Annotated in this window: 86 protein-coding genes, 4 tRNA genes, 3 rRNA genes and 3 pseudogenes (1 of these 96 cut by a window edge); 50 read left to right on the top strand and 46 right to left on the bottom strand. The window is 60.4% G+C overall.

What is annotated here, in order from left to right; translation table 11 throughout:
* From ileS to murJ, 3 genes are all read right to left on the bottom strand, one after another.
* On the bottom strand, positions 1 to 2,325 hold the 5' portion of the coding sequence (ileS, locus tag TU79_RS04985; RefSeq protein WP_057006977.1) for an isoleucine--tRNA ligase. The gene continues 507 nt to the left of window position 1, outside the view; the window shows 2,325 of its 2,832 coding nt (coding positions 1-2,325); it begins with the start codon at positions 2,323 to 2,325; the stop codon falls past the left edge of the window.
* Between the two features lie 14 nt (positions 2,326 to 2,339).
* On the bottom strand, positions 2,340 to 3,278 hold the full coding sequence (gene ribF, locus TU79_RS04990) for a bifunctional riboflavin kinase/FAD synthetase (protein ID WP_057006978.1): 939 nt from the start codon (positions 3,276 to 3,278) through the stop codon (positions 2,340 to 2,342).
* A gap of 119 nt (positions 3,279 to 3,397) precedes the next feature.
* Entirely contained in the window at positions 3,398 to 4,936 is a 1,539-nt protein-coding gene (gene murJ, locus TU79_RS04995; RefSeq protein ID WP_057006979.1) for a murein biosynthesis integral membrane protein MurJ, read from the bottom strand.
* A gap of 253 nt (positions 4,937 to 5,189) precedes the next feature.
* On the opposite strand from murJ, the gene rpsT reads away from it, so the two are divergent.
* Positions 5,190 to 5,468 (top strand): 30S ribosomal protein S20, encoded by a 279-nt coding sequence (rpsT, locus tag TU79_RS05000; protein ID WP_003188401.1) that lies wholly within the window; start codon positions 5,190 to 5,192, stop codon positions 5,466 to 5,468.
* A 232-nt stretch (positions 5,469 to 5,700) separates the two neighbouring features.
* Here the strand turns inward: rpsT and TU79_RS05005 are convergent, their stop codons facing one another.
* Positions 5,701 to 6,186 (bottom strand): FKBP-type peptidyl-prolyl cis-trans isomerase, encoded by a 486-nt coding sequence (locus TU79_RS05005; RefSeq protein ID WP_004372402.1) that lies wholly within the window; start codon positions 6,184 to 6,186, stop codon positions 5,701 to 5,703.
* Between TU79_RS05005 and TU79_RS26500 the strand changes: the two are divergent.
* The 3 genes and pseudogenes from TU79_RS26500 to TU79_RS05015 form a co-directional block, all read left to right on the top strand.
* Positions 6,155 to 6,283: pseudogene (locus tag TU79_RS26500) on the top strand (DUF3565 domain-containing protein); the annotation flags it as partial. The gene TU79_RS05005 and the pseudogene TU79_RS26500 sit on opposite strands and share 32 nt — an antisense overlap.
* 77 nt (positions 6,284 to 6,360) lie before the next feature.
* Positions 6,361 to 8,460: a phosphate acetyltransferase gene (gene pta, locus TU79_RS05010; protein WP_057006980.1), complete on the top strand. Its 2,100-nt coding sequence runs from the start codon at positions 6,361 to 6,363 to the stop codon at positions 8,458 to 8,460.
* A complete protein-coding gene (locus TU79_RS05015; protein ID WP_057006981.1) occupies positions 8,461 to 9,360 on the top strand; it encodes a 1-acylglycerol-3-phosphate O-acyltransferase, YihG family in 900 nt (299 codons plus the stop codon).
* 99 nt (positions 9,361 to 9,459) lie between these two features.
* Here TU79_RS05015 and cysN read toward each other — a convergent pair whose 3' ends face one another.
* From cysN to TU79_RS05030, 3 genes are all read right to left on the bottom strand, one after another.
* Entirely contained in the window at positions 9,460 to 11,358 is a 1,899-nt protein-coding gene (gene cysN, locus TU79_RS05020; protein WP_057006982.1) for a sulfate adenylyltransferase subunit CysN, read from the bottom strand.
* Between the two features lie 9 nt (positions 11,359 to 11,367).
* Positions 11,368 to 12,285 carry a sulfate adenylyltransferase subunit CysD gene (cysD, locus tag TU79_RS05025; RefSeq protein ID WP_057006983.1) on the bottom strand — a complete coding sequence of 306 codons (918 nt, stop codon included), beginning with the start codon at positions 12,283 to 12,285 and terminating at the stop codon, positions 11,368 to 11,370.
* A 186-nt stretch (positions 12,286 to 12,471) separates the two neighbouring features.
* Entirely contained in the window at positions 12,472 to 13,230 is a 759-nt protein-coding gene (locus TU79_RS05030; RefSeq protein ID WP_057006984.1) for a Nif3-like dinuclear metal center hexameric protein, read from the bottom strand.
* A 102-nt stretch (positions 13,231 to 13,332) separates the two neighbouring features.
* Here TU79_RS05030 and algW point away from each other — a divergent pair, with 102 nt between their 5' ends.
* Together algW and TU79_RS05040 are read left to right on the top strand one after the other, a co-directional pair.
* The gene (gene algW / locus TU79_RS05035) at positions 13,333 to 14,487 is read left to right on the top strand and encodes a Do family serine endopeptidase AlgW (RefSeq protein ID WP_004372415.1); all 1,155 of its coding nucleotides are present in this window, start codon (positions 13,333 to 13,335) and stop codon (positions 14,485 to 14,487) included.
* Positions 14,488 to 14,595: 108 nt separating this feature from the next.
* The gene (locus tag TU79_RS05040; protein WP_057006985.1) at positions 14,596 to 16,689 is read left to right on the top strand and encodes a TonB-dependent siderophore receptor; all 2,094 of its coding nucleotides are present in this window, start codon (positions 14,596 to 14,598) and stop codon (positions 16,687 to 16,689) included.
* 173 nt (positions 16,690 to 16,862) lie between these two features.
* Here TU79_RS05040 and hemH read toward each other — a convergent pair whose 3' ends face one another.
* Together hemH and TU79_RS05050 are read right to left on the bottom strand one after the other, a co-directional pair.
* On the bottom strand, positions 16,863 to 17,888 hold the full coding sequence (gene hemH / locus TU79_RS05045; protein ID WP_057006986.1) for a ferrochelatase: 1,026 nt from the start codon (positions 17,886 to 17,888) through the stop codon (positions 16,863 to 16,865).
* A 15-nt stretch (positions 17,889 to 17,903) separates the two neighbouring features.
* Positions 17,904 to 18,803 carry a TIGR01777 family oxidoreductase gene (locus TU79_RS05050; protein ID WP_057006987.1) on the bottom strand — a complete coding sequence of 300 codons (900 nt, stop codon included), beginning with the start codon at positions 18,801 to 18,803 and terminating at the stop codon, positions 17,904 to 17,906.
* Positions 18,804 to 19,015: 212 nt separating this feature from the next.
* On the opposite strand from TU79_RS05050, the gene TU79_RS05055 reads away from it, so the two are divergent.
* The 12 genes from TU79_RS05055 (at position 19,016) to TU79_RS05110 (ending at position 28,997) form a co-directional block, all read left to right on the top strand.
* A complete protein-coding gene (locus tag TU79_RS05055) occupies positions 19,016 to 20,002 on the top strand; it encodes an NAD(P)/FAD-dependent oxidoreductase (RefSeq protein ID WP_057006988.1) in 987 nt (328 codons plus the stop codon).
* Entirely contained in the window at positions 19,999 to 20,214 is a 216-nt protein-coding gene (locus TU79_RS05060; protein WP_057006989.1) for a TIGR02450 family Trp-rich protein, read from the top strand. The genes TU79_RS05055 and TU79_RS05060 overlap by 4 nt, the downstream gene beginning before the upstream one ends.
* A gap of 113 nt (positions 20,215 to 20,327) precedes the next feature.
* Positions 20,328 to 21,287: a YbgA family protein gene (locus tag TU79_RS05065; RefSeq protein WP_057006990.1), complete on the top strand. Its 960-nt coding sequence runs from the start codon at positions 20,328 to 20,330 to the stop codon at positions 21,285 to 21,287.
* Between the two features lie 3 nt (positions 21,288 to 21,290).
* On the top strand, positions 21,291 to 22,217 hold the full coding sequence (locus tag TU79_RS05070) for a MerR family transcriptional regulator (RefSeq protein ID WP_057006991.1): 927 nt from the start codon (positions 21,291 to 21,293) through the stop codon (positions 22,215 to 22,217).
* The gene (phrB, locus tag TU79_RS05075) at positions 22,218 to 23,660 is read left to right on the top strand and encodes a deoxyribodipyrimidine photo-lyase (RefSeq protein ID WP_057006992.1); all 1,443 of its coding nucleotides are present in this window, start codon (positions 22,218 to 22,220) and stop codon (positions 23,658 to 23,660) included.
* Entirely contained in the window at positions 23,653 to 24,078 is a 426-nt protein-coding gene (locus TU79_RS05080) for a nuclear transport factor 2 family protein (RefSeq protein ID WP_057006993.1), read from the top strand. Before phrB ends, TU79_RS05080 begins: the two co-directional genes overlap by 8 nt.
* Positions 24,075 to 24,857, top strand: a complete 783-nt coding sequence (locus TU79_RS05085) for an SDR family NAD(P)-dependent oxidoreductase (protein WP_057006994.1) — start codon at positions 24,075 to 24,077, stop codon at positions 24,855 to 24,857. Before TU79_RS05080 ends, TU79_RS05085 begins: the two co-directional genes overlap by 4 nt.
* Positions 24,854 to 26,101 carry an NAD(P)/FAD-dependent oxidoreductase gene (locus TU79_RS05090; protein ID WP_057006995.1) on the top strand — a complete coding sequence of 416 codons (1,248 nt, stop codon included), beginning with the start codon at positions 24,854 to 24,856 and terminating at the stop codon, positions 26,099 to 26,101. Before TU79_RS05085 ends, TU79_RS05090 begins: the two co-directional genes overlap by 4 nt.
* Positions 26,098 to 26,907, top strand: coding sequence for a DUF1365 domain-containing protein (locus tag TU79_RS05095; protein ID WP_057006996.1), 810 nt, complete (start codon positions 26,098 to 26,100; stop codon positions 26,905 to 26,907). Before TU79_RS05090 ends, TU79_RS05095 begins: the two co-directional genes overlap by 4 nt.
* Positions 26,894 to 28,165, top strand: coding sequence for an SAM-dependent methyltransferase (locus TU79_RS05100; RefSeq protein ID WP_057006997.1), 1,272 nt, complete (start codon positions 26,894 to 26,896; stop codon positions 28,163 to 28,165). Before TU79_RS05095 ends, TU79_RS05100 begins: the two co-directional genes overlap by 14 nt.
* A complete protein-coding gene (locus TU79_RS05105; RefSeq protein ID WP_057006998.1) occupies positions 28,158 to 28,637 on the top strand; it encodes a DUF2878 domain-containing protein in 480 nt (159 codons plus the stop codon). Before TU79_RS05100 ends, TU79_RS05105 begins: the two co-directional genes overlap by 8 nt.
* Positions 28,638 to 28,691: 54 nt before the next feature.
* Complete coding sequence (locus tag TU79_RS05110; RefSeq protein ID WP_057006999.1) at positions 28,692 to 28,997, top strand: YkgJ family cysteine cluster protein; 306 nt, start codon at positions 28,692 to 28,694, stop codon at positions 28,995 to 28,997.
* Between the two features lie 56 nt (positions 28,998 to 29,053).
* Here the strand turns inward: TU79_RS05110 and TU79_RS05115 are convergent, their stop codons facing one another.
* The 6 genes from TU79_RS05115 to hemA form a co-directional block, all read right to left on the bottom strand.
* A complete protein-coding gene (locus tag TU79_RS05115) occupies positions 29,054 to 29,572 on the bottom strand; it encodes an acyloxyacyl hydrolase (protein WP_057007000.1) in 519 nt (172 codons plus the stop codon).
* A gap of 111 nt (positions 29,573 to 29,683) precedes the next feature.
* Positions 29,684 to 30,478 (bottom strand): glutamate racemase, encoded by a 795-nt coding sequence (gene murI / locus TU79_RS05120; protein WP_057007001.1) that lies wholly within the window; start codon positions 30,476 to 30,478, stop codon positions 29,684 to 29,686.
* On the bottom strand, positions 30,471 to 31,226 hold the full coding sequence (locus TU79_RS05125) for a molybdopterin-synthase adenylyltransferase MoeB (protein ID WP_057007002.1): 756 nt from the start codon (positions 31,224 to 31,226) through the stop codon (positions 30,471 to 30,473). The genes murI and TU79_RS05125 overlap by 8 nt, the downstream gene beginning before the upstream one ends.
* Positions 31,220 to 32,050, bottom strand: coding sequence for a peptide chain release factor N(5)-glutamine methyltransferase (gene prmC, locus TU79_RS05130; protein WP_057007003.1), 831 nt, complete (start codon positions 32,048 to 32,050; stop codon positions 31,220 to 31,222). Before prmC ends, TU79_RS05125 begins: the two co-directional genes overlap by 7 nt.
* On the bottom strand, positions 32,051 to 33,133 hold the full coding sequence (gene prfA / locus TU79_RS05135) for a peptide chain release factor 1 (RefSeq protein ID WP_057007004.1): 1,083 nt from the start codon (positions 33,131 to 33,133) through the stop codon (positions 32,051 to 32,053).
* A complete protein-coding gene (gene hemA, locus TU79_RS05140; RefSeq protein WP_057007005.1) occupies positions 33,130 to 34,419 on the bottom strand; it encodes a glutamyl-tRNA reductase in 1,290 nt (429 codons plus the stop codon). Before hemA ends, prfA begins: the two co-directional genes overlap by 4 nt.
* Positions 34,420 to 34,601: 182 nt before the next feature.
* On the opposite strand from hemA, the gene TU79_RS05145 reads away from it, so the two are divergent.
* The 15 genes from TU79_RS05145 to hrpT all read left to right on the top strand — a co-directional run bounded on the left by TU79_RS05145 (position 34,602) and on the right by hrpT (position 48,489).
* Positions 34,602 to 36,326, top strand: a complete 1,725-nt coding sequence (locus tag TU79_RS05145) for a tetratricopeptide repeat protein (RefSeq protein WP_057007006.1) — start codon at positions 34,602 to 34,604, stop codon at positions 36,324 to 36,326.
* A 4-nt stretch (positions 36,327 to 36,330) separates the two neighbouring features.
* The gene (lolB, locus tag TU79_RS05150) at positions 36,331 to 36,948 is read left to right on the top strand and encodes a lipoprotein insertase outer membrane protein LolB (protein WP_057007007.1); all 618 of its coding nucleotides are present in this window, start codon (positions 36,331 to 36,333) and stop codon (positions 36,946 to 36,948) included.
* A 1-nt stretch (position 36,949) separates the two neighbouring features.
* Positions 36,950 to 37,798: a 4-(cytidine 5'-diphospho)-2-C-methyl-D-erythritol kinase gene (gene ispE / locus TU79_RS05155; protein ID WP_057007008.1), complete on the top strand. Its 849-nt coding sequence runs from the start codon at positions 36,950 to 36,952 to the stop codon at positions 37,796 to 37,798.
* A gap of 37 nt (positions 37,799 to 37,835) precedes the next feature.
* Positions 37,836 to 37,910, top strand: a tRNA-Gln gene (locus TU79_RS05160).
* A gap of 46 nt (positions 37,911 to 37,956) precedes the next feature.
* Positions 37,957 to 38,898: a ribose-phosphate pyrophosphokinase gene (locus TU79_RS05165; protein ID WP_003171603.1), complete on the top strand. Its 942-nt coding sequence runs from the start codon at positions 37,957 to 37,959 to the stop codon at positions 38,896 to 38,898.
* Positions 38,899 to 39,036: 138 nt separating this feature from the next.
* Positions 39,037 to 39,648, top strand: coding sequence for a 50S ribosomal protein L25/general stress protein Ctc (locus TU79_RS05170; RefSeq protein WP_004372493.1), 612 nt, complete (start codon positions 39,037 to 39,039; stop codon positions 39,646 to 39,648).
* 168 nt (positions 39,649 to 39,816) lie between these two features.
* The gene (gene pth, locus TU79_RS05175; protein ID WP_057007009.1) at positions 39,817 to 40,401 is read left to right on the top strand and encodes an aminoacyl-tRNA hydrolase; all 585 of its coding nucleotides are present in this window, start codon (positions 39,817 to 39,819) and stop codon (positions 40,399 to 40,401) included.
* Between the two features lie 21 nt (positions 40,402 to 40,422).
* Positions 40,423 to 41,523 carry a redox-regulated ATPase YchF gene (gene ychF / locus TU79_RS05180; protein ID WP_057007010.1) on the top strand — a complete coding sequence of 367 codons (1,101 nt, stop codon included), beginning with the start codon at positions 40,423 to 40,425 and terminating at the stop codon, positions 41,521 to 41,523.
* 310 nt (positions 41,524 to 41,833) lie between these two features.
* Positions 41,834 to 42,763, top strand: a complete 930-nt coding sequence (locus TU79_RS05185) for a sigma 54-interacting transcriptional regulator (RefSeq protein WP_057007011.1) — start codon at positions 41,834 to 41,836, stop codon at positions 42,761 to 42,763.
* Positions 42,764 to 42,923: 160 nt separating this feature from the next.
* Positions 42,924 to 43,145: a hypothetical protein gene (locus TU79_RS25960; RefSeq protein WP_139136801.1), complete on the top strand. Its 222-nt coding sequence runs from the start codon at positions 42,924 to 42,926 to the stop codon at positions 43,143 to 43,145.
* Positions 43,146 to 43,645: 500 nt separating this feature from the next.
* Positions 43,646 to 44,443 (top strand): type III secretion system inner membrane ring lipoprotein SctJ, encoded by a 798-nt coding sequence (sctJ, locus tag TU79_RS05195; protein ID WP_057007013.1) that lies wholly within the window; start codon positions 43,646 to 43,648, stop codon positions 44,441 to 44,443.
* 551 nt (positions 44,444 to 44,994) lie between these two features.
* Positions 44,995 to 45,612: a type III secretion system stator protein SctL gene (gene sctL / locus TU79_RS05200; RefSeq protein ID WP_057007014.1), complete on the top strand. Its 618-nt coding sequence runs from the start codon at positions 44,995 to 44,997 to the stop codon at positions 45,610 to 45,612.
* Positions 45,613 to 45,678: 66 nt separating this feature from the next.
* Entirely contained in the window at positions 45,679 to 45,897 is a 219-nt protein-coding gene (locus TU79_RS05205; protein WP_057007015.1) for a hypothetical protein, read from the top strand.
* A gap of 253 nt (positions 45,898 to 46,150) precedes the next feature.
* Positions 46,151 to 48,289 carry a type III secretion system outer membrane ring subunit SctC gene (gene sctC / locus TU79_RS05210; protein WP_057007016.1) on the top strand — a complete coding sequence of 713 codons (2,139 nt, stop codon included), beginning with the start codon at positions 46,151 to 46,153 and terminating at the stop codon, positions 48,287 to 48,289.
* The gene (hrpT, locus tag TU79_RS05215) at positions 48,286 to 48,489 is read left to right on the top strand and encodes an HrpT family type III secretion system protein (protein WP_057007017.1); all 204 of its coding nucleotides are present in this window, start codon (positions 48,286 to 48,288) and stop codon (positions 48,487 to 48,489) included. The genes sctC and hrpT overlap by 4 nt, the downstream gene beginning before the upstream one ends.
* A 56-nt stretch (positions 48,490 to 48,545) precedes the next feature.
* Here the strand turns inward: hrpT and sctU are convergent, their stop codons facing one another.
* The 12 genes from sctU to TU79_RS26245 are packed head-to-tail and all read right to left on the bottom strand — an operon-like array spanning position 48,546 to position 58,639.
* On the bottom strand, positions 48,546 to 49,643 hold the full coding sequence (gene sctU / locus TU79_RS05220) for a type III secretion system export apparatus subunit SctU (protein ID WP_057007018.1): 1,098 nt from the start codon (positions 49,641 to 49,643) through the stop codon (positions 48,546 to 48,548).
* Complete coding sequence (sctT, locus tag TU79_RS05225) at positions 49,640 to 50,428, bottom strand: type III secretion system export apparatus subunit SctT (protein ID WP_057007069.1); 789 nt, start codon at positions 50,426 to 50,428, stop codon at positions 49,640 to 49,642. Before sctT ends, sctU begins: the two co-directional genes overlap by 4 nt.
* A 10-nt stretch (positions 50,429 to 50,438) precedes the next feature.
* Positions 50,439 to 50,702: a type III secretion system export apparatus subunit SctS gene (gene sctS, locus TU79_RS05230; protein ID WP_057007019.1), complete on the bottom strand. Its 264-nt coding sequence runs from the start codon at positions 50,700 to 50,702 to the stop codon at positions 50,439 to 50,441.
* Positions 50,703 to 50,709: 7 nt separating this feature from the next.
* The gene (gene sctR, locus TU79_RS05235) at positions 50,710 to 51,363 is read right to left on the bottom strand and encodes a type III secretion system export apparatus subunit SctR (RefSeq protein ID WP_057007020.1); all 654 of its coding nucleotides are present in this window, start codon (positions 51,361 to 51,363) and stop codon (positions 50,710 to 50,712) included.
* Positions 51,360 to 52,370, bottom strand: coding sequence for a FliM/FliN family flagellar motor switch protein (locus tag TU79_RS05240; RefSeq protein ID WP_057007021.1), 1,011 nt, complete (start codon positions 52,368 to 52,370; stop codon positions 51,360 to 51,362). Before TU79_RS05240 ends, sctR begins: the two co-directional genes overlap by 4 nt.
* Positions 52,367 to 52,825, bottom strand: coding sequence for a type III secretion system HrpP C-terminal domain-containing protein (locus TU79_RS05245; RefSeq protein ID WP_057007022.1), 459 nt, complete (start codon positions 52,823 to 52,825; stop codon positions 52,367 to 52,369). Before TU79_RS05245 ends, TU79_RS05240 begins: the two co-directional genes overlap by 4 nt.
* Positions 52,797 to 53,234, bottom strand: a complete 438-nt coding sequence (locus TU79_RS05250; protein ID WP_057007023.1) for a hypothetical protein — start codon at positions 53,232 to 53,234, stop codon at positions 52,797 to 52,799. The genes TU79_RS05245 and TU79_RS05250 overlap by 29 nt, the downstream gene beginning before the upstream one ends.
* Positions 53,221 to 54,579 (bottom strand): FliI/YscN family ATPase, encoded by a 1,359-nt coding sequence (locus TU79_RS05255; RefSeq protein ID WP_057007024.1) that lies wholly within the window; start codon positions 54,577 to 54,579, stop codon positions 53,221 to 53,223. Before TU79_RS05255 ends, TU79_RS05250 begins: the two co-directional genes overlap by 14 nt.
* Positions 54,576 to 55,466, bottom strand: coding sequence for an FHA domain-containing protein (locus TU79_RS05260; RefSeq protein ID WP_057007025.1), 891 nt, complete (start codon positions 55,464 to 55,466; stop codon positions 54,576 to 54,578). Before TU79_RS05260 ends, TU79_RS05255 begins: the two co-directional genes overlap by 4 nt.
* 28 nt (positions 55,467 to 55,494) lie before the next feature.
* Positions 55,495 to 57,588 carry a type III secretion system export apparatus subunit SctV gene (gene sctV, locus TU79_RS05265; RefSeq protein WP_057007026.1) on the bottom strand — a complete coding sequence of 698 codons (2,094 nt, stop codon included), beginning with the start codon at positions 57,586 to 57,588 and terminating at the stop codon, positions 55,495 to 55,497.
* Positions 57,585 to 57,980 (bottom strand): TyeA family type III secretion system gatekeeper subunit, encoded by a 396-nt coding sequence (locus TU79_RS26240; protein WP_169793780.1) that lies wholly within the window; start codon positions 57,978 to 57,980, stop codon positions 57,585 to 57,587. The genes sctV and TU79_RS26240 overlap by 4 nt, the downstream gene beginning before the upstream one ends.
* Positions 57,980 to 58,639 (bottom strand): HrpJ domain-containing protein, encoded by a 660-nt coding sequence (locus TU79_RS26245; protein ID WP_169793781.1) that lies wholly within the window; start codon positions 58,637 to 58,639, stop codon positions 57,980 to 57,982. The genes TU79_RS26240 and TU79_RS26245 overlap by 1 nt, the downstream gene beginning before the upstream one ends.
* A 263-nt stretch (positions 58,640 to 58,902) precedes the next feature.
* On the opposite strand from TU79_RS26245, the gene TU79_RS05275 reads away from it, so the two are divergent.
* The 4 genes from TU79_RS05275 (at position 58,903) to ggt (ending at position 62,641) form a co-directional block, all read left to right on the top strand.
* On the top strand, positions 58,903 to 59,454 hold the full coding sequence (locus TU79_RS05275; protein ID WP_057007027.1) for an RNA polymerase sigma factor: 552 nt from the start codon (positions 58,903 to 58,905) through the stop codon (positions 59,452 to 59,454).
* A gap of 302 nt (positions 59,455 to 59,756) precedes the next feature.
* Positions 59,757 to 59,833 (top strand) — tRNA-Met (locus tag TU79_RS05280).
* Between the two features lie 162 nt (positions 59,834 to 59,995).
* Complete coding sequence (locus tag TU79_RS05285; RefSeq protein WP_057007028.1) at positions 59,996 to 60,775, top strand: PhzF family phenazine biosynthesis protein; 780 nt, start codon at positions 59,996 to 59,998, stop codon at positions 60,773 to 60,775.
* Positions 60,776 to 60,829: 54 nt separating this feature from the next.
* Positions 60,830 to 62,641 (top strand): gamma-glutamyltransferase, encoded by a 1,812-nt coding sequence (gene ggt / locus TU79_RS05290; protein WP_057007029.1) that lies wholly within the window; start codon positions 60,830 to 60,832, stop codon positions 62,639 to 62,641.
* A 177-nt stretch (positions 62,642 to 62,818) separates the two neighbouring features.
* Here ggt and ddlA read toward each other — a convergent pair whose 3' ends face one another.
* Positions 62,819 to 63,913, bottom strand: a complete 1,095-nt coding sequence (ddlA, locus tag TU79_RS05295) for a D-alanine--D-alanine ligase (protein WP_057007030.1) — start codon at positions 63,911 to 63,913, stop codon at positions 62,819 to 62,821.
* A 44-nt stretch (positions 63,914 to 63,957) separates the two neighbouring features.
* A pseudogene (locus TU79_RS05300) lies at positions 63,958 to 64,438 on the bottom strand (LysE family transporter).
* Between the two features lie 137 nt (positions 64,439 to 64,575).
* On the opposite strand from TU79_RS05300, the gene TU79_RS05305 reads away from it, so the two are divergent.
* Entirely contained in the window at positions 64,576 to 65,385 is an 810-nt protein-coding gene (locus TU79_RS05305; protein WP_057007031.1) for an AraC family transcriptional regulator, read from the top strand.
* A gap of 13 nt (positions 65,386 to 65,398) precedes the next feature.
* Here TU79_RS05305 and TU79_RS05310 read toward each other — a convergent pair whose 3' ends face one another.
* On the bottom strand, positions 65,399 to 65,719 hold the full coding sequence (locus tag TU79_RS05310) for a DUF2790 domain-containing protein (protein WP_057007032.1): 321 nt from the start codon (positions 65,717 to 65,719) through the stop codon (positions 65,399 to 65,401).
* A 222-nt stretch (positions 65,720 to 65,941) separates the two neighbouring features.
* On the opposite strand from TU79_RS05310, the gene TU79_RS05315 reads away from it, so the two are divergent.
* The 3 genes from TU79_RS05315 to TU79_RS05325 all read left to right on the top strand — a co-directional run bounded on the left by TU79_RS05315 (position 65,942) and on the right by TU79_RS05325 (position 69,707).
* Entirely contained in the window at positions 65,942 to 67,261 is a 1,320-nt protein-coding gene (locus tag TU79_RS05315) for an OprD family porin (protein WP_057007033.1), read from the top strand.
* 329 nt (positions 67,262 to 67,590) lie between these two features.
* Positions 67,591 to 68,265, top strand: coding sequence for a heavy metal response regulator transcription factor (locus TU79_RS05320; RefSeq protein WP_003232889.1), 675 nt, complete (start codon positions 67,591 to 67,593; stop codon positions 68,263 to 68,265).
* A complete protein-coding gene (locus tag TU79_RS05325) occupies positions 68,262 to 69,707 on the top strand; it encodes a heavy metal sensor histidine kinase (protein ID WP_057007034.1) in 1,446 nt (481 codons plus the stop codon). The genes TU79_RS05320 and TU79_RS05325 overlap by 4 nt, the downstream gene beginning before the upstream one ends.
* On the opposite strand, the gene TU79_RS05330 is transcribed toward TU79_RS05325, so the two are convergent.
* The 4 genes and pseudogenes from TU79_RS05330 to TU79_RS05345 all read right to left on the bottom strand — a co-directional run bounded on the left by TU79_RS05330 (position 69,613) and on the right by TU79_RS05345 (position 76,155).
* Positions 69,613 to 72,768, bottom strand: a complete 3,156-nt coding sequence (locus TU79_RS05330; protein WP_057007035.1) for a CusA/CzcA family heavy metal efflux RND transporter — start codon at positions 72,766 to 72,768, stop codon at positions 69,613 to 69,615. The genes TU79_RS05325 and TU79_RS05330 overlap by 95 nt on opposite strands.
* Before the next feature lie 18 nt (positions 72,769 to 72,786).
* A pseudogene (locus TU79_RS05335) lies at positions 72,787 to 73,899 on the bottom strand (efflux RND transporter periplasmic adaptor subunit).
* Between the two features lie 18 nt (positions 73,900 to 73,917).
* Positions 73,918 to 75,138, bottom strand: a complete 1,221-nt coding sequence (locus tag TU79_RS05340) for a TolC family protein (protein WP_057007036.1) — start codon at positions 75,136 to 75,138, stop codon at positions 73,918 to 73,920.
* A gap of 111 nt (positions 75,139 to 75,249) precedes the next feature.
* The gene (locus TU79_RS05345; RefSeq protein ID WP_057007037.1) at positions 75,250 to 76,155 is read right to left on the bottom strand and encodes a cation diffusion facilitator family transporter; all 906 of its coding nucleotides are present in this window, start codon (positions 76,153 to 76,155) and stop codon (positions 75,250 to 75,252) included.
* A 213-nt stretch (positions 76,156 to 76,368) separates the two neighbouring features.
* On the opposite strand from TU79_RS05345, the gene TU79_RS05350 reads away from it, so the two are divergent.
* The gene (locus tag TU79_RS05350) at positions 76,369 to 77,739 is read left to right on the top strand and encodes a GntT/GntP/DsdX family permease (protein ID WP_057007038.1); all 1,371 of its coding nucleotides are present in this window, start codon (positions 76,369 to 76,371) and stop codon (positions 77,737 to 77,739) included.
* 3 nt (positions 77,740 to 77,742) lie between these two features.
* On the opposite strand, the gene TU79_RS05355 is transcribed toward TU79_RS05350, so the two are convergent.
* Positions 77,743 to 79,032: an MFS transporter gene (locus TU79_RS05355; RefSeq protein WP_057007039.1), complete on the bottom strand. Its 1,290-nt coding sequence runs from the start codon at positions 79,030 to 79,032 to the stop codon at positions 77,743 to 77,745.
* Between the two features lie 184 nt (positions 79,033 to 79,216).
* On the opposite strand from TU79_RS05355, the gene TU79_RS05360 reads away from it, so the two are divergent.
* The 4 genes from TU79_RS05360 (at position 79,217) to TU79_RS05375 (ending at position 84,437) form a co-directional block, all read left to right on the top strand.
* On the top strand, positions 79,217 to 80,635 hold the full coding sequence (locus tag TU79_RS05360) for a short-chain fatty acid transporter (RefSeq protein WP_057007040.1): 1,419 nt from the start codon (positions 79,217 to 79,219) through the stop codon (positions 80,633 to 80,635).
* Positions 80,636 to 80,773: 138 nt separating this feature from the next.
* The gene (locus tag TU79_RS05365; RefSeq protein ID WP_057007041.1) at positions 80,774 to 82,474 is read left to right on the top strand and encodes an acid phosphatase; all 1,701 of its coding nucleotides are present in this window, start codon (positions 80,774 to 80,776) and stop codon (positions 82,472 to 82,474) included.
* A 121-nt stretch (positions 82,475 to 82,595) separates the two neighbouring features.
* A complete protein-coding gene (locus TU79_RS05370) occupies positions 82,596 to 83,765 on the top strand; it encodes a P-loop NTPase family protein (RefSeq protein ID WP_057007042.1) in 1,170 nt (389 codons plus the stop codon).
* 147 nt (positions 83,766 to 83,912) lie between these two features.
* Positions 83,913 to 84,437: an SET domain-containing protein gene (locus TU79_RS05375; protein ID WP_057007043.1), complete on the top strand. Its 525-nt coding sequence runs from the start codon at positions 83,913 to 83,915 to the stop codon at positions 84,435 to 84,437.
* Between the two features lie 2 nt (positions 84,438 to 84,439).
* Here TU79_RS05375 and can read toward each other — a convergent pair whose 3' ends face one another.
* The gene (gene can, locus TU79_RS05380) at positions 84,440 to 85,084 is read right to left on the bottom strand and encodes a carbonate dehydratase (RefSeq protein WP_057007044.1); all 645 of its coding nucleotides are present in this window, start codon (positions 85,082 to 85,084) and stop codon (positions 84,440 to 84,442) included.
* 139 nt (positions 85,085 to 85,223) lie between these two features.
* On the opposite strand from can, the gene TU79_RS05385 reads away from it, so the two are divergent.
* Entirely contained in the window at positions 85,224 to 85,628 is a 405-nt protein-coding gene (locus TU79_RS05385; protein ID WP_057007045.1) for a hypothetical protein, read from the top strand.
* A gap of 65 nt (positions 85,629 to 85,693) precedes the next feature.
* On the opposite strand, the gene rimI is transcribed toward TU79_RS05385, so the two are convergent.
* Both rimI and TU79_RS05395 read right to left on the bottom strand, forming a co-directional pair.
* Positions 85,694 to 86,146: a ribosomal protein S18-alanine N-acetyltransferase gene (gene rimI, locus TU79_RS05390; RefSeq protein WP_003188286.1), complete on the bottom strand. Its 453-nt coding sequence runs from the start codon at positions 86,144 to 86,146 to the stop codon at positions 85,694 to 85,696.
* Positions 86,139 to 86,882: a hypothetical protein gene (locus tag TU79_RS05395; protein WP_057007046.1), complete on the bottom strand. Its 744-nt coding sequence runs from the start codon at positions 86,880 to 86,882 to the stop codon at positions 86,139 to 86,141. The genes rimI and TU79_RS05395 overlap by 8 nt, the downstream gene beginning before the upstream one ends.
* 187 nt (positions 86,883 to 87,069) lie before the next feature.
* Between TU79_RS05395 and mksB the strand changes: the two genes are divergently transcribed.
* The 3 genes from mksB to mksF are packed head-to-tail and all read left to right on the top strand — an operon-like array spanning position 87,070 to position 91,872.
* Positions 87,070 to 88,347, top strand: coding sequence for an Mks condensin complex protein MksB (gene mksB, locus TU79_RS05400; protein WP_057007047.1), 1,278 nt, complete (start codon positions 87,070 to 87,072; stop codon positions 88,345 to 88,347).
* Entirely contained in the window at positions 88,337 to 89,044 is a 708-nt protein-coding gene (gene mksE / locus TU79_RS05405; protein WP_003232858.1) for an Mks condensin complex protein MksE, read from the top strand. Before mksB ends, mksE begins: the two co-directional genes overlap by 11 nt.
* Complete coding sequence (gene mksF / locus TU79_RS05410; protein WP_057007048.1) at positions 89,041 to 91,872, top strand: Mks condensin complex protein MksF; 2,832 nt, start codon at positions 89,041 to 89,043, stop codon at positions 91,870 to 91,872. The genes mksE and mksF overlap by 4 nt, the downstream gene beginning before the upstream one ends.
* Positions 91,873 to 92,032: 160 nt before the next feature.
* Here the strand turns inward: mksF and TU79_RS05415 are convergent, their stop codons facing one another.
* From TU79_RS05415 to TU79_RS05450, 8 genes are all read right to left on the bottom strand, one after another.
* The gene (locus TU79_RS05415) at positions 92,033 to 94,336 is read right to left on the bottom strand and encodes a PqiB family protein (RefSeq protein ID WP_057007049.1); all 2,304 of its coding nucleotides are present in this window, start codon (positions 94,334 to 94,336) and stop codon (positions 92,033 to 92,035) included.
* Positions 94,329 to 94,952 carry a paraquat-inducible protein A gene (locus TU79_RS05420; protein ID WP_057007050.1) on the bottom strand — a complete coding sequence of 208 codons (624 nt, stop codon included), beginning with the start codon at positions 94,950 to 94,952 and terminating at the stop codon, positions 94,329 to 94,331. Before TU79_RS05420 ends, TU79_RS05415 begins: the two co-directional genes overlap by 8 nt.
* On the bottom strand, positions 94,939 to 95,598 hold the full coding sequence (locus TU79_RS05425; protein ID WP_057007051.1) for a paraquat-inducible protein A: 660 nt from the start codon (positions 95,596 to 95,598) through the stop codon (positions 94,939 to 94,941). Before TU79_RS05425 ends, TU79_RS05420 begins: the two co-directional genes overlap by 14 nt.
* A gap of 154 nt (positions 95,599 to 95,752) precedes the next feature.
* Positions 95,753 to 95,868: ribosomal RNA gene (rrf, locus tag TU79_RS05430) — 5S ribosomal RNA — on the bottom strand.
* Positions 95,869 to 96,025: 157 nt separating this feature from the next.
* Positions 96,026 to 98,917, bottom strand: a 23S ribosomal RNA gene (locus tag TU79_RS05435).
* A 247-nt stretch (positions 98,918 to 99,164) separates the two neighbouring features.
* Positions 99,165 to 99,240: transfer RNA gene (locus tag TU79_RS05440), tRNA-Ala, on the bottom strand.
* Positions 99,241 to 99,270: 30 nt separating this feature from the next.
* Positions 99,271 to 99,347 (bottom strand) — tRNA-Ile (locus TU79_RS05445).
* An 82-nt stretch (positions 99,348 to 99,429) separates the two neighbouring features.
* Positions 99,430 to 100,966 (bottom strand): 16S ribosomal RNA (locus tag TU79_RS05450).
* The 16S, 23S and 5S rRNA genes sit together here with 2 tRNA genes alongside, the layout of an rRNA operon.
* Between the last annotated feature and the right edge of the window lie 355 nt (positions 100,967 to 101,321).

Consider the following 101,321-nt stretch of genomic DNA (forward strand, 5'->3'; position numbering starts at 1 on the left):
GAACGCCAGGATCGGCGCGATCCAGCGCACCAGCGCTTCGCTGATGTGGTACAGCGCCGTCTGCGCCGAGCGGCGCGCGGTGCTGTTGGCGGCGGTGGTGTACTGGCGGTCCTTGATGATGTCGAGGTAGAAACCACCCAGCTCCTGCACGCAGAAGTTGTGGATCTTCGAGTAAACGTTCCAGAAACGGTATTCGCCGTAGTGTTCCTGCAACTCGCGCTGCAGCAGCAGAGTCCGGTCCACGGCCCAGCGGTCCAGGGCCAGCATGTCCTCGGCCGGCAGCAGGTCGGTGGCCGGGTTGAAGCCGGTCAGGTTCGACAGCATGAACCGTGCGGTATTGCGGATGCGCCGGTAGGCATCGGCGCTGCGCGCCAGGATCTGCTCGGAAACAGCGATCTCGCCCGAGTAGTCGGTCGACGCCACCCACAGACGCATGATGTCGGCGCCCAGGGTGTCGTTGATCTTTTTCGGCTCGATCACGTTTTTGAGCGACTTGGACATCTTGCGGCCCGTCTCGTCGACGGTGAAGCCGTGGGTCAGCAGCTCGCGGTACGGCGCGTGGTTGTCGATGGCGCAACCGGTCAGCAACGACGAGTGGAACCAGCCACGGTGTTGATCCGACCCTTCCAGGTACAGGTCGGCACGCGGACCGGTCTCGTGGCCCATCGGGTGCGAACCGCGCAGCACGTGCCAGTGGGTGGTACCCGAGTCGAACCACACGTCGAGGGTGTCGCTGATCTTGTCGTACAGCGGCGCTTCGTCGCCCAACAGCTCGGCAGCGTCCATCTTGAACCAGGCTTCGATGCCTTCCTGTTCGACGCGCTGGGCCACGACTTCCATCAGTTCGACGGTGCGTGGGTGCAGTTCGCCGCTTTCCTTGTTGAGGAAGAACGGGATCGGCACGCCCCAGTTGCGCTGGCGGGAGATGCACCAGTCCGGACGATTGGCGATCATCGAGTGCAGGCGCGCCTGGCCCCAGGCCGGGACGAACCTGGTGTCTTCGATGGCGCTGATTGCGCGCTTGCGCAGGGTGTCGCCACTGACAGGCTCTTTATCCATGCCGATAAACCACTGCGCGGTGGCGCGGTAGATCAGCGGGGTCTTGTGGCGCCAGCAGTGCATGTAGCTGTGTTTGATGGTTTCGGTGTGCAGCAGCGCACCGACTTCCGTCAGTTTTTCGATGATCGGTTCGTTGGCCTTGAAGATGAACTGGCCGCCGAAGAACTCCAGGGACGGCGCATAGACACCGTTGCTCTGTACCGGGTTGAGGATCTCGTCGTTGACCATGCCATAGGCCTTGCAGGTCACGAAGTCGTCCACGCCGTAAGCCGGTGCGGAGTGCACCACGCCAGTACCCGAACCCAGCTCGACATACTCGGCCAGGTACACCGGCGACAGGCGGTCATAGAACGGATGGCGGAAATTGATCAGCTCCAGCGCGGAGCCGGTGGTGGTGGCAATCACCGTCCCTTGCAGTTCGTAGCGCGCCAGGCACGCCTCGACCATTTCCTCGGCCAGCACCAGCAGGCGATCACCCACATCCACCAGGGCATAGGTGAACGCCGGGTGCACGTTCAGCGCCTGGTTGGCCGGGATGGTCCACGGGGTGGTGGTCCAGATCACGATGGCCGCCGGCTTGCTCAGGCTCGCCAGGCCGAACGCCTGGGCCAGTTTGGCGTCGTCGGCGATCGGGAAAGCCACGTCGATGGTCGAAGACTTCTTCTCTTCGTACTCGACTTCGGCTTCGGCCAGCGCCGAACCGCAGTCGAAACACCAGTTCACGGGCTTGAGGCCCTTGAACACGAAACCGCCCTTGACGATTTCGGCCAGGGCGCGGATTTCACCGGCCTCGTTCTTGAAGCTCATGGTCTTGTAGGGGTTGTCCCACTCGGCCAGTACCCCCAGGCGGATAAATTCGGACTTCTGCCCTTCGATCTGCTCAGTGGCGTAGGCACGGCACAGCTCGCGGGTTTTATCGGCGCCCAGGTTCTTGCCGTGGGTCACTTCGACCTTGTGTTCGATCGGCAGCCCGTGGCAGTCCCAACCCGGGACATACGGGGCATCGAAGCCCGACAGGGTCTTGGAGCGCAGGATCATGTCCTTGAGAATCTTGTTCAGCGCATGACCGATGTGAATCGTGCCGTTGGCATAAGGAGGGCCGTCGTGCAGGACGAATTTCGGACGATCCTTGCCAATTTCGCGCAACTTACCGTACAGGCCAATACTGTCCCAGCGCTGCAGGATCTGCGGTTCGCGCTGTGGCAGGCCGGCCTTCATTGGGAAGGCGGTGTCCGGAAGGTTTAGCGTGGCTTTATAGTCGGTCATTTAAGGCTCTTCGGTTAGCGATGGGCGCTAGGTGCGGCTAGTGCACGGGCGGCGGCGACATCCGCATTGATCGCCGTTTTCAACGCCTCAAGCGAGGCGAAGCGCTGCTCTTCACGCAGCTTCTGGTGGAAAACCACCGTAATGCGCCGGTCGTATAAATCGCCGGCAAAATCCAGCAGGTGAACTTCCAGGTGGGCCTTGCCATCACCTGCAACCGTGGGCCTGACGCCTATGTTGGCGACTCCTGGCCACGATTGGCCGTCGATGTCCACGCTGACCAGATAAACCCCGGTCAGCGGCACTCGGCGGCGCTTGAGTTGCACGTTGGCCGTTGGCGTGCCCAGTTGGCGCGCCAGCTTCTGACCGTGCAGGACCCGCCCGGCAATGCGGAACGGGCGACCGAGCAAACGCTCGGCGAGGGCGAAGTCGGCAGCGGCCAGGGCGTTACGCACCTGGGTGCTGCTTACGCGCAGGCCGTCCAGTTCGACGGTTTGCGCGGCTTCAACGGTGAATCCCTGGTTGATGCCGGCGTGTTGCAGGAAATCGAAATCGCCCACGCGGTCGCAGCCAAAACGGAAGTCGTCGCCGACCTCCAGGTGCTGCACGCCCAGGCCGTCGACGAGGATACGGTCGACGAATTCAGCAGCGCTGAGGCTTTGCAAGCGCTGGTTGAAGGCCAGGCAAAGCACGCGGTCGACGCCTTCTTCGGCCAGCAGTTGCAGCTTGTCGCGCAAACGCGCCAGACGCGCAGGCGCTGTGTCGGGGCTGAAGAACTCCCGAGGCTGCGGTTCAAAAATCACCACGCAGCTGGGCACGCCCAGCTCGACAGCACGCTCACGCAGCCGGGCCAGGATAGCCTGGTGACCACGGTGAACACCGTCAAAGTTGCCAATAGTGGCGACGCAGCCCCGATGCTCGGGGCGCAGGTTGTGGAGACCTCGAACCAGCTGCATAACGCGCTTCTTGCTCATAAAGTGGTCGATTATAACCACACCACGCCCCGGACGACAGGCAGCAGCGCAGGCCAAATGGATCGAATCGATAAAACAGCTGTTTTATCGCGGCAAACTCTCTACTCCAGGGACTTGCGATTGAAATCGCGCAAGCGAAAACCTTGCAGCAGCAACATTCCGAAGTACACCACCACCCCGGCCACTACCAACACGCCAAGGCGCATGAAGCGCTCCAGCATGACACCCTGGTCCCACGCCGGCATGAAATGCATCAACCCGAGCAGCACCGCCGACATCATCGCCACCGCCACCAGCAGCTTGAGTGCAAACAGGCCCCAGCCCGGCTGCGGCTGGAACATCTGCTGCTTGCGCAATTGGTAGAACAACAGGCCCGCATTGATGCAGGCACCTGCGCTGATGGCCAGGGCCAGGCCGGCATGGGCCAGCGGGCCGATAAACACCAGGTTGAGCAGTTGAGTGACGACCAGCGTGAAGATGGCGATTTTCACCGGTGTGCGGATGTTCTGCTGGGCGTAAAAGCCCGGCGCCAGCACTTTGATCACGATAATGCCGAGCAGGCCGACCGAATAGGCGATCAGTGCGCGCTGGGTCATCAAGGCGTCATGCGCGTCAAACTGGCCGTACTGGAACAGTGAGACGGTCAATGGTTCGGCCAGGATTCCCAGGGCCAGGGAGCATGGCAACACCAGCACGAAACACAGGCGCAGGCCCCAATCGAGAATGCGCGAGTACTCCTGGCGATCCTTGCTGGCGTAAGTGCGCGCCAGGGTCGGCAGCAGGATCGTGCCCAGCGCCACGCCAAGCACGCCGGAGGGCAGCTCCATCAGGCGGTCGGCGTAATACATCCACGACACGGAGCCCGAGACCAGCAGCGAGGCGAAGGCGGTGTTGATGATCAGGGAGATCTGGCTGACGGAGACGCCAAGGATCGCTGGCAACATATTGCGCATGACGCGCCAGACGCCGGTGTCCTTGAGGTTAAGGCGCGGCAGCACGAGCATGCCGATTTTTTTCAGGTGCGGCAGTTGGTAAAGCAGTTGCGCCAGACCACCGGCGAGAACGGCCCAGCCGAGGGCCATGACCGGCGGATCGAAATAAGGCGTAAGGAACAGCGCGAAAATAATCATGCTGACGTTGAGCAGGGTCGGCACGAACGCCGGTACCGAAAAACGGTTCCAGGTATTGAGGATTGCGCCAGCCAGGGACGACAGGGAGATCAGCAATATATAAGGAAAGGTCACGCGCAGCAGATCGGTGGTCAGCGCGAACTTTTCCGGGGTATTGGCAAAACCGGGGGCCGTGGCCCAGATCACCCAGGGCGCGGCGAGCATGCCCAGGATCGTCACAAGCATCAGCACGAGGGTCAGCAGGCCGGAGACGTAAGCGATAAAAGTGCGGGTCGCTTCCTCGCCCTGCTGGGTCTTGTATTCGGCCAGGATCGGTACGAACGCCTGGGAAAATGCCCCCTCGGCGAAAATCCGTCGCAGCAGGTTGGGCAGTTTAAAGGCGATGAAGAACGCATCCGTGGCCATGCTGGCGCCGAAAATGCGCGCCAGCAGGGTATCGCGCACGAACCCCAACACCCGGGAGATCATCGTGATAGAGCTGACGGCAGCCAACGATTTGAGCAGATTCATTGAAAGAGTTTGCGCCTATGGGTAAAGAGCAGGCGAACTGTGCGCCTACTTATGCGATACTGCGCGCCTGCAACAGCACAGCGCCAAAGCTCGCGAGTTTACAGGTCAAGCGCCGGAAATAAATCACCCGCCTCTTCAGATCGACCACTCAGCAGTTCGCATCAGCCGCCCTTGACAACCCGTCAAGTCATCGGCATGATTCGCGGCCTATTTTGTTTGCTATTTCCTAAAAAGTCTTTCGAGGAGCTCGACGGTGGCCAACACACCTTCCGCCAAAAAACGTGCAAAACAGGCTGAGAAGCGTCGCAGCCACAACGCCAGCCTGCGTTCCATGGTTCGTACCTACATCAAGAATGTAGTTAAAGCCATCGACACCAAAGACGCTGAAAAAGCTCAAGCAGCCTACGTTCTGGCTGTGCCGGTTATCGACCGTATGGCCGATAAAGGCATCATCCACAAGAACAAGGCCGCTCGCCACAAGAGCCGCCTGAATGGCCACATCAAGGCTCTGAGCGTTCCTGCTGCAGCCTGAGTGGTAACAACTGCCCACGCGACGTCAGTTGCGTAACAGTTAGAAAATGCCCCGTACCGAAAGGTCCGGGGCATTTTTGTGCGTGCCTGAAAATCACCACAGCTCCACCTGTGGGAGGGGGCTTGCCCCCTCCCACCTTGGACAATGGTGGTCAGGTAGCTGTTTTCAAGCGCCAAAAAAAACGCCCCGAACCAGTCGGGGCGTTTTTGCTGGCAGCTGATTAACGCATCAATCAGTGCTGATGACCGCCTTCGCCGTGAACGTGGCCGTGAGCCACTTCTTCCTGGGAAGCGTCGCGGATGGCAACGATCTTCACCTGGAAGTTCAGACGCTGGCCAGCCAGCGGGTGGTTGCCGTCGACGGTGACGTCATCGCCATCCAGGTCGCGGATGGTGACGATCTGCATCTGGCCGTCCGGCGCGGAAGCGTGGAACTGCATGCCCACTTCCAGCTCGTCGACACCTTCGAACATGCTGCGGCTCAGAGTGCTCACCAGTTCGGCGGAGTATTCGCCGTAGGCATCTTCAGGTTCGACGGCAACGGTCAGCTCATCACCCACCTCTTTGCCTTCCAGAGCCTTTTCCAGGCCTGGGATGATGTTACCTGCGCCTTGCAGGTAGACCAGCGGCGCGCCGCCGGCGGAGCTGTCGATGACCTCACCAGCGTCGTTGGTCAGGGTATAGTCAATGGAGACAGCCTTGTTGGCGGCGATCGGCATGGGGCGAGACCTTTTGCAGAAGAATGAAGAACGGACAAGTCTAAACAAGGATTTGCCCGAAAGCGAACAGAACCCGGACGGACGGGACCGAATAACGCTAACCTTGGCACCTGATTTACGGTAGACGCTCACGCATAGAGCGCCACCCAAGCCATGCACCTCCAGAGAATTCGCATGCAGACTTTTTTTATCGCGCCCACCGATTTTGGTGTGGGTCTGACCTCCATCAGCCTTGGGCTGGTGCGTACCCTTGAACGTGCCGGGCTCAAGGTCGGCTTCTTCAAACCGATTGCCCAACCACATCCCGGCGACACCGGCCCCGAACGCTCCACCGAGCTGGTCGCCCGCACCCATGGCCTGAAACCACCGCAACCGCTGGGCCTGGCCCATGTGGAACGCATGCTCGGTGACGGCCAGCTGGATGAGCTGCTCGAAGAAATCATCACCCTCTATCAGCAGGCTGCCGTGGGCAAGGACGTGCTGATCGTCGAAGGCATGGTGCCGACCCGCAGCGCCAGTTACGCGGCGCGGGTCAACCTGCACCTGGCCAAGAGCCTGGATGCCGAAGTGATCCTGGTGTCGGCGCCGGAAAACGAAGTGCTCACCGAACTCTCCGGCCGCGTCGAATTGCAGGCCCAGCTGTTTGGCGGGCCGAAAGACCCTAAAGTGCTCGGCGTGATCCTCAACAAGGTGCGCACCGACGAGAGCATGGAAGCCTTCTCGGCGCGCCTTAAAGAGCACTCGCCTTTATTGCGCAGCGGTGATTTCCGCCTTCTGGGCTGCATCCCCTACCAACCCGAACTCAACGCCCCGCGCACCCGCGACGTGGCCGACCTGATGGGCGCGCAGGTGCTCAACGCCGGCGACTATGAAACCCGGCGCATGACCAAGATCATCATCTGTGCCCGCACCATGCGTAACACCGTGGAGCTGCTCAAGCCCGGCGTGCTGGTGGTGACCCCCGGTGATCGCGACGACATCATCCTTGCGGTGAGCCTGGCCGCCATCAACGGCGTGCCGCTGGCCGGCCTGCTGCTGACCAGCGACACCCTGCCCGACCCACGCATCATGGACTTGTGCCGGGGCGCCTTGCAGGCCGGTCTGCCAGTGCTGTCAGTGAGCACCGGCTCCTATGACACGGCCAACCAGCTCAACAGCCTGAACAAGGAAATCCCCATCGACGACCGCGAGCGCGCCGAGATCATCACCGATTTCGTCGCCAGCCACCTCGATGCGCGCTGGCTGCACCAGCGATGCGGCACGCCACGGGAGATGCGCCTGTCGCCGGCGGTGTTCCGCTATCAGTTGATCCAGCGCGCCCAGGCCGCCAACAAACGCATCGTATTGCCCGAAGGCAGCGAGCCGCTGACCGTGCAGGCCGCCGCCATCTGCCAGGCGCGGGGTATCGCCCGCTGCGTGTTGCTGGCTAAACCTGCGGATGTGGAAGCGGTGGCCCGCGCCCAGGGCATCGAACTGCCCGCCGGCCTGGAGATTCTCGACCCGGACCTGATTCGCCAACGCTATGTCGAGCCGATGGTGGCGCTGCGCAAAAGCAAGAGCCTCAACGCTCCGATGGCCGAGCAGCAACTGGAAGACACGGTGGTGATCGCCACCATGATGCTCGCGCTGGATGAAGTCGACGGCCTGGTCTCCGGCGTGATTCACTCCACCGCCAACACCATCCGCCCTGCCCTGCAGCTTATTAAGACGGCGCCGGGCTGCACCCTGGTGTCGTCGGTGTTCTTCATGCTGTTCCCCGAGCAGGTGCTGGTGTATGGCGACTGCGTGATGAACCCGCACCCGAGCGCGGCGGAGCTGGCGGAAATCGCCCTGCAAAGCGCCGACTCGGCGGCCGCGTTCGGCATTACTCCGCGTGTGGCGATGATCAGCTACTCCAGCGGCGACTCGGCCAGCGGCGAGGAAGTGGAGAAGGTCCGCGAGGCCACCCTGCTCGCCCATGAACAGCAAAGTACACTGCTGATCGACGGCCCGCTGCAATACGATGCCGCCGCCAACGAAGCCGTGGCCCGGCAACTGGCACCCAATAGCCTGGTGGCCGGCAAGGCCACGGTGTTCGTGTTCCCCGACCTGAATACCGGCAACACCACCCACAAGGCCGTGCAACGCAGCGCCGATTGCGTGAGCCTGGGGCCGATGCTTCAGGGGCTGCGCAAACCGGTCAACGATCTGCCGCGCGGCGCGCAGGTGGACGATATCGTGTACACCATCGCACTGACTGCGATCCAAGCCGCCAACCGACCTATGGATATCTGAATGCTGGATTTTCTGCCTGCCGCCGTGCGCGGGGTGATTGCTTCCCTGCTGCTGGCGTTGAATACAATCCTGTTGTGTTCGTTCCTGTTTATCGTCGCGCTATTCAAGGTGCTGCCCTTCGCCAAGCGTTTCAGCGAATGGCTGATGAACCACACGCATGAAGCCTGGGTGACCAACAACAAGGGCTGGATGAACCTGGTGCGCCGCACGCGCTGGCACCTGAGCGGCCTTGAGGGCCTGGACTACCAGCACTCCTACCTGGTGACCAGTAATCACCAGAGCTGGGTCGACATCATGGTGCTGCAATACGTGTTGAATCGACGGATTCGCCCACTGAAGTTCTTCCTCAAGCAGGAGCTGATCTGGGTGCCGGTGATTGGTCTGGCCTGGTGGGCGCTGGGCTTTCCGTTCATGAAGCGCTACACCAAGGCCTACCTGGAAAAATACCCGGAAAAGAAAGGCAAGGACCTGGAAACCACCCGCAGGACCTGCGCGAAGTTTCGCCACAATCCGGTGGGGATCTTCAACTTTGCCGAAGGCACGCGGTTTACGCCGGGCAAGCATGCCCAGCAGAAATCGCCGTTTCGCTATTTGCTCAAGCCCAAGGCTGGCGGGATTGCGTTTGTGCTGGATGCGATGGGTGAACAGCTCAAGTCACTGGTCAATGTGACCATTCATTATCCTGGCGGGCGTCCGGGGTATTGGGATTTGCTGTGCGGGAATGTGAAGGACGTGGTGGTGCACTTTGAAGAGGTGCAGATCCCGGCCGGGTTTATCGGCAGGAATTATGAGCAGGATGGCGAGTATCGACTGGCGTTCCAAGGGTGGATCAACCAGCTGTGGGAAGACAAGGATGCGCTGCTGGACAGGCTGCACACCGATTTCCCAGCTAAAAGATGACCAAAATGTGGGAGGGGGCTTGCTCCCGATAGCAGTGGATCAGCGACAGATGTACTGCCTGACACAGCGCCATCGGGAGCAAGCCCCCTCCCACATTTTTTAGATCGCGCCGCGCTGGCGCAACAGCTCCAGCACCTGCTTGACGCTGTCGTCCAGCGACAACGCCTGGGTGTCGATCACCAGGTCGGCATTCAACGGCACGTCGTACGGGAAGGACTCACCGGGGATGTTGTCCCCGCCCGCCGCGTACAACCCTTGCGGATCACGCTCGGCGCACACCAGCGGCGAGGCTTGCACGTACACGGTCAGCAAGCGATCGCTGCCGATCAGCGCCCTGGCCTGTTCGCGACCTTCGGCATCCGGTGCAACGAACGCGGCCAGGGTCAGCAGGCCGGCTTCGTTGAACTGGCGCGCCACATGGGCGGCACGACGCCAGTTCTCAGTGCGACCGGCGCGGTCCTGCGGCAAGCCCTTGTTCAGGTCGTGACGCAGGTTCTGGCCGTCCAGCACGAATACCGCGCGCCCCATGTCGAACAGCTTGCGCTCGACCGCATAGGCCAACGTGCTCTTGCCGGCACCGGAGAGGCCGCTGAACAACACGGTGGCCGGCCGCTGACCGAAGCGCTGGGCGCGTTCTTCGGTGCCCACATGGGCGAGGCTGCCGTGTTGCGCCGCGCCGCCATGACCGACCGGCGGCGCGATGATCATGCCCGCCGCCACGGTGCCGTTGGTCAAGCGGTCAATAACGATAAACGCGCCAGTGGTGCGGTTGCTGTCGTAACCGTCCAGAGCGATGGCGGCGTCGAGGCTGACCTTGACCCGGCCGATCTCATTCAACTGCAGGGAACTCGCCGGGCCTTCGGCCAGGGTGTTCACGTCCACACGGTGCACGATGCTGGTGATGGAACCCGGCACATAGCTGGTGGCGCGCTTGATGTCGTATTTCTTGCCCGGCAGCATTGGCTCTTCGGCCATCCACACCAGCATGGCGTCGAAGGCGTCGGTCACTTGCGGCACGTTGCCGGCGTGTACCAGCAGGTCGCCACGGGAGATATCGATTTCGTCTTCCATGGTCAGCGTCACGGCCTGGCCGGGGCCTGCCTGTTCCAGCTCACCCTCGAAGGTGACGATGGATTTGACACGGCTGCTCTTGCCGGACGGCAGCACCACGATCTCGTCGCCCTTGTGCACGATGCCGCTGGCCAGGGTGCCGGCGAAACCACGGAAGTTCAGGTTCGGACGATTGACGTACTGCACCGGAAAACGCAGGTCGGTGTAGTTGCGGTCGTTGGCGATCTCGACGGTCTCGAGGATCTCCATCAGCGACTGGCCGGTGTACCAGGGCGAGCGCTCGCTCTTGTTCACCACGTTGTCGCCCTTGAGCGCCGACATTGGCACGAAAGCCAGGGTGCTGGGCTTGAAGGCGATACCGTCGGCGAACTTCAGGTAATCGGCCTTGATCTGCTCGAAGACGCTTTGGTCGAAGCCATTGATGTCCATCTTGTTGATGGCCACCACGATATGTTTGATGCCCAGCAACGAGGCGATGAAGCTGTGGCGACGGGTCTGGGTCTGCACACCGTAGCGGGCGTCGATCAGGATGATCGCCAGGTCACAGGTGGAGGCACCGGTGGCCATGTTGCGGGTGTACTGCTCATGGCCCGGGGTGTCGGCAATGATGAATTTACGCTTGGCGGTGGAGAAGTAGCGGTAGGCAACATCGATGGTGATGCCCTGCTCGCGCTCGGCCTGCAGGCCATCGACCAGCAGGGCCAGGTCGATGTCATCGCCGGTGGTGCCGGATTTTTTCGAATCGCGGGTAATGGCTTCCAGATGATCTTCGTAGATCATCTTGGAGTCGTGCAGCAGGCGCCCGATCAGGGTGCTCTTGCCGTCGTCGACGTTGCCGCAGGTCAGGAAGCGCAACATCTCTTTGCGCTCGTGCTGGCCCAGGTAGGCGAGGATGTCCTCGCTGATCAAATCAGATTGATGCGACATGACAGCCCCTTAGAAATAACCTTGACGTTTTTTATCTTCCATGGAGCCGGCGCCATCGTGGTCGATGACCCGGCCCTGGCGCTCGGAAGTTCGCGTCAGGAGCATTTCCTGAATGATGTCCGTCAGCGTCTCGGCTTCGGACTCCACCGCGCCCGTCAACGGGTAGCAGCCAAGGGTGCGGAACCGCACTTTCTTTTTGACGATGCGGGCTTTGTCTTCATCGGACAGGTGCTCGAGGATGCGGCCGTCGTCGATCATGATCAACGTGCCGTTCTTCTCGATCACGTCGCGCTCGGCGGCGAAGTACAGCGGCACGATCGGGATGCCTTCCAGGTAGATGTACTGCCAGATATCCAGCTCGGTCCAGTTGGAGAGCGGGAACACGCGGATCGACTCACCCTTGTTGACGTTGCCGTTGTAGACGTTCCACAGTTCGGGGCGCTGGTTTTTCGGGTCCCAGCGGTGCTTGCTGTCGCGGAACGAGTACACGCGCTCTTTGGCACGGGATTTCTCTTCATCGCGACGGGCACCGCCGAAGGCTGCGTCGAACCCATGCTTGTCCAGCGCCTGCTTAAGGCCCTCGGTCTTCATGATGTCGGTGTGCTTGGCGCTGCCGTGGGTGAAGGGGTTGATGCCCTGCGCCACGCCGTCCGGGTTGATGTGGGTGATGAGGTCCAGGCCCAGCTCTTCAACCATCTGGTCGCGGAACGTGTACATCTCCTGGAATTTCCAGCGTGTGTCGACGTGCATCACCGGAAACGGCAGTTTGCCCGGGAAGAAGGCCTTGCGTGCCAGATGCAGCATCACGGCGGAGTCTTTACCGATCGAGTAGAGCATCACCGGGTTGTCGAACTCGGCGGCGACCTCGCGGATGATGTGGATGCTTTCCGCCTCCAGCTGTTTCAGATGCGTCAGTTTGTCGACCATGGTTACTCACGGAAAAACGATCTTGTGGACGGCCAGCGGGCCGTGTTCGAGCGGGGCATGCTAGCACAGCAACTTCTTCTATTCAGGGAGCCAGCTAGATCGAAACGGTATATGAATATGCCCCCAGGTTTGGGATTCCTGTGGGAGCGGGCTTGCCTGCTCCCACAGTTTGTCCGACTGTTTCGCTTAGATCGGATTGGGGCAGTCGATGAACAGATGTTCCAGGGCGAAGCGCCGCGCCAGGTAATCACCCAGTGCCTGCACGCCGTAGCGTTCGGTGGCGTGATGGCCGGCGGCGATGAAGCTGATGTCGTTTTCCCGCGCGCTGTGGAAGGTCTGCTCGGAGGCTTCGCCGCTCAGGTACAGGTCGACCCCGGCGGCAATCGCCTGGTCGATATAGCCCTGGCCGCCCCCGGTGCACCAGCCGATCCGGCGAATCATCGGGCTGCCTTCGATCAGCAGCGGCTCGCGACCCATCACGTCCTGCACACGACGGGCGAAGTCGCGGGGCGACAACGGCTCGGCCAGGGAACCGACGAGGCCGATGATCTTGGGATTGCTCGGGTCCAACGGGCCTTCGACCGTGATATCCAATTGACGCGCCAACTGCACGTTATTGCCGACGTCGGCATGCAGGTCCAGCGGCAGGTGGTAAGCGAGCAGGCTGATGTCGTGCTGGAGCAGGGTTTTCAGGCGGCGCTGCTTCATGCCGGTGATGCACGGGTTTTCGCCCTTCCAGAAATACCCGTGGTGCACCAGCACCAGGTCTGCGCGCGCGTCGACCGCCGCGTCCAGCAGGGCCTGGCTGGCGGTGACGCCGCTGACGATGCGCATCACCTGCGGGCGCCCTTCCACCTGCAGGCCATTGGGGCAGTAATCGGCAATTTTTGCGCTGGCGAGGTAGCGGTCCGCTTCCTCGACGAGGGTAGTAAGGGGGACGGCCATAAAAGACTCCTAAATATCCGGTTCCGAGGCGCTCGCAGCCTCGTATAATGCGCGACATTATGGGCGCTCCCCCGCCCCCTGCAACCTGTCAGGACTTACTTGATGCTCAAGGCACTGCGTTTTTTTGGATGGCCATTGCTGGCTGGCGTGCTGATCGCGACGCTGATCATTCAGCGTTTCCCCCAGTGGGTGGGCCTGCCAAGCCTCGACGTAAACCTGCAGCAGGCGCCGCAAGCCACCACGGTGGTGCAAGGCCCGGTGACGTACGCAGACGCGGTCGTCATTGCCGCCCCGGCGGTGGTCAACCTGTACACCACCAAGGTCATCAACAAACCGGCCCATCCGCTGTTTGAAGACCCGCAATTTCGTCGCTACTTCGGCGACAACGGCCCCAAGAAACGCCGCATGGAGTCGAGCCTCGGTTCCGGGGTGATCATGAGTCCCGAAGGCTACATTCTTACCAACAACCACGTGACCACCGGCGCCGACCAGATTGTGGTAGCCCTGCGTGACGGCCGCGAAACCCTGGCGCGCGTAGTGGGCAGTGACCCGGAAACCGACCTCGCGGTGTTGAAAATCGACTTGAAAAACCTCCCCGCGATCACCCTCGGCCGCTCCGACGGCCTGCGCGTGGGCGACGTGGCGCTGGCCATCGGCAACCCGTTCGGCGTGGGCCAGACCGTGACCATGGGCATTATCAGCGCCACCGGACGCAATCAACTGGGCCTCAACAGCTACGAAGACTTCATCCAGACCGACGCCGCCATCAACCCCGGCAACTCCGGCGGCGCGCTGGTGGACGCCAATGGCAACCTGACCGGGATCAACACGGCGATTTTCTCCAAGTCCGGCGGCTCCCAGGGCATCGGCTTTGCGATCCCGGTGAAACTGGCGATGGAAGTGATGAAGTCGATCATCGAGCACGGCCAGGTGATTCGCGGCTGGCTGGGTATCGAAGTGCAACCGTTGACCAAGGAGCTGGCGGAATCGTTCGGCCTCACCGGGCGCCCGGGGATCGTGGTCGCCGGGATTTTCCGCGACGGCCCGGCACAGAAAGCCGGCCTGCAGTTGGGCGACGTGATCCTCAGCATCGACGGCGCACCCGCAGGCGACGGGCGCAAGTCGATGAATCAGGTGGCGCGGATCAAGCCGACCGACAAGGTGGCGATCCAGGTAATGCGCAATGGCAAGGAGATCAAGCTGATGGCGGAAATCGGCCTGCGCCCGCCGCCTGCGCCAGTGAAAGAAGAGGAATAATTCGTCCAGGGTGCTCGTTCGCGAGCGCCTGTAACTTTATGTTTCGTCGCAGAGCCCGCTCGATTGGCATGTTATATTGTTTCAATACAACCCTTGGAACGTTCTCTCATGTCGTCTCGAAAGTTTGCCCCCCTGGCTGGCCTGGCCCTGGGTTTGCTGCTCGATCCCGCCTACGCCGAAGAAAACACCGTGGAACTGGACACCATCAGCATCACCGGTGACACCTATGAATCCGCCACCAGCCCGGTCACCGGCTACCGCGCCAGCCGCTCCGCCAGCGCGACAAAAACCGACACGGCCCTGCGCGATATCCCGCAATCGATCAGCGTAATCCCCGCCACCGTGCTCAAGGACCTGGGCAGCACCAGCGTGGAACGCGCGCTGGAATTTGCCGGCGGCGTGTCCAAGCAGAACAACTTCGGCGGCCTGACCCTCTACGAATACAGCGTGCGCGGTTTCACCACCTCGGAGTTCTACCAGGACGGTTTCAGCGCCAACCGCGGCTACCCGAGCACACCGGATGCGGCCAATATCGAACGCATCGAAGTGCTCAAGGGCCCCGCCGCCAGCCTCTATGGACGCGGCGACCCCGGCGGCACGGTGAACATCGTCACCAAAAAGCCACAGCCCGACGCCTTCACCACCCTGCAAACCAGCGCCGGCAGCTGGGATCGCTATCGCACCGCGCTGGACGTCAACACCCCGCTCGACGCCGAAGGCAAGGTGCTGTCACGGGTCAACCTGGCCGTGGAGGACAACCACAGCTTCCGCGATCACGTCGAGAGCAAGCGCGTGTTCGTCGCGCCCTCGTTCAGTTGGCAGCTGGACCCGGACACCAGCCTGCTGGTGGAAAGTGAATTCGTGCGCCACAGCTCCACCTTCGACCGTGGCATCGTCGCCTCCCCCGGTGTTTCGCGTTCCACCTTCCTCGGCGAGCCCAATGACGGTGACATCGACAACCACAACAACCGTCTCCAGGCCACCCTCGAACACCACCTCAACGATGCCTGGAAACTGCGCCTGGCCAGCCACTACAAACAGGGCAGCCTATGGGGCGATGCGTCGGAAAACCGTGCGTTGAATCCCGACGGCCACACCCTCAACCGTCGTTACCGCGAACGCTCCATGGGTTGGCACGACAGCATCACCCAGCTGGAACTGCGCGGCCTGTTCGACATTGGCAGCTGGCAGCATGAGCTGCTGATCGGCACCGAATACGAGGACTACCGCAAGAAGGAACGCGTGACCGCCATCGGCGGCAGCAATTACGCCATCGACCTCTACAACCCGGTCTACGGCCAGCCCAAGCCCAACGGCCTGCGCTCCGGTACCGACTTTTTTGAACAGACCAAAAGCCACGCGCTGAACCTGCAAGACCAGATCATCTTCACCGACCGCCTGCGCGGCATGGTGGGCGCGCGCGTTGAGCATTTCGAGCAGAGCACCGAAGATTTCACCCGCAACGTCACCAGCAAGCAGACCCACGACGCCCTCACCCAGCGCGCCGGCCTGCTGTATCAGCTCACGCCGCAAGTCGGGGTGTTCGCCAACGCATCCACCTCGTTCAAGCCCAACAGCGGGCTCGATGCCGGCGGCAACACGTTCAAGCCGGAAGAAGGCGTGGGTTACGAAGTGGGGGTCAAGACCGAGCTGTTCGAAGACCGCCTCAGCGCCACCGTCGCCGCATTCCATATCGAGAAGGAAAACGTGCTCGCCCTGAACCCGGCCACCAATACCAACCGTGCCATGGGCAAGGCCCGCAGCCAGGGCATTGACCTGCAATTGAGCGGGCAATTGACCGACGCCGTGCGGGTGATCGGCGCGTACGCCTACATTGATGCCGAAGTGACCAAGGGCGAAGCCAGCATTCCCGCCGGCAGCCGCATTCTCGGCGTGGCCAGGCACAGCGGCAGTCTGCTCGGGGTGTATGAATTCCAGGATGGCGCGCTGCGCGGATCAGACCTGGGCGCGGCGTTTACCTACGTGGGCGATCGCTCCGGCGAGGCGGGCACCCGCTTTGAATTGCCCGCCTATCACACCGTGGATTTGCTGGCCCACTACAAGGCCACCAAAAACGTGACCGTGGGTTTGAACCTGAACAACCTGTTCGATGAAAAGTATTACGAACGGTCCTACAGCACTTACTGGGTGAATCCGGGCGAGCCGCGCAACCTCACGGTCAGCCTGACCCTCAACCTGTAAACACAGACCAAAAATGTGGGAGGCCCCGCCAAGTCTTCGACTTAGCGCTGTCGCGCAGCAAACTGGGGCCTCTGTGGCTGCCTGAAACTTCAGGTTTTAAAATCAATAAGTTATTTTGTATTTGATAAGAGGGGGCAAGCCCCCTCCCACATTTGGCGCTGTACCCGTTTCGATTACAGTGACACAGGCGCACGCTCGCAGAGCGTGTTGAGCGCCGCCGCCCATTGCGGGTCATCGTTCAGACACGGCACCAGCACCAATTCCTCGCCCCCCGATGCGCAAAACTGCTCGCGCCCGCGATCGCCGATCTCTTCCAGCGTTTCGATGCAGTCGGCCACAAATGCCGGGCACATCACCAGCAGCTTTTTCACCCCCTGCTGGGCCAGCGCCTCAAGGCGCGCCTCGGTATAGGGCTCGATCCACTTGGCGCGGCCCAGGCGCGACTGAAACGCCACCGACCACTTGCCGTCCGGCAACCCCAGCCGCTCGGCAAAATGACGCGCAACGCTGAAGCATTGCGCGCGATAACAGGTGGCGAGCACCGCAGGCGAAGCATGCCTGCAGCAATCGGCGTCCTTGAAGCAATGCTGGCCAGTGGGGTCGAGTTTGGTCAAATGGCGCTCGGGCAGCCCGTGAAAACTGAGCAACAAGTGATCGTAATCCTGCTCCACATACGCCCGCGCGCTCTGCGCCAGGGCGTCGAGGTACTCCGGCTGATCGTAGAACGGCTGCAGGATCGAGAGTTGCACCTTCAGCTTCTTCTCACGTATCACCCGCCAGGCCTCTTCAATCACCGTGGTGACCGTGCTGTCGGCAAACTGCGGGTACAACGGCGCCAGCGTTACCTTTTGAATGCCCTGCGCGGCCAGGCGCGTCAGCGTGGTTTCAAGAGACGGCTCACCGTAACGCATCGCCAGTTCGACCGGGCCCTGGGTCCATTGCCGGGTCATCTGCTCTTGCAGGCGACGGCTGAGCACCACCAGGGGCGAGCCCTCTTCCCACCAGATGGAGGCGTAGGCATGCGCCGACTGCTCGGGGCGCTTGATCAGGATCAGCGACACCAACAGGCGCCGCACCGGCCACGGCAGGTCGATCACATAAGGGTCCATCAAAAACTGGTTGAGGTAGCTGCGCACATCGGCCACCGAAGTGGACGCGGGAGAACCCAGGTTGACCAGTAACAACGCGTGATCCGTCATGCAACTTCCTATGGCTTAAAGGCGGCTGGACAAATCGTCCAGAGCCGCATGCAACTGCGTGAACTGAAAAGTGAAACCGGCGGCCAGCAGCCGTTCGGGCACGGCCTTCTGCCCGCCCAGCAGCAACCCCGACAACTCGCCCAACCCCACCTTCAACGCAAATGCCGGCATTGGCATGAAGGCCGGGCGATGCAGCACTTGGCCCAGTGTCCTGGCGAACTCGCGGTTACGCACCGGATGCGGCGCGCAGGCATTATAGGGACCGCTGGCGTCTTCCTTGTGCAGAAGAAAATCAATCAGGGCGATTTGGTCCTTGATGTGCACCCATGGCATCCACTGCCGACCATTGCCGATAGGCCCGCCCAGCGCCAGTTTGAACGGCAGCAGCAGGCGCGACAAAAAGCCGCCCTCGGCCGCCAGCACCAGGCCAGTGCGCACCAGCACCACGCGCACCCCGAGGGCTTCGGCGCGCTGGGCGGTTTCTTCCCAGGCGATGCACAGCTGGCTGGGGAAATCGTCCTGCACCGGGCCACTGGCTTCGGTCAATTCGCGCTCGCCGCCGTCGCCGTACCAGCCCACCGCCGAACCGGAAATCAACAACGCCGGTTTCTGCGCCAGGCCTTCGATCCACGCCAGCAGGCTTTCGGTGAGGCTGATGCGGCTGCTCCACAGCAGCGCCTTGCGCTTGTGCGTCCACGGCCGGTCGGCGATCGGCGCGCCGGCGAGGTTGACCACCGCGTCCACCTCACCGATCACGTCCTGCAAACGGCCAACGCCCAATACCTGGGCGCCACACAGCCTGGCCACTGTTTCCGGCTGGCGGCTCAAAACGGTCAGGCGATGGCCCTGGGCAAGCCAGTGGCGACACAATTGGCGGCCGATCAAACCTGTACCGCCGGTCAGCAAAATATGCATGGGTTCTTCCTCATGTAACGTTCGCCGCCCGTCACTGGTCTATTTTACTAATAGGGACAATGTTGAATTCGGACGTAACGTTGGTTAAGTCACCGACGTTAACCATAGGTCACGCCACACAATCAGGCACGCCAAAACTTATACCAAAAAACGAGATTGTACAGCTATTGGTGTCGGCGTAGGCTGTACCCAACGGTAAAACGAGGCCTCCCATGAGTGTTCCCATCGCAATCATCGGCACCGGCATCGCCGGCTTGTCCGCTGCCCGAGCGTTACGAGACGCGGGGCAGGTCGTACACCTTTTCGATAAAAGCCGCGGCAGCGGCGGCCGCATGTCCAGCAAGCGCAGCGATGCCGGGGCGCTGGACATGGGCGCGCAATACTTCACCGCCCGTGACCGTCGCTTCGTCAACGAAGTGCAGCGCTGGCAGAGCCACGGCTGGGCCGAGCAGTGGAAACCCCAACTGTACAACTTCAAGTCCGGCCAGCTCACGCCCTCCCCCGACGAGCAGATCCGCTGGGTCGGTACACCGCGCATGAGCGCGATCACTCGCGCACTGCTCGACGACCTGCCGGTGACCTTCGGTTGCCGCATCACCGACGTGTTCCAGGGCGAACAACACTGGAACCTGCTGGACGCCGACGGCGGCAACCACGGCCCGTTCAGCCACGTCATCATTGCCACGCCCGCGCCCCAGGCCACTGCGTTGCTGGCGGCCGCGCCCAAGCTGGCGAGTGCCGCTGCCGGTGTGAAAATGGACCCGACCTGGGCCATCGCCCTGGCCTTCGACAAACCGCTGGATACGCCGATGCAAGGCTGCTTCGTGCAAGACAGCCCGCTGGACTGGCTCGCGCGCAACCGCAGCAAGCCCGGGCGCGACACCACCCTCGACACCTGGGTGCTGCACGCCACCAGCGCCTGGAGCAAGGCGCACCTGGACCTGTCGCGGGAAGCCGTGATCGACCACCTGCACGGCGCCTTCGCCGAGTTGCTGCACTGCGCCATGCCGGCGCCGTCGTTCAGCCTGGCCCACCGCTGGCTCTACGCCCGGCCGTCCGGCAGCCATGAGTTCGGCGTGCTGGCCGACGCCGACCTGGGCCTGTTCGTGTGTGGTGACTGGTGCCTGTCCGGCCGTGTCGAAGGCGCATGGCTCAGCGGCCAGGAAGCGGCGCGACGCCTGATCGAGCATCTGCAATGAACCGCATCAATCCGGCCAAGCTGCTGTTGTCGAAATGGACCGCGACCGCGCCAAAGAACAAGGAAAAGCATTTCCTCGTCACCGAGCTGTTTCGTGACGAGGAAAACACCGTTCTGGAAATCGAACTTCAGGCAGTGATGACCCGGCGCACCCAGCGCCTGGCGTGGCAAACCCTGCAAGACGCTGACCACTGGACCATGGGTTGGAAGTAACCTCGCCGTACAAACTTGTACAAAATATTTGACTTGTACAGCATCAAACCTATGATGAGATTAGTTGTACAGACTCTTGAGCCTGTACAGGATTTTTTTGCAGAGGTTTGCCCATGCCCAGCACCGCAAAACCCAGGATTGGCATCAGCGCCTGCTTGCTGGGCGAGAATGTGCGCTTCAATGGCGGACACAAACAATCCCAGCTGTGCAGCGAGACGCTGGCCGATTACTTCGACTTCGTGCCGCTGTGCCCTGAAGTCGCCATCGGCCTTGGCGTCCCCCGTGAAACCATCCGCCTGGTCGGTGACGCCGCCAACCCGCAGGCGGTGGGCACCGTGCACCGCGAGCTCAACGTCACCCAGCCCCTCGACGAATACGGCCAGCAGATGGCCCGTGAACACACCGACCTGTGCGGCTACATCTTCATGCAGAAGTCGCCGTCGTGCGGCCTGGAACGGGTCAAGGTGTACCGCGACAATGGCGCCCCGGTCGACGGCGGCGGGCGCGGCATCTACGCCCAGGCATTCTGCGCGCGCCACCCCAACCTGCCGGTGGAAGAAGACGGCCGGCTGAACGACCCGGTGCTGCGGGAAAACTTCCTCACCCGCGTGTTCGTCTACGCCAGTTGGCAACAGCTGCTGGCCGAAGGCCTCACCCGTCACCGCCTGCTGTCCTTTCACGCGCGCTACAAATATTTGCTGATGGCCCACAGCCCGGTGCACTACAAGAGCCTGGGCAATCTGCTGGGCAGCATGAGCAAGGGCGATGACCTCTCGGAGCTGGCTGACTGTTATTTCAGCGACCTGATGACCGGCCTGAAAAAGTGCGCCACCCGCGGCACCCACACCAATGTGTTGCAGCACATCAGTGGCTACCTCAAGCAGGCCATCAGCAGCGACGACAAGCAGGAAATGCAGACCGTCATCGATCAATACCGCCAGGGCATTGTGCCGCTGGTGGTGCCGCTGACCCTGCTCAAGCATCACTTTCGCCAACACCCGGATCGCTACATCGCGCAGCAGGCCTACCTGCAACCGCACCCGGAAAACCTCAGCCTGCGAAATGCGATCTAATCCATGAAAGCTGCCCTGCCAGACGACCCCGATGACATCGCCCAAGCCCTCCAGGACGGCTGGCTGCCGATTCGCGAAGTGGCGCGCCAGACCGGCGTCAACGCGGTCACCCTGCGCGCCTGGGAGCGCCGCTACGGCCTGATCGTGCCGCAGCGTACGCCCAAGGGCCACCGATTGTTCAGCGACGTACACGTGCAACGCATCCACACCATCCTTACCTGGCTCAATCGAGGCGTGCCGGTCAGCCAGGTGAAAAACCTGATCGACTCGGCACAGGCCGGGCCGGACGGCGTGGAAAACGAATGGCACGCGCTGCACCAGAACCTGCTGACGGCCATCAGCGAACTGGCCGAGCGCCGGGTCGACGACGCCTTCAACCAGGCCATGGCGCTGTACCCGCCGCGCACGCTCTGCGCGCAATTACTGTTGCCGCTGCTGCAGGCGCTGGAGCAACGCTGGCAGGGGCAGTTCGGCGCGCAGATGGAGCGGGTATTTTTTCTGTCCTGGCTGCGCAGCAAGTTCGGTGCACGCATCTACCACACCAATCGCCAACTGCAAGGCGCGCCACTGCTGCTGGTCAATCACTCGGACCTGCCCCTGGAGCCGCACCTGTGGCTCAGCGCGTGGCTGGCCAGCAGCGCCGACTGCCCGGTGGAAGTGTTCGACTGGCCGCTGCCTGCCGGCGAACTGGCCCTGGCGGTAGAGCACCTGCAACCGCGCGCGGTGCTGCTGTATTCGAGCAAGGCCCTGAATGTGCCGGCGTTGACCAAACTGTTGGGCGGCGTCAGTTGCCCAATGTTGATTGCCGGACCAACGGTGTGCATCCACCCCGTCGAATTGGCCGTACTAATCCGGGACATCCCTGACCTGTTCGTCGCCGAAGACCCCTTGGCGGCCCATCAGATACTGATTGAGCGTGGAATTGTCTAAATGCATTTGATCTGGCTGCGCACCGACCTGCGCCTGCACGACAACACCGCCCTGGCCGCCGCGAGCCAGCGTGGCCCGCTGGCCGCCGTGTACTTGATCACGCCCGAGCAATGGCTGGCCCACGACGATGCCGCGTGCAAGGTCGACTTCTGGCTGCGCAACCTGCAGTGCCTGAGCCAGGCGCTCGGCACACTCAACATCCCCTTACTGATCCGCACCGCCCCGACCTGGGACCAGGCACCCGCCGTGCTGAGCACGCTGTGCCAGGAACTGTCGGTGGAGTCGGTGCACATCAACGAGGAATACGGCATCCACGAAAGCCGTCGCGATCAGGCCGTGGCCCAGGCGCTGGAAGCCTGCGGCGTGACGTTCCACCGCTACCTCGACCAACTGTTTTTCCAACCCGGCAGCGTGCTGACCAAGACCGGCACCTACTTCCAGGTCTTCAGCCAGTTTCGCAAGGTGTGCTACAGCCGCCTGCACAGCGCCCTGCCGCGCCTGGTGGCGACGCCGAAAGCCCAGCAGAAACTGCCGTTCGCCAGCGACCCGATTCCGCACAGCGTGCCCGGCTTCGAAACGCCCAGCGACAGCCTGCGCGCGCTCTGGCCGGCCGGCGAAGACGAAGCCCGACGCCGCCTCGACACCTTCGCCGACCAGCAGATCGGCTATTACAAGGACGAGCGCGACTACCCGGCCAAACCGGGCACCAGCCAGCTCTCCGCCTACCTCGCCGCTGGCGTGGTGTCGCCGCGTCAGTGCCTGCACACGGCGTTGCAGAGCAACAGCGGCGAGTTCGAAACGGGCAACGTTGGCGCCGTCACCTGGATCAACGAATTGCTGTGGCGCGAGTTCTACAAACATATTCTGGTCGGCTACCCACGGGTGTCGCGCCACCGCGCGTTCCGGCCCGCGACCGAAGCCGTCGCCTGGCGCCACGCGCCCGAAGACCTGGCGGCGTGGCAGGAAGCGCGCACCGGCCTGCCGATCATCGACGCGGCCATGCGTCAGTTGCTGGAGACCGGCTGGATGCACAACCGCCTGCGCATGGTGGTGGCGATGTTCCTGACCAAAAACCTGCTGATCGACTGGCGCGAGGGCGAACGCTTTTTCATGCGCCACCTGATCGACGGCGACCTCGCCGCCAACAACGGCGGCTGGCAGTGGAGTTCCTCCACCGGCACCGATTCGGCGCCGTATTTCCGCATTTTCAGCCCGTTGAGCCAGTCGGAAAAATTCGACAGTGAGGGCGTGTTCATCAAGCGCTGGTTGCCGCAGCTGGCGGCGCTGAACAAAAAGGACGTGCACAACCCCGAGGCCGCCGGCGGGCTGTTCGGCGTGGCGGACTACCCGCGCTCGATCGTCGACCTGAAAAAATCCCGCGAGCGCGCCCTCGCCGCCTTCCGCAGCCTGCCGTCCCGTCAAGCGGTGGCCGAGCATGAGTGACTTTCTGCGCCGCTTCGCCCAGGCCTTTGCCACGCTGGACAAGCACAACCTGCACCTGCTCGACAGCCTGTACAGCCAGGACATCGCCTTCGCCGACCCGCTGCATCAAGTGCATGGCCTGCCTGAACTGCGCCGCTACTTCAGCGAGCTGTACAGCCAGATCAGCCAGTTGCGTTTCGACTATCAGGGGTTCGATGAGGTGGCCGAAGGTGAAGGCTACCTGCGCTGGAAAATGAGTTTTTGCCACCCGCGCCTCAACGGCGGCAAGGTGATCCGAGTGGAAGGCTGCTCGCACCTGATGTGGCGCGACAACAAGGTGTACCGCCATCGCGACTATTTCGATGCCGGCGCCATGCTCTATGAACACCTGCCGGTATTCGGCCGAGTCATAAGCTGGCTGAAAAGGAGAATCGCATGAGCCTGACCTCGCCCCGCCGTTACTGGTTGACCGGCGCCAGCAGTGGCATCGGCGCCGCCCTGGCCGTGGAGCTGCTCGACAGCGGCGCCCACGTGGCCCTCAGCTCGCGCTCCCAAGGCCCGCTGGATGCGCTTGCCCGGCGCTACCCTGGACAGGTGCTGGTGGTGGCCGGCGACCTGACCAACAGCCAGACCGTGCGCGAAATCGGCGAGCAAATCGGCGCAGCCTGGGGCGCGCTGGACACCGTGATTCTCAACGCCGGCACCTGCGAATACGTGGATGTGCGTCAGTTTGATTCCTCCATCGTCGAACACGTGGTGCGCACCAATCTGTTGGCCAGCAGCTACTGCATCGAAGCTGCCCTGCCCTTGCTGCGCGCCGGGTGCACGCCGCACCTGGTGGGCGTGGCCAGCGCCGTGACCTACCTGCCGATGCCACGGGCCGAAGCCTATGGCGCATCCAAGGCCGGTTTGCGTTACCTGTTCGAATCCCTGCGTATCAGCCTGTCGCCGGAGAATATCGACGTCACCGTGATCAGCCCGGGCTTTGTCGATACACCGCTGACCGAACGCAATGACTTCCCGATGCCCTTGAGCTGGCCGGCCGATAAAGCCGCACGGCACATCTTCGCCAAACTGGACAAACGCCCGCTGGAGATCGCTTTCCCGGCCATGTTCATCGCCGCCCTGTGGCCACTGTCGAAACTGCCGAACCGCGCGCAACTGATCATCGGCAAGCGCATGCTGCGCAGCCCGCCGCCGCAAAAGGACGACCTGTGAAGATCGCCATCATCGGCAGCGGCATCGCCGGTCTGACCAGCGCCTACCTGCTCAGCCGTCGCCACGACATCAGCGTGTTTGAAGCCAATAGCTGCATCGGCGGGCATACCCATACGGCCAATGTGACGGTCGACGGCCAGCCTTACGCGGTGGACACCGGTTTTATCGTGTTCAACGATTGGACCTACCCCCATTTCATCCGGTTGCTGGGGCAGATCGGGGTGACATTCAAACCCACCGAGATGAGTTTTTCGGTGAACGACCAGCGCAGTGGCTTCGAATACAACGGCAACAACCTCAACAGCCTGTTCGCCCAGCGCCGCAATATCCTCTCGCCGGGGTTCTGGGGCATGTTGCGCGACATTTTGCGCTTCAACCGCCAGGCGCCGCTGGACCTTGAACAGCAACGCATCAGCGCCGACATGACCCTGGGCGACTACCTCGCAGCAGGCGGTTACGGCCCGCGATTCATCCGGCATTACATCGTGCCGATGGGCGCGGCGATCTGGTCGATGTCCCTGGCGGACATGCTCGGTTTTCCGTTGCAGTTCTTTGTGCGTTTCTTCAAGAATCACGGCCTGCTGTCGGTGAACAATCGCCCGCAGTGGTGCGTGATCGAAGGGGGCTCCAGCGCCTATATCGAACCGTTGACCCGCAGCTTTCGCGAAAAAATCCGTCTCGACTGCCCTGTGCACAAGGTCGAGCGCAGCACTGACGGCGTGGTGATCCACAGCGCCGCCGGCAGCGAGACATTCGACCGCGTGGTGTTCGCCTGCCACAGCGACCAGGCCCTGGCACTGCTGGCCGACCCGAGCGAGGCCGAGCAAGCCATCCTTGGCGCCTTGCCCTACGCCGACAACGACGTGGTGCTGCACACCGACACCCGCCTGCTGCCCACGCGCAAACTGGCCTGGGCCAGCTGGAATTACCGCCTCACCGGCAGCGCCGACACCCAGGCCGCCGTCACCTACGACATGAACATCCTGCAAGGCATCGACAGCGCCACCACGTTTTGCGTCAGCCTCAACCAGACGCCAATGATCGATCCGCGCAAAATTCTTGCGCGCTTCACCTACGCCCATCCGCAATACAGCCTGGCAGCGGTGGCCGCGCAGGCACGCTGGGAAGAGTTGAACGGCGCGCGCAATACCTTTTACTGCGGCGCCTACTGGGCCAACGGCTTTCATGAGGACGGCGTGGTCAGCGCGCTGCGCGTGGCCCAGGCCTTCGGGGAAACCCTGTGAACAGCGCCCTGTACAGCGGCTGGATCGCCCATCGCCGGTTTGCGCCCAGGGCCCACGCCTTTCGCTACCGCATCGGCCTGCTGTACCTGGACTTAAGCGAGCAGGACGAGGTGCTCGCGCTCTCGCCCCTGGCCGGCAGCCATCGCCTGGCGCCGTTCGGCTTTCGCCAGCAGGACTACCTGCGCACCTTGACCCGCCACGGCATGAGCCTCACCGATGCGGTGCGTCTTGAGGTGGGCAAGGCGCTGGGGCGCACGCCCCGGGGCGCGATCTGCCTGCTGACCCAGGCCCGCAGTTGGGGCCTGGCGTTCAACCCGGTGAGTTTCTTCTACTGCTACGAGGCAGACGGCGAGCTGGCCGCGATTTTGTGTGAAGTCACCAACACCCCGTGGCGCGAGCGCTATCACTACGTGCTGCCGGCCCTGGCCCTCAGCGCAGGCGAACATCAGCACTTCGCCGTGGCCAAGGCGTTCCATGTGTCGCCATTTTTGCCGCCCGACCTCGAATACCGCATGAGCTTCAGCCCGCCCGCCGACCGGCTGGGCGTGCACATGGCCGACTGGCAAGGCGAACTCAAAGTGTTCGACGCCACATTGAGCCTGCAAAAAGAGCCGCTCACCCGTGCCAGCCTGCACCGTTACCTGCGGCGCTTCCCGTGGATGACCGCCAAGACCTGCCTGGCCATTTACTGGCAGGCCGTGCGCCTGTTGCTCAAACGCACACCGATTTTCCCCCACCGAGCCGCCGATGGCGCCTCTCGCACTGCAGTTGGGTATACCAAGGATCGCCGCCATGAAATCCCCTAATGTATCGGTCAAGGCCAGCCGCCTGAACGTCAACGGCATGACCAGTGCGCTGCTGCGCAAGGGCGTGCTGCGTCAGCTCAGCCAATTGCGCCACGGCCAGTTGGTGCTGATCGAGGACGGCGAGCGACACGTATTTGGTGCACGGGAAGCGCATCTGTTGGGGGAGATCCATATCCTCGACGCCGCCGTGTGGGGCCTGGTGGCGGCCAACGGCTCTATCGGTGCGGGTGAGGCATTTATCCACGGTTACTGGACCAGCCCCGATCTCACCGCCGTGGTGCGCGTGATGGTCAGCAACCTTGACGTGCTCGATGCGATGGAAGGCGGTCTGGCGCGTCTGGCACGGCCGTTCACCCAGGGCCTGCACTGGCTCAACCGCAATACGCGCAAGGGCTCGCAGAAAAACATCGCGGCGCATTACGACCTGGGCAACGACCTGTTCGAAGAATTCCTCGACCCGACCATGATGTACTCGGCGGCACAATTCCTTAAGGCCGACGACACCCTGGAACAGGCGCAACTGAACAAGCTGGAACGCATCTGCCAGAAACTGTCGCTCAAGCCCGGCGACCACCTGCTGGAAATCGGCACCGGCTGGGGCAGCATGGCGCTGTACGCGGCGCAGCATTACGGCTGCAAGGTCACCACTACTACCTTGTCCAAGGAGCAGTTCGCCTACACCGAACGGCGCATTGCCGCCCTGGGTTTGCAGGACCAGGTGACGCTGCTGCTGAGCGACTACCGCGACCTCACCGGTCAGTACGACAAGCTGGTATCCATCGAGATGATCGAGGCGGTAGGCCACCGCTTCCTGCCGACCTACTTCAAGCAATGCGCGCACCTGCTCAAGCCCGACGGGCTGATGCTGCTGCAGGCCATCACCATTCGCGAACAACGCTTCGAGCAGGCCAGGAACAGCGTCGACTTTATCCAGCGCTACATCTTCCCCGGTGGGGCGCTGCCCAGCGTGCAGAACATGTTGCACATCGTCAGCCGCGACACCGACATGAACCTGCTGCACATGGAGGATTTCGGCCTGCACTACGCGCGAACGCTGCGCCTGTGGCACGAGAACTTTCGCCGTGCCCATGGCCGTCTTGCCGAATTGGGCTACGACGAATACTTCCTGCGCCTGTGGGAATTTTATCTGTGCTACTGCGAAGGCGGCTTCATGGAACGCACCATTGGCACCGCGCAGTTGCTGTTGGCCAAGCCGGCGGCGATCAACCCGCCATTGCTCGGGCGCTTCGATGCTTAAATCGCTGGCCAACGCGGCGCTGTTCCAGTGCGGCTGGTTCGCCTGCGTGCTGGGCGGCGACAGCCTGTGGTTGCTGGTGGGGCTGGCGGTACTGGCCATTCACCTGCTGTGGCTCAGTTCGTCGGCCGAGGATGGTGTGCTGATCATCAGCGTCACGCTGGTGGGCACGCTGCTGGACACGGCTTTACGTGCCCTTGGGGTATTCCATTTCAACGAGCCGGGCCCGCTGATTCCGTTCTGGCTGATGCTGCTGTGGGCATTGCTGGCAACCACGCTGCACCACTGCCTGGCCTGGAGCGCACGCCCATGGTGGCGGGCGGCAGTGCTGGGGGCGGTGGGCGGGCCAGCGTCCTACTACGCGGGAAGCCAATTGGCCGGCGTGCAGTTCGGTTACGCCACAGGCCCGACGATGGCCGGGTTGGCGGTGCTGTGGGCGTTTGTGTTCGTCGGGTTGCACCGGCTGGCGCGCTGACGTCCGTCAGCGCATTCGTACACCTGCACTCCGCTTGCCTTACACTGCGCGCCTATGACCAACATCCCTCACCTACAGCTCAACGAACCCGCCGTCACCTGCTCGACGTGCGCGGCCTGTTGCTGTCAGCTGGAAGTGCTGCTGATCACCGACACCGGCGTGCCGGAGCGCTACATCGATACCGATGACTGGGGCGGCGAAGTGATGCTGCGCCTGGATGACGGCTGGTGTGCGGCGCTGGACCGCGACACGATGATGTGCACGATCTACGAGCGCCGCCCGTTGATCTGTCGGGAATTCGAGATGGGTGCACCGGAGTGCCTTGAAGAGCGCCAGGGTATTGCGACGGCGTATCGCTGAGTCTTGATCGACAATCGCAATGTGGGAAGGGCTTGCCCCCTCCCACACTCCAGGCATTACAGCGGCAGGGTGTAGTGCACCGCGTAGCTTTCCACACCATCGTTGTTGCTGCTCATGCCGGCATTGGAATAGTGCGTGGCACGAAGGCCCACTTCATGCCCGCCGGCAAAGCGCAGCCCAAAGCCGATGCGGTCTTCGAACTGGAAGGCCTGGCCGATGTTGTTGTCTTCCAGCTGGGTGCGCGAGAACACGGCCAGGCCGATGCCCGCTTCGATGTAAGGCTTGACCGACTGCCCGGCAAACTCATACACAAACACCGGCGAGAACGACAGGCTGCTGGCACCGGCCGTCTTGTCGCCGTCCCAGTAGGTGTAGGCGCCGCTCCAGTAGCCGGTCAGCCGACCCACGTCGCTCTGCCACCAGCTCTTGTCCCAATCGGAGGTCAAGCCAAGCCGATAGGTCATGGTTGAATCGCTCGTTCCCCCCACTCCAAATTCCAGGCCGGCAGCATTGGCCGAAACAGAGTGTCCTACCGCAGCGGCCACAATCGCGGCCAAACAGAACAAGCGCTTCATAAGAAACATCCTTTCCAAACGAAGTTATAGAGTGTTGTACAGGCTATCTCGCTATAGAAGCTGGCAAATAGAAGGAAGTTCCAGTTCATTGCGAGCTATTTCACGAATTTTTCACGCGCCAAATAGTCGCACAATGCTCGGATATTTCCATAGTGTCGGTAGGATATTTCTTAGGTGATCCAGATCGCCGCTGGTCCAGAACTGGGCTGGGCTGGGACTGCCCGTCGCCAAAAGGTCGCGCTGGCCCAGCAGATGCTTGAGCTGACGGGCCACGGCGGCGCCAGTATCGATGAGGATCACGCTGGGTGGCAGCATCTGCGCCAGCAGCGGTTTGAGGAAGGGGTAATGGGTGCAGCCGAGGATGATGGTGTCGCAGCCGGCACTGAGCAGCGGCTCGATGTACCCCTGCAACAGCTGGCGCAGGGCCGGGCTGGTCAAGTCGCCGGTTTCAATCAACTCCACCAGACCCGGGCACGGCTGGGTGATCACCCGCACATCGGTGGCGAACCGGTCGAGCAAGGCGGCGAACTTGGCGCTTTGCAGGGTGCCGGTGGTGGCAAGCACTCCGACGACCCCGCTGCGGGTGGCGGCGGCGGCAGGTTTGACGGCGGGCTCCATGCCCACCAACGGCCAGTCCGGGAAATCCTGGCGCAGGTCGGCCACGGCCGCCACCGTCGCGGTGTTGCAGGCAATCACGAAGGCCTTGGCGCCTTGACTGCGGAAAAACCCGGCCACCAGGCGCGAGCGTTGGAGAATGAACGCGGGGGTTTTCTCGCCGTAGGGAATGTGCCCGCAGTCAGCCACATACAGCAGTGATTCGTGGGGCAGCAACTGGTGGATTTCGTCCAGCACCGACAGGCCGCCGACGCCGGAATCGAACACGCCGATCGGCGCATCCTTAAGCATGGGGCGTCCCGCACACGCTGCAAGCGGGGTCGCGCTTGACGCGCAACTCGCGAAAACGCGTGGTCAAGGCATTGATCAACAGCAATCGGCCCACCAGCGGCTCACCGAACCCGGCCAGCAGTTTCAGCGCCTCCAGCGCTTGCAGGCTGCCAACCAGCCCCACCAGCGGGCCGATCACGCCGGCTTCGCTGCAGGTGAGTTCGGTATCGCTGCCGTGTCCGTATAAACAGTGATAGCAGGGGCTGTCGGCGCGGCGCGGGTCGAACACCGACAATTGCCCTTCCAGGCGAATCGCTGCGCCACTGACCAGTGGCCTGGCGGTGGCCACGCAGGCCGCATTGACCGCTTCGCGGGTGGAGAAGTTGTCGCTGCAATCGAGCACCACGTCCACGGCTGTCACGGCGGCGGCCAGGGTGTCGGCATCCAGCGCGCTGCGGTGGGTGACCAGCCTGACGTCAGGATTGATGGCAGTCAGGCGACGCATGGCCGAGTCGACCTTGGTCTGCCCGACGCTGTCGGTGTCGTGGATGATCTGGCGTTGCAGGTTGGTCAGGTCGACCGTATCGAAGTCGGCCAGGTGCAGCTCGCCCACGCCGGCTGCGGCGAGGTAAAGCGCAACCGGTGCGCCCAGCCCCCCCAGGCCGACGATCAATGCGCGGCCGTTCTTCAGGCGCAACTGGCCTTCGATATCCACGTGCTGCAACAGAATCTGTCGGCTGTAGCGCAACAGCTCCTGATCGGTCAGCACGGCCGTTGCCCCAGGCTGATGCGTTCGTGGCCGCCGAGGTCGATGCGGCTGTGCACGCCCTCGAACCCCTGCCTCAGCAGCAGATCGCGCACGGCCGACGCCTGGTCGTAACCGTGCTCGAGCAACAGCCAGCCACCGGCATCCAGGTAAGCCCCGGCCTGCTGAGTGATCAGACGCAGATCGTCCAGGCCATCACGGCCCGCCACCAGCGCGCTGGCCGGCTCGAAACGCACATCGCCCGCCACCAGGTGCGGGTCGTTGTCGGCAATGTAGGGCGGGTTGCTGATGATCAGATCAAATGTACGACCGCCCAGGGCGCTGAACCAGTGACTGCTCAGCACCGTGGCGTTATCAAGGTGCAGCCGCTGGCGATTGCGCTCGGCCAGAGCCACGGCCTCCAACACCCGATCAACGGCGGTCACCTGCCAGGCCGGGCGCTCGCTGGCCAGGGCCAGGGCAATGGCGCCGCTGCCGGTGCCCAGGTCGAGCACCCTGGCGGGCGTGGCCGGCAGCAATTCCAGGGCCGCCTCCACCAGCAGTTCGGTGTCCGGGCGCGGGATCAGCGTGTGCGGCGCCACCTCCAGGTCCAGCTTCCAGAACCCTTGCTGGCCGAGGATATAGGCCACCGGTTCACCGGCTCGACGCCGTCGCAGGTAACCGGCAAACGTGAGCGCCGCGTCGCTGCTGACGATTTTTTCCGGCCAGGTATGCAGGTAGCTGCGCGACTTGCCCAGCGCAGCCGCCAGCAGCAGCTCCACATCCAGACGCGCGGTGGGCGAGTCCGGCAGGTCGGCCGCGCGCAGCAGGCTGGCGATAATGGTCATTTATTCACCAATGGCGGCGAGTTGATCGGCCTGGTATTCGGCCAGCAACGGCTCGATCACCGCATCCACGCCGCCGGCCAGAATCTCGTCGAGGGAATACAAGGTCAGGTTGACGCGGTGGTCGGTGACGCGGCCCTGGGCAAAATTGTAGGTGCGGATACGCTCGGAGCGGTCGCCCGAGCCCACCAGCAGCTTGCGCTCGCTGGCAATGGCGTTGGCGGCGGCACTGGTCTGCTGGTCGTTGAGCTTGGCCGACAGCCAGGACATCGCCCGCGCACGGTTCTTGTGCTGGGAGCGTTCCTCCTGGCATTCCACCACAATGCCGGAAGGCAAGTGGGTGATGCGGATCGCCGAGTCGGTCTTGTTCACGTGCTGACCACCGGCGCCCGAAGAGCGGTAGGTGTCGACGCGCAGATCCGCCGGGTTGATCTCGATGGTTTCCTGCTCATCCGGCTCGGGCAATACCGCCACGGTGCAGGCCGAGGTGTGGATACGGCCCTGGGACTCGGTCGCCGGCACCCGCTGTACGCGGTGCGCGCCGGACTCGAACTTGAGCTTGCCGTAGACGTTGTCACCCTCGACCCGCGCAATGACTTCTTTATAGCCACCATGCTCGCCTTCGTTTTCCGACAGGATCTCCACCCGCCAGCCGCGCCGCTCGGCGTAGCGCGAGTACATGCGGAACAGGTCGCCAGAGAAAATGGCCGCTTCGTCGCCGCCGGTGCCGGCACGGATTTCGAGGAACACGTTACGGCCGTCGTTGGGGTCCCTGGGCAACAGCATGCGTTGCAGGTCGCCTTCCAGCTCTGCCAGCTTTTCCTTGGCCTCGCGGACTTCTTCCACGGCCATTTCGCGCATGTCCGGGTCGTTGTCCTTGAGCAGCGCCTGGGCGCCTTCGAGGTCGGCCTGCACTTTCAGCAAGTTTTTGTAAGTGACGACCACAGGCTCAACGTCGGCGTATTCCTTGGAATAGGCGCGGAATTTGGTCTGATCGGAAATGACTTCGCCGTCGCCAAGCAAGGCGGTCAGTTCTTCGAAACGGTCCTGGAGCACGTCCAGTTTATTAAGCAGTGAGGCTTTCATTGCGGTTTTTTATCCGAAGAGCTGTCTGACGCGCCCTCACCGAGGGCAAAGAGTTCCTGGGCCATGGCCAGCGCATCGAGGCGGCCTTCGGCAGTCAATTTTTTAAGCTGTACGCTGGGCGCGTGGAGCAGTTTGTTGGTCAGGCCACGGGCCAGTTGCATCAGCACTTCGTCGGCGCTGCTGCCATTGGCGAGCAGACGCTGGGCCTTGATCAACTCCTCGTCACGCAGGCGTTCGCCCTGTTGACGATAGGCCTTGAGCACGTCCACTGCCGCCAGTTCACGCAGGCGCACCATGAAATCTTCGGCGCCGACGCTGACCATCTCCTCGGCGGCCTGGGCGGCGCCCTGGCGGCTCTTGAGGTTTTCGGCGACCACTTCGTGCAGGTCATCGACGCTGTAGAGGTAAACGTCGTCCAACTCGCCGACTTCGGGTTCGATATCCCGGGGAACAGCAATGTCCACCATGAAGATCGGCTTGTGCTTGCGCAGCTTCAGTGCACTTTCCACCGCGCCTTTGCCCAGTATCGGCAATTGGCTGGCGGTGGAGCTGATCACAATATCACTGCGTACCAGTTCGGCCGGAATATCCGACAGCAACACCGCGTGGGCGCCGAACTGTTCGGCCAGGCTGCTGGCGCGCTCCAGGGTGCGGTTGGCGACGACGATGCGCTGCACACCCAGCTCGTGCAGATGGCGGGCGACCAGGGTGATGGTCTCGCCGGCGCCGATCAGCAGGGCCTGGCTGCGCTGCAAGTCGCTGAAAATCTGTTTGGCCAGGCTGACCGCCGCAAAGGCAACGGACACCGGGTTTTCGCCGATGGCCGTGTCGGTGCGTACCTGCTTGGCGGAATTGAACGTGGCCTGGAACAGACGGCCCAACAGCGGGCCGACCGTGCCGGCCTCGCGCGCGACGGCATAGGCGGACTTCATCTGGCCGAGGATCTGCGGTTCGCCCAGCACCAGCGAGTCGAGCCCGGAGGCAACGCGCATCATGTGACGAACGGCCGCATCCTCTTCGTGCACATACGCGCTGGCGCGCAGGTCGTCGAGGCTCAAATGGTGATAATCGGCGAGCCAGCGCAGCACCACATCCGCTGACAGATGTTCCTGCTCTATATAAAGCTCGCTGCGATTGCAGGTCGAAAGGATTGCAGCTTCGCGGCTGTCGGTGAGCCGGCAGAGCTGCTGCAAGGCCTCAACCAACTGCTCCGGCGTAAACGCCACGCGCTCGCGCACGTCGACTGAGGCAGTCTTGTGGTTAATACCGAGTGCGAGGAAGGCCATTCAATATCGCTGATGAGGTCGGGAAGCCGGCAATTGTCCTACTTCGAAAGATCCAGAACAACCACCGTCGTCTATTGTCCTAGTAGCTTGTGCCTATAAAGGCGCCCACTGAGACTCGGTTATGTTTGGCCGAAGGCTTGTGTCATGATGATCCGACCGCAGGTTAGTCGTCCTCTTCCTATATGAATAGATCCTCCGCGTTGCTCCTAGCTTTTGTCTTCCTCAGCGGGTGCCAGGCCATGGCACCCGTGTCGCCGGTCGATACGCCGCCGGCAGAAGACACCGCCCCCGCCCCTGAAAAGCCCAAGGTTTACTCCTCGTTCAGTGAAGAAACGGTGTTCAGCCTGCTGAGCGCTGAACTGGCCGGGCAGCGCAATCGTTTCGATATTGCGCTGGATAATTACGTAACCCAGGCCATCAATACCCAGGATCCGGGTATTTCCGAGCGGGCGTTTCGCATCGCCGAGTACCTCGGCGCCGATCAGGCAGCGCTGGACACGTCGCTGATCTGGGCGAAAAACGCGCCGGATGACCTCGAGGCGCAACGCGCCGCGGCTGTCCAGCTGGCACGCGCCGGGCGCTACGACGATTCCATGGCCTATATGGAAAAAGTCCTGCAGGGCAAGGGCGACACACACTTCGATTTCCTCGCGCTGTCGGCCGCCGACACCGATCAGGACACGCGCAATGGCCTGATGAAAAGCTTTGACCGCCTGCTGCAAAAGCATCCGAAGAACAGCCAGCTGATTTTCGGCAAGGCCTTGCTGCTGCAACAGGACGATGAAGCCGAAGCCGCCCTCAAGCTGCTGGAACAGAACCCGCCGGAAGACGGCGAAATCGCGCCGATCCTGCTGCGCGCGCGCCTGCTGCAGAACCTCAATCGCGGCAAGGAAGCGATTCCACTGCTGGAAAAAAGCATCAAGCGATACCCGGAAGACAAGCGCCTGCGCCTGACTTACGCACGCATGCTGGTGGAACAGGACCGCATGGCGGACGCCAAAGTGCAGTTCGCCAACCTGGTCCAGCAATACCCCGACGATGACGAATTGCGCTACTCCCTGGCACTGGTGTGCCTGGAAGCCAAGGCCTGGGAGGAGGCCAAGGGGTATCTGGAAGAGCTGATCCAGCGTGAGAGCCATGTGGATTCGGCGCGCCTGAACCTGGGTCGCATCGCTGAAGAGCGCAACGACCCGCAGGCCGCCCTGCTCGAATATGCCCAGGTCGGCCCGGGCAATGACTACCTGCCGGCTCAGCTGCGCCAGGCCGATATCCTGATGAGCAACGGTCGTACCGACGAGGCGGAAAAACGTCTGGCGGCGGCGCGCGATGCCGAGCCGGACTACGCCATCCAGCTGTACCTGATTCAGGCCGAGACGCTGTCGGCCAACAAGCAGGGCGAACGCGCCTGGAAATTGCTGCAACAAGCCTTGCTGCAATACCCCGACGACTTGAACCTGCTGTACACCCGCGCCATGCAGGCAGAAAAACGCAATGACCTGGCGCAGATGGAAAAAGACCTGCGCCTGATCATCAAGCGCGACCCGGACAATGCCATGGCCCTCAACGCCCTGGGCTACACCCTGTCCGACCGCACCACGCGGTATGCCGAGGCCAAAGTGCTGATCGAGCAGGCGCACAAGCTCAATCCTGAAGACCCGGCGGTGCTCGACAGCCTGGGCTGGGTGAACTATCGCCTGGGTAACCTGGACGAAGCCGAACGCTTGCTGCGCCAGGCACTGGAGCGTTTTCCCGACCAGGAAGTCGCTGCCCACCTGGGTGAAGTGCTGTGGGCCAATGGCAAGCAGCGCGAAGCCCGGCAAGTCTGGGAAAAATTCCTCAAGGAACAACCCGAAAGCCCTCTTCTGCGCAGCACCATCAAGCGCCTGACCGGATCCGAGACCCTTTAAGCTTATGTTCCTGCGCCACATTGTTGTATTCAGTCTTATCGCCCTGCTCGCCGGTTGCGCGGGCACAGGCAGCCGTGAATCCGTTGAAGGCCAGGGCAACCCGGCGCAATGGCAACAGCACAAGGACCAGCTCGGCAGCATCGACGGCTGGCAGATCGAAGGCAAGGTCGGGGTGCGCGCGCCGAAAGATTCCGGCAGCGGCACCCTGTTCTGGCTGCAACGTCAGGATTACTACGACATTCGCCTGTCCGGCCCGCTGGGCCGTGGCGCGGCACGCCTGACCGGCCGCCCGGGGCAGGTGAGCCTGGAAGTCGCCAATCAGGGCCGCTACGAGGCGACCTCTCCGGAAGCATTGCTGGAGCAGCAGATTGGCTGGAAGTTGCCCGTGTCGCATCTGGTCTGGTGGGTGCGTGGGCTGCCAGCACCCGACAGCAAGAGTCGCCTGAGCCTCAACGGTGACAGCCGCCTGGCCACGCTGGAACAGGATGGCTGGAAGGTCGAGTATTTGAGTTACGTACAGCAAGGCGGCTACTGGCTGCCTGAACGGATCAAGCTGCATGGCACCGACCTTGACGTCACGCTGGTGATCAAGGATTGGCAACCGCGCAAGCTGGGGCAGTGACGTGAGCGAACGCCTGACCCTGCCCTCCCCGGCCAAGCTCAACCTGATGCTGCACATTCTGGGGCGCCGTGAAGACGGCTACCACGAGCTGCAAACGCTGTTTCAATTTCTCGACTACGGCGATGAACTCACCTTTGCCGTGCGCGACGACGGTGTGATCCGGCTGCACACGGAATTTGAAGGCGTACCTCACGACAGCAATCTGATTGTGAAAGCAGCCCGCACACTTCAAGCGCAATCCGGCTGCACATTGGGCATCGATATCTGGATCAACAAGATCCTGCCCATGGGCGGCGGTATCGGTGGCGGCAGCTCGAATGCGGCGACCACCCTGCTGGGTCTCAACCACTTGTGGCAACTGGGCTGGGACCAGGATCGCCTGGCCGGCCTGGGCCTGACGCTGGGTGCCGACGTTCCGGTTTTCGTGCGTGGGCACGCGGCTTTTGCCGAGGGCGTGGGCGAGAAACTCAGCCCCGAATACCCCGAAGAGCCTTGGTATGTCGTGCTTGTTCCGCAAGTATCTGTAAGTACAGCAGAAATTTTTTCAGATCCGCTGTTGACACGTAACTCTCCTCCCATTAAAGTGCGCCCCGTTCCCAAGGGAAACAGTCGAAATGACTGCTTGCCGGTTGTAGCAAGGCGTTATCCAGAAGTACGTAACGCATTGAATTTGTTAGGTAAATTTACCGAAGCAAAATTAACCGGCACTGGAAGTTGTGTGTTTGGGGGCTTCCCAAGCAAAGCTGAAGCTGATAAAGTCTCGGCCCTTCTTACAGAGACCCTTACAGGGTTTGTGGCAAAGGGAAGCAACGTTTCGATGTTGCATCGCAAGCTGCAAAGTCTGCTCTAAAAGGAATCGAGTACTGGGTACTCGTTGCAACAGATACAGGGGCGTCGCCAAGCGGTAAGGCAGCAGGTTTTGATCCTGCCATGCGTTGGTTCGAATCCAGCCGCCCCTGCCATTTTCCTATACTCATCCAGGTTACCCTCAGCCTCTAGGTACTGCGCGTGTCCAAGATGATGGTCTTTACGGGGAACGCCAACCCCGATCTGGCTCGACGTGTCGTACGTCAGCTGCATATCCCTCTCGGTGACATCTCTGTCGGTAAGTTCTCCGACGGCGAAATTACAGCCGAGATCAATGAAAACGTTCGCGGTAAAGACGTCTTCATTATTCAGCCGACCTGCGCACCGACCAACGATAACCTGATGGAACTCGTCGTGATGGCTGATGCCTTCCGCCGCTCCTCAGCAACTCGAATCACAGCTGTAATCCCTTACTTTGGTTATGCCCGTCAGGATCGCCGCCCGCGCTCCGCACGTGTGGCCATCAGCGCGAAAGTCGTTGCTGACATGCTGACCGTGGTAGGCATCGACCGTGTGCTCACGGTTGACCTGCACGCTGACCAGATCCAGGGCTTCTTCGATATTCCGGTAGATAACATCTACGGCTCCCCTGTTCTGGTGGATGACATCGAAGACCAGCGCTTTGAAAACCTGATGATCGTGTCCCCGGACATTGGCGGCGTCGTGCGTGCACGGGCTGTTGCCAAATCCCTGGGCGTTGATCTCGGAATCATCGACAAACGCCGCGAGAAAGCCAATCACTCTGAAGTGATGCATATCATCGGTGATGTCGAAGGGCGTACCTGTATTCTGGTTGATGACATGGTCGACACCGCCGGCACCCTGTGCCATGCGGCAAAAGCCTTGAAAGAGCACGGTGCGGCCAAAGTCTTCGCCTACTGCACACACCCTGTGCTGTCGGGCCGAGCGATCGAGAACATCGAGAATTCCGTGCTGGACGAGCTGGTGGTGACCAACACCATCCCGCTGTCCGCCGCTGCTCAAGCCTGTGCGCGTATCCGTCAACTGGATATCGCACCGGTCGTTGCCGAAGCGGTTCGCCGTATCAGCAACGAAGAATCGATCAGCGCGATGTTCCGTTAAGGCTCAGGCCTTGGCGACATCAACCTGACGAAAAGCGCCCCGCCCCAGCATTCTGTTGGGGCGGGGCTTTTTTGCCCATATCGCCTTTAGCGCTGGTCGCAAACGCTGGGGCGAATGTGGTTAATTTGGAGATACTACATGAACGATTTTACTTTGAATGCTGAACTGCGTTCCGACCTGGGGAAAGGTGCGAGCCGCCGCCTGCGTCGTCTCGCAAGCCTGGTTCCAGCTGTAGTCTACGGTGGCGATAAAGCCCCTGAGTCCATCAGCATGCTGGCAAAAGAAGTTGCCAAACTGCTCGAAAACGATGCTGCCTACAGCCACGTTATCGAACTGAACGTTGGCGGCAAGAAGCAGAACGTTATCATCAAGGCTCTGCAGCGCCACCCGTCCAAGGGTCACGTCCTGCACGCTGACTTCATCCGCGTTGTAGCCGGCCAGAAACTGACCGCTATCGTGCCTGTGCACTTCATCGGTGAAGAAGCTCCGGTCAAGAAAGGCGGCGTTGTCTCGCACACCACTACCGAACTGGAAGTGACCTGCCTGCCGAAAGACCTGCCTGAGTTCATCGAAGTCGACCTGTCGGCTGCTGAAATCGGTACCATCATTCACTTGTCCGACCTCAAGGCCCCTAAAGGCGTTGAGTTCGTTGCACTGGCTCACAACGACGACAAGGCTGTTGCCAACGTCCACGCGCCACGTGTTGTAGAAGAAGATGATGCTGCTGAAGGCGAAACCGCTGCAGAGTGATGCACTCTGTAACGTCGGAGCTTGAGGAAACATCGCGGACCGGAACGTAGCGAGAAAGCGGGCGATAACGCGAAGTTTATCTCTGGATAAGTGAGCTCCTGTCGTCCCCTTTCGCCGCACACCTGGCGCGGCGATGTTATCCACAACTCCAAAGGAAGGGCCCCTGTCGTGACTGCCATCAAACTGATCGTTGGCCTGGGAAATCCAGGCGCCGAATACGAACAGACCCGGCATAACGCGGGGGCCCTTTTTGTTGAGCGCATCGCCCACGCACAAGGTGTAAACCTTGCGGCCGATCGCAAATATTTTGGCCTGACCGGGCGCTTCTCGCATCAGGGTCAGGATGTTCGTCTACTGATTCCCACCACCTACATGAACCGCAGCGGCCAGTCTGTCGCGGCGCTTGCGGGCTTCTTCCGGATCAAACCCGAGGAAATCCTGGTGGCCCATGACGAACTGGACCTGCCACCCGGCGTCGCCAAGCTCAAGCTGGGCGGCGGGCATGGCGGGCACAATGGACTGCGCGACATCATCGCGCAGTTGGGTAATCAGAATAATTTCCACCGCCTGCGGCTTGGCATTGGCCACCCGGGCGTTGCCAGTATGGTTTCAAATTTCGTCCTGGGTCGTGCGCCACGCGCCGAACAGGAAAAACTCGATGCCAGCATCGACTTTGCCCTCGGCGTGCTGCCGGATATCTTCGCCGGTGAATGGAACCGCGCGATGAAAAACCTGCACAGCCAGAAGGCCTGACTCTTACCGAGGGGAAACACCATGGGATTCAATTGCGGCATCGTCGGCCTGCCCAACGTCGGCAAATCCACCTTGTTCAACGCTTTGACCAAGTCCGGTATTGCGGCGGAGAACTTCCCCTTCTGCACCATCGAACCGAACAGCGGCATCGTACCGATGCCGGACCCGCGCCTGGACGCCCTGGCGGCCATCGTCAACCCCAAGCGCGTCCTGCCGACCACCATGGAGTTCGTCGACATCGCAGGCCTGGTGGCCGGCGCGTCGAAAGGTGAAGGCCTGGGCAACAAGTTTTTGGCCAACATCCGTGAAACCGATGCCATCGCCCACGTGGTCCGCTGCTTTGAAGACGAGAACGTGATTCACGTCTCCAACAGCGTCGACCCGAAACGCGACATCGAGATCATCGACCTGGAACTGATCTTTGCCGACCTCGACAGCTGCGAGAAGCAACTGCAGAAAGTCGCGCGCAATGCCAAGGGTGGGGACAAGGACGCAGTGGTCCAGAAAGGCCTGCTGGAACAGTTGATCGCACACTTCACCGAAGGCAAGCCGGCACGCAGCCTGATGAAAAAAATGGGCGTCGACGAGAAAGCAGTGATCAAGGGTTTCCACCTGCTGACCACCAAGCCGGTGATGTACATCGCCAACGTCGCCGAAGACGGCTTTGAGAACAACCCGTTGCTCGACGTGGTCAAGGCCATTGCCGACGAAGAAGGCGCCATTGTCGTTCCGGTGTGCAACAAGATCGAAGCGGAAATCGCCGAGCTTGATGACGGCGAAGAAAAAGACATGTTCCTTGAGGCCCTCGGCCTGGAAGAGCCTGGCCTGAACCGTGTAATCCGTGCCGGCTACGAAATGCTCAACCTGCAGACCTACTTCACCGCAGGCGTTGAAGAAGTCCGCGCGTGGACAGTCAAGGTTGGCGCTACCGCGCCACAGGCTGCCGGCGTGATTCACACCGACTTCGAAAAAGGCTTTATCCGCGCCGAAGTGATCGCCTACAACGACTTCATCCAGTACAAGGGTGAAGCCGGCACCAAGGAAGCCGGTAAATGGCGCCTGGAAGGCAAGGAATACATCGTCAAGGATGGCGACGTGATGCACTTCCGTTTCAACGTGTAAGTAATACCTGCGGTTTACCTCGCAAATAAAAAGCCGATGCAGTGCATCGGCTTTTTTATGGGCGGCCATTTATAGCGTCAATACAAAATTGCGCCTAACACGTTCAGTCTTTCCCTACTTGCTTTTCTAATTCCAAAATAAAAAAACAAACGAAACTTACAGCATTGAATCTACGGTCTTTTCCTACGCAATTAAGGTATCTGACTACTTTAAGACTTGATAACGCTCTTTATAATCCGTGATCTACTTGACCGAGCTGAAAAACGACTGGTTAACAGCGAATTATTCGCGATCATGGAGCATCCCTTCGATGTCGACCTCCTTCCATACGGAAAACGAAACAGACATCTCACTCTTCGAAAATCCGGACATTGAATACACAATTAACAGCACCGCCCCTCTCAATATCGACATCCTGTTACTGGGAGAAACCGGAACGGGCAAGGATACATTGGCTCAACGAATTCATCGGCTTTCAGGACGGCGCGGTAACTTTGTTGCTGTGAACTGTGCGGCAATCCCGGAAAGCCTCGCCGAGAGCCAGTTGTTCGGCGTCAACAGCGGCGCTTATACCGGTGCCACGCAATCACGCGCCGGGTTTATCGAGGCGGCGCATTTGGGCACCTTATACTTGGATGAAATCGACAGCATGCCCCTGCCCTTGCAGGCCAAGCTGCTGCGAGTGCTGGAGAGCCGGGGGGTCGAGCGCTTGGGCTCGATTCGGTTCATACCGGTGGACATGCGCGTCATCGCATCCGCCCAGCAGTCGTTGCATGGGATGGTTGAACAAGGGACGTTTAGACGCGACCTCTATTTCCGCTTGAATGTAGTGAACATCCAGCTACCTCCCTTACGCGATCGCAGGGAGCGGATTATCCCCCTGTTCCTCAGCATGATTGAGCAGGAGGCTGACTACTTCAGGTGCAAGGCCCCCCTTCCGCCTAGCGCTTTGCTGCAAGAATTACTATGTCACCCTTGGCTCGGCAATATCCGCGAACTACGCTCGGCCGCCAAACGCTTCGTATTGGAACTCCCACCTTTAGCGGACTCCACCATCAATCATCAAGAGAGGGAAATGCCACTCAAGGGCCGCCTGCAGCAAATCGAAAAATCATTGATTGAGGAGTCACTTCGCCGGCACAGCCACTGCGTAGATGGTGTGGCGTCAGAGTTGGGGGTTGCCAAGCGGACGCTGTACTACCGAATGAAGCAGTTGGATATCTCACTGAATCAAGAATAGTTGCAAGCCAAGCGAATTCCTGAAACCTGATTTACACACTTTGAAACATTTGCCCTGCCATGGATTGGAACGCTTGATTTTCTTGAACCACACAGGTAACGAGACAACTCCGCAGGTGTGCCCAGGTACGTCAGGGTTGCTCTAAATCCAAGCAAGTTAAATGAACAGCGAGGAATACATTATGGCAATAGGTGGAGTGGGTTCAAACCCAATGAACGCTCTTTCGGGTATTAGCGGCGGCTTAAGTGCACAAGCAGCAGACGCTGGCATCGAAGCTGCAGCAGGGAAGAGACGCGCTGATGGCGTCAAAAACGCATGGAAATTTACAGAAAACATGAATACATCTGGCTTAAAAGCAGCGGCTGACGCAATTCGTCTGTGATGGATGAGTGAATCTACAGCCTTCCCTGTACTGAGTGGCAGGGAGGGCTGTTTACGTGAACAAGATGACAGCAAGTCTGACGCCGCGGCGTAAAGTAAATTGCCCTCTGCACCTTAAGTAATAGGTCCCATGATGATAGGAAAAATACGCGTCACCGAGCAGGATAACGTTGATAACAACGACAGCACCTATGAATCTTCGACTTTCAGCATAGCAGCCAATTTTTTCAGATTCCGGACAAGTACTTCGTCATTCTCAGGTAAGGCAATAGATTTCACCGGGTCTCAAAATATACTATCCGATGCATCAGGAAGAGCATCTGCGCTGACGACGAGCATGACAACTAGCTTACGCGCTTTGAGCGACAAAAACAGATTCGACGAAGCACGAAAATACCCCGGCCAACTTTCTGACGCCTTATTGTTCAACAGCCTGATATTCAAGGGCGTCGGCGAGACTATGAAATGCGTCGATAAACTGTGCAACCTTCCGGGATAAAAATGACTCGTCCTCAGCTTATTGCATTAACGATGTGCCTATCTCTCATGCTGAATGCCTGCAGCGACAGTGTCGAACTCCATCGTAAGCTATCCGAACAGGAAGCCAATGAAGTAGTCGCGGAATTGGCAGACAAGCATATTCGCGCCACAAAAGCCCCTGCCAAAGATGGCGTTGTTGTAGTGGTCAACTCTGCAGATATCGGGCGTGCCGTACGAACGCTGGAAGCCGTCGGGCTCCCGCGGACAGCACGAGCCACCATGGGAGACACCTTTCGCAAAGAAGGCGTTATCTCGACTCCCCTGGAGGAGCGCGCGCGTTATATATATGCCTTGTCCCAAGAGTTGGAGACCACGTTGTCGAACATAGACGGCGTTATCGTCGCCCGTGTTCACGTGGTCCTGCCTGAACGGGTTGCACCGGGCGAACCGGTACAGCCGGCCTCCGCCTCAGTGTTCATCAAACATGATCCACGGCTGGACCCCGACAACATAAGGGCGCGTGTAGTCCGAATGGTAGCCAGCAGTCTTCCGGGTATGACGACAGCTCAAGAAAACTCAAAAAAGTTGACGGTGGTATTTGTCCCTGCGACAGCCTATCTGGAACAGCAACGCTTGACTTACTTCGGCCCGTTCCTGGTTCCTGAAAAAGACCTCGGCTTTTGGCGCGCTATCGTTACATCTACCCTACTTACGGCAGTGCTGATAGTTGTTGCTGTCATATTTTGGCGTAATCGAGCGCGACGGGCGAAGCCTATATCTCCCTCCCACGACACTCCAGCCCAATCACTAAATGACTAATATCTCGTGGGTTCAATGGTGGGCAACGCCCTGGATGGACTCGCACGAAAGCTGGATATCCGCAGATAAGCAGCCTGCGCTTAGTGCGCTATGCCGCACGCGACGGGTATTGACGGTTTCAATTTACGGCGTGGCCCCGTGCCTACCCCCTCCTCCCGAGCCCACGTTACTTCAACTTGCTCTGGCGCCGGGCGATCAACTCGATTTGATACTGGCCCTGATTAACAGCATCTGCCGGCCTTCTTACGCAAGTGTATTGGATGAACATCAACATCAGTGGTGCAAACGACTATCCAAAGCATTGTCTCCCGATATGTTGCAGCCCGCTGTTGACCCCTTGCAATTGCTGCGTGCCTGGGTCAACCCGGACATTTGGCAAAGACTCAGATTAAGGTTCCCTCGTCAGCGTGTTCTGGCGGTGGAACAAACAGAACCTTTGGCCGGTGACCCTGGGCCCCGTCTCGATACCCTTTGGCAGGCGGTCGTCTGGCGTGCCGCGGCGAAAAACGGAAAGGGTAATGATCCCTATGCGAAGGGCCTGGAGACTAATAATGTTTTGCCGAATTAAAATCCACTTGCCTGAAGGTGCCTCCTTCCCTCAAAGCACCCTGATCTCCCGAGAAGTCATCGGGCGCTACACTCATGCCAGTGATGTGTTGGAGCAAGCAAATATCCAGGCCCTGCAACTACTGCAATCCGCAGCAGAGCAACGTGAAGACCTGTTGGAAAAGGCCTCCCTGGAAATCTGGCAACGTGCCAATGCTCAGCTCAAACGTTGGGAAAACGATCGTCTGGCGATGTGCAATCAAATTGAACACTACGCTTCTTCTATTGCCAACCAGGCGATTCGCCTATTGCTTGACGATACGCCTGTTTCACTACGCCTGGCAGCCTTGGTCAAACAATTGCTGGCGAGCGAGGTTCCAACGGTCGAGGCGACATTGCTTTGTAATTCATTCGACTTCGAGACAATGAAGCAATGCCTTATGACTTATGGCAATACTCTCTGGATGTTACGTCCCGACGACACGGTTAAACCTCAGACACTGGTGCTGAACACCGAGGAAGGAGATTTCCGCATTGATTGGGCCTCGATGCTCGAGCTTTTTCTGAAGCATAACAATGCTTATATAATGGATCTTGAAACACACGGTGAAACTTTTAAATAAAATGCTGAACCGGAACCGTCTTGGAATATTTGCCACATAGAAGGACACACATTAGGAGCTACCCCGATGGACTTTTATACCGGATACAAAGATCGGCTTCTGAGTGATACAAAACTCAGTCGAAGGAACCTGCTGGACACGATGGAAAACAACTCTGGCTCCGAGGAAGACATGACCCTGTTCTTCGACCTCATCGTCAAGAATCGTATGACCGAGTATGTGTTCAACGAGCACACAAGAGTGAGGCATATGCTGCTAAAGGCGGGGCTGGATAGCGGGAAATAAATGAAACACTTACTGACCCACTGGCTGACACGCCACACCCAAGCATTAAGACTGTTCGCACATCATGACGAAATATGCCTGCGACTGATTCGAGCACGTTGCTGTTGAGTGTCCAACTTATCCTAGATTGCATTGAGTCGCTGCTCAACCAGCGCGATCTATGGCTCGCCGTAGCTTCGCGCCGGGTCCCTACCAATACGAACTTCAGTCGCCCTTCACGACGCTCGTTGCCCCGCTAATCAGAGAATTCTCTATGCATAACCAGCACTCCAAGCCTAACAACTTGCGCGTCGACTCTGCGTGTACCACGCCTAGAAGAAACTGTTGGCGCAGCCTGATCTTCATGCCCTGGTTGCTTCTCCCACTGGAGACCGCCCTGGCCGCCGTCCCTGCCGAGTGGAAAAACACCGCCTACGCTTATGAGGCCGAACATAAGCCGGTTCGGGATGTACTGGAGGACTTCGCCCAGACCTTCGGTACCCAACTGCAAATCGATGGCCTGCTCGATGGCACTGTCAATGGAAAGATACGCGCCAATACCCCCCAGTCGATGCTCGACAGGCTGGCGGTAGAACACCGTTTCCAGTGGTACTTGTACAACAACACCCTCTATATCAGCACCCTGGACCTGCAAGAGTCGGCCCGTCTGGAAGTCTCTGCCGAGACCGTCGCCGACCTCAAGCGGGCCCTGACCGATATCGGCTTGCTTGACAGCCGTTTCGGCTGGGGTGAACTGCCGGATGATGGCGTGGTATTGGTCTCTGGTCCCAAGCGTTACATCGACCAGATCAAGCAATTCAGCAGCAAGCGTAAAACCGCCGACGAAAAGCAGAGCGTACTCAGCTACCCGCTGAAGTTCGCCAACGCAGCGGATCGCCAAATCGATTATCGCGGCGAAAAAATCACCATCCCGGGTGTCGCCAGCATGCTGCAGGGGTTATTGGAGCCGCGGGAAGCGTCCACCCTCTCGTCGATGAACACGGGCCTCAAGTCATCACAACCTTCGCCTATCACTGCGAGCATTCCCCGGCTGAACAACCCTTTGCTGGGGCAAATGCTCGGTCAGACAGGGAGCGCCGGGCAGTTGGAAAGCGGTGCGACGCTCACCCCTCGCGCGCCCGTGTCCAGAGGCAGAATTCGCGTCGAAGCCGATGTACGCAACAACGCTGTGCTGATCTACGACCTGCCAGAGCGCCAGACGATGTACCTCGAACTGATTACCCAGCTCGACGTGGCGCGCAAGCTGGTGGAAATCGACGCAATCATCCTGGATATCGAGCGCACTCAATTGCGTGAATTCGGGGTGACCTGGGGTTTCCAGAACAGCCGCTTCCGTGGCGGCGTGAACATGGCGCCGGGCACTTCATCGCAAGTGTCGATCGCCAGCCGGGACCGCTTCTTTGCCGATATACGCGCGCTTGAGCAACGCGGCCTGGCGACCATGGTGTCCAACCCCTCGGTCCTCACCCTGGAAAACCAGCCGGCGGTCATCGACTTCAACCGTACCCAGTACCTCACAGCAGGCAATGAGGTCGCGACCATCTTGCCCATCACCGTCGGCACCAGTTTCCAGGTGGTGCCCAGGGTGACTACCTCGAGTGGCGCGCATCAGGTTCACCTTGCCGTAGATATCGAAGACGGTAATTTCGACGAATCAAACCCCGATCGCATCGGGCCCGACGTACGCCGCGGCAAGGTCAGCACCCAGGCGGTCATCGCGGAAAAGCGCTCATTGGTGGTGGGTGGCTTCCATGTCACCGAGAGCACTGACAAACGCCGCAAGGTCCCGCTGCTGGGGGACATTCCGCTGCTGGGCAGGGCGCTTTTTTCCTCCTCCGAACGCCAGAACAACCGTCGCGAACGCCTGTTTATCCTGACCCCACGCGTCATGGGCGATCAGGCAGACCCTTCACGTTATCTGCCTCAAGACGATCAGGTGGAGCTACAAGCCGCTCTCAAGCCTTTGGCCAGGCGTTATGCCGAACATCAGCCAGTGATCAAGCGCAGTGATATTACGGGCACGCTGGCTCGTCTAGTGTCCGGCGAAGTGCCCCTGGCCTTCAAGGCGGCCCCCATGCCTCTGGGCCTGGGCACCCTGTGCAATACGCGTGAACTGCTGGCAATGAACACCGAACGCAGCCAGTGGTATGCCGGCCCGGAGTTCAATGTGGCGGTGGTGGTGCTGCGTAACCAGTTCAAGCGCAATGTGCGTATCGACGAAAAGGAATGCAGCAATTCGCAAACCCTGGCCGTCACCGTGTGGCCGCGCGCCTGGCTCAAACCGGGTGAAGAAGCCGAGGTATTTATCGCCATGCGCCCGGTGGTGAAAGATGAACACATCGGTGTTCCGCGCCCCTCCCTGATCACTCCAGCCAAGAAGGCCACGCCATGAAACACCCCTTGTTGTGCGTCACCCTGATCAGCACGGTGCTGCTCATCGCCGGCTGCACCCCGACGTGCAAGGGCGACTCCTGCTCACGCCCGCAAGCGACCAAGGATAAAATGGTGATCTGGTGGCCACCGCAGATGCGCGTCGAGCCTGGCCCTTCCGGGGAACGCGCGGACTACCAGACGATATCGCTGGAACGATGAGCCTTGGCGAACAGCCTGACGATCAACGTCAGGCTGTTCGCCGCGCCAGGCACTGATCAGCGCAGCTCGAGCTCCGGCAGCTGCAGGGTTTCACGCTTGGTTTCGTCATCGAGTTCACGCAACGTGCGATAAATCAGCGCCACAGCCTGCAAGGTTTCGCGCGGGATGCTCGCCCCGAGTTTATGGGTGTAGAGCGTGCGAGCCAGCCACACGCACTGGATGACCGGCACCTCGGCGGCCTTCGCTCGCTGGATCAATGTGCGGGCATCTGCGTCCGTGCCCTTGCTGATCAGTATCGGCAGTGGCGTCTTACCGGGGTGGTAATACAACGCGACGGCAAAGTGCGTGGGGTTGACCACCAGCATGTCGGATTCTTCCAGCTTGGGCAGCTTGGTCTTGGGTTCCTCGTTGGCCAATTGATAAGCCAACGAGCGACGCTGCCCTTTCACATGGGGGTCGCCCTCCATGTTCTTGTACTCCTGGACAACCTCGACCTGGGTCATGCGCATGCGCTTGGCAAAAAAGTGCTTTTGCATCGCCAGGTCAATCAGCGCCAGCACCAGCAGAAGCCCCAGGCAGGCGTGCAGCAAGTGGCGAAACAGGCTGATCAGCGCAATGATGTAGCTCTGCAGATCAGTGGTGGCCAGGTTGATCAACGCGCCCAACGAGGGCCTGATCACCACGTACAACACCACGCCCAGGAGCACCGCCTTGGCAATGCTCAGCAGCAGGTTGATGACCGACTGGGCAGAAAACATTTGCTTGAGCTGATTGAGCGGGTTGATGCGGTTGAAATCGAGCTTCAACGTCTCCGGGGCAAACAGAAATCCGATCTGCATCCAACTGCCGATCAGCTTCATGATGATCGCCACCCCGACCATCAACAGGGCAAACGCGAAAAACATCACCAGCCCTTCAAACAGCACTTCTTCCAGCGCGCGTGCAAATGGCTGGCTCATGCTCGACATGGGCAACAGCATCAGTTGCTGGAAGCGTTGCATACTGCTTTCGGCGGCATACAACGCAATTTCACTGATGGCCGTGAGCACCAGTAACTTGCCCACATCCTGGCTTTGGGAAACCTGCCCTTTCTTGCGTTGATCGCGCAGCTTCTTGGCTGACGCCGGGTGCTTTTTTTCGCCTGAGTCACTCATGGCGTCGAGTCCTTGAACATCAGCCCGAGTGAGTGCTTAAGGTCATCCAGCAGGCTCAGACGCCCCACGATCAAGTCTTGAAACAACGCAAAATACAACAGCAAAATACCAATACCCGCCAGTGACTTGACCGGTGGCGCCAACGAACTTACTTGCAGTTGCTGGCTGTAGACCCCCAGCAGCGCAATACCGAATTCCAGGAACAACAGCACCGCAATAAAAGGCGCAACGTAGAGCATCATGTGCGTAAAGGTATCGCCGAGTATGCCCAAAAAAATACCGAACCCATTGGCGGCCGGCATCGGCACCCATGCCGTAGCGGGCCAGATCAGGTAACTGTCCCAGATCACCTGGGTAAGCACGCTAAGCCCCAACACAGCGATCAACAGGTAAATAACCAACTGTTTGAACAAGTGCCCGACAGGCGTCGCGTCCGGCCCCAGCGACGGGTTGAGTTGCCCCCCCGCCAGCGCGCCTCGCTGGTTGTCCAGCAGTGCGCCGACGGATTCGAACATCCAGAACGGCATGGCCAGCAAGACGCCGAGGAAAACACCCAGGGCCGCCTCCTTGAGCACCAGCCCACTGATCATCAGCGCCGAGTACTCCTTAGCTGCCAGCACCGCATGGATGCCTGGCGCCGGAATCAACGCCATGACCATCACCACGACGTTCCGCAGCATGCCGCGTATGTGTTGGAACAGGAACGCCGGCACCAAAATGGCACAGGGATAAATACGCGCCATGGCCACCAGCAGACTGGGTAAATACTCAAGATAAAGCAGCATGCGCATTCCCTCAGTTCAATGCCGAACGAGCGATCATTTCGAACATCAGGTTGATCAGTTGGATCAACTCCACGCCGATCCAACGGCCGGTCAAGATCAGTGTGATACCTACCGCAACCAGCTTGACGCCAAAGGGCAACGTCTGGTCCTGGACCTGCATCAAGGCTTGTACCAGGGACGTCAGCACGCCGACGATTACTGCCACGATCAGTGGCGGCGCCGACAACACAACCACCAGTAACATGCCCTGCTTGAACAGTACGATCGGTTCCATAGGGCACTCAGATGTAAGAAAGGAACAGGCTGTCGAGCAGTCGTGACCACCCCGAGACCATCACGAACAACAACAGTTTGAGTGGCAGGGAAATGGTCATGGGCGAGACCATTTGCATGCCCAGGGCCAGTAGCAGGTTGGAGACGATCAAGTCGATGACAATGAACGGAACGTAGATCAGGAAGCCGATCTCGAACCCTGCCTGCAACTGCGACAACACAAAGGCCGGAACCAACAGGATCAGGTCATCGCGCTGGGTGCCTTGCGCTAGTTCAGGCGGCCACATGCGCGCACTGTTTTCCAGCAGATGAGTCAACACATCCGGATCGGTGTTGCGCGTCATGAACGCCCGCAACGGCTGGATAGCAACAAGGCCCGTCTCTTGAAGTCGCTGCACATTGCTCATGTCCAGGGGCGTGACCTTGACGATCTGGGCGATCTCGTACCCCACGGGCGTCATGATAAACAGGGTCGCTGCCAAGGCGATGCCATTGATAGCCATGCTTGGCGGCACCTGCTGCACGCCGATCGCATTGCGCGTGATCATCAGAACAATAACGATCTTCAAGAAGGCAGTGCAGATAATCAAAAGCATCGGCATTAAGGACAATGCCCCGACAAACAACGCCAGGACAATAGGATCAATTCCCTGCAGCATCATTGGGAGAACACCACGCGTGATAACTGCAAGCCGAGTCGCCCATCCACGTCCACCAGTTGCCCTTGACCAATGGACCGCTCGCCGTAATACAAACCCGCCATGCCGGGTGCATATCCGGTGATCCCCAACACCGCTCCGGGTGCCAGATTGCGCAGCTCACCCAAGGTCAGGTTCAGCGCACCACAGCGCACGGTCAGTGCCAAGCTCAACTCATCAAAGAGCTCACCCCCGAACACATCCGTTACCGGGTGATCCGACTCGGCTCCGGTGTACACTTCCATTATGAAATCTTCGTTCATGGACGTTTCCTCGATCGAAATAAGGTTCAAGCACAACGGCCCGGATTCATCGTCAATACGCCCTTGCAAACGACGCCTGGCGACATGCAAATAACCCTCGCCGCGGGCATCGAAAAATGCCTGCTCGAGCATCAGCACATCGCCGACACGCAGGCAGCCCAATTGCGTACTGGGCAGGTTCAAGCGCCCCAGGAGCACCACCAGGGAAAGCGCAAACGCCGCTGGTAACGGGCCGGCTGTGACGTGCCAGGGTCCGGCCGCGCACAGCGCCAACAGACTTTGCGGGCTCAGCCACAGGTAGCCCACGACTCTCGAGGGGCCCAGCGTCACCGTGAAGCGGCAACCAAAGCTCAATTTCTGAGGAGCCGACAGCAACCGCAGGTACCCGAACAGTGCCTGTAACTGAGGGCTCAAATGATGCTGGAACAGTGCCCAGATCCACGACTGCGGGTCATTGCCGGCCTCTGCCAGGGGCACGGGGCATTCGCCCATAAGGCTCAACAGCGGCCCAGCCTCGGCAAATGCCAGCACACCGCAGGCGCTCTCGAAATACAGCGGGCGAACACCCGCGGGGGCCCGGCCGGGCTCGAGCAACAACGCGCCCTCCTGGTCGACAACCCGAAACGGCATACGCAAACCACGTCCCAGTCGCTGCGCCGCTGCCGCCCTGTCCGCCTTGACCAACGGCAGTGTCAAAGGCGTGATCATGCGCGGCCCACGTGCCCGATGTGGATATCCACAGGCTGGCCCAACGCTTGGGCCAACCTGTCCTGACAACGCGTCCTGACGCCGCCGAGCCAGTGCGCGGTACGCTCTTCTTCGGCATCCAGCTCAACGTTCCAACCGCTCCCCCCCTTCGCCACACGGGCATTGATGCGCCCCAACCGGGGAAGGTAAAGCACCGCCTGCAAGGGCCACTGTGCGCTGACCTGTATGCGAGGCGCCAACTGCTCGATCAAGGCTTCGATCATCGCTTTATCAGCTGATGCTTTAGGGCCCGACAAGCAGGAAACGAAGCCCTTGTCGCCATCATCAGGGGCGAACAGCTGGGCGAACAAACGTCCATGCTCCCAAGGCACCACCCCTGCCATATTGGGCTCACGGTCTTCCCGGGGCTGGCGCACGCGGGGTGCATCAGGTTTGCTCACAGGTTCTTGCTTCATTCTCTTCCTGCACCAGTAACTGGGATAATTCCCAAAGTTTTTCACACTCGCGCAAACAGCGTGTGGCCTGCTTCTGCGCACTGTCGATGTGGATCATTTGCTGCTCGTGCTGCCCGTGCAACGCCTGCAAGTGCGCGCGCTCGCGCTGCGTACCGGCAGACAGCGAACGCTCCTGGGTTCCCCACGATTTAAGTTGCTGAAAGGAGAGCACTTGCCCTTGATGCTTGCTCAGCAGCGCCGCAGCTTCCTCGGCTTCCTGCAGCCGGGTTTGCTCCAGGAGCTGATGGGCCTGCTCAACCTGCAATTGCAGCGCACGCTGATGCCTTTTGGCCTCACTCAACGCGCGCTCCGCCCGGTCCGCCCGATGTTTGCGCAGACGCCGCAGGGTCTCCAATTCAGAAAGGAACATGGCCGGTCAACTCCGTCAGTTGATCCAGGGTTCCATCCATCGGTGACGGCTCACGCAAGTCCTGGCGCAGAAACCGATCCACTGCCTGGCGGGTGTCCACCGCCAAGTCGGTAAGCGCATCACTGCCAGGCTGGTATTCACCCAACTTGAGCATCAGCTCGATCTGCTGATACGCCGACAGCAGCCGCCGCAGCGCCGTACCCGCCTGGATATGCTCAGGCGTGGCGACGTTACTCAAAATCCGAGAAAGGCTGGCCAGTACATCAACCGCCGGGTAGTGACCACGCTCGGCCAGTTTGCGCGACAGAACAATGTGGCCGTCGAGCAGCGAGCGGACTTCGTCGGCGACCGGGTCGCTCATGGAGTCCTGCTCGATCAGTACCGTGTAGATCGCCGTGATTACGCCATCGCGGGTCAAACCGGCGCGTTCCACCAGGCGCGGCAGCAAGCTGTACACCGAAGGCGGCAAACCGCCGCGGCCCAGGGGTTCGCCCGCTGCCAGACCAATTTCTCGCTGGGCCCGCGCAAAACGCGTCAAAGAGTCGATCAGCAGCAGCACCCGCTTACCCTTGCGGCGATAGCCTTCAGCCAACGCAGTCGCCGTAAACGCCGCGCGGGCTCGCTCCATGCTTGAGCGATCGGACGTTGCACACACCAGAACGGCTTTGGCCCGCAATTGATCATCCAGCTCATGGTCAAGGAACTCGCGCAACTCCCGGCCGCGCTCGCCGATCAGGCCGAACACGATCACATCGCACTCGACGTTACGGGCGATTTCCGCCAACAGGGTGGTCTTGCCACAACCGGCACCGGCAAACAGGCCTACGCGCTGGCCTTCACCCAGGGTCAACAGACCATCGATTGAACGCACCCCGGTCGCCAGGGCGCGACTGATCCTCGGCCGCTCGGTCGGTAAGGGCGCCTCGCATAACACCGTGCTCGCCTCCGGGTCGTCGGCGTCGACAAAGGCACTGGGGCCTTCGCCCGCAATCGGCCGCCCGAAACCATCCAGCACCTGGCCCAGCAGTTCATCACTGACCCGCACCCGATGCGGCACGCCCAAGCGCTGCACACTCGCCCCCACGCGCACGCCTTCGAGGTTGCCCAGGGCGCTGAGTACGGCATCCTGCTGATCAAACCCGATGATCTCGGCCAGCATGTATTCGTCGACGTTTTTTTCAACCTGGCACAAGTCACCGATGCGGGCGTTGGGCAACCGGCATTGCAACAGCATGCCGTTGACGCGCTGGATTCGACCACGCATCGTCACCGGCGCAAAGGTGGCCAGCGCCTGGGCCTGGCGCTCTTGCCAGGCGTCGAGACGTGCTTGCACTTGCTCGTTCACCAACGCACCTCGTAGCGCTGCACGCCGTCAAAAACCACCTTGCTGTTATCGATCAGTACCAGGCGCAGCCCATCAACCTCGTCACCCACAAACAGTCGGCTGCCCTCGTCCAGCACGACATGGCCGTTCGGCCCGCCGACGATCTGCACAATCTTGAATGGCAGCGCCCCGTCGCGTACGCGCACACGGCTGATCACCGGCACCGCGCTGTCGAACTGCTCAGCAAAACGGCTGAGCATGCGTGCCACCAAATCCACGTCGTCTTGGGAAACATCGCCGTTGAGGGCGACCTGGCCATTGATCACTTGCAAGCTGACCTGCTTGCTCAATTCACGCTCGCCGAGCATCTTCAATAACTGCTGGCGCACTTCGAACGGCGAGTCCAAGGCTTGCTTGCGCACCACGGGCGGCATCAAGGACGCCTGCGCGTCGCGTTCCCCCGTGGAGAACATGCTCACTACCGCAATGATCACCGCCACCAGCAATACCAGGCTGATCAGGCGCTTTTGCTGCAAGTGCGAGATCGACGATAACTTCAACACCGGCACAGGTTCGTTGACGGGCGGCGGCGTTGGAGCCACGGCCTGGGGCCAAGGCTGATCGGCCAGGGCGACACACAGCCGCACAATCCCGATCAAAAACACCGCATTGAGTGGCAGGTTGGGGATGTGTGCCAACACCTCACCCTCAGCGCTGTGCAGCAGACCCGCCTCGGCCTGCACCGACCAGTTGGCGTCGCCAAGCCGCAGCCGCGCATGCTGCTCGGCAACACCCGGATCGCTCAGGACAAGGTCGGCGTCAGCGTGGCAACCAATGCTCCACTGCTCCCCGAACAACGGCAACGCTGCACCTTCATGCTGCCCATCAAGTACCCGTAGCTCAAACATCAACGGCCCCCCCACGCGTAACGCTTACTCATGCCACTGCACCACGCATCAACTCGTCCTGGCCAAGATCGAAACGCCCCAGCACTTTCACCTTGGACGTGCTGCCCAATTCGGCGAAGGACAGCACCGGCACATGGTTGAATTCTTCCAGCAACAAGGCGCGCAAAGGGCTGCGCAAGTCCTGCGCCACCAACATCACGCTCTTGCTCTTGGCGCGTAAGGTGAAGGCCTGGTTGAGAAGGCTGACCAACGCGGCGCTGCTTTCGTTATCAAGCGCGAAGAACACCCCGGTCTGAGTCTGGCGCAATGCCTCGCGCAGAATGCTCTCGGTATGGGGAGACAACAACCAGGCGTGCAGGCCATCGTCTTCGCTGTACTGCTGGAAGATCTGCGCCTTGAGGGCAATGCGCGCATAGTCGGCGAGTGCATCGGGTTCGCGCTCATGCTGGCCGTGGTCGATCAGCGACTCGACAATCAGCCGCACGGCACGCAGCGGTACACCCTCGCTGGCCAGACGCTGCAGAACCGCTGAAAACCGCGACAGCGGCATGATGCGTTGCAGCTCCTGCACCAGTTCGGACTGGTTGTGCTCAAGCCAGCCGAGGATCGCCTTGCTCTCCTGAATACCCAGGAACTGTGGTCCGCTGAGCATCATTGCCTGCCTCATGCGTTCGAGGATCAGGCTTGTCGCGGTAAAGCGCTCAAGCGCAGGGTCGGCAAGCAGCGGATCATCCGGTGGCAACCAGAGCCAATCCTGTTCATCACGCTCGGCCAGTCCTGGTATCGCGTGCTCCGGCTCGACCGCCAGCGCCTTACGTTCAACGGCAACGAGCGTGACCACCGAGGCCTTGACCATCGGTACCTCATGCACACAAAAACGCATTTCATCGTCGGCCAGCGAGTCGTCGAGTTCGACTTCGAACGGCGGCAAGGTCAGGCCAATATTGGCGACCAGCGAATTTCGTGCCTGGCGGATCCCGTGAATAAGGTCCGTAACCTCAGGCGTCCCCCGTAAGGACGGAGGAAACTGCAACAGATAAGGCCGCGATGGATCGAACCCACGCAAGTCCTCATCACCGTTCTCTTCGGGGCGCACCACATTGCTAACCTCCTCCTTGGGCCCCTCCTCGCGCTGACGCTGACGCATCAAGTAATAACCGAGGGAGCCGGTTGCCGCCGAGATCAGGATAAACACCAGGGTAGGCATGCCGGGCACCCCTGCAAACGCGAGCATGCCGACCGATGCAATCATCCAGCTCTTGGGCTCACTGGTCATTTGCCGGGCAATTTCGGCGCCCATGTTGCTCACACCCTTGCGCCCGTCCGGCGCCACACGGGTGATGATCATGCCTGCCGTCAGGGAGATCAGCAGGGCTGGAATCTGCGCAATCAGGCCGTCGCCGATGGTCAATACCGAATACAGCTGTATTGATTCGGCCGCACTCAAATCGTGTTGAAACATACCCGTGGTGAAGCCGCCCAGCAGGTTGACCACAACGATGATCAAACCGGCGATGGCATCACCCTTGACGAACTTCATGGCCCCGTCCATGGCCCCGAACAACTGGCTTTCGCGGGACAACTGCTCGCGCTTCTCGCGTGCCTGCAAGCCGTCGATCAGCCCGGCACGCAGGTCACTGTCGATGGACATCTGCTTGCCCGGCATCGCGTCCAGGCTGAACCGCGCAGCGACCTCGGCAACCCGTTCCGAGCCCTTGGTAATCACCAGAAAGTTGACCAGGGTGAGGATCAGAAAGATCACCATGCCAACGGCCAGATTTCCCCCTACCACAAAATTGCCGAATGCTTCGACGATGTGGCCGGCGTCCTGCTCCAGCAAAATCAAGCGTGTCGTGGCGATCGACAACGACAGGCGAAACATGGTGGTCAGCAGCAGAATCGACGGGAACGAGGAAAATGCCAACGGCCCAGGCAAGTACAACGCCAGCACGATCAACAGGCACGATATGCAGATGTTGATTGCAATCAGGATGTCTACCAGCCAGGTCGGCAGCGGCACGATAAAAATGAAGACGATGCCCAGGACCACCACCGCGCCCAGCACTTCGGCACGCTTTGCCACTTTGAGCAGACCCTGGTTGATAGTCGACAGTACCGTCACGCCAGTTCCCCCAGGTCACCGCCAAAGCGAGAGGGTTTGCGCTCAGATCGTTCCAGTTCGCCCAATACCGCCAGGAAACAGTCCAGGGCGTTCTGCCGCACTCGACTGTCCGGCCACAACGCCAGGGGCAAATCGCGTATCAGCGGATAAAGTGCGTTGAGGAGCACCACTTGCCGGAGAGTCGGAGGACCTCCCAGGTCATGCCCCAGCCGCAGGATTTCACCTGCATCGATACCGCTGTCGGCGTATCCCAGCAGGCGCTGCAGAAGACTGACGGCGTCGCAATCGAGACACAGTCGCTCGATCAACGCCTGGCAACTGGCTAATACCGTGCCTAATTGTCCACAACTCTGCAGTGCCAGTAACAAGGTGCGCAATCGGGACGTGGTCATTAGCGAAACCAGGTTGCGATGTCGTCAGCCAGAGCCTTGCGCATGCTGCTGAGCTTGGCGGAAAACAAATCGCCACCGTACTCACCCAGCAGGGTCTGTATGATAGTCAACAGAGATTGACGTGTAGCGATGCTGTTGTAGTAGAGAGCACGAAGCGGCTGGTACTCTTGTGGATCGCCACCTGCTTCCAGCAACTTCGTGGCGAATGCAAGGCCAGTGTGGATTTCCGCTTTGTAAGCAACCGATAACCCGGCAATGGCATCCCTTACCTGGGCGGCTTCGGCAGGATGCCCTTCACTGCTCAACCGGAACTCCAGTCCCCTGAGCAGCAAGTACGCGCAGGCGGGGATATCCTTGGCAAGCATCACCCATTCTTCATTCGTGGGGCGATGCTGCAGGGCCTTTTTAAACGTCAGCAGACTGGTGTAAAAAGTGTCCTGCGCCCCATAACTGAACACATTGTAAAGCGGCGCATGCATCTCGATGGGCGGAACGGGAATCGTCGCCCCCCACAGCGCTCGATTGCCAGCAAGCAACTCATGGTCGAACATCCGAGATCCCTCACCGATCCTCGCCGGCGCGGAGGAGGAAACAGCGAACGTGGCAGGTTGATCCAGATGCCGTGCAGATGACACTTCTTTAGGAAATTCGACTTTCATGGGCAGGCCAATACAGGAAGAGTGTGCTTCGTGTGTGGCTACGCCCGTCGATGCGGTTCCATCAAAACGCGTCTATCGAAACTTTTGACAAGACTGGCACGCGCCATCGCTACTTTTTGCAAGTTGCTGCGTAAAAACGCGACATTTCAATATATTTACCTATAAAAATCATAAAGTTGCATGTTTTTTCCGTTTGGCACAGCCAGTGCTAAAGGGGTTTCCATCGAAATTTTTTCGATAGCGTTTACCCTGAGGAAAAAATCGTGAATATCCCTATTGAAGCTTTAGCGCAGCTCGTTGGTAACTCGCCTCAATTCATGCTGCAACTGACGGATGACCAGCAGAAAAAACTCCGACGTTTTATTCACAAACGCGTACTCAACCCAGAAGATGCCGACGATATTCTGCAACTCACCTATCTGGAGGCTTGGCGCAACAGGGAGCGGTTCAGTGGCCAGGCGAGCCTAAGCACCTGGATGTGCGGCATTGCACAGAACCTGATCCGCAACCATTTCCGACGCCTCTATGCCAAACCGGTGCATTGCGAATTCGATGAGTCGCTGTGGCATGGACAGGAGGAAAACAAGAACCTGGACTGGGAGTTCGAAATCAACCGCAGACTGGAGAAAACCCTGAGCGCCATCGACCACCTGCCCATAGAAATGCGCAAGACGCTATACGCCTCACTGGAAACCGACGGCAGCTATCAGGACACTGCCGACGTGTTGGACATCCCTATCGGCACGGTTCGTTCACGCCTGTCGCGCGCGCGCGAGCACCTTAAACGCGTCACGCATAACCCGCTGCAACCGTAAGCGCCTGGGAGCAAGCGTTGGGCGGCAGGGATATCTGCCCAACCGGATGTTCAAAAAATCTCAGGACGGATTTCCTTCATAACGCCTCTCCAACCATTCCCTCCCTCGCCCCGTCTTCGAAGACGCCTGACTCGGACCACTCGGCCGGTCACCGCGCGTCAGCCACCCTGCTTGATCATCGCGCGCGCCCCATGGCCCCTCTTCAGCACCGGCGGCTCCGGTTAAACAATTGAAAGCGTAGAAAAAACTTCAACAAAAGTGCTTGACGCATTCTCGTTCTACGCGAATAATGCGCGCCACTTGGCTACGTAGCTCAGTTGGTTAGAGCATAGCATTCATAATGCTGGGGTCCGGGGTTCAAGTCCCTGCGTAGCCACCAAGTACTAAAAACGGCTTACCGAAAGGTAGGCCGTTTTTTTATGCCTTGAGAAAAGTGTCTGAAGCGCAATCAATTGCTCACCTCAAAAACCTCCCAACTGTATTTTGACGCCCTCCAACCCCACTGTTAGTGTCCAGCCTCCCCCACATGGAGTGCCCCACGGTGAAACTGGACATCTACCAAGTCGACGCCTTCAGCCAACATCCGTTCGGCGGCAACCCCGCAGCCGTCTGCCCACTCACGGATTGGCTGCCCGACGAGCAACTGCAGAACATCGCCGCCGAGAACAACCTCTCGGAAACCGCGTACTTCGTGCCCCGCGGCGAGCACTATGAGTTGCGCTGGTTTACCCCGACAGTTGAAGTGGACCTGTGCGGCCATGCCACGCTGGCGGCGGCCTGGGTGTTGTTCCATGCGCTGGCGGGTGCGCCGCCGGAGCTGCGCTTTGCCACCCGCAGCGGCGAGCTGCGGGTGACGCGCCATGGCGACGAACTGGCAATGGACTTCCCGGCCCGGCAACCCGAGCGCTGCGAGCCGCCCGCCGGGCTGCTGAGTGCGCTGGGGATTGAACACGCCGAGGTGTTCGGCACCGATGACTACATCGTGCTGGTGGACAACGAGGCCCAGGTCGCCGCCCTTGCGCCGGATTTTGCACGCCTTAAAGGCTTGCCCAAGCGCGGCATTGCCGTGACGGCCAAAAGCACTGAATTTGATTTCATCTCGCGCTGGTTCGGGCCGAATGTGGGGGTTAATGAAGACCCGGTCACGGGTTCGGCGCACACGTCACTGGCGCCATTCTGGGCCGCACGTCTGGGCAAATCGCAACTGACTGCCGAGCAGGGCGGCACGCGCAAGGGCCAGTTGCGCTGCGAGCTTGAAGGTGAGCGCGTGATTATTTCCGGCAAGGCGGTGCTGTACATGCAAGGCACGATTTACCTGTAAAACGCACGACCCAAAGGACGGTCGAGCATTCTCAAAGTAAACGGAGTTCAACACGTGTTTTCAATTTCCCGCCGCCCTTTGTCGATCATCGCCGCAGCGCTCGCCCTGTCGGCCTGCCATACCACCCTCAACGAACCGCCCCCCGCGCCGGAGTTGGGGTCGGGTTATCGCACCGACCTCACCTTGCGCCATGCAGAACGCCACATGGCGGCGGCCGCGAACCCGCTGGCCGCCGAAGCCGGACGGGAGATGCTGCGCCAGGGCGGCTCGGCGATTGACGCGGCGATTGCCATGCAAGCCGTGCTGACCCTGGTGGAACCGCAGTCGTCCGGCATCGGCGGCGGCGCATTCATCATGCTGTGGGACGGCGAAAACGTGCACGCCTATGACGGTCGCGAAACCGCGCCGGCCGCGGTGAACGAGCGCCTGTTCCTGAACGCCGACGGTACTCCGATGGCCTTCACTGATGCCCAGATCGGCGGGCGCTCCGTGGGTACACCCGGTGTGTTGCGCGCGCTGGAGATGGCGCATAAAAAGACCGGCCACCTGCAATGGGCCAAGTTGTTCGAGCCGGCGATTCGCTTGTCGGAACAGGGTTTTGCGATCTCCCCACGCTTGCACAGCCTGATCGCGGCCGACCGTTTTATTGCGCAGTCACCGGACATGGCCGCCTATTTCCTGAAGGCGGATGGCACGCCGAAAGACACTGGCACGGTGCTGAAAAACCCGGCGCTGGCCGCTGTGTTCAAACGCATCGCCAAGGAAGGCCCGGACGCACTGTACCGTGGTCCGATTGCCGAAGACATTGCGCGCAAGGTGCAGAGCCACCCTAATGCGGGCGGCTTGTCCCAGGCCGATCTGAGGACTTACGTCGCCAGGGAGCGGGCGCCGCTGTGTACCGACTACAAGCGCTGGAAAATCTGTGGCATGCCGCCGCCGTCGTCCGGCGCAATTGCGGTGGCGCAGATCCTCGGCACCTTGCAGGTGCTGGAAACCCGCGATCCGCGCCAGGCCCTCGCGCCGATGACACCGGTCAAACTTGCCTCCCCGGCCGGGTTCGAACCCACGCCGCAGGCCGTGCACCTGCTTGCCGAGGCCGGCCGCCTGGCATTTGCCGACCGCGCGCAGTATGTGGCCGATACGGACTTTGTGCCGGTGCCGGTTGCCGGTCTCGTTGCGCCGGATTATCTGGCGCGGCGTGCCCACCTGATCGGTGAGCGCAGCATGGGGATCGCCAAACCGGGACAGCCGGCGGGCATCCAGGTGGCCTACGCACCAGACCGGTCGCCGCTGCGCATTTCCACCTCACAGGTGGTGGCCGTGGATGACCTGGGCGGCGCCGTATCGATGACCACCACGGTGGAAGCGGCCTTTGGCTCCCATGTGATGGTCCAGGGCTTCTTGCTGAATAACCAGATGACCGACTTTTCGTTTATCCCCGAAGAACACGGTCAGCCGGTTGCCAACCGCGTGCAGCCGGGCAAACGCCCGCGCTCAGCCATGGCGCCCACGCTTGTTTTCGACCGCCAGAGCGGTGAACTGCTGGCCACGCTGGGCTCGCCCGGCGGCTCGCAGATCATCGAATATGTGAGCAAGACGCTGGTGGCAATGCTCGACTGGAACCTTGACCCGCAGGCCGCTATCAACCTGCCCAACTTCGGCAGCCGCAATGGCGCGACCGAACTGGAGGCTGGATTGTTCAGCCCCGGCACGAAAAAGGCATTGAAGGAAAAAGGCCATACGCTGAGCGAGATCGACATGACCAGCGGCGTGCAGGCGATTGTTCGCACGCGCGACGCCCAGGGCAAGGTATCGCTGAGCGGCGGCGCAGACCCTCGCCGCGAGGGTGAAGCCTTGGGTGACTGACCTGCTGCCATAAACTGTTCAAAACCTGCTCCCCCCTGGGGCGAGCAGGCTTGTCCTGCGTTGGGCTGCGCGGCAGCCCCAAACCCAGGCTCCGAGCAGTATCAGGTACACCGCGTTTTCCTTGATTGGGGGCGCTTCACTCCCCAACGCGGGGCAAGCCCGCTCGCCACGCAGCTGTCAGCGACTGATCTTCAAGCCCTTGCGCCGCGCATGCCGCTCCAGCGCCAGGTCGATCAGCCGGCTCACCAGTTCGCTATAGCTCATCCCCGCAGCCTGCCACAGCTTGGGGTACATGCTGATGCGGGTGAAGCCGGGCAGTGAGTTGATTTCGTTGATCATTACTTCGCCGTCGTCCGTGAGAAACACGTCAACCCGCGCCAGCCCGGCGCAACCCAACACCTCGAACGCCTCCACCGCCAGGCTGCGGATGCGCTCGCAGGCTTGCGTGCTGATATCCGCTGGCACCACCACCTGGGCGGCCTGGTCGTCGATGTATTTACTGTCGTAGGAGTAGAAGCCGCTGCTCACCACGATCTCGCCGCAACCGCTGGCAATCGGGTGCTCGTTGCCCAGCACCGCGCATTCGATTTCACGGCCACTGACGGCGGATTCCACCAGCACTTTTTCATCAAACCCGAGCGCCAACGCTACAGCGGCGTGGTACTCGGCTTCGTCGGCGACTTTGCTGACGCCCACCGACGAACCCTGATTGGCCGGTTTGACAAACATCGGCAGGCCGAGCGTGTTCACCGCCGTTTCAAAGGACGTGCGCGCGGCGGTGCGTCGAGTCAGGGTGATGAACGGGGTGACGGCGATGCCTGCGTCGCGCAGCAGACGCTTGCTGATGTCCTTGTCCATGCACACTGCCGAACCGAGCACGTCGGCGCCGACGAAGGGCAGGTCCGCCATGCGCAGCAAACCTTGCAGGCAGCCATCTTCGCCAAGGGTGCCGTGGACGATGGGAAAGATCACGTCAATATGTGCCAGCAGCCCCTGGCCGGAGGTTTCCACCACTTGCTGGCTGGCCTTGCCCGGCACGACCGCCAGCTCACGATTGGATTGGTTGAGGGCGATAAGGGCGGGGTTTTCCTGATTGATCAGAAAGTCCGAGGTGTCGTTCAGGTGCCAGTGCCCGGCCTTGTCGATACCAATGAGGATCGGCTCGAAGCGCGACCTGTCCAAAGCATCGACGATATTGCGCGCCGATTGCAGCGACACTTCATGCTCAGCCGATCGGCCACCAAAAATAATACCTACCCGCAACTTGCTCATGACCCGGCCTCAGTGTTGAACGTAGGACTTCTTACCATGGGCCGTCAGCGATTCGCTACCAGATGGATACCGAATAACAGATAGCAACTGCCGGCAAAACGATCCAGCCACTTGCGCGAACGACTGTAGAGATCAGCCATGCGCTCGCTGGAAAACACCAGCGCGACGCAGGTATACCAGCTGAACGATAAAGTGGCCATGATCATCACGGCCAGGATCAGCAACATCGCAGAGGGAGACGGCGGCAGGGTGGAGGCGAAGATGGTGGTCACAAAGAGTGCCGCCTTGGGGTTAGACAGGTTACCCAGCAGCCCCAGGCGCCAAGCGGAAAACAATGAGCGCATGGGCTCATATGACCGTGCCTGTGGCCACGCCTGCAGAAACCACTACGCCATGGCGACGCGAGCAGCTGGCGGCCAACTGTGCCGCGTTGAAGAAGTTGGGACCGGGTGTGATCACCGCGACGGCCCATAGCAGTGCCAGCGAAACCAGCGGGGTTACGTAGGCAAAATCGAACGACTCCATCAGGGCAGCTCCATCAGCGCGTGCACGAGTCAGGATCATAGGCGTGGCAATCACCACGCACAATCGTTCAAGACCCGCGCAGACAAGTGCCGGCAGACTGCGGTAACGTCATTCCACTCCCTCTTGTGGCAATCATCATGGGTCAATCAACCGCCCCCCTCGACTGGCTTCATCGGGCGCCGCACGCCAGCGGCCTGGACCGTATCGAGGCGTACTTTGCCGGCTTTGCGTTCGATCCCCATCGCCATGACACCTACGCCATCGGGCGTACGCTGTTTGGCGTGCAGAGTTATCACTACCGCGGCTGCATGACCCACAGCCTGCCCGGTGCGACGATGGTCATTCATCCCGACGAAACCCATGACGGCCGCGCCAGCAGCGTGGAAGGCTTCAAGTACCGCATGATTTACGTGGAGCCGGCGCTGATCCAGCAGATTCTCGGTGGCCGGCCACTGCCGTTTATCCACAGCGGCCTGTCGACTGACCCGCGTCTGTTTCGTGCCAGCGAAGTGTTGCTGCAAAGCCTGGACTGCCCGATTGATCCGATGCAGGAGCAGGATGCCCTGTTCGACCTGGCGCACGCATTGAGCGCGGCCTCGGGCGCGATCATCAGCCGCAAATCCTTCGACTATGTCGCCGCCGAACGGGCCCGGGAATTTATCCACGGCGCCCTGGGACGCAGCATCACCCTGGATGAAATGGCCGACCATGCCGGCCGCGACCGCTGGGCCCTGTCGCGGGATTTTCGTCTGCTGTTCGGTACCAGCCCCTATCGCTACCTGACCATGCGTCGACTGGACCTGGTGCGCAACCTGCTTGCCCAGGGCCAGTCGCTGGTGGATGCGGCGCTGACTGCAGGCTTCACCGACCAGAGCCACATGACCCGCCAGTTTCGCAGCACCTACGGCATGCCGCCGTCGCGCTGGGTGAGGATGCAGGGGCGCTGAGGCTCAAACGGCATCACTTCATGCGGCATACGCCCATCACTTGATACTCCAGGGTATTGAGCTTGCCGGCCGAATCCCAATAGGTCATGCGCGACGGCACCGCATTGCAGGAGCGGATCGGCGGCGAGATGTTGACCACCTTGGCAATATCCAGATTCATGCCGTAGCGGTACACCTGCACCTGCGGGGCCGGCAAGCCTCTATTTTCAGCGTAAGCCGCCATGGCTTTTTCGTTACCCTCCAGGAGCGCGGCATAAGTACGCTCCCCCTGCGCCACTGCGCCGAATGACAGCATCGCAGCGAGTAAACCCAGGCCAACTGTCTGTAAGTTCATTACACATTCCTCGACTGAAAAGTTCAGCGTCGAGACTATCCAACCCACCCTGACGACAGGTTCACCGAAAGATTACTTATTTGACAGATAACAGTAACTTTCCAGGATCGTAATGTTCGCGCCACTCAGTCGTTATTCTCCGTTTGCAACTATCGCTCCGGGCACATCAACGCCCACCTTCATAAATAAGAAGCTGGTCATTGCCAGACCCAGGAGCGAAACATGAATATCCGCAGCATGATTCTGCCTTTCTCGTTATGCGCCGCGTTGCCGCTGGCAGCGGTGGCGGCGCAGGAGCATCCCGAGGGCTTTATCGAAGGCAGCAGCGTCAAGCTGTTAATGCGTAATTTTTACTTCAATCGAGATGAGCGCAATGGTCGATCCAGCCCTACCGGCAATGGTTATTCCGAAGCCTGGGCCCAGGGCCTGATCGGCAAATTCGAGTCCGGCTTCACCCAAGGCACCGTAGGCTTCGGCCTGGACGCGTTTGCCATGCATGGCCTAAGGCTCGACTCGGGCAGGGGACGCAGTGGCGGCAAGGGCTCATTCAGCGTGATGCCGGTAGACAGCAATGACCGCCCGGAGAGCACCTACAACAAGGTGGGTGGTGCGCTGAAACTGCGCTTTCTGGACACCGTGATCAAGGCGGGAGACGTGTTCCCCGCCACGCCCGTCGTGGCGGCCGGCGACTCGCGCCTGTTGCCGCAAAGCTTTCGTGGCATCACCGTACAAAACATCAGTATTGAAGGCCTGAGCCTGCAGGGCGGGCAATTGAGCGGCATGAGCCAGCCTTCCCAAAGCGGCCGGAACAAACAGTTCGCCACGTTTTATGCGGGGCAGGTCGATTCACCCTGGGTCGGCTATTTCGGCGGCGATTACCAGTTCAACCCACACCTGAGCGCCAGCCTCTATGGCAGTCGCCTGAAAGATGCCTGGGACCAGTACTATTTCGGCACTACCGCCAGCTACCCACTGAATGAGGACGTCTCGCTGTTCGGCAATTTCAACTATTACAACGTGAAAGACGAAGGTCGGAAACTGCGAGGGGAATTGAACAACAACATCTGGAGCGCGCGGCTGGGGGTGAACGTCGGCGCCCACCGCGTGGCCGTCTCGCACCAGCGCAACAACGGTAACAACGACTTCGACTACCTGCGTCAGTCGGATTCCAACGTCCTCGAAAACTCCATGCAGTACAGCGACTTCAACTCGCCCAAGGAGCGCTCATGGATGGTGCGCTATGACCTGGACATGCAGCCATTGGGCATCCCCGGCCTGTCGTTCATGACCCGCTACGGCCGGGGTTCGGGCGCCGACTACAGCAACGCCAATTCGGTGTATGTGCGCAATGATGCGGCAGGCAACCCGCTGACCGGGCAAAGCCGTTGGGAGCGGGATGTGGAGGCCAGGTACGTGGTGCAAGCCGGAAACTTGAAGGATTTATCCCTCAGGCTGCGTCAGGCCACCATCCGCTCAAGTGCATTCGACGCAGACCTGGAGGAAATTCGTCTTATCGTCGAATACCCGTTAGCCATCCTCTGAACGAGCGCCTTACCGTCATTGACTGCTGACAGGTTCAAGTCTTTCAGAACTGTAATATCGAACACACTTTCTCGTTAAGTTGCAATTTTTAAACTCGCTGACTCGACCCCCTTCATCTCTGCAGCTTTTGTATAGCTCCTTTGGAACAGAGATGAATATTTACGCCCCGGCCGGGGCGTTTTTTTTGCGTTGAACTTCAGCGGCCAAATGTCACATCGACCTTACATCACTTGACCCTAAAGCCTCTTCACGTTTGAGACTTCCCCTACAGCTAACTCAGAGCCCTCTGTGAGGCCATATCATTTCCCTATTCTTGAAGGAAAATCCCCATGCGCATCCTGGTTGTTGAGGACGAGCAGAAAACCGCCGACTACCTGCAGCAAGGCCTGACCGAAAGCGGTTACGTCGTCGACTGCGCCGCCAGCGGCATCGATGGTTTGCACCTGGCGCGGCAACACAGCTACGAACTGGTGATCCTCGATGTCAATTTGCCCAACACCGATGGCTGGGGCGTGCTTGAGCAATTACGTCGCGACGGCAACCAACGCGTGATGATGCTGACGGCCCGCGGGCGCCTGGCCGACAAGATCAAAGGCCTGGACATGGGCGCCGACGACTACCTGGTCAAGCCCTTTGAATTTCCCGAATTACTGGCCCGCGTGCGCACCTTGTTGCGCCGCAGTGAACATATTCCGCTGCCGGAGGTACTGCGCGTCTCGGACCTGGAGCTGGACCCGCGCCGGCATCGGGCCTACCGCGGCAACCGGCGCATCGACCTGACCACCAAGGAGTTCGCCCTGCTGCATGTGCTGATGCGCCAGAGCGGCGAGGTGATGACACGCACGCAGATCATTTCACTGGTGTGGGACATGAACTTCGATTGCGACACCAACGTGGTGGAAGTCTCCATCAGCCGCCTGCGCGCCAAGGTCGATGACCAGAGCGAGGTCAAGCTGATTCATACCATTCGCGGCGTGGGTTATGTGCTGGAGGCGCGCCAATGAAGACCAGCAGCCTGTCGACTCGCCTGGGGCTGATGGTCAGCCTGATGGGCGCAGGCCTGGTGCTGTTGCTGGCGACACTGGCGTTTCTGGTGCTCAACCACGAGTTGGACAAAATGGCGCGCAAAAGCCTGGAAAACAAGATGGAGTTGATTCAGCACAGCCTGACCATGAACCTCAATACGCACGAGATTGCGACCCACAACCATCCGCTGCCGGACCTGGTAATGGGCCACGATAATTTCTACCTGACCATCGTCGGGCCCTCGCCAACCGCCGAAGTGTTGCTCAGTGTCGGCACCAAGGTTCAGGAACCGCTGATGACTGACTTTACGGCCAGTGAAACCCTCGGCTACCTGACGTGGGCTGACGGGCGCGGTAACCAGCAGCTTGGCGCCTCGCGCCTGATGCGCCTGCGCAGTGGTGAAAACGTGCGGGTGCTGCTGACGCGGGACCGTACCGATGATCAGGCGTTGCTCAGTGCCTACCTGCGCTCCACCCTGTTCGTCCTCCCCGTGCTGTTGGTGCTGATCGGCCTGGGCGCCTGGTGGCTGGTGCAACGCGGGTTGGCCCCCTTGAAACAGTTCAGCCATGTCGCCGCCAAAGTCACCACTCAGGACCTCACGCATCGCCTGGCCGTGGACAACCTGCCAAAGGAGTTGGCAGAACTGGCGCAGGCGTTCAACGTGATGCTCGACCGGCTGGACGCGGGGGTGCAGCAGCTGTCGCAGTTTTCCGACGACCTCGCCCACGAGTTGCGCGCGCCCCTCACCAACCTGATGGGCAGGGCCCAGGTGACACTCGCGCGCGCACGACCGCCAGAGGCCTACAAAGCGGTGCTCGAGTCCAATACCGAAGAACTGGAGCGCCTGGCGCGCATCGTCTGTGACATGCTGTTTCTGGCTCAGGTAGGCCACCCGTCAGCCCGCGCGTCTTTCACCACGGTATCGCTGGCACAGGAAGCTGAACGGGTGATGGACCTGTTCGCCCTGAGCGCCGAAGAAAAACACCTGAGCCTCACTCTGAGCGGAAATGCCCAGGTACAGGGTGACCGCCTGATGATTCAACGTGCACTCTCGAACCTGCTGTCCAACGCCATCCGCCATAGCCCGGAAGGCGGGCACATTCCTCTGCGCGTCGAAGCCTGTGCCAATACCGTATCCGTGTCGGTAAGCAACGCCGGGCCAGGGATAGACGCCCATCACCTGCCGCACGTGTTCGAGCGTTTCTACCGGGCCGACAGCAGCCGGGCGCGGGCCGAGGGCGGCACTGGCCTGGGCCTGGCCATCGTGCAATCGATCATGACCCTGCACCAGGGGCTGGCCGACGTACACAGCCAGCCAGGTGGTTTTACGCTGTTTCGACTGGTGTTTCCTCGTCCTTGCGATGCGCCCATTGATATAACGCCGGCAACACCAGCAAAGTCAGCAATGTCGAAGAAATGATCCCGCCGATGACCACCGTGGCCAACGGCCGCTGCACCTCGGCACCGGTGCCGGTGGCCAGGGCCATGGGAATGAACCCAAGAGACGCCACCAGCGCAGTCATCAACACCGGCCGCAGTCGAGTCAGGGCGCCTTCGTTGATCGCCAGCGACAGCGAATGCCCTTCCTCGCGCAGGTTGCGGATGAAGGCGATCATCACCAGCCCGTTGAGCACCGCCACCCCGGACAACGCGATAAAGCCCACACCGGCCGAGATCGACAACGGGATATCGCGCAGCCACAAGGCCATGATTCCGCCGGTCAGCGCGAACGGAATACCGGTGAACACCAGCAAGCCGTCCTTGATATTGTTGAACATCATAAACAACAGACCGAACACCAGCAGCAAGGCCACCGGCACCACGATGCGCAGGCGCTCGGACGCTTCCCTCAGCTGTTCGAACTGGCCACCCCAGGTGGTCCAGTAGCCCGCCGGCACTTTTACCCCGCCACTGATCGCGGCCTCGGCTTCTTCCACGAACGAGCCGATATCGCGCCCGCGCACATTGGCGCTGACGATCACCAGGCGCTTGCCATTCTCGCGACTGACCTGATTGGGGCCGAGAACCAGGTCGAGGCTGGCAACCTGCGACAACGCGATGAACCCCAACTGTCCCGACGGACTGCCCGCCAACGCGGGTACCGGAATCAACAGACGTGACAGCCCGTCGATATCGGTGCGCAGCGCGTCGGACAAGCGCACGACCATGTCAAATCGGCGGTCACCTTCGTACAGCGTACCGGCCTTGCGCCCACCAACGGCAACCGCAATGGTGTCCTGCACATCGCCGGCATTGATACCAAAACGCGCCGCCTTTTCGCGGTCGATGTTGATCGTCAGCACGGGCAGGCCGGACGTCTGCTCCACCTTGACCTCCGAGGCGCCGTCAATCCTGCGCAAGGTCTCGGCGATCTCGCTGGCGGTGCTGTTGAGCACCGCCATGTCATCGCCAAATACCTTCACCGCCACATCGCTGCGCACCCCTGAGATCAGCTCGTTGAAGCGCAGTTGGATGGGTTGCGACAATTCATACGCGCTGCCCGGCACTATCGCACTGGCGCGCTGGATATCGGCAATCAGATCTTCGCGGGATTTGTTCGGGTCGGGCCACTGCTCCTTCGGTTTGAGCATCAGATAGCTGTCGGAAATGTTTGGCGGCATCGGGTCAGACGCAATCTCGGCCGTGCCCGTACGCGCGAACACCCGCTCGATTTCCGGCACCTGGGCCAGCAAGGTCTTTTCCAATTGCTGCTGCATCTGCACCGATTGCGTGAGGCTGGTGCCGGGCACGCGCAACGCTTGCTGGGCGAAATCGCCTTCGCTGAGGCTGGGAATGAACTCGCTGCCCATGCGGCTGGCCACCAGACCGGTGCCGACAATGGTCAGCGCCGCCAGTGCGAAGACCAACGGCCGACGCGTCATCACCCCATCCAGCACCGGCGCGTACACCCGACGCGCGCTGCGCATCACCAGGTTTTCCTCTTCCTTGACCTTGCCGGTGACAAACAGCGCAATCGCTGCCGGCACGAAGGTCACCGACAGGATCATCGCCCCCAACAGGGCGATGACCACAGTGAACGCCATCGGGTGAAACATCTTTCCGGCCACGCCGGTAAGGGCAAAGATCGGCAGGTACACCACCATGATGATCAGTTGCCCGTAGATCAGCGCCCGCCGCGCTTCCTTCGCGGCGGCAAATACCTCGTGCAGGCGCTCGCTGCGGGTCAGCAGGCGGCCATGTCGATGTTGCGCATGGGCCAGCCGGCGGATCGAGTTCTCGACGATCACCACCGCGCCGTCGACGATAATGCCGAAATCCAGCGCGCCAAGGCTCATGAGGTTGGCGCTCACTTTGTGGGTGAACATGCCGGTGAAGGTGAACAGCATCGCCAGCGGAATAACCATCGCGGTGATCAGCGCCGCACGGATATTGCCCAGGAACAGGAACAGCACCGCCACCACCAGCAACGCCCCTTCGAAGAGGTTGCGCTTGACCGTGGCGATGGCTTTTTCGACCAGGTTGGTGCGGTCGTAGACGGTAACCGCCACCACCCCGGCAGGCAGCGAACGGTTGATCTCCTCGAGTTTCTTCGCCACTGCCTCAGACACGCTGCGGCTGTTCTCGCCGATCAGCATGAACACCGTGCCCAGCACCGCTTCGCGGCCGTTCTCGGTGGCTGCGCCGGTGCGCAGCTCGCGGCCGATCTCGACCTGCGCCACATTGCGCACCCGAATCGGCGTGCCGTCCGCAGAGGTGATGACGATATTGGCAATATCGTCGATGGACGCCACCTGCCCCGGCGCGCGGATCAACAACTGCTCGCCACTGCGCTCGATATAGCCGGCGCCGACGTTGGCGTTATTGCGCTCCAGCGCCGTGACCAGGTCATTCAACGTCAGGTTGTAGGCCGCCAGGCGCTTGGGGTCCGGGGCGATCTGGTATTCCTTGGCGAACCCGCCAATCGTATTGATCTCCGCCACGCCCGGCACGTTGCGCAGTTGGGGCTTGATGATCCAGTCCTGAATCACACGCAGGTCCGTCGGCGTGTAAGGCGTGTCGTCCTCCTTGCGGGCGCCCTCCTCGGCCTCCACGGTCCACAGGAAAATCTCCCCGAGCCCGGTGGAAATCGGTCCCATGGCGCTCTCGATGCCCTCGGGCAATTGCTCGCGGGCCACTTGCAGACGCTCGTTGACCAGTTGCCGGGCAAAGAACAGATCAGTGCCGTCCTTGAAGATCACCGTTACCTGCGACAACCCCGAACGCGACAGCGAACGCGTCTGCTGCAGGCCCGGCAAACCGGCCATGGCGGTTTCGATGGGAAAGGTGATGCGCTGCTCGGTTTCCAGCGGCGAAAACCCCGCCGCCGCCGAGTTGATCTGCACCTGCACATTGGTGATATCAGGCACGGCGTCGATGGGTAATTTCTGATAGCTGGCAATGCCGACACTGGCCATCAACAGCACCGCCAGCAGCACAATGATGCGCTGCTCGATGGCGAATTGAATAAGTCGCTCAAACATGAAAAATCACTCGCGGAATCAATGGCCGTGCTCGGCCGAACTTTTGCCCAGTTCGGACTTGAGGATAAAGCTGCCGACCGTGGCCACCTGCGCCCCTGCGTCGAGTCCCTAGCGCACTTCGACGTAGCCGTTTTCACGCATGCCCAGCTCGACATGACGGGTGATGAAGCCGCTCGGGGTACGCTCGAATACCGAGGGCTTTTCCTCCACCGTCTGGATTGCCTCCTGCGGCACGGTGACCCTGGCCTGCGCGGTGTCGGTGGCCAACTGCACGCTCACAAACAACCCCGGACGCCAGGCATCGTCGGGGTTGGGCACGCTGACGCGCACGGTGGCGGTTCGCGTCTGTTCGCCCAGCAGGTTACCCACGTAGGCCACGGTGCCTTGCACCTGAGTGCCCATTTCCGTGGAGCTGACAGTCACCGGCTTGCCGACGCGGATCTTGTTCAAGTCCTTGGGAAATACCCCGAACGTGACCCACACCTGGGACAGGTCCGACAGGGTGAAAGCGTTGCTGGTCTCGCTGACCACCTCGCCGACACCCAGGTGTTTTTCCACCACTACGCCGGCGAACGGTGCACGCAGTTCATAGCGATTGCCGCCGGACGAGCGTGCGCTACCGCTGAGGGCGGTCATCTTCTGGCGAGCGTTGTTGCGCGCGATTTCGGCCTCTTGCAACGTCTGCCGTGCCAGCAAATAGTCCTGCTCGGCAGAGATTTTGTCCTGCCACAGCTGACGTTCGCGCTGGAAGGTTATGCGCGCAAGTTCGACCCGCTGCTCGCTGGCGGCCAGCTCACTGCGCTGATCGGAAATCTGCTGGCTGGCGATCACCGCCAGCAGTTGGCCCTGCTTTACGGACTGGCCGAGGTTGACGCTCACCGACTCCACCACCCCTGCCGCGCGCGGAATGATGTGCGAGGTACGGTCTTCGTCAAAGCGCACTTCGCCCGGTAGCGTCAGCAGCGTGCTGATCGGTCGGGGCTGGGCCTTGGCAAGCTGAATACCGGCGGCCTGGACCTGCTGTTCGGTGAGCTCAAGCTGGCCCTCTTCTTCATCGCCATCGGCAAAGCCGGTCATCGGCCAGGCCAGCATCAGGGCGATGGCAAGCGCCACACCGTATGGTTTGTTCATGGGTTGCTCCTGAAAAAATCAAAACTGGACGAGATCGCCGTATATCCGCTCAAGGCGCACCCAGGCGTCGGTCGCCTGGGCGGTGGCCGTGAGGTATTGGGTGCGGGCTGCAATCAGGGTGCGCTGGGCGTCGAGCACGTCGAGGAAGTTGAACTTGCCCATCTCGAAGCCACGGGTCGCGCTGTCCACGGCGCTTTGCGCGGCGGGGAGGATTTGTTGGTTGAAGGTCTGCACCTCGGTATTGGCGGTACGCCACAAGGCCAGGGCCTGAAGGGTCTCGGCGCGCAGGCGCAGTTCGACGGCGTTGCGCAGGTCGCGCGCCTGGTCGGCGCGACGGTTGGCGGCGAGCACGTTGCCCTGGTTGCGGTTGAACAAGGGGAGCGGCATCGAGACGCCAACAAGGTTTGTGCGCTCGCGGGTGCTGGCGTCGTACTGGCTGCCGATGGACACATCGAGGTCGGGAATACGCTGGGCTTTCTCCAGATTCACGCTGGCTTCGCCCTGGCGGATACGCAGTTCGGCCAGTCGCAGCTCAGTGGTTTGCTCAACCCGCGCCAGCAGTTGCGCACCGGGCGGCGGGGACGGCGCGGATTGTTTTTGCGCGGCGACAGCGTCGAAGTCCGGGGCCGCGCTGCCGGTGCTGGCGGCGAGTCGGCGATAGGCATCGGCGACGCCGGCCTGCGCACGGTTCAGCTCCAGGCGAATTTCCGACAACTGCACCCGCGCCCGGGTGGCTTGCACGGGGGACGATTTGCCGGCGCTTACCCGAGCATCGGCAATGACCAGCCCACGCTCGGCAAGCGCCAGTGAGCGTTGCGCCAGAGCCAGACGCTCCTGAGCACGCAGGGAGCCGTAGTAGCTGTCGATCACATCGGCGCGCAGGCTATTGCGCTGCTGCTCCAACGTCAGCGCCGCGGCGACCTGGGCCTGGGTCGCCAGGTCAATCCGCGCACGGCGCTTGCCTCCCAACTCAAGGGTCTGGCTGAGTTTGACGGTGGTGGTGCGGGAGTTGCGACGAGTGTCCTCGGCATCCCAAGAGGCGACCGGGTTGGGGATCAACCCGGCCTGCTGAAGGCCGCCCTGGGCGATCTCGATTTCCCATTGCTCAGCCGCCAGGTCCGGGTTGTTGGCGAAGGCGGTCCGCAGGGCGGCATCGAGGGTGAGGGTTTGTGCCTGGGCAACGCTTGCGGCCATCCACAACGCCGTCGCCCCCAACAGTGTTCCAACGGTAATGTGCATAACGAAAGTTCCACGCCCATGAAGTCGCTGAGGGTTCCCAGCGAGGGCAATGTAGCGATCGCGACTTATCAGGGTGGTGGAGGCACTATTACAAATCCGACAGGCAAGCGGTCAGGCGTGCACGTCGTCATGCTCATCGTGATGGAACCCCGCGCTTTCGACCTGCAAGGTGACGTGGGAAATACCAAATTGTTCGTGCAGTAATTGCGTCACCAGGCTGAGGACCTGCTGTTCGCTGCCCGATGCCGGTGCGGCCACCAAATGGGCACTCAGCACGTTCTTGCCACTGGTCAGGGCCCAGATGTGCAGGTCGTGCACGTCCTCGACGCCGTGCACACTGCGGATGCCTTGCTCGACCTGATCGATATCAACTCCGTGCGGCACGCCCTGCAGCAGCACGTTCATGCTCTCCTTGAGCAACGTCCAGGTACGCGGCAACACCCAGAAACCGATGGCCGCCGCCACCACTGAGTCGACCCAGCCCCAGCCGGTAAGCATGATCACCAGCGCCGCAATGATCACGCCGACAGACCCGAGCATGTCGCTCCACACTTCCAGGTAGGCGCCCTTGACGTTAAGGCTTTCGTCGCTGGCCGAGCTGAGCAGGCGCATCGAGATCAGATTGACGATCAGCCCCAGCAGCGCGATCACCAGCATACCGGTGGACTGAATCTCGGCGGGTGCCTGCAACCGTTGCCAGGCCTCGTAGAGAATGTAAAACGCCACGGCAAACAACAGCAGCGCATTGAACGCCGCCGCGAGAATTTCGAACCGTGCGTAGCCAAAGGTACGCCGGCGGTCAGCCGGGCGCTTGGCGACCTGAATGGCCACCAGGGCAATCGCCAGGGCCAGAGCGTCGGTCATCATGTGGGCAGCGTCGGACAGTAGCGCCAGGCTGCCGGTGACAAAAGCGCCGATGACCTCGGCAATCATGAAACTGCTGGTCAGGCACAAGGCAATCCACAACTTGCGTTCGTGGCCGGCGCGTACCTGGGCGTGATTATGTCCTGCGCTCATTGAATGTCCTCGCGATTTTGGTGCGGCTGATCATAAAGCTATAGGCCAAACCCTCGACATGGGTTGCACGATTATCATCCTGGCGCGAGCCGGCCGGTATGTTGATCGCACCCAAAAAAGCCCACGAGCGCTCTAGCGGCGCCTTATCAGGTATGCTTTTCGCAGAAACATAAAGACACACATCAGCCAAGCCGTTCGCCAGGGAGTTTTGTTGTGGAGTTATCGACTGCCGCGTGGATGTTTCACGATACACGCCTCATGCTCTGCGTCCTGTTGGCCATCGCCAGCATCATCCTGTTGATCAGCGCGACCAGGCTGCCGCCATTTCTATCGATTCTGATCGGCACCTTTATCGCAGGTGTCGGTGCCGGGCTGCCGCCGGAGGAAGTTGCCAAGGCCTTCAGCAAAGGCGCCGGGGCGATTCTCGGCGAGGCCGGGATCATTATTGCGCTGGGCGCAATGCTCGGCGCGCTGATGGCCGAATCAGGCGCAGCTGATCGTATCGCCACCACGCTGCTCGGATTGGGCAAGGGCAGATCGTTGCCGTGGGTAATGGCGCTGGTGGCGATGGTGATCGGCTTGCCGCTGTTCTTCGAAGTGGGCCTGGTGATGATGGTGCCGATCATCTTTGTGATGGCCAGGCGTTCGAACCAGCCGTTGCTGAAAATCGCCATTCCGGCCCTGGCCGGCATGACCACCCTGCACGCCCTAATGCCGCCGCATCCGGGACCGCTGATCGCCGTGGGTGCGTTGCACGCCGACCTGGGTCTGACCATGTTGCTGGGTTTTTGCCTGGCCGTGCCTGCGGTGATGCTCGCCGGCCCGATCTACGGCAACTGGCTGTCCAGACGCCTGCACGTGGAAGCCCCGGCCGACATCGGCGCGTTGTTCAGCGCGCCGCCCAAGGCGCCGCGCCAGCCGAGCTTTGCGATTTCGTTACTGATTATTCTGTTGCCGGTGATCCTGATGCTGGGCAGCACGTTGGCCAAAATCGCCCTGCCGACGGAGAGCACCCTGGGCCTGACGTTGAAGTTCCTCGGCGAGCCGCTGATCGCCCTCGCCCTGGCGGTGATCGCCGCGGTGATCTGCCTGGGCTGGGCCGCCGGCATGCCTCGCGCCGACGTCGGCAACACCTTGCGCAAAGCCATCGCCCCCATCGCGGTACTGTTGCTGACCATCGGCGCCGGTGGCGGACTCAAGCAGACCATGCTCGACGCGGGCGTCAGCCAGACCATCAGCAAGGTCGCCGAAGGCGCGCACATGCCTTATCTGCTGCTGGCGTGGCTGATCGCCGTAGCGTTGCGTCAGGCCACCGGTTCGGCGACGGTCGCGACCACCACCACGGCCGGCATCCTCGCGCCGATGATGGCGGGACTGGCCGCCCCACAAAGCTCACTGGTAGCGCTGGCGATTGGCGCAGGCTCGGTATTCTTCTGCCACGTCAACGACGCCGGCTTCTGGATGGTGCGCGAGTACTTCGGCCTGCAGTTGAAGCAGACGATCTGGGTATGGTCGGTGCTGCAGACGATTGTGTCGGTGGTGGGGTTGGTGGGTACGCTGGTGCTTTGGCACTTTTTGACCTGAGCCTCAGCTAGACAGGGTGTGGCGCTTGCCAAACAACGCCACACTCACCACGCCCACAGCGCCCATCACCACGCCGTACCCCACGCACACCCACGGGCTGGTCGGCATCAGCGCGATCAGCAACAGCGGCGTGGTACTCGCCCACAGCGCATAGGCGATGTTGTAGGTGAAGGAAATCCCCGACACTCGCACTCGCGCCGGAAACAGCCCGACCATCACCGAAGGCACCGCGCCCACCACGCCGCAGCTCAAGCCCGCTACCGCATACGCCGCGCCGAGCCAGAGGCCGCCGTTGATCAGGCTGGTGTATAACACCGCGATGCCCGCCGGCAGCAACAGGCTGTACACCAGCACCGCACGCCAGGCGCCGATGCGGTCGACCAGCAGGCCCGCCAATACGCAGCCTATGTTCAGAAACACGATGCCCAGCGCGCTGAGGGCGAATGTGTGGCCGGGGCTCATGCCGAAGGTTTTCTGCATCATCGTTGGCGTGATGACCACCAGCACCACCACGGCCGAGGTGAGCACGCAGGTGAGGATCATTGCCGGCAGCAACACGGCGCGGTGGTCGCGCAGCACGGTGCGCAACGGCAGTTCGGCGGCGGCCTGGCGGCGCGCCTGCATGTCGAGGAACACCGGGGTTTCGTTGAGCCAGCGGCGCAGCCACACACCGATCACGCCGAAGACGCCGCCAAGCAAAAAGGGCAAGCGCCAGGCGTAGTCGAGGATTTCCGCTGGCGTGAAGACCTGCGCCAGCAGCGTCGCGGTGAGCGCGCCGAGCAGGTAGCCGAAGGTCAGGCCGGCCTGCAGAAAACCCAGGGCATAGCCGCGATGAGCAGGCGGCGCATGCTCGGCGACGAAGGTCCAGGCGCTGGGCACTTCGCCGCCCACGGCCGCGCCTTGCAGCACACGCAGCGCCAGCAGGATCAGCGGGGCGAAATAACCGATTTGCGCGTAAGTGGGCATGATCCCGATCAACAGACAGGGCAAGGCCATCATCAGGATACTGAGGCTGAACACGCGTTTGCGCCCCAGATGATCGGCGAAATGCGCCATCAGGATGCCGCCCAGCGGGCGCGCGAGGTAGCCGGTGACGAAGATGCCGAAGCTCTGCAGCAGGCGCAGCCACTCGGGCATTTCCGGCGGGAAAAACAATTGGCTGAGGGTCAGCGCAAAAAACACGAAGATGATGAAGTCGTAGATTTCCAGAGCCCCGCCCAGAGCGGCCAGGCCCAGGGTTTTGTAGTCGGAGCGGGAAAAGCGCTGCGCCTGTGCAGGAAAGGTGGCAGTCATGTGCAAGCTCGGCAGACAAACAAAATGGCGTGCAGGTTAGGAGCTGAACCGGATCATGGCAATCACGACAGATATATTTGTTTTGCTCATTGATCGATGAAGATAACTACATTCCCAAATCAATGGCCGTGGAGCAACATGCCGCAAAACTGCCGTCCCCATAATAACTACAAGAGGAATCCCCATGGCTGATGCCATTGAAGAAAGCCGCTATGCCCGTTTTGCCCTGCGCTGTTCCAACTTCGCCGAACGCTGGTTTCCGGATTCCTGGGTGTTTGCCGCGCTTGCAGTGATTGTCGTCGCCGTGGCGACCCTGGGCATGGGCGCCGCGCCGACCGACGCCGCCAAGGCCTTTGGCGATGGATTCTGGAGCCTGATTCCGTTCACCATGCAGATGGCCTTCGTGGTGATCGGCGGTTATGTGGTCGCCAGTTCGCCGCCGGCGGTCAAGCTGATCGACCGCCTGGCGCGCATGCCCAAAAACGGTCGCTCGGCCGTCGCCTGGGTGGCGTTGATTTCCATGGTCGCGTCGTTGCTCAATTGGGGCCTGTCCTTGGTGTTCGGCGGCTTGCTGGTGCGGGCTTTGGCCCGGCGCACGGACTTGCGCATGGACTACCGCGCGGCCGGTGCGGCGGCTTATCTGGGGCTTGGCGCGGTGTGGGCGCTGGGGCTGTCGTCGTCGGCCGCGCAGTTGCAGGCCAACCCGGGCAGCCTGCCGCCGTCGATTCTGGCGATCACCGGAGTGATTCCGTTCACCGAGACCATCTTTCTGTGGCAATCGGGCGTGATGTTGCTGGCACTGATCGTGGTGTCGCTGATCATCGCCTACGCCACCGCGCCGGGCCCGAACAGCGCCCGCGACGCCATGGCCTGCGGCGTCGACCCGGCGTTCAACCTGCCCAAGGTACAGCCGCCCACCCGCCCTGGCGAATGGCTGGAACATAGTCCGCTGCTGACCATCCTGCTGGCGCTGCTGGCGGCGGGCTGGCTGTTCCACGAGTTCTCGACCAAGCCCGCGATCAATGCGATCTCGGGGCTCAATACCTATAATTTCCTGTTCATCATGGTCGGTGCATTGTTGCACTGGCGCCCACGCAGTTTCCTGGACGCAGTGGCCCGCGCCGTGCCGACCACCACCGGCGTATTGATCCAGTTTCCGCTGTACGGCTCGATCGCCGCGCTGATGACCGTGGTCAAGGGCGGCGACGGCCAGACCCTGGCGCACCATATCTCGCTGTTCTTCACCTCCATTGCCTCCCACGACACCTACGCGCTGTTGATGGGCGTGTACTCGGCTGTACTGGGCTTCTTTATCCCGTCGGGCGGCGGCAAGTGGATCATTGAAGCGCCTTACGTGATGCAAGTGGCCAATGACCTGCAATACCACCTGGGCTGGGCGGTGCAGATCTACAACGCGGCCGAGGCGCTGCCGAACCTGATCAACCCGTTCTACATGCTGCCGCTGCTGGGCGTGCTGGGCCTGAAGGCACGGGACTTGATCGGGTTCTCGTTTGTGCAACTGCTGGTGCACACGCCGCTGGTGCTGTTTTTGCTGTGGGCGTTGGGGACGACGTTGGCGTATGTGCCGCCGGTGATCCCATAGGAGCAGTTGCAAGCTGCACGTTTTCAGCTTCAAGCTTGCAGCTTGGAGCCAGGAACCAGCAGCTGCCTTAATGCCGTCACATTGCATTGCTACCGTCCTGCGAAATATCCTGCAACATCTCGCCAGGGACTCCCGCAAATGAGTGACGAGTACGAAGACCGCTCCTCCCCCGATTCCGCATCCAAGCCGGCGATAGACACCAGCCGCCGCCGCTTCCTGGGAGGCGCGGCGGTGTTGGGGGTGGGGGCGACTTTGAGTGCGTGCGGCAATACCAGCGAAGCGCCGGGCAAAACGGCGGATCGACCGCTCACGCCGCAGGAATTGGACAAGGCATTGCGCGAACAAGTGAAGACCGTGGTGGTGATCTACGCCGAAAACCGCAGTTTCAATAACCTGTTTGCGGATTTCCCCGGCGTGGAGAAACCGCTGTCCGCACTGTCGGCTGCCCAGACGCAGCAGCGTGACCGCGACGGCAGCGTATTGAACAGCCTGCCGCCGACCTGGGGCGGTGTGTTGCAGGTCGGCCCGCAAAGCGTGGACGGCGTGACCTATCCCAGCGAAGTGCAATTTCAGGAAAACCTGCCCAACGCGCCCTTCGCCCTCAAGGGCCCGAATGGCGCGGACCTGCCTTTGAGCCTGGTCACCCGCGACCTGTGGCACGTGTTCTACCAGAACCAGATGCAGATCAACGGTGGCAAGAACGACGGTTTCGTCGCCTGGGCCGATTCCGGTGGCCTGGTGATGGGCCATTACGCCCAGAGCCGCTATGCCCTGCGCCTGTGGGACGTGGCCAAGGAGTTCGTGCTCTGCGATAACTTCTTCCAGGGCGCGTTCGGTGGCTCGTTCCTTAACCATCAGTACCTGATCAGCGCCACCGCGCCGTTTTATCCGAACGCCGCCCAATCGGTGGCCAAGGCGCAGATCGCCACGCTGCAAAGCGATGACCCTGCCGACCCGCGCCTCAAGCCGCTGGACGCGTCCCCGGCCAGTGCCATGACCGGTCCGCCGCAGTTCGGCCCCAGCGCCCTGACCCCGGACGGCTATGGCGTAAACACACTGGCCCCGCCGTATTGGCCGACCTGGATCCGCGACCCCCAGAACCCGGACTACTCCAAACCCGACCTGCCCAATGTGCTCGTGCCGCAAACCCACGAGCATATTGGCGACAAGCTGTCGAAGAAGAACGTCGACTGGGCCTGGTACGCCGGTGCGTGGCAGGCGACGCTGGATCAGTTCAAGGACTCGGGCGGTATCCCGAAAATCCCGAACTTCCAGTATCACCACCAGCCCTTCAACTACTTCAAGCAACAGGGGCCGGAAAATCGCGCCGAACGCGACAAGCGCCTGCGCGACGGCGGCCTGGGCGATGAATCCAGCACCAATAAATTCTTTGCCGATGCCGAGGCCGGCAAGCTGCCTGCCGTGACCTTCTACAAGCCACAAGGCAACCTCAACATGCACGCCGGTTATGCCGACGTGGCTTCGGGCGACCGTCATATCGCCCGCGCCTTGAAGGTGCTGCAGGAAAGCCCGCAATGGAAGAACATGGTGGTGGTGGTAACCGTCGATGAAAACGGCGGCTGGTGGGACCATGTGGCGCCGCCCAAGGGTGATCGCTGGGGCCCCGGCACGCGGGTGCCGGCGCTGGTGGTGTCGCCGTTTGCGCGCAAGGGCATGGTCGACCATACGGTGTACGACACGGCCTCGATCCTGCGGCTGATCACGCGAGTATTCCAACTGGAGACACTGGATGGCCTCAAGCAGCGGGATGACGCAATGACTGCCCGGGGCCAGAAGCCGATGGGGGATTTGAGCAATGCATTGCGCTTCGACCTGTAAGGCGCTTATCCAATAGCGACACCGGCAGCGATTTAGCACGCGGTTTTCCTGGCCAGCCGCTACTGTGTGCAGGTGGGCTTTTCACCCGCGCAGACGGGCTTTCGCTGACAAGGAATCGACTATGTTTAAACAGACCAGGCTGTCCTGCACCCTGATCGCACTGCTGGGCAGTGCGGTCGTACAGGCCGACATCAATGTACCGCTGGGGAGCACCCAGCGTGTCACTCAATTATTCGCCTTCCCCAATAATTGCACTGTCATCTGCTTCAAGCCGTGGACGCTGGAGCAGACTGCCGAGCACTACCTCAACCAAAGCCTGCAACGTGACGGCTACAGCCGCGCCAAGGTCAGTGTCAAAACCGACGGCGACCAACTGACGGCCACGTTCAGCGGGGTACCGGACACTTACGGCCAGCCTCTCACCCGGTTGCTCAACACCGCCGACCTGGCCTACCAGGGCGCCAGCAAGCTGAATAGCGACGGTAAATGGGCCTACAACTGGTACCTGTTCCTGCCGCTGGGCATGGCCCTGGAAAACCGCAAAAGCATCGAGTTGCTGCACTTTCCGCCGGATTATTCGCTCACCCATTTCCAGGACTACCTGGAATCGGCCACCACCGACCGCTGGGCCGCGCTGCTCACCGACAATGGCGTGCCGGCCAGCGAAACCCCGGCCTACCAGACCATCATCGATATCGCCCCGATTGCGGCGCCGTCCAACGCGGGCAAAGACCTGGAAAATGTCTATGGCTATTTCACCGACTACCAGACGCGCATGGTCAGCGAACTGAGCCTGCGCCCCGACGGTGCGCTGCCCATGGTGGCCTTCGGCGCGCCGGTGCGCAGCTGGATCAAGCAACAATACGGACAGACCGTTGATGTGATGGGCCTGGCGCAAATCAACCCGGTGGCCGGCAAAAGCGTATCGGTACTGGGCGCCAACCATCCCAGTTACATCTGGTACGCGGCGGACCCGGCAAGCTATGGCGGTAACGAGCAGAAAGCCGACGAGGCGGGCCTGAAGGTGATGGGACAGGATCTGAGCGCGGCCTGCTGGCAAGCCGGCATGGGCCGCAAGCCGGCCAGTGACCCCAACGTGTTGCTGCAAGCGTGCAACACCACCTGGCAGGTCACGCGCAAGGAACAGACCTGCGAATTGTTCTACACCTCGATACGCTCGCTGACCCCGGAACAGGCAAATGCCAAATGCGCCACTGCGCCGATCAAGGCGCAGTTGAAACAGCTGAAGAGCCCTGCGCCAGCCACTCTCCTGCCGGCACCCACATTGTAGATTGCACACAGGCGCGCCGATTTCTACTGCCGAATATGACAGTAGAAATCAGCCGCCCCATCGGGGAACCTTGAGACGGGCCCATTCGCTGCAAGACTGGCAGTCAGACACCCTCCGCAGGTCGATGCAGCCCATTCAAGGAGCGTGATGAAAACTCGTGCCATGGATAAGGCGATTCGCACCACCCCTGATGACGACTGCCTGTATCCCTTTACGACAACGCTGACGGCGTATGGCTACCCCTCCACGCGCGATTTTGAAGTGGTGTGCGACACCACCGGCGAAATCATCGGTATCAAATCCCGCGTCGCGTTCGACAACCGTACTCTCATCGCCCGGGTATTCGGCTATGCCCTGGGCGAATGCCGTCAGCACACGCTCCAGATCTCGGAACGTATCTGGTTGTATGACCCGTGGATGTGCGGCCAACTGCAGCACGCCTGCCATCCGAATACGTATGTCGACACGTCCTATCTGGAGCTGTGGTCGGTGATGCCTATTGCGGCCGGCACCTGGCTGACCATCGATTACGCCAACACCGGCGATGCCCTGCCCCGACAGTTTGCCTGCACCTGCGGTGCACCAGACTGCCGGGGCTGGATCAAAGGCCCGCATGAACAACTCAGCGCAGAAGGCCGAGCGTTCCTGGAACAGCGCGGGCGCGCCAATTGAGCTTAGGCGTCACCCAGCGGGCGCAGGCGATATTGCGGCGGCAGTTGCTCGAAGCCGCTGATGGTCGTGTTCAGGCTTTTCCAGCGACCATCCTTGATGCCGTAGATGCAGCCATGGATCGACAGGCTCTGCCCACGGTGCCAGGCGTTTTGCACAATGCTGGTGTGGCCGACGTTGGCCACCTGCTGGATCACGTTCAGCTCGCACAGGCGGTCGACCTGTTCTTCTTCGGTGGGCAGCAGGGCCAGCACTTCGCGGTTTTCGTAGTAGAGATCGCGAATGGTGCGCAGCCAGCCATCGATCAGGCCGAACTGGCGGTCCTGCATCGACGCGCGCACGCCGCCGCAGCCGTAGTGGCCGGTGACGAGGATGTGTTTGACCTTGAGCACATCGACCGCGTACTGGATCACCGACAGGCAATTGAGGTCGGTGTGCAGCACCACATTGGCCACGTTGCGGTGCACGAACAGATCACCCGGCAGCATGCCGACGATCTCGTTGGCCGGTACGCGCGCATCGGAACAGCCGATCCACAAGTACTCCGGGGTTTGCTGGCGGGCGAGCTTGGCGAAGAATTCGGGATCTTCCTGTTTGATCGCATCCGCCCAGCGTTCGTTGTTATCAAGCAGGTCTTGTAGTTCGTTCATCAGGGAAAACCTCGGGAATGATGCGCAGCTGTGTGACTGACAACCCCTCGTCCGGGTCACGCCTGGCGCAAATTAGCTTGAATCTTTGGGGCGCTGAGCCTGTCCACACACTATAAGCCCCACAGTATGAGGATTGGCCATGACTGAATCACGACGTCCCTACGGCGCCACGCAGCCCGAACCGATTGACGATAACGAAGACCGCATGGGTTCGATGCGTGAGCTGGATTTTGACCAGGAAGACCAGACGGCGGAAATCGGCGATGAGATCCCGCGCGGCGAGCGCGAACATCTGATGCCTGACGAACGGGTGCGCGAGGCTGGGATGACCGGTGCTTCGACCGACGATCATCAACCGACCGATGACGACATGAGCCCTGAGACGCTGATCCATGAGGATGGCGCGCGGGATGCCCGGGAAGAAGGCGAGGACCAGCCGTCCGATTTTGACCTGAGCATCGTCGATGAAGATGACATTGGCGGCGGCAATGGGCTGGATGAGGCCGAGTTGGCGGATCTGGACCCGGTAAACGGAAAACGCTGAGCCACTGACACACTGCAGACCGAATGTGGGACGGGGCTTGCTCCCTCCCACACGGATCCATGTGTTCAGTCGACGAGCGTGCAAGCCATGACGACTGCGTCTTCGCGGCCACCGACAGCCGGGTAATAATCGCGCCGACGTCCAATCTCATTGAAGCCATAACGCTCATACAACCGGAACGCCCCGGTATTGCTGTCGCGCACTTCCAGAAAGCATTCCCGAGCGTTGGCCGCATAGGCGCGGGACATCAAGTGCTCCAGCAGCGCCAGGCCCAGGCCACGGCCCTGGTTTTCCGGCTTGACGGTGATGTTCAGCAAATGGGCTTCATCCAGAATGATCTGCACCACACCGTGCCCCACTTGCTGCTCACCCTCGAACATCAACCAGATCTGATACTTGCCCAGGCCATCGAGAAAAATGCCGCGTGTCCAGGGATGGCTGAACGCTGCGTATTCGATTTTCAGCACGGCATCGAGGTCGGCCTCGGTCATCGGGCGGAAGGATAAAGCCTCACTCATCGGTTGTTTTCCAGCGCGCCATCAGCCGGCGCATGGCTTGCCAGACATCAGCCTTACGCTGTGGCTCTTCCATTAATAATTCCAGGCCCGGCAGTGCCCACACCGAGCCCAGGCCTTCGACCTGCAGTTCGCGGTACCAGGCTTCGGCATTCGCTTCACCGGCAAAACGCACGGCGGGCAGGCCGATCAGCCACAGGCACACACAGGGTTCGTCTTCCAGGCGTGCCGAGACAAAACCTTGCACAAAATCCCGCGCGGCGTCCGGGCCCTGATCCATGGTGCCGCGCACCAGCAACGGCCAGCGCACCGGGTCGCCGACAATCTGCGGACTGTCCGGCAGGCCGGCAGCGCGCAGCATGTCCTTGAGCAGCATGTAGGCCGGGTCGCGGGTCTGGAAGCGCTCGCCGGTGGGCAACTCCACCAGCAGCAGGCAACGCCCGGCCCGCAGCAATTGCAGGGCAAAACGCGGCGGCGGCACCACGGGCGCCTTGGCCACCGGCGCCGTGTCTTCGGCCACCATCGGTTTGGTCACTGGCGAGGGGCGCGGCACTTCGATTTTGGCCCGTTCGACCACCGGCCGCACCTCAGGCACAGGCTTAACCACCGCGACCGGCGCGGCGGCCTCCTCGCCCGACGACTCAAACGCCTCATAGGGCTCTGGCGCCTGCAATAGCTCGGGCCGCGACGGTGCGGCAAACGGCAGTTCGGTGCGGGGCAGCCAGTTGACCACCTGCATGGCGGTCAAGTAAGCGCGACGTCGGGACTCGATAAGCACAGCTCGGCCACTTGTGGATAAGTAAAGAGCGGGGATTCTACCGCTGTTCGGCAACAATCGCCCACTGCGCGCTGAACGGCTGTGGATAAATCCCACTCCCGATGCAGTACAATCGCGACCTTTAATCGCCAACCAGCCGGCCATTCCCATGATCGAACCCAAGCGCGTCCTGCGCGCCCTCGCCGAACACTGGGCCTTGCTTGAGCCACTGTGCGAACACTTCGACCAAGGCACCCTGAGCCTGGGCGAACTGCGCGCGCAACTGGCCGCCCAACAACTGGACAGTACACCCCAGGACATCACCAGCCTGCTGGACGTGTGGATTCGCCTGGATATCCTGGTGCCTGTGGCCAAGAGCCCGAACCGCTTCGAGCTCAACGCACAGATCCACGACTTCCTCGCCTATTTGCGCAAAGAACACCGGCTCGGCCTGTGCCTGGAAATCGAAGCCTACCTGCGCCACCTCGAGCGTCTGGCCGGCTATATCCAGGACGCCTTCGACATCCGTGACGGCCACGACCTGGCCCGGCAACTGCGCCTGCTGGACATGCGCGTACGCGACGTGTTGAAAAAACTCGCCAACGACGAACAGGCCCTCGCCGCCGTGGCCGACCGCGCCAAGACCAGCGACCGGCAGATCCCGTTGCGCCAGCGGTACGCCGAAGTGCTGGCAACCTGGGACGAATACGTCGAACCGATGATTCAGTTGGTGAACGCCGACGGCGCCTTCGAGCAAGGCGTGCGCAAGGTCGAGAATGTGCTGCTGCGCATGCTCACCGAGCAACAGCGCCTCGGCCACCTGGTGGACGACGACATGCTGCTGCGTACCCACGCGCGCATCCTTGAAATGCAGACCAGCGCCCAGTTGACCCTGCGTCACGCCCGTGAACTGCTGTTGCCACTGCGTGAAGAAGCGCGCCGCCACAACGCGGTGACCCGTGGCGCGGCGCTGGCCCTGTCGGCGATTCGCCGCAAAGGTCTGGACGCGGTGCCACAGGCGGCAATGCCGCTGTTCACCCGGCCGCAAAGCACCTTTCTGGGCAGTGCCAGCCAGGTCGAGGCCTACGTGTATGCCCTGGCGAATTTCGAGCCGAAACCGGCGCGTTTCCCCAAGGCGCACAAATCCCACAAGGGCCAGGCCCAGCGTGCGCCGCGCACGGTCAAGGAAATGCTCGAACGCTGCGAAGACGCGCTGCCGATGCCCGACCTGATGACCTGGCTGCTGGAGCAGGAACCGGACGGCGCCACCGACGAGTTGTTGTACTGGTTCTCCCGGCTCTCGCGGGAAAAACGCTTCAAGCGCGAACGCCTGGAACGCCGCGATTACCACACACACGAGCACCAGGTCAGCCTGCGCTCATTCGCCCTGCTCCCGGCCGGCACAGACGCCGCCGAGCAACCTGCGAGTACACCTTATGCATCTTGATCTATCCGAACTGTCCCAGCTGGCGCCGATCTTTCGCGAGCTGTTCAAGGGTTACCACGTCAGCCGCCGCGACCCGGAGCTGTACGCGCAACTGTCGAACTTCCAGGACCAGTACCGCACGCTGTTCAAGGCCCTGGGCTTTGAGCTGGTGTGCGACACCCGTGGTTTCTATTACTTCGTGCCCGACTCCGCCATCGCCAGTGCGCAGGTCAACAAGACCGCCCAGCGTCTGGCGCTGTTCACCTTCATCATCGTCGAACACCTGGCCGACCAGGGCCGCGACCCGATTGCCGTGCTCGACGGCGGCAGCCTGGGGCGTGATGAACTGCCGTCGCTGCTGGATAAATACCGCGACCTGTTTATCCAGGCCGAAGTGCAGACCCAGGAAGAGCTTGAAGAGAAAATCATGCGCCGCATGACCCAACTGGGTTTTGCCAGCGAAGACAACGGCATTTATCGCTTCCTGCCGCCGATGCACCGCTTCCTCGACGTGTGCCTGTCGGTGCAGCAGGACCGCGACCTCGCCGCCAGCGTGCACAGCGTATTGCCATTGCCGGCGCCGGTGATCATCGACGAAGACAGCGATGAAAAACTGCTCAAGACCGATGACCCGCTCGACTTGAGCGACTTCGAGGAAGAGAGCGAAGAAGACGCCCTGGCCCGTGCCATTGCCGAAGAACAGGAGACCGATGCATGAGCAAGGAACGCTACGGCATCCGCCGCTTCGCCCTATTGAACACCGCCGGTTACAGCCTGGGCCTGTTCCCGCTGGAAGAGCCGCTGTCGGTGTACGGCGCGAACAACCTGGGCAAATCCGCCTCGATCAACGCCTTGCAGTTTCCGATTCTGGCGCGCATGTCGGACATGAGTTTCGGCAAGTACACCCTCGAGCAATCGCGGCGCTTCTACTTCGCCACTGACACCAGCTACATCCTCGTGGAAGTCTCGCTGCCTCACGGCCCCCATGTGATCGGCGTGGTCGGGCGCGGCCCGGGTGGCGGTTTTGGCCACCAGTTCTTCGCCTATGCCGGCAAGCTGGACCTGGCGCACTACCAGAAGAACGACACCTGCCTGCGGCAGAAAGAGCTGTTCACCAACCTTGAGAAAGAGGGCCTCAAGGCCTATGAACTCAAGCCGGATGAACTGCGGCGCTTGCTGGTGGGCGGTCACACCTCGATCCCGCTGGACCTGACGCTGATCCCGCTGCGCTCCACCAGTGAGCAGAGCCTGAAGACGTTCCGCGCGCTGTTTATCAACCTGCTGCACATGCGCGAAATCACCGCAGCCAAACTCAAGCAACTGTTCCTCGACGCCTTTGAACACAGCCTGCGCTCCGGCAGCGTGGATTACATTGCGGCGTGTGAAGAGGCCTTCCGCGACGTACGACGCATGGAGCAGGACTACAACTCGCTGGTGGCTGCCGGACCATTGGTCGAGGCGCTGGCCAATGGCGTGCGGCAACGCGATGTGTTGCGCGGCAAGTTGCACCGCCTGTCACCGCTGCTGGATTCGCTGCTGGGCACCTGGTCGGACTACGCCAGTGCGCGCAAGGAAGAGCTGACCCTCCAGGCCGAGCACTACCGCAATGAACAGGATGCGCTGCAGCATGACCAGCGCGGCGGCACCCAGGAGCTGATGCGCCTGGAGCGGGAGATCAGCGGCATCCAGCGCTGGCTGGGCGAGCTGTCGGTGCTCAAGCATCGCTTTGCGCTGGTGGACGACGTGAAGATGCTGGAGCAGCAGTTGCTCGCGGCCAAAGATGCTCACGATGAATTGGCGGGTGCGCTGGCGCAGTCGCGGCAGTTCAGCGCCGAGGATCTGGACGAGCGTCTGCGCGACCTGGAAAAACGCCTGAAGTCGGTCAAGCAGCAGCTTGATCACGCGGACAACAACAGCTACGCCAAGCTGCGCGAAGAGTTCTCACAGCAGGACGTCGAGCGTCTGATGCGGCTGTTCAACAGTTCGCTGTTCAGCCTGCCATTGGGTGAACACGGCATCACGCTGGATGAGGACGGCCAATGGGTCAAATCCCTTGAGCGGATCCTCGATGGCTTCAAGGGCGAGCGCTTTGAGGTGCCGGGGCTGTCCATCGACATCTCGCACATCGAACCCCCGGCGTTGCAGGCGTTGGCGGATCGCGCGGCACTGCGTGACCAGAAAGAGCGTCTGGAAAAAGAACTCAAGCAACTGAAGACCCAGCAGGCTGTGGCCTCTGATCGCGCAGCCAGCAAGACCCAGACCGAGGCGCTGTACCAGCAGGTGCTGGATGCGCAAAAAGCCCTGGAAGATTTCCGTCGCGCGCAGACCCTGAGCGCCGAAGAAGGCGAGAAGCTGGAACAACTGGCGCAGATGGAAGCGGCGCAGGACGAGCTGAAGCGCTCCAGCGATGCGTTCACCGAGCGCGTCCAGCAATTGTCGGCCAAGCTGCAACTGGTCGGCCGCCAGATTGGCGATATGGAAGCCAAGCAGCGCACCCTGGATGACGCCTTGCGCCGTCGCCAGCTGTTGCCGGCAGACCTGCCGTTCGGCACGCCATTCATGGACCCGGTCGACGACTCCATGGACAACTTGCTGCCGCTGCTCAATGACTATCAGGACAGCTGGCAGAGCCTGCTGCGTGCCGATGGCCAGATTGAAGCGTTGTACGCTCAGGTGCGCCTCAAGGGCGTGGCCAAGTTCGACAGCGAGGATGACGTGGAGCGCCGTCTGCAACTGCTGATCAACGCCTATGCGCACCGTACCGATGAGGCGCTGACGCTGGGCAAGGCGCGACGGGCGGCAGTCACCGATATCGCGCGCACCCTGCGCAATATCCGCAGCGACTACGACAGCCTGGAACACCAACTGGCGCTGTTCAACCGCGAGATCAACAAGCGCCAGGTCTCCAACCTGCAGAGCTTCCGCATCGTGCTGGCACCGAACAAGGAAGCGCTCAAGCATATCGACCAGATCATCCACAGCGCCGGTCAGTATGAAGAAGGCGAGACTCTGTCGGTGTTCGACCTCAGTCAGAGCGCCGAGCAGGACAACAAGAACGAAGAGGCCAAGGAATACCTGGCGCGCCTGGTGGCGGCCAACCATAACCAGTTGGGCCTCAAGGACCTGTTCGAACTCGCGTTCGAGATCACCAAGGTGAACGGCCAGCCGGTGATTCACACCGACATCGATGGCGCCGCCTCCAACGGCACCACCATGACCATCAAGGCGCTGACCAACATGTACCTGTTGCTGCACTTGATGGACCGCGACCAGGCCGGGCGCGTGCGCTTGCCGTACTACCTCGACGAGGCAGCCGATATCGACGAGAAGAACCAGGCGGCGTTGCTGGAAACCAGTTTGCAGCTGGGCTTTGTGCCGATCCTGGCGAGTGTGAAGCCGCAGGTGTCCGCCCAGGTGGCCATCGACCTGGAAGGCGGCAGCGGGCCGAACGGGATCTACATTGATGAAGCGGACTGGAAGTACATTCGTCGTCATGATGAGGTGAAGGCGACGGTGAATGCGCAGCCGGAGTTGGATGAGGTCTGACGTGGTGCGTTGAAATGCAAAAAGGCCGCGATCTATGGATCGCGGCCTTTTTTTGTGGTGCTGCAGAGGGCCTCATCGGGAGCAAGCCCCCTCCCACACTTTGAACTGTGAACACCGTCAAATGTGGGAGGGGGCTTGCTCCCAATAGCCGCGCCCCGGTTTATTTGCCCAATGGAATCTTGGGCGCCCAGGTCAGCCACTCATCCTCAAACTTGTCGAACAACGGGAAGGTCTGCTGCGGCCGCGCCGCATTGCCCATCCGCTCGCCATCCGGCGTGGCGAAGGCGATACCGCCGGCGACCAGCGTCTCCAGGGATTCTGTGCGCACCGTCGCGCCCTTGAACAAGCCGAAGTCCACGCCAAAACCACTGGTGTTCCAGAAGCGGCTGCCGCTGCGGACCAACGGTGCGTACTTGGGCTCGATCAGGATGTGCACCAGCACGCGGTCGGCAGTCTGGCCCAGCTCGTAGCCGGTGACCTTGCCCACGGTGACTTCGCGGTAGGTCACCGGTACGCCTTCCTTCAGTGAGCCACGGCGCGCGGCACTGAGCACCAGACTCAAGCCTTGCTCCTGACGCACGGCCTCGGGCGGCTGGGCCAGGGCGACAAAATTTTTCTGCGGGCCTGTGTTTTTCGCGGCTGGCTGCACTTCGATGTATTGCCCGGTCACCAGGGTTTCCAGGTTGGCGGTTTTCATCAGGCCCAGCTCCGGCTTGACCACCCAGAACTGGCTGCCGGCACGTGCGATGCGGTCGGCCACCTGGGTGATGCGTGCGCCGAGCAGCACCGACTGCATGTCCCCGCTCAGACTGACGCTTTCGATCTTGCCCACGTCCAGCCCTTTGAAACGCACCGCCGTACCGGGGCGCAGGCCGTCGGCGCGATCAACCTTGATGGTCACCAGAGTGCCGTGTTGATTGGCGGTTTCGCGATCAGGGTACAGACGGAAGCGCGGAATGTGTTTTTTCAGCGGCACATTCGGCTCAGGTGTTTCGAACGCGATACCGCCGGCCATCAGGCTCGCCAGGGATTCACTCTTGACCTGGATGCCACCCGTGAGGCCACCGGTCAGGGTGACGCCGCTGGCATTCCAGAAGCGCGTCGAGCCGTTGACCAGGTTTTCGTATTCTTTCTCGATGTGTACGCCAATCACCAACTGCTTGTTCTTGCGCGAGAACTGGTAGCTCTGCACCGAGCCAACCTTGACCTGTTTGTAGAGAATCGGGCTGCCGACATCCAGGGAGCCGAGGTTGTCGGTGAACAACACCATGTGCAAACCGGGAGAACGCAGGTCCAGGGGGGGCGCTTTCGCACGGGCGACATATTCGCGCTGGGGCGCAGTGCCTTTGTCGCCTGGACGGATGGCGATGTAGTTACCTTTGACCAGAGCTTCCAGGCCGGTGATGCCGGCGAGGGAGATGGACGGCTTGACCACCCAGAACTGAGTGTCCTGGACCAGATAGTCTTCGGCCAATGGGTCGAGGGTCAGCTCGGCGCTGGCACTGGACAGGTCCGGGTCGATCTTCAGGGTTTTCAGGCTGCCGACCTGGATGCCTTTGTACATCACTGGCGTGCGGCCGGCCTGCAGGCCTTCGAAGTCGCTGAGCTTGACCTTGACTCGGATGCCGGCGGCGGCGGCGTCGAAATCTTCGTACAGACGGAATGGCAGGCTCGGATCGGTGGGCGGGCTGTCCTTGCGATTCTCGGGGGTGGCAAAGGCGATACCACCGGCGACGATGCTGGACAGCGACTCACTGCGTACCTTCACGCCGGACAGGTTGGCGTCGATACTGATGCCGCTGGCGTTCCAGAAACGCGTGTGTTTACGCACCAGGTGGGCGTAGGTCGGTTCGATGTAGAGCTTGATCTCGACGGTGCTCTGGTCTTCGGACAGCAGGTAGCTTTTGACCTGGCCGACCTGGATCTGCTTGTAGAACACCGGGCTGCCACGGTTGAGCGAGCCGAGGCGATCAGCCTTGACGGTAATGTGCAGGCCGGGCTTGGCGTCGGACAGCGGCGGCTCTTCGGAGAGCGCCTTGAATTTGCGGGTGGGCTCGCCGTCGCCAGGGCTGGCGGCGATGTAGTTCCCCGACACCAGGGTTTCCAGACCGGTGATGCCGGCCAGCGTTACGCTGGGCTTGACCAGCCAGAAGCGGGTATTGGTCTTGAGGTATTGCTCGACGTCCTTGCCCATCTCAATGGTGGCGATCACCCCGCGATTGTTGCCCTCGTCGTCAAGCGCCAGGGCTTTGACCTTGCCCACGGGCATGCCTTTGTAGACGACCTCGGTCTTGTTGACCTGGATGCCTTCACCGCTTTCAAAGCGCACCTGGATCTCGATGCCCTGCTGGGAATAGGCGCGCCATCCGAGCCAGCCGCCGATGATCAGCGCAATCAGGGGCAACACCCAAATGGCTGACCAGTTGGAGGCCGGGCGGGTTTTAGCTTTAGGCAAATCACTCATGGTCGTCGTCCGACTCCGTGTTATCCCAAATCAGTCGGGGATCGAAAGTTACTGCGGCGAGCATCGTCAAGATCACCACACTGGCGAATGCCGCAGCGCCGAGATTAGCCTCGACGCTGGCGAGCCGCCCAAAGTTTACGACCGCCACCAGAATGGCGATCACGAAGATATCCAGCATGGACCAGCGGCCAATGAATTCGATAAAGCGGTACATGACAATGCGTTGTTGTGCGGACAGCGGTTGGTGACGCTGCACCGAAAACAGTAGCAGACCAATGCCCACCAGCTTGAACGTCGGCACCAGAATACTGGCGATGAACACCACCGCAGCAATAGGAAACATCCCATGCTGCACCAGTTGGATCACGCCGGCCATGATGGTACTGGGCTCGCCCTGGCCGAGTGAGTTGACGGTCATGATGGGCAACAGGTTGGCGGGAATATAGAGGATCGCCGCTGTGACCAGCAGTGCCCATGTGCGAGTGAGGCTGTTGGGCCGACGCGGATGAATCAACGCACCACAGCGGGTGCACGTTTGTTCATCGGTGTCCGGCTCTTGTGTGTTGAGTTCGTGGCATTCGGTACACACCAGAATGCCTGCATCAATCGCCCGCATGATCATCCTCTCCTGACAACGCCTGCCAGATCTGGTGGGGCGACATCACCACCTCAAGCAGAACCTGAACAACCAATAAACTGATGAAACAAACGAGACCCACGCCGACCGTGATGGAAGCCATGTCGGCCAGCTTGACAATCGCAACCAGCACGCCCATCAGATAGACCTCCAACATCCCCCAATCTTTCATGTGATGGTAGATGCGGTATAGCAGCAGGCCGTAATTGCGGCCGATCTTCCAGCGAATGCTGAGCAGCACGGCCAATTGGCAAAGCAGCTTGAGTAACGGAATGCCCATGCTGCACAGGAACACCACGATTGCGACGCCTTGCATACCGCCATCGAACAGGCCGACGACGCCGGTCCACACGGTGTCCTCTGAGGTCTGCCCGAGTAGATTGAGCTGCATGATGGGCAGAAAGTTCGCGGGGATGTACAGCAATAGCGCAGCGATCACCAAAGCGAGGCTGCGCTCAATGACATTGTGGCGGTGAGCATACAGCTCATAACCGCAACGTGGACATTCAGCTTTTTCGCCTCGGGCGAGCACAGGTTTGCGCATCAGCAAGTCGCACTCATGGCATGCCACTAGATCGTCCAGTGGTAAGTCAGACACCTGTGGGGCATCAACCGGCTCGGGCATGGATAGGGCTCTTACTCTAGAAAAGGTTAGGCGCCTATTCTAGTGGTCTGGTTCAGAAATAACTGTGCAAATTTGTAGGCGAAGGCTGAGCTGACTTTCCAATCGCCCAAAACAAAACCCCATCTGCTTTTGCAAATGGGGTTTCGGAATTTAATCTTGACGATGACCTACTCTCACATGGGGAAACCCCACACTACCATCGGCGATGCATCGTTTCACTGCTGAGTTCGGGATGGGATCAGGTGGTTCCAATGCTCTATGGTCGTCAAGAAATTCGGGTACTGAGTCGTGGCCTGATGGCCTCGCTTCAGCAAATTGGGTATGTGACAGCTGTCGGTGTTTTGTGAGCGTCGAACTTTCGGTTCATCTCGTCTTCACACACCGCAATCTGATGCCCTTTCGAGTCGTCAAATTGCTTGGGTGTTATATGGTCAAGCCTCACGGGCAATTAGTATTGGTTAGCTCAACGCCTCACAGCGCTTACACACCCAACCTATCAACGTCGTAGTCTTCGACGGCCCTTCAGGGAACTCAAGGTTCCAGTGAGATCTCATCTTGAGGCTAGTTTCCCGCTTAGATGCTTTCAGCGGTTATCTATTCCGAACATAGCTACCCGGCAATGCCACTGGCGTGACAACCGGAACACCAGAGGTTCGTCCACTCCGGTCCTCTCGTACTAGGAGCAGCCCCTCTCAAATCTCAAACGTCCACGGCAGATAGGGACCGAACTGTCTCACGACGTTCTAAACCCAGCTCGCGTACCACTTTAAATGGCGAACAGCCATACCCTTGGGACCGGCTTCAGCCCCAGGATGTGATGAGCCGACATCGAGGTGCCAAACACCGCCGTCGATATGAACTCTTGGGCGGTATCAGCCTGTTATCCCCGGAGTACCTTTTATCCGTTGAGCGATGGCCCTTCCATACAGAACCACCGGATCACTAAGACCTACTTTCGTACCTGCTCGACGTGTCTGTCTCGCAGTCAAGCGCGCTTTTGCCTTTATACTCTACGACCGATTTCCGACCGGTCTGAGCGCACCTTCGTACTCCTCCGTTACTCTTTAGGAGGAGACCGCCCCAGTCAAACTACCCACCATACACTGTCCTCGATCCGGATAACGGACCTGAGTTAGAACCTCAAAGTTGCCAGGGTGGTATTTCAAGGTTGGCTCCACGCAGACTGGCGTCCACGCTTCAAAGCCTCCCACCTATCCTACACAAGCAAATTCAAAGTCCAGTGCAAAGCTATAGTAAAGGTTCACGGGGTCTTTCCGTCTAGCCGCGGATACACTGCATCTTCACAGCGATTTCAATTTCACTGAGTCTCGGGTGGAGACAGCGCCGCCATCGTTACGCCATTCGTGCAGGTCGGAACTTACCCGACAAGGAATTTCGCTACCTTAGGACCGTTATAGTTACGGCCGCCGTTTACCGGGGCTTCGATCAAGAGCTTCGCGTTAGCTAACCCCATCAATTAACCTTCCGGCACCGGGCAGGCGTCACACCCTATACGTCCACTTTCGTGTTTGCAGAGTGCTGTGTTTTTAATAAACAGTCGCAGCGGCCTGGTATCTTCGACCGGCATGAGCTTACGGAGCAAGTCCTTCACCCTCACCGGCGCACCTTCTCCCGAAGTTACGGTGCCATTTTGCCTAGTTCCTTCACCCGAGTTCTCTCAAGCGCCTTGGTATTCTCTACCCAACCACCTGTGTCGGTTTGGGGTACGGTTCCTGGTTACCTGAAGCTTAGAAGCTTTTCTTGGAAGCATGGCATCAACCACTTCGTGTTCTAAAAGAACACTCGTCATCAGCTCTCGGCCTTAAGATCCCGGATTTACCTAAGATCTCAGCCTACCACCTTAAACTTGGACAACCAACGCCAAGCTGGCCTAGCCTTCTCCGTCCCTCCATCGCAATAACCAGAAGTACAGGAATATTAACCTGTTTTCCATCGACTACGCTTTTCAGCCTCGCCTTAGGGACCGACTAACCCTGCGTCGATTAACGTTGCGCAGGAAACCTTGGTCTTTCGGCGTGGGTGTTTTTCACACCCATTGTCGTTACTCATGTCAGCATTCGCACTTCTGATACCTCCAGCAAGCTTCTCAACTCACCTTCACAGGCTTACAGAACGCTCCTCTACCGCATCACTTACGTGATACCCGTAGCTTCGGTGTATGGTTTGAGCCCCGTTACATCTTCCGCGCAGGCCGACTCGACTAGTGAGCTATTACGCTTTCTTTAAAGGGTGGCTGCTTCTAAGCCAACCTCCTAGCTGTCTAAGCCTTCCCACATCGTTTCCCACTTAACCATAACTTTGGGACCTTAGCTGACGGTCTGGGTTGTTTCCCTTTTCACGACGGACGTTAGCACCCGCCGTGTGTCTCCCATGCTCGGCACTTGTAGGTATTCGGAGTTTGCATCGGTTTGGTAAGTCGGGATGACCCCCTAGCCGAAACAGTGCTCTACCCCCTACAGTGATACATGAGGCGCTACCTAAATAGCTTTCGAGGAGAACCAGCTATCTCCGAGCTTGATTAGCCTTTCACTCCGATCCACAGGTCATCCGCTAACTTTTCAACGGTAGTCGGTTCGGTCCTCCAGTTAGTGTTACCCAACCTTCAACCTGCCCATGGATAGATCGCCCGGTTTCGGGTCTATTCCCAGCGACTAGACGCCCTATTAAGACTCGCTTTCGCTACGCCTCCCCTATTCGGTTAAGCTCGCCACTGAAAATAAGTCGCTGACCCATTATACAAAAGGTACGCAGTCACCCAACAAAGTGGGCTCCCACTGCTTGTACGCATACGGTTTCAGGATCTATTTCACTCCCCTCTCCGGGGTTCTTTTCGCCTTTCCCTCACGGTACTAGTTCACTATCGGTCAGTCAGTAGTATTTAGCCTTGGAGGATGGTCCCCCCATATTCAGACAAAGTTTCTCGTGCTCCGTCCTACTCGATTTCATGACCAAGAGATTTTCGCGTACAGGGCTATCACCCACTATGGCCGCACTTTCCAGAGCGTTCCGCTAATCTCAAAGCCACTTAAGGGCTAGTCCCCGTTCGCTCGCCACTACTAAGGGAATCTCGGTTGATTTCTTTTCCTCAGGGTACTTAGATGTTTCAGTTCCCCTGGTTCGCCTCTTACGCCTATGTATTCAGCGTAAGATAACCATCTTATGATGGCTGGGTTCCCCCATTCAGACATCTCCGGATCAAAGTCTGTTTGCCGACTCCCCGAAGCTTTTCGCAGGCTACCACGTCTTTCATCGCCTCTGACTGCCAAGGCATCCACCGTATGCGCTTCTTCACTTGACCATATAACCCCAAGCAATCTGGTTATACTGTGAAGACAACATTCGCCGAAAATTCGAATTTCTCAATTAAGAGAACTCACAAATTTTACCTTAGCCTGATCCGTTACCAGTGAAAGTAACGTTCAGTCTATCTTTCTATCACATACCCAAATTTTTAAAGAACGATCTAATCAAAGACTAGAAATCAACATTCACCATCATCACAATGGAATGCTCATTTCTAAGCTTTCATACAACAGAAGCAGTAGTGGTGGAGCCAAACGGGATCGAACCGTTGACCTCCTGCGTGCAAGGCAGGCGCTCTCCCAGCTGAGCTATGGCCCCGTATTTCTACAGGCGTTTCCCACACAAAATTGGTGGGTCTGGGCAGATTCGAACTGCCGACCTCACCCTTATCAGGGGTGCGCTCTAACCAACTGAGCTACAGACCCAATTTCGGGCTGCTTCTTATCGTCTTCTTCAATGAATCAAGCAATTCGTGTGGGAACTTATGGAGCAGCTGATGTCGTCGATTAAGGAGGTGATCCAGCCGCAGGTTCCCCTACGGCTACCTTGTTACGACTTCACCCCAGTCATGAATCACACCGTGGTAACCGTCCTCCCGAAGGTTAGACTAGCTACTTCTGGTGCAACCCACTCCCATGGTGTGACGGGCGGTGTGTACAAGGCCCGGGAACGTATTCACCGCGACATTCTGATTCGCGATTACTAGCGATTCCGACTTCACGCAGTCGAGTTGCAGACTGCGATCCGGACTACGATCGGTTTTGTGGGATTAGCTCCACCTCGCGGCTTGGCAACCCTCTGTACCGACCATTGTAGCACGTGTGTAGCCCAGGCCGTAAGGGCCATGATGACTTGACGTCATCCCCACCTTCCTCCGGTTTGTCACCGGCAGTCTCCTTAGAGTGCCCACCATTACGTGCTGGTAACTAAGGACAAGGGTTGCGCTCGTTACGGGACTTAACCCAACATCTCACGACACGAGCTGACGACAGCCATGCAGCACCTGTCTCAATGTTCCCGAAGGCACCAATCTATCTCTAGAAAGTTCATTGGATGTCAAGGCCTGGTAAGGTTCTTCGCGTTGCTTCGAATTAAACCACATGCTCCACCGCTTGTGCGGGCCCCCGTCAATTCATTTGAGTTTTAACCTTGCGGCCGTACTCCCCAGGCGGTCAACTTAATGCGTTAGCTGCGCCACTAAAAGCTCAAGGCTTCCAACGGCTAGTTGACATCGTTTACGGCGTGGACTACCAGGGTATCTAATCCTGTTTGCTCCCCACGCTTTCGCACCTCAGTGTCAGTATTAGTCCAGGTGGTCGCCTTCGCCACTGGTGTTCCTTCCTATATCTACGCATTTCACCGCTACACAGGAAATTCCACCACCCTCTACCATACTCTAGTCAGTCAGTTTTGAATGCAGTTCCCAGGTTGAGCCCGGGGATTTCACATCCAACTTAACAAACCACCTACGCGCGCTTTACGCCCAGTAATTCCGATTAACGCTTGCACCCTCTGTATTACCGCGGCTGCTGGCACAGAGTTAGCCGGTGCTTATTCTGTCGGTAACGTCAAAACAATCACGTATTAGGTAACTGCCCTTCCTCCCAACTTAAAGTGCTTTACAATCCGAAGACCTTCTTCACACACGCGGCATGGCTGGATCAGGCTTTCGCCCATTGTCCAATATTCCCCACTGCTGCCTCCCGTAGGAGTCTGGACCGTGTCTCAGTTCCAGTGTGACTGATCATCCTCTCAGACCAGTTACGGATCGTCGCCTTGGTGAGCCATTACCCCACCAACTAGCTAATCCGACCTAGGCTCATCTGATAGCGCAAGGCCCGAAGGTCCCCTGCTTTCTCCCGTAGGACGTATGCGGTATTAGCGTCCGTTTCCGAACGTTATCCCCCACTACCAGGCAGATTCCTAGGCATTACTCACCCGTCCGCCGCTCTCAAGAGAAGCAAGCTTCTCTCTACCGCTCGACTTGCATGTGTTAGGCCTGCCGCCAGCGTTCAATCTGAGCCATGATCAAACTCTTCAGTTCAAACATCTTTGGGTTTTTAAGAAACCCTAAACTTGGCTCAGCAATCGTTGGTTATTCTTTGATTTCTCGCGGAGTAACTTGTGATGCTGATAATCTTGTTGACTATCAGTCTGACGCCACAAGCACCCACACGAATTGCTTGATTCAGTTGTTAAAGAGCGGTTGGTTAAGAGCTTTCGTCTCAACCGAGGCGCGCATTCTACAGCAGCCTCATTTGCTGTCAAGTGATTATTTTCAGAAGCTTTCGAAGAATTCTTCAACAACTTCAACCACTTGCGCTTCCGATCTCTCGTTAGCGGGAGGCGAATTCTACAGCGTTACACGCTGCTGTCAACACCTCTTTTTATCCGCTTTC

The sequence above is a fragment of the Pseudomonas trivialis genome (genome assembly GCF_001439805.1).
Taxonomy (GTDB): Bacteria; Pseudomonadota; Gammaproteobacteria; order Pseudomonadales; family Pseudomonadaceae; genus Aquipseudomonas; species Aquipseudomonas trivialis.

Excerpts from the sequence above, each read along its gene's own strand:
- TU79_RS05085 (WP_057006994.1), top strand. The coding sequence starts at position 24,075 with ATGAGCCTGACCTCGCCCCGCCGTTACTGGTTGACCGGCGCCAGCAGT.
- cysD (WP_057006983.1), bottom strand. The coding sequence starts at position 12,285 with ATGGTCGACAAACTGACGCATCTGAAACAGCTGGAGGCGGAAAGCATC.
- hemH (WP_057006986.1), bottom strand. The coding sequence starts at position 17,888 with ATGACGGATCACGCGTTGTTACTGGTCAACCTGGGTTCTCCCGCGTCC.
- cysN (WP_057006982.1), bottom strand. The coding sequence starts at position 11,358 with ATGTCGCATCAATCTGATTTGATCAGCGAGGACATCCTCGCCTACCTG.
- TU79_RS05365 (WP_057007041.1), top strand. The coding sequence starts at position 80,774 with ATGAGTGACGAGTACGAAGACCGCTCCTCCCCCGATTCCGCATCCAAG.
- TU79_RS05395 (WP_057007046.1), bottom strand. The coding sequence starts at position 86,882 with ATGCAGGTGGTCAACTGGCTGCCCCGCACCGAACTGCCGTTTGCCGCA.
- TU79_RS05055 (WP_057006988.1), top strand. The coding sequence starts at position 19,016 with ATGAGTGTTCCCATCGCAATCATCGGCACCGGCATCGCCGGCTTGTCC.
- ddlA (WP_057007030.1), bottom strand. The coding sequence starts at position 63,913 with ATGAGCAAGTTGCGGGTAGGTATTATTTTTGGTGGCCGATCGGCTGAG.
- TU79_RS05145 (WP_057007006.1), top strand. The coding sequence starts at position 34,602 with ATGAATAGATCCTCCGCGTTGCTCCTAGCTTTTGTCTTCCTCAGCGGG.
- mksE (WP_003232858.1), top strand. The coding sequence starts at position 88,337 with ATGCATCTTGATCTATCCGAACTGTCCCAGCTGGCGCCGATCTTTCGC.
- prmC (WP_057007003.1), bottom strand. The coding sequence starts at position 32,050 with ATGACCATTATCGCCAGCCTGCTGCGCGCGGCCGACCTGCCGGACTCG.
- TU79_RS05355 (WP_057007039.1), bottom strand. The coding sequence starts at position 79,032 with ATGACTGCCACCTTTCCTGCACAGGCGCAGCGCTTTTCCCGCTCCGAC.
- rimI (WP_003188286.1), bottom strand. The coding sequence starts at position 86,146 with ATGAGTGAGGCTTTATCCTTCCGCCCGATGACCGAGGCCGACCTCGAT.
- TU79_RS05310 (WP_057007032.1), bottom strand. The coding sequence starts at position 65,719 with ATGAACTTACAGACAGTTGGCCTGGGTTTACTCGCTGCGATGCTGTCA.
- mksB (WP_057007047.1), top strand. The coding sequence starts at position 87,070 with ATGATCGAACCCAAGCGCGTCCTGCGCGCCCTCGCCGAACACTGGGCC.
- TU79_RS05205 (WP_057007015.1), top strand. The coding sequence starts at position 45,679 with ATGGACTTTTATACCGGATACAAAGATCGGCTTCTGAGTGATACAAAA.
- TU79_RS05015 (WP_057006981.1), top strand. The coding sequence starts at position 8,461 with ATGCTGGATTTTCTGCCTGCCGCCGTGCGCGGGGTGATTGCTTCCCTG.
- TU79_RS05260 (WP_057007025.1), bottom strand. The coding sequence starts at position 55,466 with ATGTTTGAGCTACGGGTACTTGATGGGCAGCATGAAGGTGCAGCGTTG.
- sctT (WP_057007069.1), bottom strand. The coding sequence starts at position 50,428 with ATGCTGCTTTATCTTGAGTATTTACCCAGTCTGCTGGTGGCCATGGCG.
- TU79_RS05115 (WP_057007000.1), bottom strand. The coding sequence starts at position 29,572 with ATGAAGCGCTTGTTCTGTTTGGCCGCGATTGTGGCCGCTGCGGTAGGA.
- mksF (WP_057007048.1), top strand. The coding sequence starts at position 89,041 with ATGAGCAAGGAACGCTACGGCATCCGCCGCTTCGCCCTATTGAACACC.
- murI (WP_057007001.1), bottom strand. The coding sequence starts at position 30,478 with ATGCTTAAGGATGCGCCGATCGGCGTGTTCGATTCCGGCGTCGGCGGC.
- murJ (WP_057006979.1), bottom strand. The coding sequence starts at position 4,936 with ATGAATCTGCTCAAATCGTTGGCTGCCGTCAGCTCTATCACGATGATC.
- hrpT (WP_057007017.1), top strand. The coding sequence starts at position 48,286 with ATGAAACACCCCTTGTTGTGCGTCACCCTGATCAGCACGGTGCTGCTC.
- can (WP_057007044.1), bottom strand. The coding sequence starts at position 85,084 with ATGAACGAACTACAAGACCTGCTTGATAACAACGAACGCTGGGCGGAT.
- ribF (WP_057006978.1), bottom strand. The coding sequence starts at position 3,278 with ATGCAGCTGGTTCGAGGTCTCCACAACCTGCGCCCCGAGCATCGGGGC.
- TU79_RS05330 (WP_057007035.1), bottom strand. The coding sequence starts at position 72,768 with ATGTTTGAGCGACTTATTCAATTCGCCATCGAGCAGCGCATCATTGTG.
- sctL (WP_057007014.1), top strand. The coding sequence starts at position 44,995 with ATGTTTTGCCGAATTAAAATCCACTTGCCTGAAGGTGCCTCCTTCCCT.
- TU79_RS05325 (WP_057007034.1), top strand. The coding sequence starts at position 68,262 with ATGAAGACCAGCAGCCTGTCGACTCGCCTGGGGCTGATGGTCAGCCTG.
- TU79_RS05065 (WP_057006990.1), top strand. The coding sequence starts at position 20,328 with ATGCCCAGCACCGCAAAACCCAGGATTGGCATCAGCGCCTGCTTGCTG.
- TU79_RS05040 (WP_057006985.1), top strand. The coding sequence starts at position 14,596 with ATGTCGTCTCGAAAGTTTGCCCCCCTGGCTGGCCTGGCCCTGGGTTTG.
- TU79_RS05185 (WP_057007011.1), top strand. The coding sequence starts at position 41,834 with ATGTCGACCTCCTTCCATACGGAAAACGAAACAGACATCTCACTCTTC.
- TU79_RS05240 (WP_057007021.1), bottom strand. The coding sequence starts at position 52,370 with ATGATCACGCCTTTGACACTGCCGTTGGTCAAGGCGGACAGGGCGGCA.
- TU79_RS05100 (WP_057006997.1), top strand. The coding sequence starts at position 26,894 with ATGAAATCCCCTAATGTATCGGTCAAGGCCAGCCGCCTGAACGTCAAC.
- TU79_RS05320 (WP_003232889.1), top strand. The coding sequence starts at position 67,591 with ATGCGCATCCTGGTTGTTGAGGACGAGCAGAAAACCGCCGACTACCTG.
- sctU (WP_057007018.1), bottom strand. The coding sequence starts at position 49,643 with ATGAGTGACTCAGGCGAAAAAAAGCACCCGGCGTCAGCCAAGAAGCTG.
- TU79_RS05425 (WP_057007051.1), bottom strand. The coding sequence starts at position 95,598 with ATGCCCGAGCCGGTTGATGCCCCACAGGTGTCTGACTTACCACTGGAC.
- TU79_RS05315 (WP_057007033.1), top strand. The coding sequence starts at position 65,942 with ATGAATATCCGCAGCATGATTCTGCCTTTCTCGTTATGCGCCGCGTTG.
- pta (WP_057006980.1), top strand. The coding sequence starts at position 6,361 with ATGCAGACTTTTTTTATCGCGCCCACCGATTTTGGTGTGGGTCTGACC.
- prfA (WP_057007004.1), bottom strand. The coding sequence starts at position 33,133 with ATGAAAGCCTCACTGCTTAATAAACTGGACGTGCTCCAGGACCGTTTC.
- TU79_RS05050 (WP_057006987.1), bottom strand. The coding sequence starts at position 18,803 with ATGCATATTTTGCTGACCGGCGGTACAGGTTTGATCGGCCGCCAATTG.
- sctS (WP_057007019.1), bottom strand. The coding sequence starts at position 50,702 with ATGGAACCGATCGTACTGTTCAAGCAGGGCATGTTACTGGTGGTTGTG.
- TU79_RS26245 (WP_169793781.1), bottom strand. The coding sequence starts at position 58,639 with ATGAAAGTCGAATTTCCTAAAGAAGTGTCATCTGCACGGCATCTGGAT.
- phrB (WP_057006992.1), top strand. The coding sequence starts at position 22,218 with ATGCATTTGATCTGGCTGCGCACCGACCTGCGCCTGCACGACAACACC.
- TU79_RS05345 (WP_057007037.1), bottom strand. The coding sequence starts at position 76,155 with ATGAGCGCAGGACATAATCACGCCCAGGTACGCGCCGGCCACGAACGC.
- TU79_RS05250 (WP_057007023.1), bottom strand. The coding sequence starts at position 53,234 with ATGTTCCTTTCTGAATTGGAGACCCTGCGGCGTCTGCGCAAACATCGG.
- TU79_RS05370 (WP_057007042.1), top strand. The coding sequence starts at position 82,596 with ATGTTTAAACAGACCAGGCTGTCCTGCACCCTGATCGCACTGCTGGGC.
- TU79_RS05420 (WP_057007050.1), bottom strand. The coding sequence starts at position 94,952 with ATGCGGGCGATTGATGCAGGCATTCTGGTGTGTACCGAATGCCACGAA.
- TU79_RS05070 (WP_057006991.1), top strand. The coding sequence starts at position 21,291 with ATGAAAGCTGCCCTGCCAGACGACCCCGATGACATCGCCCAAGCCCTC.
- TU79_RS05105 (WP_057006998.1), top strand. The coding sequence starts at position 28,158 with ATGCTTAAATCGCTGGCCAACGCGGCGCTGTTCCAGTGCGGCTGGTTC.
- TU79_RS26240 (WP_169793780.1), bottom strand. The coding sequence starts at position 57,980 with ATGACCACGTCCCGATTGCGCACCTTGTTACTGGCACTGCAGAGTTGT.
- TU79_RS05245 (WP_057007022.1), bottom strand. The coding sequence starts at position 52,825 with ATGAAGCAAGAACCTGTGAGCAAACCTGATGCACCCCGCGTGCGCCAG.
- TU79_RS05385 (WP_057007045.1), top strand. The coding sequence starts at position 85,224 with ATGACTGAATCACGACGTCCCTACGGCGCCACGCAGCCCGAACCGATT.
- sctR (WP_057007020.1), bottom strand. The coding sequence starts at position 51,363 with ATGATGCTGCAGGGAATTGATCCTATTGTCCTGGCGTTGTTTGTCGGG.
- algW (WP_004372415.1), top strand. The coding sequence starts at position 13,333 with ATGCTCAAGGCACTGCGTTTTTTTGGATGGCCATTGCTGGCTGGCGTG.
- TU79_RS05340 (WP_057007036.1), bottom strand. The coding sequence starts at position 75,138 with ATGCACATTACCGTTGGAACACTGTTGGGGGCGACGGCGTTGTGGATG.
- TU79_RS25960 (WP_139136801.1), top strand. The coding sequence starts at position 42,924 with ATGAACAGCGAGGAATACATTATGGCAATAGGTGGAGTGGGTTCAAAC.
- sctJ (WP_057007013.1), top strand. The coding sequence starts at position 43,646 with ATGACTCGTCCTCAGCTTATTGCATTAACGATGTGCCTATCTCTCATG.
- TU79_RS05030 (WP_057006984.1), bottom strand. The coding sequence starts at position 13,230 with ATGGCCGTCCCCCTTACTACCCTCGTCGAGGAAGCGGACCGCTACCTC.
- sctC (WP_057007016.1), top strand. The coding sequence starts at position 46,151 with ATGCATAACCAGCACTCCAAGCCTAACAACTTGCGCGTCGACTCTGCG.
- TU79_RS05415 (WP_057007049.1), bottom strand. The coding sequence starts at position 94,336 with ATGAGTGATTTGCCTAAAGCTAAAACCCGCCCGGCCTCCAACTGGTCA.
- TU79_RS05005 (WP_004372402.1), bottom strand. The coding sequence starts at position 6,186 with ATGCCGATCGCCGCCAACAAGGCTGTCTCCATTGACTATACCCTGACC.
- ychF (WP_057007010.1), top strand. The coding sequence starts at position 40,423 with ATGGGATTCAATTGCGGCATCGTCGGCCTGCCCAACGTCGGCAAATCC.
- TU79_RS05375 (WP_057007043.1), top strand. The coding sequence starts at position 83,913 with ATGAAAACTCGTGCCATGGATAAGGCGATTCGCACCACCCCTGATGAC.
- TU79_RS05080 (WP_057006993.1), top strand. The coding sequence starts at position 23,653 with ATGAGTGACTTTCTGCGCCGCTTCGCCCAGGCCTTTGCCACGCTGGAC.
- TU79_RS05110 (WP_057006999.1), top strand. The coding sequence starts at position 28,692 with ATGACCAACATCCCTCACCTACAGCTCAACGAACCCGCCGTCACCTGC.
- lolB (WP_057007007.1), top strand. The coding sequence starts at position 36,331 with ATGTTCCTGCGCCACATTGTTGTATTCAGTCTTATCGCCCTGCTCGCC.
- TU79_RS05360 (WP_057007040.1), top strand. The coding sequence starts at position 79,217 with ATGGCTGATGCCATTGAAGAAAGCCGCTATGCCCGTTTTGCCCTGCGC.
- hemA (WP_057007005.1), bottom strand. The coding sequence starts at position 34,419 with ATGGCCTTCCTCGCACTCGGTATTAACCACAAGACTGCCTCAGTCGAC.
- TU79_RS05170 (WP_004372493.1), top strand. The coding sequence starts at position 39,037 with ATGAACGATTTTACTTTGAATGCTGAACTGCGTTCCGACCTGGGGAAA.
- TU79_RS05060 (WP_057006989.1), top strand. The coding sequence starts at position 19,999 with ATGAACCGCATCAATCCGGCCAAGCTGCTGTTGTCGAAATGGACCGCG.
- TU79_RS05305 (WP_057007031.1), top strand. The coding sequence starts at position 64,576 with ATGGGTCAATCAACCGCCCCCCTCGACTGGCTTCATCGGGCGCCGCAC.